Annotated in this window: 97 protein-coding genes and 5 pseudogenes (1 of these 102 running past the window's edge); 28 read left to right on the top strand and 74 right to left on the bottom strand. The window is 46.9% G+C overall.

Annotation, left to right across the window (positions count from 1 at the left end; translation table 11 throughout):
• On the bottom strand, positions 1–90 hold the beginning of the coding sequence (locus CRG97_RS12265) for a carboxypeptidase M32 (RefSeq protein WP_098743205.1). Its footprint begins 1,428 nt before the window's first position; 90 of the gene's 1,518 nt are visible here — the first part of the coding sequence; the start codon lies at positions 88–90; its stop codon lies beyond the left edge, outside the window.
• Between the two features lie 129 nt (positions 91–219).
• Here CRG97_RS12265 and CRG97_RS12260 point away from each other — a divergent pair, with 129 nt between their 5' ends.
• The 5 genes from CRG97_RS12260 to CRG97_RS12240 all read left to right on the top strand — a co-directional run bounded on the left by CRG97_RS12260 (position 220) and on the right by CRG97_RS12240 (position 2,727).
• Positions 220–549: an iron-sulfur cluster biosynthesis family protein gene (locus CRG97_RS12260; RefSeq protein ID WP_098743204.1), complete on the top strand. Its 330-nt coding sequence runs from the start codon at positions 220–222 to the stop codon at positions 547–549.
• Between the two features lie 40 nt (positions 550–589).
• A complete protein-coding gene (locus CRG97_RS12255; protein WP_076321116.1) occupies positions 590–1,159 on the top strand; it encodes a beta-class carbonic anhydrase in 570 nt (189 codons plus the stop codon).
• Positions 1,160–1,363: 204 nt separating this feature from the next.
• Positions 1,364–1,942 (top strand): PadR family transcriptional regulator, encoded by a 579-nt coding sequence (locus CRG97_RS12250; RefSeq protein WP_098743203.1) that lies wholly within the window; start codon positions 1,364–1,366, stop codon positions 1,940–1,942.
• Between the two features lie 56 nt (positions 1,943–1,998).
• Entirely contained in the window at positions 1,999–2,445 is a 447-nt protein-coding gene (locus CRG97_RS12245; protein ID WP_098743202.1) for a hypothetical protein, read from the top strand.
• A 3-nt stretch (positions 2,446–2,448) separates the two neighbouring features.
• On the top strand, positions 2,449–2,727 hold the full coding sequence (locus CRG97_RS12240) for a YxcD family protein (RefSeq protein ID WP_098743201.1): 279 nt from the start codon (positions 2,449–2,451) through the stop codon (positions 2,725–2,727).
• 169 nt (positions 2,728–2,896) lie between these two features.
• Here CRG97_RS12240 and CRG97_RS12235 read toward each other — a convergent pair whose 3' ends face one another.
• Genes CRG97_RS12235 through CRG97_RS12225 form a run of 3 tightly spaced genes read right to left on the bottom strand, consistent with a single transcriptional unit; the run spans position 2,897 to position 4,963 of the window.
• Positions 2,897–3,370: an immunity 63 family protein gene (locus CRG97_RS12235; RefSeq protein ID WP_343225192.1), complete on the bottom strand. Its 474-nt coding sequence runs from the start codon at positions 3,368–3,370 to the stop codon at positions 2,897–2,899.
• 58 nt (positions 3,371–3,428) lie between these two features.
• Positions 3,429–4,730 (bottom strand): TolB-like translocation protein, encoded by a 1,302-nt coding sequence (locus CRG97_RS12230; protein WP_098743199.1) that lies wholly within the window; start codon positions 4,728–4,730, stop codon positions 3,429–3,431.
• Positions 4,727–4,963: a bacteriocin immunity protein gene (locus tag CRG97_RS12225; protein WP_098743198.1), complete on the bottom strand. Its 237-nt coding sequence runs from the start codon at positions 4,961–4,963 to the stop codon at positions 4,727–4,729. Before CRG97_RS12225 ends, CRG97_RS12230 begins: the two co-directional genes overlap by 4 nt.
• 132 nt (positions 4,964–5,095) lie before the next feature.
• On the opposite strand from CRG97_RS12225, the gene CRG97_RS12220 reads away from it, so the two are divergent.
• Positions 5,096–5,323, top strand: a complete 228-nt coding sequence (locus tag CRG97_RS12220; RefSeq protein WP_098743197.1) for a helix-turn-helix domain-containing protein — start codon at positions 5,096–5,098, stop codon at positions 5,321–5,323.
• A 207-nt stretch (positions 5,324–5,530) separates the two neighbouring features.
• Here CRG97_RS12220 and CRG97_RS12215 read toward each other — a convergent pair whose 3' ends face one another.
• Both CRG97_RS12215 and CRG97_RS12210 read right to left on the bottom strand, forming a co-directional pair.
• A complete protein-coding gene (locus tag CRG97_RS12215) occupies positions 5,531–6,673 on the bottom strand; it encodes a DUF4179 domain-containing protein (RefSeq protein WP_098743196.1) in 1,143 nt (380 codons plus the stop codon).
• Positions 6,660–7,199: an RNA polymerase sigma factor gene (locus CRG97_RS12210; protein ID WP_306434165.1), complete on the bottom strand. Its 540-nt coding sequence runs from the start codon at positions 7,197–7,199 to the stop codon at positions 6,660–6,662. The genes CRG97_RS12215 and CRG97_RS12210 overlap by 14 nt, the downstream gene beginning before the upstream one ends.
• Positions 7,200–7,689: 490 nt before the next feature.
• On the opposite strand from CRG97_RS12210, the gene CRG97_RS12205 reads away from it, so the two are divergent.
• Positions 7,690–9,528, top strand: a complete 1,839-nt coding sequence (locus tag CRG97_RS12205; RefSeq protein WP_098743195.1) for a UbiD family decarboxylase — start codon at positions 7,690–7,692, stop codon at positions 9,526–9,528.
• 160 nt (positions 9,529–9,688) lie between these two features.
• On the opposite strand, the gene CRG97_RS12200 is transcribed toward CRG97_RS12205, so the two are convergent.
• Both CRG97_RS12200 and CRG97_RS12195 read right to left on the bottom strand, forming a co-directional pair.
• Positions 9,689–11,317: a helix-turn-helix domain-containing protein gene (locus tag CRG97_RS12200; protein WP_237566367.1), complete on the bottom strand. Its 1,629-nt coding sequence runs from the start codon at positions 11,315–11,317 to the stop codon at positions 9,689–9,691.
• A gap of 109 nt (positions 11,318–11,426) precedes the next feature.
• Positions 11,427–12,401, bottom strand: coding sequence for an ABC transporter substrate-binding protein (locus tag CRG97_RS12195; RefSeq protein WP_237566366.1), 975 nt, complete (start codon positions 12,399–12,401; stop codon positions 11,427–11,429).
• 276 nt (positions 12,402–12,677) lie between these two features.
• On the opposite strand from CRG97_RS12195, the gene CRG97_RS12190 reads away from it, so the two are divergent.
• Complete coding sequence (locus CRG97_RS12190) at positions 12,678–13,205, top strand: GNAT family N-acetyltransferase (protein WP_098743193.1); 528 nt, start codon at positions 12,678–12,680, stop codon at positions 13,203–13,205.
• 40 nt (positions 13,206–13,245) lie between these two features.
• Here CRG97_RS12190 and CRG97_RS12185 read toward each other — a convergent pair whose 3' ends face one another.
• Positions 13,246–14,043, bottom strand: a complete 798-nt coding sequence (locus tag CRG97_RS12185; protein WP_098743192.1) for a formate/nitrite transporter family protein — start codon at positions 14,041–14,043, stop codon at positions 13,246–13,248.
• Positions 14,044–14,315: 272 nt separating this feature from the next.
• Between CRG97_RS12185 and CRG97_RS12180 the strand changes: the two genes are divergently transcribed.
• On the top strand, positions 14,316–14,912 hold the full coding sequence (locus CRG97_RS12180) for a YjgB family protein (protein WP_098743191.1): 597 nt from the start codon (positions 14,316–14,318) through the stop codon (positions 14,910–14,912).
• Positions 14,913–15,023: 111 nt separating this feature from the next.
• Here the strand turns inward: CRG97_RS12180 and CRG97_RS12175 are convergent, their stop codons facing one another.
• From CRG97_RS12175 to CRG97_RS12160, 4 genes are all read right to left on the bottom strand, one after another.
• Positions 15,024–16,025: a phosphotransferase enzyme family protein gene (locus CRG97_RS12175; protein WP_098743190.1), complete on the bottom strand. Its 1,002-nt coding sequence runs from the start codon at positions 16,023–16,025 to the stop codon at positions 15,024–15,026.
• Positions 16,026–16,076: 51 nt separating this feature from the next.
• A complete protein-coding gene (locus CRG97_RS12170) occupies positions 16,077–16,859 on the bottom strand; it encodes a DeoR/GlpR family DNA-binding transcription regulator (RefSeq protein WP_202618913.1) in 783 nt (260 codons plus the stop codon).
• Between the two features lie 186 nt (positions 16,860–17,045).
• Positions 17,046–18,029, bottom strand: a complete 984-nt coding sequence (locus CRG97_RS12165) for a formylglycine-generating enzyme family protein (protein ID WP_098743188.1) — start codon at positions 18,027–18,029, stop codon at positions 17,046–17,048.
• An 80-nt stretch (positions 18,030–18,109) separates the two neighbouring features.
• Positions 18,110–19,570: a sulfatase family protein gene (locus CRG97_RS12160; RefSeq protein WP_098743187.1), complete on the bottom strand. Its 1,461-nt coding sequence runs from the start codon at positions 19,568–19,570 to the stop codon at positions 18,110–18,112.
• Between the two features lie 255 nt (positions 19,571–19,825).
• Here CRG97_RS12160 and CRG97_RS12155 point away from each other — a divergent pair, with 255 nt between their 5' ends.
• Positions 19,826–20,629: a helix-turn-helix domain-containing protein gene (locus CRG97_RS12155; protein ID WP_098743186.1), complete on the top strand. Its 804-nt coding sequence runs from the start codon at positions 19,826–19,828 to the stop codon at positions 20,627–20,629.
• Between the two features lie 13 nt (positions 20,630–20,642).
• Here CRG97_RS12155 and CRG97_RS12150 read toward each other — a convergent pair whose 3' ends face one another.
• From CRG97_RS12150 to CRG97_RS12105, 10 genes and pseudogenes are all read right to left on the bottom strand, one after another.
• Positions 20,643–21,251: a class I SAM-dependent methyltransferase gene (locus CRG97_RS12150; RefSeq protein WP_098743185.1), complete on the bottom strand. Its 609-nt coding sequence runs from the start codon at positions 21,249–21,251 to the stop codon at positions 20,643–20,645.
• 106 nt (positions 21,252–21,357) lie between these two features.
• Positions 21,358–23,248 (bottom strand): annotated as a pseudogene (shc, locus tag CRG97_RS12145) (squalene--hopene cyclase).
• Positions 23,249–23,446: 198 nt separating this feature from the next.
• Entirely contained in the window at positions 23,447–24,223 is a 777-nt protein-coding gene (locus CRG97_RS12140; RefSeq protein WP_098743231.1) for a sulfite exporter TauE/SafE family protein, read from the bottom strand.
• Between the two features lie 169 nt (positions 24,224–24,392).
• Positions 24,393–25,520 (bottom strand): MBL fold metallo-hydrolase, encoded by a 1,128-nt coding sequence (locus tag CRG97_RS12135; RefSeq protein ID WP_098743184.1) that lies wholly within the window; start codon positions 25,518–25,520, stop codon positions 24,393–24,395.
• A gap of 111 nt (positions 25,521–25,631) precedes the next feature.
• Positions 25,632–26,207: a sulfurtransferase TusA family protein gene (locus tag CRG97_RS12130; protein WP_098743183.1), complete on the bottom strand. Its 576-nt coding sequence runs from the start codon at positions 26,205–26,207 to the stop codon at positions 25,632–25,634.
• Between the two features lie 108 nt (positions 26,208–26,315).
• Positions 26,316–26,612, bottom strand: a complete 297-nt coding sequence (locus CRG97_RS12125; RefSeq protein ID WP_098743182.1) for a rhodanese-like domain-containing protein — start codon at positions 26,610–26,612, stop codon at positions 26,316–26,318.
• A 27-nt stretch (positions 26,613–26,639) separates the two neighbouring features.
• Positions 26,640–26,999: a rhodanese-like domain-containing protein gene (locus CRG97_RS12120; protein WP_098743181.1), complete on the bottom strand. Its 360-nt coding sequence runs from the start codon at positions 26,997–26,999 to the stop codon at positions 26,640–26,642.
• A gap of 42 nt (positions 27,000–27,041) precedes the next feature.
• Complete coding sequence (locus CRG97_RS12115; RefSeq protein WP_098743180.1) at positions 27,042–27,527, bottom strand: DsrE/DsrF/DrsH-like family protein; 486 nt, start codon at positions 27,525–27,527, stop codon at positions 27,042–27,044.
• Between the two features lie 88 nt (positions 27,528–27,615).
• Positions 27,616–27,843 carry a sulfurtransferase TusA family protein gene (locus CRG97_RS12110; protein ID WP_098743179.1) on the bottom strand — a complete coding sequence of 76 codons (228 nt, stop codon included), beginning with the start codon at positions 27,841–27,843 and terminating at the stop codon, positions 27,616–27,618.
• Between the two features lie 138 nt (positions 27,844–27,981).
• Positions 27,982–28,242, bottom strand: a complete 261-nt coding sequence (locus CRG97_RS12105; protein ID WP_098743178.1) for a metal-sensitive transcriptional regulator — start codon at positions 28,240–28,242, stop codon at positions 27,982–27,984.
• A 256-nt stretch (positions 28,243–28,498) separates the two neighbouring features.
• Between CRG97_RS12105 and CRG97_RS12100 the strand changes: the two genes are divergently transcribed.
• A complete protein-coding gene (locus tag CRG97_RS12100; RefSeq protein ID WP_098743177.1) occupies positions 28,499–30,151 on the top strand; it encodes a CoA-disulfide reductase in 1,653 nt (550 codons plus the stop codon).
• A gap of 116 nt (positions 30,152–30,267) precedes the next feature.
• Here CRG97_RS12100 and CRG97_RS12095 read toward each other — a convergent pair whose 3' ends face one another.
• The 23 genes and pseudogenes from CRG97_RS12095 to CRG97_RS11985 all read right to left on the bottom strand — a co-directional run bounded on the left by CRG97_RS12095 (position 30,268) and on the right by CRG97_RS11985 (position 59,994).
• Complete coding sequence (locus CRG97_RS12095; RefSeq protein WP_098743176.1) at positions 30,268–31,653, bottom strand: MATE family efflux transporter; 1,386 nt, start codon at positions 31,651–31,653, stop codon at positions 30,268–30,270.
• A gap of 412 nt (positions 31,654–32,065) precedes the next feature.
• Positions 32,066–33,664: an extracellular solute-binding protein gene (locus CRG97_RS12090; protein ID WP_098743175.1), complete on the bottom strand. Its 1,599-nt coding sequence runs from the start codon at positions 33,662–33,664 to the stop codon at positions 32,066–32,068.
• 63 nt (positions 33,665–33,727) lie between these two features.
• A complete protein-coding gene (locus tag CRG97_RS12085; protein ID WP_098743174.1) occupies positions 33,728–34,630 on the bottom strand; it encodes a carbohydrate ABC transporter permease in 903 nt (300 codons plus the stop codon).
• Between the two features lie 10 nt (positions 34,631–34,640).
• Positions 34,641–35,594, bottom strand: coding sequence for an ABC transporter permease (locus CRG97_RS12080; RefSeq protein WP_098743173.1), 954 nt, complete (start codon positions 35,592–35,594; stop codon positions 34,641–34,643).
• A 335-nt stretch (positions 35,595–35,929) separates the two neighbouring features.
• Positions 35,930–38,188 carry a helix-turn-helix domain-containing protein gene (locus CRG97_RS12075; RefSeq protein WP_098743172.1) on the bottom strand — a complete coding sequence of 753 codons (2,259 nt, stop codon included), beginning with the start codon at positions 38,186–38,188 and terminating at the stop codon, positions 35,930–35,932.
• 233 nt (positions 38,189–38,421) lie between these two features.
• Positions 38,422–39,777, bottom strand: coding sequence for an MFS transporter (locus CRG97_RS12070; protein ID WP_098743230.1), 1,356 nt, complete (start codon positions 39,775–39,777; stop codon positions 38,422–38,424).
• 415 nt (positions 39,778–40,192) lie between these two features.
• Positions 40,193–40,435 carry a hypothetical protein gene (locus CRG97_RS12065; RefSeq protein WP_237566365.1) on the bottom strand — a complete coding sequence of 81 codons (243 nt, stop codon included), beginning with the start codon at positions 40,433–40,435 and terminating at the stop codon, positions 40,193–40,195.
• 132 nt (positions 40,436–40,567) lie between these two features.
• On the bottom strand, positions 40,568–40,906 hold the full coding sequence (locus CRG97_RS12060; RefSeq protein WP_098743171.1) for a hypothetical protein: 339 nt from the start codon (positions 40,904–40,906) through the stop codon (positions 40,568–40,570).
• A gap of 328 nt (positions 40,907–41,234) precedes the next feature.
• Positions 41,235–41,516 (bottom strand): annotated as a pseudogene (locus CRG97_RS12055) (VOC family protein); the annotation flags it as partial.
• Positions 41,517–42,941, bottom strand: coding sequence for a polysaccharide deacetylase family protein (locus tag CRG97_RS12050; protein WP_098743169.1), 1,425 nt, complete (start codon positions 42,939–42,941; stop codon positions 41,517–41,519).
• A 62-nt stretch (positions 42,942–43,003) separates the two neighbouring features.
• A complete protein-coding gene (locus tag CRG97_RS34205) occupies positions 43,004–43,201 on the bottom strand; it encodes a transposase (protein WP_098743168.1) in 198 nt (65 codons plus the stop codon).
• A gap of 87 nt (positions 43,202–43,288) precedes the next feature.
• Positions 43,289–43,531 (bottom strand): annotated as a pseudogene (locus CRG97_RS12040) (transposase); the annotation flags it as partial.
• 117 nt (positions 43,532–43,648) lie between these two features.
• Entirely contained in the window at positions 43,649–45,439 is a 1,791-nt protein-coding gene (locus tag CRG97_RS12035; RefSeq protein WP_098743166.1) for an acyltransferase family protein, read from the bottom strand.
• A gap of 300 nt (positions 45,440–45,739) precedes the next feature.
• Positions 45,740–46,609, bottom strand: coding sequence for an anti-sigma-V factor RsiV (gene rsiV / locus CRG97_RS12030; protein WP_098743165.1), 870 nt, complete (start codon positions 46,607–46,609; stop codon positions 45,740–45,742).
• A 1-nt stretch (position 46,610) separates the two neighbouring features.
• A complete protein-coding gene (locus CRG97_RS12025; RefSeq protein ID WP_098743164.1) occupies positions 46,611–47,114 on the bottom strand; it encodes an RNA polymerase sigma factor in 504 nt (167 codons plus the stop codon).
• 256 nt (positions 47,115–47,370) lie between these two features.
• Positions 47,371–47,952 carry a hypothetical protein gene (locus CRG97_RS12020; RefSeq protein WP_098743163.1) on the bottom strand — a complete coding sequence of 194 codons (582 nt, stop codon included), beginning with the start codon at positions 47,950–47,952 and terminating at the stop codon, positions 47,371–47,373.
• Between the two features lie 195 nt (positions 47,953–48,147).
• The gene (locus CRG97_RS12015) at positions 48,148–50,463 is read right to left on the bottom strand and encodes a family 43 glycosylhydrolase (RefSeq protein ID WP_098743162.1); all 2,316 of its coding nucleotides are present in this window, start codon (positions 50,461–50,463) and stop codon (positions 48,148–48,150) included.
• Positions 50,464–50,563: 100 nt separating this feature from the next.
• Positions 50,564–52,258, bottom strand: coding sequence for a sensor histidine kinase (locus CRG97_RS12010; RefSeq protein WP_161952924.1), 1,695 nt, complete (start codon positions 52,256–52,258; stop codon positions 50,564–50,566).
• Positions 52,259–52,284: 26 nt separating this feature from the next.
• On the bottom strand, positions 52,285–53,871 hold the full coding sequence (locus CRG97_RS12005) for a response regulator (protein ID WP_098743160.1): 1,587 nt from the start codon (positions 53,869–53,871) through the stop codon (positions 52,285–52,287).
• Positions 53,872–53,964: 93 nt separating this feature from the next.
• Positions 53,965–55,590, bottom strand: coding sequence for an extracellular solute-binding protein (locus CRG97_RS12000; RefSeq protein ID WP_098743159.1), 1,626 nt, complete (start codon positions 55,588–55,590; stop codon positions 53,965–53,967).
• Between the two features lie 65 nt (positions 55,591–55,655).
• On the bottom strand, positions 55,656–56,549 hold the full coding sequence (locus CRG97_RS11995) for a carbohydrate ABC transporter permease (RefSeq protein WP_076321069.1): 894 nt from the start codon (positions 56,547–56,549) through the stop codon (positions 55,656–55,658).
• 25 nt (positions 56,550–56,574) lie between these two features.
• Positions 56,575–57,450, bottom strand: a complete 876-nt coding sequence (locus tag CRG97_RS11990; RefSeq protein ID WP_237566369.1) for an ABC transporter permease — start codon at positions 57,448–57,450, stop codon at positions 56,575–56,577.
• 93 nt (positions 57,451–57,543) lie between these two features.
• Positions 57,544–59,994, bottom strand: coding sequence for a glycoside hydrolase family 2 protein (locus CRG97_RS11985; RefSeq protein WP_098743158.1), 2,451 nt, complete (start codon positions 59,992–59,994; stop codon positions 57,544–57,546).
• 446 nt (positions 59,995–60,440) lie between these two features.
• Between CRG97_RS11985 and CRG97_RS11975 the strand changes: the two genes are divergently transcribed.
• Together CRG97_RS11975 and CRG97_RS11970 are read left to right on the top strand one after the other, a co-directional pair.
• Positions 60,441–61,715 (top strand): Gfo/Idh/MocA family protein, encoded by a 1,275-nt coding sequence (locus CRG97_RS11975; protein WP_098743156.1) that lies wholly within the window; start codon positions 60,441–60,443, stop codon positions 61,713–61,715.
• Between the two features lie 21 nt (positions 61,716–61,736).
• On the top strand, positions 61,737–63,500 hold the full coding sequence (locus CRG97_RS11970) for a glycoside hydrolase family 35 protein (protein ID WP_098743155.1): 1,764 nt from the start codon (positions 61,737–61,739) through the stop codon (positions 63,498–63,500).
• Between the two features lie 573 nt (positions 63,501–64,073).
• Here the strand turns inward: CRG97_RS11970 and CRG97_RS11960 are convergent.
• On the bottom strand, positions 64,074–66,869 hold the full coding sequence (locus tag CRG97_RS11960) for a glycoside hydrolase family 38 N-terminal domain-containing protein (RefSeq protein WP_098743154.1): 2,796 nt from the start codon (positions 66,867–66,869) through the stop codon (positions 64,074–64,076).
• Positions 66,870–67,036: 167 nt separating this feature from the next.
• Between CRG97_RS11960 and CRG97_RS11955 the strand changes: the two genes are divergently transcribed.
• Together CRG97_RS11955 and CRG97_RS33565 are read left to right on the top strand one after the other, a co-directional pair.
• The gene (locus tag CRG97_RS11955) at positions 67,037–67,921 is read left to right on the top strand and encodes an AraC family transcriptional regulator (protein ID WP_098743153.1); all 885 of its coding nucleotides are present in this window, start codon (positions 67,037–67,039) and stop codon (positions 67,919–67,921) included.
• Positions 67,922–68,093: 172 nt separating this feature from the next.
• A pseudogene (locus CRG97_RS33565) lies at positions 68,094–68,186 on the top strand (DUF817 domain-containing protein); the annotation flags it as partial.
• Positions 68,187–68,322: 136 nt separating this feature from the next.
• Here CRG97_RS33565 and CRG97_RS11945 read toward each other — a convergent pair.
• Positions 68,323–69,153 carry an AraC family transcriptional regulator gene (locus CRG97_RS11945; RefSeq protein ID WP_098743152.1) on the bottom strand — a complete coding sequence of 277 codons (831 nt, stop codon included), beginning with the start codon at positions 69,151–69,153 and terminating at the stop codon, positions 68,323–68,325.
• Positions 69,154–69,306: 153 nt separating this feature from the next.
• Here CRG97_RS11945 and CRG97_RS11940 point away from each other — a divergent pair, with 153 nt between their 5' ends.
• Positions 69,307–70,050 carry a phytanoyl-CoA dioxygenase family protein gene (locus tag CRG97_RS11940; RefSeq protein ID WP_098743151.1) on the top strand — a complete coding sequence of 248 codons (744 nt, stop codon included), beginning with the start codon at positions 69,307–69,309 and terminating at the stop codon, positions 70,048–70,050.
• 67 nt (positions 70,051–70,117) lie between these two features.
• Here the strand turns inward: CRG97_RS11940 and CRG97_RS11935 are convergent, their stop codons facing one another.
• The 4 genes from CRG97_RS11935 to CRG97_RS11920 form a co-directional block, all read right to left on the bottom strand.
• On the bottom strand, positions 70,118–70,303 hold the full coding sequence (locus CRG97_RS11935) for a hypothetical protein (protein ID WP_098743150.1): 186 nt from the start codon (positions 70,301–70,303) through the stop codon (positions 70,118–70,120).
• Between the two features lie 356 nt (positions 70,304–70,659).
• Positions 70,660–71,766 (bottom strand): alpha/beta hydrolase, encoded by a 1,107-nt coding sequence (locus tag CRG97_RS11930; protein ID WP_098743149.1) that lies wholly within the window; start codon positions 71,764–71,766, stop codon positions 70,660–70,662.
• Positions 71,767–71,882: 116 nt separating this feature from the next.
• Complete coding sequence (locus CRG97_RS11925) at positions 71,883–72,641, bottom strand: SDR family NAD(P)-dependent oxidoreductase (RefSeq protein WP_098743148.1); 759 nt, start codon at positions 72,639–72,641, stop codon at positions 71,883–71,885.
• Between the two features lie 247 nt (positions 72,642–72,888).
• Positions 72,889–75,183: a beta-glucosidase gene (locus CRG97_RS11920; protein ID WP_098743147.1), complete on the bottom strand. Its 2,295-nt coding sequence runs from the start codon at positions 75,181–75,183 to the stop codon at positions 72,889–72,891.
• A gap of 212 nt (positions 75,184–75,395) precedes the next feature.
• Between CRG97_RS11920 and CRG97_RS11915 the strand changes: the two genes are divergently transcribed.
• The gene (locus CRG97_RS11915; RefSeq protein WP_153047487.1) at positions 75,396–76,535 is read left to right on the top strand and encodes a helix-turn-helix domain-containing protein; all 1,140 of its coding nucleotides are present in this window, start codon (positions 75,396–75,398) and stop codon (positions 76,533–76,535) included.
• A 357-nt stretch (positions 76,536–76,892) separates the two neighbouring features.
• Here CRG97_RS11915 and CRG97_RS11910 read toward each other — a convergent pair whose 3' ends face one another.
• The 4 genes from CRG97_RS11910 to CRG97_RS11895 all read right to left on the bottom strand — a co-directional run bounded on the left by CRG97_RS11910 (position 76,893) and on the right by CRG97_RS11895 (position 79,574).
• Positions 76,893–77,552 carry an anti-sigma factor gene (locus CRG97_RS11910; RefSeq protein ID WP_237566364.1) on the bottom strand — a complete coding sequence of 220 codons (660 nt, stop codon included), beginning with the start codon at positions 77,550–77,552 and terminating at the stop codon, positions 76,893–76,895.
• Positions 77,553–77,611: 59 nt separating this feature from the next.
• Positions 77,612–78,157 (bottom strand): RNA polymerase sigma factor, encoded by a 546-nt coding sequence (locus CRG97_RS11905; protein ID WP_098743144.1) that lies wholly within the window; start codon positions 78,155–78,157, stop codon positions 77,612–77,614.
• Between the two features lie 86 nt (positions 78,158–78,243).
• The gene (locus tag CRG97_RS11900) at positions 78,244–78,732 is read right to left on the bottom strand and encodes a hypothetical protein (protein ID WP_098743143.1); all 489 of its coding nucleotides are present in this window, start codon (positions 78,730–78,732) and stop codon (positions 78,244–78,246) included.
• Positions 78,733–78,770: 38 nt separating this feature from the next.
• Complete coding sequence (locus tag CRG97_RS11895) at positions 78,771–79,574, bottom strand: extracellular solute-binding protein (protein WP_098743142.1); 804 nt, start codon at positions 79,572–79,574, stop codon at positions 78,771–78,773.
• A gap of 387 nt (positions 79,575–79,961) precedes the next feature.
• On the opposite strand from CRG97_RS11895, the gene CRG97_RS11885 reads away from it, so the two are divergent.
• Both CRG97_RS11885 and CRG97_RS11880 read left to right on the top strand, forming a co-directional pair.
• A complete protein-coding gene (locus CRG97_RS11885) occupies positions 79,962–80,582 on the top strand; it encodes a DUF1796 family putative cysteine peptidase (RefSeq protein WP_098743140.1) in 621 nt (206 codons plus the stop codon).
• Between the two features lie 186 nt (positions 80,583–80,768).
• Positions 80,769–81,581 (top strand): hypothetical protein, encoded by an 813-nt coding sequence (locus tag CRG97_RS11880; protein ID WP_098743139.1) that lies wholly within the window; start codon positions 80,769–80,771, stop codon positions 81,579–81,581.
• Positions 81,582–81,669: 88 nt separating this feature from the next.
• On the opposite strand, the gene CRG97_RS11875 is transcribed toward CRG97_RS11880, so the two are convergent.
• Together CRG97_RS11875 and CRG97_RS11870 are read right to left on the bottom strand one after the other, a co-directional pair.
• A complete protein-coding gene (locus tag CRG97_RS11875) occupies positions 81,670–82,260 on the bottom strand; it encodes a hypothetical protein (RefSeq protein ID WP_098743138.1) in 591 nt (196 codons plus the stop codon).
• 173 nt (positions 82,261–82,433) lie between these two features.
• Positions 82,434–83,270: a helix-turn-helix transcriptional regulator gene (locus CRG97_RS11870; protein WP_098743137.1), complete on the bottom strand. Its 837-nt coding sequence runs from the start codon at positions 83,268–83,270 to the stop codon at positions 82,434–82,436.
• Between the two features lie 122 nt (positions 83,271–83,392).
• Between CRG97_RS11870 and CRG97_RS11865 the strand changes: the two genes are divergently transcribed.
• Together CRG97_RS11865 and CRG97_RS11860 are read left to right on the top strand one after the other, a co-directional pair.
• A complete protein-coding gene (locus CRG97_RS11865) occupies positions 83,393–84,388 on the top strand; it encodes a Gfo/Idh/MocA family protein (protein WP_098743136.1) in 996 nt (331 codons plus the stop codon).
• A 23-nt stretch (positions 84,389–84,411) separates the two neighbouring features.
• The gene (locus CRG97_RS11860; RefSeq protein WP_098743135.1) at positions 84,412–85,359 is read left to right on the top strand and encodes an aldo/keto reductase; all 948 of its coding nucleotides are present in this window, start codon (positions 84,412–84,414) and stop codon (positions 85,357–85,359) included.
• A gap of 149 nt (positions 85,360–85,508) precedes the next feature.
• Here CRG97_RS11860 and CRG97_RS11855 read toward each other — a convergent pair whose 3' ends face one another.
• The 4 genes from CRG97_RS11855 to CRG97_RS11840 form a co-directional block, all read right to left on the bottom strand.
• The gene (locus CRG97_RS11855; protein WP_098743134.1) at positions 85,509–86,051 is read right to left on the bottom strand and encodes a DUF6022 family protein; all 543 of its coding nucleotides are present in this window, start codon (positions 86,049–86,051) and stop codon (positions 85,509–85,511) included.
• Between the two features lie 121 nt (positions 86,052–86,172).
• Positions 86,173–86,763, bottom strand: coding sequence for a TetR/AcrR family transcriptional regulator (locus tag CRG97_RS11850; RefSeq protein WP_098743133.1), 591 nt, complete (start codon positions 86,761–86,763; stop codon positions 86,173–86,175).
• Positions 86,764–86,788: 25 nt separating this feature from the next.
• On the bottom strand, positions 86,789–87,244 hold the full coding sequence (locus CRG97_RS11845; protein ID WP_098743132.1) for a VOC family protein: 456 nt from the start codon (positions 87,242–87,244) through the stop codon (positions 86,789–86,791).
• Between the two features lie 128 nt (positions 87,245–87,372).
• Positions 87,373–87,693, bottom strand: coding sequence for a hypothetical protein (locus CRG97_RS11840; RefSeq protein WP_098743131.1), 321 nt, complete (start codon positions 87,691–87,693; stop codon positions 87,373–87,375).
• A 133-nt stretch (positions 87,694–87,826) separates the two neighbouring features.
• On the opposite strand from CRG97_RS11840, the gene CRG97_RS11835 reads away from it, so the two are divergent.
• Both CRG97_RS11835 and CRG97_RS11830 read left to right on the top strand, forming a co-directional pair.
• Positions 87,827–88,108 (top strand): GNAT family N-acetyltransferase, encoded by a 282-nt coding sequence (locus CRG97_RS11835; RefSeq protein WP_098743130.1) that lies wholly within the window; start codon positions 87,827–87,829, stop codon positions 88,106–88,108.
• 208 nt (positions 88,109–88,316) lie between these two features.
• Positions 88,317–91,331, top strand: coding sequence for a PAS domain-containing hybrid sensor histidine kinase/response regulator (locus tag CRG97_RS11830; RefSeq protein ID WP_098743129.1), 3,015 nt, complete (start codon positions 88,317–88,319; stop codon positions 91,329–91,331).
• Positions 91,332–91,424: 93 nt separating this feature from the next.
• Here CRG97_RS11830 and pepF read toward each other — a convergent pair whose 3' ends face one another.
• A complete protein-coding gene (gene pepF, locus CRG97_RS11825; RefSeq protein WP_098743128.1) occupies positions 91,425–93,227 on the bottom strand; it encodes an oligoendopeptidase F in 1,803 nt (600 codons plus the stop codon).
• A gap of 558 nt (positions 93,228–93,785) precedes the next feature.
• Between pepF and CRG97_RS11820 the strand changes: the two genes are divergently transcribed.
• From CRG97_RS11820 to CRG97_RS11800, 5 genes and pseudogenes are all read left to right on the top strand, one after another.
• The gene (locus CRG97_RS11820; protein ID WP_098743127.1) at positions 93,786–95,753 is read left to right on the top strand and encodes an endonuclease MutS2; all 1,968 of its coding nucleotides are present in this window, start codon (positions 93,786–93,788) and stop codon (positions 95,751–95,753) included.
• Positions 95,754–95,820: 67 nt separating this feature from the next.
• The gene (locus CRG97_RS11815; protein ID WP_098743126.1) at positions 95,821–96,339 is read left to right on the top strand and encodes a GNAT family N-acetyltransferase; all 519 of its coding nucleotides are present in this window, start codon (positions 95,821–95,823) and stop codon (positions 96,337–96,339) included.
• 124 nt (positions 96,340–96,463) lie between these two features.
• A complete protein-coding gene (locus tag CRG97_RS11810) occupies positions 96,464–97,327 on the top strand; it encodes a class I SAM-dependent methyltransferase (protein ID WP_098743125.1) in 864 nt (287 codons plus the stop codon).
• Between the two features lie 4 nt (positions 97,328–97,331).
• Positions 97,332–98,051, top strand: a complete 720-nt coding sequence (locus tag CRG97_RS11805) for an RluA family pseudouridine synthase (RefSeq protein ID WP_098743124.1) — start codon at positions 97,332–97,334, stop codon at positions 98,049–98,051.
• A 117-nt stretch (positions 98,052–98,168) separates the two neighbouring features.
• Positions 98,169–99,005 (top strand): annotated as a pseudogene (locus CRG97_RS11800) (fibronectin type III domain-containing protein); the annotation flags it as partial.
• A 155-nt stretch (positions 99,006–99,160) separates the two neighbouring features.
• Here the strand turns inward: CRG97_RS11800 and CRG97_RS11795 are convergent.
• From CRG97_RS11795 to CRG97_RS11745, 11 genes are all read right to left on the bottom strand, one after another.
• Positions 99,161–99,592, bottom strand: a complete 432-nt coding sequence (locus tag CRG97_RS11795) for a MarR family transcriptional regulator (protein WP_098743123.1) — start codon at positions 99,590–99,592, stop codon at positions 99,161–99,163.
• A 415-nt stretch (positions 99,593–100,007) separates the two neighbouring features.
• Positions 100,008–102,467: a DNA gyrase subunit A gene (gene gyrA, locus CRG97_RS11790; RefSeq protein WP_098743122.1), complete on the bottom strand. Its 2,460-nt coding sequence runs from the start codon at positions 102,465–102,467 to the stop codon at positions 100,008–100,010.
• A gap of 11 nt (positions 102,468–102,478) precedes the next feature.
• Positions 102,479–104,458, bottom strand: a complete 1,980-nt coding sequence (gene parE / locus CRG97_RS11785) for a DNA topoisomerase IV subunit B (RefSeq protein ID WP_098743121.1) — start codon at positions 104,456–104,458, stop codon at positions 102,479–102,481.
• Positions 104,459–104,573: 115 nt separating this feature from the next.
• Positions 104,574–105,563, bottom strand: coding sequence for an ABC transporter permease (locus tag CRG97_RS11780; RefSeq protein WP_098743120.1), 990 nt, complete (start codon positions 105,561–105,563; stop codon positions 104,574–104,576).
• Positions 105,556–106,524, bottom strand: coding sequence for an ABC transporter ATP-binding protein (locus tag CRG97_RS11775; RefSeq protein WP_098743119.1), 969 nt, complete (start codon positions 106,522–106,524; stop codon positions 105,556–105,558). Before CRG97_RS11775 ends, CRG97_RS11780 begins: the two co-directional genes overlap by 8 nt.
• A gap of 36 nt (positions 106,525–106,560) precedes the next feature.
• Positions 106,561–107,412, bottom strand: a complete 852-nt coding sequence (locus CRG97_RS11770; RefSeq protein ID WP_098743118.1) for a GDSL-type esterase/lipase family protein — start codon at positions 107,410–107,412, stop codon at positions 106,561–106,563.
• A gap of 147 nt (positions 107,413–107,559) precedes the next feature.
• A complete protein-coding gene (locus CRG97_RS11765) occupies positions 107,560–108,303 on the bottom strand; it encodes a CAP domain-containing protein (protein ID WP_098743117.1) in 744 nt (247 codons plus the stop codon).
• Positions 108,304–108,662: 359 nt separating this feature from the next.
• Positions 108,663–109,124 (bottom strand): GNAT family N-acetyltransferase, encoded by a 462-nt coding sequence (locus CRG97_RS11760; RefSeq protein WP_053493894.1) that lies wholly within the window; start codon positions 109,122–109,124, stop codon positions 108,663–108,665.
• Between the two features lie 141 nt (positions 109,125–109,265).
• Positions 109,266–111,131, bottom strand: a complete 1,866-nt coding sequence (locus CRG97_RS11755; protein ID WP_098743116.1) for an ABC transporter ATP-binding protein — start codon at positions 111,129–111,131, stop codon at positions 109,266–109,268.
• The gene (locus tag CRG97_RS11750) at positions 111,128–112,906 is read right to left on the bottom strand and encodes an ABC transporter ATP-binding protein (RefSeq protein ID WP_098743115.1); all 1,779 of its coding nucleotides are present in this window, start codon (positions 112,904–112,906) and stop codon (positions 111,128–111,130) included. The genes CRG97_RS11755 and CRG97_RS11750 overlap by 4 nt, the downstream gene beginning before the upstream one ends.
• A gap of 527 nt (positions 112,907–113,433) precedes the next feature.
• On the bottom strand, positions 113,434–115,343 hold a 1,910-nt coding region (locus tag CRG97_RS11745; protein WP_202618911.1), incomplete at its 5' end, for a dynamin family protein.

Genomic DNA, 115,343 nt, shown 5'->3' with positions numbered 1-115,343 from the left:
GTGAAGTAGGCCAATAGCTTCGTAATAACTCATGATTTTGCGAACCAATCGATCAAATTGTTCCCATTGTGGTAAATGTTGTACTGCCATTCCGGCACACCTTCTTTTTTTAATAATAGGATTTTTCTATACTCTATTGATGATACTTTTTACAAGGTATATAATCAACTTCCAGAAAGAATAAATAACAATATACATATAAAGGAGTGTCAGGATGCCGTGAATATTCAACTCACCCCGCAAGCAGAGCTGAAGCTGAAGGACAAACTTGGGGACAAGCCGGGCGCAATCAGGCTGATCTATGACACGGAGGGATGCGGATGTGCCGTTAACGGCGTCCCAGGCCTGCGTATTGTAGATGAGCCGACGATGGAAGATATCGCTGTCGAAACAGGCAGCCCGGTGCCGTTTATCGTGAACCGCAAGCAGGCCGTTTTTTTCGAAGAGAAGATGAGGCTGGGTGCCGATCCAGCCACCTACTCCTTTCGCCTGGACAGCAGCGGACAGAACTACGGTACCAACATTCAAGTATTAGATGCCAGAGCATAAGAACAACAAATAAACAATAGATACAAAGGAGAGAAAATCGATGGAAAAACACCTTAACAGCATTCTGGAACACAATCGCAGCTTTGTAGAGAATAAAGAGTACGAATCCTACCTGACAGGGCGTTTTCCTGAGAAGAAACTCGTCATTATCACTTGTATGGATACACGATTGGTTGAACTGCTCCCTAAAGCGATGAATTTCAAGAATGGCGATGTCAAAATCATTAAAAACGCCGGCGCGATCATTTCACAGCCCTTCGGAAGTGTTATGCGAAGTGTCATGGTTGCACTGTACGAGCTGCACGCCGAAGAAGTCATCGTAGTGGGTCACTACGAATGCGGCATGGCTTCCTTGAACGCCGATGAGATGATCCAGCATATGAGAGACCGCGGCATATCCGATGAAGTGTTATCCACGCTCGAAAACTCCGGCATCCGGTTATCCAGATGGCTTCGCGGTTTCGATAACATTACGGACGGCGTAAAAAATACGGTGAGCCTGATCAAAAACCACCCTCTTCTTCCTCCAAACGTACCCGTTCATGGTATGGTTATCGACCCTAACACCGGCGCGCTGGATCTGGTCGTAGAAGGTTACGAGAACGAATAAATCAATCAAAGTCAAATGGAAGCACAAACGCTTATGCGTTTGTGCTTTTTTAGTCACAATTTTGCCAAAAGCAGAGAGAAAGCCCCCTCCCCCGGTTGTCAAACCATACAGTTTCAGTGTACACTTTTTAACAACCGGACCGATAGGCGAATGACCATCCACGCTTTAGTGTCCACGATATGCGTTTCAAAGGGAGTTATGTCCATGAATACGTTGTCATACGGCTTGTTAGGATTACTAGCAAGAAAAGAATCATCAGGATATGATTTGATGCTTCGAATACAGCCCTTTTGGCAAGCCAAACACAGTCAAATCTATCCCTTGCTGTCCAGCATGGAGGAGAAGCAGCTATTGTCCTCGCACTGGGTCCAGCAAAGTGATAAACCGGACAAGAAAATCTATGCGATTACAGAAAAAGGCATGCAGAAGCTGCGTGAATGGATGTACCAACCTATCGCGCCTGCAGTCACCAAGGATGAGCTTTCTCTTCGGACCTTTTGCCTGTGGCTGACGGAGATCGGCATCGCCGTCGATATTTTCGAGGACCGCAGAATTGGGTATTTGGAGAAAAAACGTTATTATGAGCAGATTTTAGAGGGAATTCCGGAGGATACCCGCGAGATTGGAAGCAAGGCTTTCAGCAATTATGTACTCGCTACCAAAGGGTTGATGATGGCTGAAACCGAGCTGAAATGGTGTGATTGGGTACTGGAATTACTGAGACAGCAGCAGCACACAACAGCCTCAAAACATGGTCGTACAAATTTTGAAACCTTATCGTGACTCGTCCGTATTACTCTTTATTACTCTAAATTTACTGGGAGGTTCGACAGAACACGATGAAAAAAGTATTGACTATTCTTGTAGCGATTACACTGTTCTTTGTAGCACTGACACCTGATTCCGCAGATGCCCGAAGAGGTGGCGGAGGTTTCAAATCCGGGAACAAGACATACAACAGCACTCCGAAAAAGAATAATAACAATAATGTTCAACAATCGAACAACCGTTCCAATACGACAGGGGCGGCTGGCAGCACAGGAAAACGCGGATTCTTCAGCGGCGGCAGCTTGATGAAAGGACTTATGATCGGTGGTCTGGCTGGTTTGCTCTTCGGCAGCATGTTTGCCGGCATGGGCTTCATGGGCGAAATCATGGGACTCCTCATTAACCTGATCGCTATCTGGGCTTTGATTATGATCGTTATGGCTGTTGTACGTTCCGTGAAGAATCGTCGTAAACAAAACGAACCTCGCGACAACAACAATAACAACAATCGGTACTAATCCATGATTTTGAGCATGGACGAAATCGTCAATGCGGTCTGCCTTCATCAGGCGGAACGCAGAGGCGTCAAACCAACAGATGTATCGCTTGAGCTCAGCTGGGACGAAGATACCGGATATACAGCTGAAGTATGGGTCAGCGGAAGAACACAATATTTGATTGAGGCTAACCTCATCGAAGCCATTCTCCGCTACCTGTACTCCGAGTACAATATCCGCGCTTACAGCGAACAAGTACGACTTGAGCTGGAAGACGAAATTATCGCCATCGTTCAGCAATAACCTGATGAATCGATAAAGCAGCCGCTTCGCAAATATGCGAAGCGGCTGCTTTTTTGATGACTACATTAAGATCAGTTCATAAACCGCATAAAGGTTCCGTCCATGAAAAGTGCTTCAACCATATCGGCGCCTCTCTCCTATTCATCATACGAGCAATACGCACGCATCATTAGCTTCGCTCAGTGCCTTTGCCTGCGTTTCTGCCCGAATGAGGAGACTCCAGCTCTTTCCGCTTGCCCGCCTTATGCCATTCCTCATACTGTCCGCCGATCTGAAGGAAGGATTCACGGATCATGCCCGTCATTTCTTGAATTTCGTCCTTGGTATACTTCAAATGGGTGGTTACATTATCCACCTTGTATTTTTGCAGAAGCTTGATATGGGCTATGGTATGAATGGTATCCTCCAGAATCCAGAAGATCACTTCATCGGCATCCTTCGTCCTCTTGCTGAGCATCTGCACGCCTCTTTCATACATTGCGAGCTCATAGTCCTGCTCTCCAACCCGAACAACCGGACTCAAATCACCGATATACCCCTCTTCAAAAGGTAGGGTTGCCACTCTCTCGTATTCAGGAGCATATATGGACGTCTTATGAAGCAGATGAAGGATTCGATCAATCATTTCTTGTTTTGTAAGCATAATGGACATCTCTTCCCCCTTTAGGAGCAACGTAAATGACGCAGGATTGTTTACGATCTTACCAAGACAAGGGCTCTCGGTTCTTCCAGAATACCCAGCGGTTGGTTTCACAAATCGGGGCTGTGCCAATACTGTACTCATCCCGGACGCCGCTTGCCAGGTTAATCCGGTGCAGCATACCGCCATAGGTGCCGACCAGCAGGAAATTCTCATCCGGCGTCGCGACCAGCCCGGAAATTGTACTTCCCACAAAGTAACGCCATATTTCTTTACCCTCATAATTGATATAACGGAGGTATCCATAGGCATCGCCAAGAATGCCTCCCTCCTTCAGCGCGACACCGGCGTACACGCGCATTTCTTCATTTATCGGCAGTCCTTCTGCAAAAGCTCCCGTTTCTACAGCATGCATCGGTACGGATATCGTATCCCCGTTGTAAAAATGGCAAGCATTAAACCATACGGAACGACCATCCTGCGTGAACAGGCTATAATGCGGATAACTGGAATGCGGCTCTATTCTGTACAACTGCTTCCCTTCCAGGTCCATCAGCAGATGCTCGCTGGACTGGCTGCCATATGCCATCCACCTGCCATCCCGCGAGACAGCGCCGTGCGCCATATCGATTCTCGTATCTTCAAGCTCATCTTCTCGAAGCTCCCTGGCGTCCGGATGCATTAATTGCGCGCTCGAGTCACTCAGCAGGTAAATACCATACTCGCTAACGAGTAGAACCTGCCGCCCATCGTCGAACGGAATGATACAATCGAGAATGTCATAAGGTCTCTCTTCATCAGCCAGTGATTCAAGATTTTTGAGATCGGCCTTCAGGCGGCTGCAAATATCCTGCCATGTAAACTTTGCAACCTCTTGCCCGTTCAAGGAAGTATCCGGTGAAAATATCGTCCGTACCCCATTCTCATCGGCTACTGCCAAATACTGTCCATCTGCGGAACTTCCTGCACAGCCGATTCCCGTTAACTCGGTTATGCTATCACTACCAACGACATAGGCAAGCCGTCGCTCCCATGAAGCTCCCGTTTGCAGCAGCACATAGCCGTCTTCCCATGCATATAGGGGCTTCACCGCCTGTGTTTCCTCCTTGAACTCTCCTGTCAAAGGCCAGGACGCGGGTGGCAGCTCTTCTCGAAGCATAGCCGTTTCACCGGCTTCATTAGCGAGAGCAATCATCTTAACCACTTCTTGGGCCATGGCTGGGCGCCGATCCTCTTCGATCGCAGGCGGTTCCTCCTCCCAATGGGTCTCCATCCCTATGCGCACATATTCATTAACATCGGCGGCATAACGTTTGCCTTCCGCGCGCCACTCTTCCGCTGTTTTCCGGTCCAACCAACTCACTCGCAGTCCCCCCTGTATGTATTTATGTATATCGGTTTGTAATGGAAAGCTTCTTCAACGATTTCCTCTGGGGTCAGATCTTTTGCCGGCCAAAAAATCAAATTGCTGATGTCGGGGTGGGGAACATTCCGCTGCAGCAATTCGATCCATTCCCCCACTTCTTCCTCGCTGCCTTCTCCATTATACAGTCTTGTCACCAGATCAACGATTTGCGCTTTCGTTAATTCGTTCATGTACGGCTCCTTTCTTCTCCATCTAAGATTTCTTTACTCCTCATATCATTTATTCATAAATTTTATGCGAAAAACGCATAAATATCAATATGCGATTTTCGCATAAACTAAACTTTTCATGGGTGATATATAATGTATAAACGAATTCGAGGACTACGTGAAGACAGAGATCTGACACAACAGCAGATGGCAGATTATTTGCACATTTCTCAAACCACATACTCTAGATACGAAAGTGGAAATTTGGATGTACCTAGCTCAGTATTGATCAAACTAGCGGATTTCCATGACGTAAGCATTGATTACATACTTGGCCAGACTGACATTGCAAAGCGTAATCACAGCAAGAAAGAAAAGTAACACCAAGATCATGGATGGGGGCTATTTCTCATTATAAACATATCGACGCTGTTCGTGGTACGACTTTGCTTATTCCAACAAAGATGAGCATCATATCGAATGCTCGGATTATCCCCCCCGTTGCAGGGGAATTTCAAGTGTAGTTAGAAACAGAAAAAGCCGAGTCTAGTAGACCGGCCTTTCTTTCGTTTTGCATTCATTCAAATGCTAATAATTGTTCAATTTTTTGCCTACAGCTTTGGTTTCAATAGGCACGGTTATTTCTAATTCCTTAATATATTCCTTCTTAAACCCGTTTTTTGTGTTGCTGATATAAGGCTTTATGGTTATTGCCTTCGGGATGTGTGTAAACGGCTCATACATTGTTTTTGAATAGATGCCGTATTTCTCCGGGTCCTTGGAGCTGCCTCTGGCACCGATTGGTTTCATGGAAACACCTTGATCATCCACCAGTTCATATTCCATATTCAGAAAACCTGTAGTCAAATATTTTTCAGGAACAAGATTTAGGTCAGCCTTAACATTGATAACTACTTCAGTCGTAATGGGAGTAAGTCCAATTTTTTCGATCGTTAACTTCAGGTTGTCATGGGTTTTGGATAAACTCGGGTCCTCGACATAAAAGGTATTCGATGTGTTCTTAACGACAGGCACGTTGAAATTGAAAGGTTCTTTGATTCCTTTAATTATCAATGTTACAGACAAATGGAACGTATCGGGGAATGGGGCGTTTTCCTCGGCGTAACTCGAATCATCCGTAAAGATCAGTACAGAATCTTTTTCTCCCGTAGCGCTCATTCCAGCGGGTAGATTCTCTCCTTGATATTCCATGTAATAATGTTCAATCCCCCGAGATGAATAAAAATGACCCTCAGGCCTTATGGGTTCATACAAAGGCTCTTCGAAGTTCTTGCTCGATTCACGGGTGGCCACCATTGCTACCCGAATTCCGTCATATATGACATTCGTAATTTTTATGGAAACGCCATCATGCGTATCCTGGATGTCGACCGGCGTAACGAAACCCTGACTTTCAGCAGTCTGCAAGCCGGCATCCTGATTTTGAAATATACTGCCGATCAAGGGGATTTGCCGGAGAGATTGGGCAAGGGCTGGTGAAATGAGCCCGGTTGCGATGACGGACGAACCCAGAACGGCAACGGTCAGAACGGATAACAAAGCGATTTTAACTCCCCGGCCTCTTTCTCTCCTTATATAGCGGCGTCTTGCAGGCATCTCCATATTGACGATGGTATGGTACGTCTCGTCGATCCGGTTTCGAACCATTTCGGGCATTTGACTTTGTTCCTTCCGTTTCAAGGTTTCCATTTCGACTTCAAAACGCTCCATAATTCAACTTCCTTTCCCGAGATTGATCTAACGATGCAAGAAGGATATTACGAGCCCGATACAGGCGATTTTTTACGGCGTTTACCGATATGTCGAGGATGTGGGCGACATCCTTAATGGGAATATCCTGTAGATAGTGCAGTACGACGACAATTCGAAGGGATTCATCCAGCTGATCAACTGCTTCGCGCAAATCGATTTTTTCATACTCTTTGACATCGGAAGATAGGACATGAATGTCTGCCATCGTTTGGGTACGAGCTCTCTGTCGTAGTATCTCGTTGCATTGGTTGATCAGTATGCGACATATCCACGTTTTGAAATAAGCAGGTTTTTTCAAGCCATATATGGCTTTGTAGGCTTTCAGCATCGTTTCCTGAATCGCATCCGCACAGTCCTCGTCTTGCCTGAGCATTGAGCGGGCAATGGAATAGAGGGTTGATTCTACTCCTTGCAAGAGTCGAATAAACGCTTCACGGTCACCCGCTTGGGCCGATACGACCTCTTGCTCCATTTCTGATAACAATTGAACCTCGCCTCTTTCTTCTATGATTTTTTCAGTTTGCTTATATTTATTAGATCGCGAATCTAGACCAAAGGTTAGATTCTAATTACACAGGTTTTCATGTTGCGAAGGGATTGCAGGAATACATGACATTACAGTAGTAAATTAAGTAAATCATACCTTGGCATGTGGCCCGTTTTGATATAATTTAAATTTTGTTAGCTTGGGGCCGCCTATGGATGTGACCTTATCCCGGGAGGAACTGAGCTGCTATACAACAGAGAGCGCGACAAGAACAATGATTGTTAGCTGGTCAAACAAAATAAATTAAGAACTCGATTGAAATGATGAGATCGCCTTGTCCTTTGCTTCACACTCTGGGACAGGTTGATTTTTATGATATGTCCATTCGTCCCGTCTATATTAGGTATCATTGACCTGTGCTGTGAGATTGTCGATAATAGTAGATAGTAGAATAAGTTCACTAACTTCAAGGGATTGGAGCTATGTAATGAAATATCATAATCTGGAAGAATGCATCATAGATCTGGAGAAACATGGCCATTTGGTTCGTATACATGAAGAGGTTGATCCTCATTTGGAAATGGCAGCCATACATATGAAGGTTTATGCCGCAGGCGGCCCGGCGCTGTTATTTGAAAATGTTAAAGGTTCAAGGTTCCGCGCAGTATCCAACCTGTTCGGTACGATTGAGCGCAGCAAATTCATTTTTCGGGAGACCTTCGAATCCACGCAAGACGTGATCGCGCTGCGCAACGACCCGATGAAGGCGCTCAAAAATCCATTCAAATATATTGGAACGGGATTGGCAGCTAAAACCGCGTTACCTATCAAAAAAACGGGGGCTCTGCCACCCGGATTCCAGGAAATCCAAATTTCCGATATGCCGTTAATTAAGCACTGGAAGGATGATGGCGGTGCTTTTGTCACGCTACCTCAAGTCTATTCGGAAGATCCGGAGAAGCCGGGCGTCATGAATTCCAATCTGGGCATGTACCGGGTGCAGCTCACAGGCAACGAATATGAAATAAACAAGGAAGTTGGCATCCATTACCAGATCCACCGGGGCATCGGCATCCATCAAGCGAAGGCCAATAAATTGGGGCAGCCGCTCAAAGTAAGCTGTTTCATCGGGGGTCCCCCTGCATATACGATTTCAGCGGTTATGCCGCTGCCGGAAGGCATGAGCGAGCTAACCTTTGCCGGCTTACTGTCCGGACGCCATTTCCGGTACAGCTATGTTGATGGCTACTGCATTAGCCACGATGCGGATTTCGTCATTACAGGGGAAATCTATCCAGGTGAAACCAAGCCGGAAGGTCCTTTTGGTGATCATCTGGGCTATTACAGCCTGGTCCATCCGTTTCCCGTCATGCGAGTGCACAAGGTCTACGCCAAACAACAGGCGATCTATCCGTTTACGGTCGTTGGAAGACCTCCACAGGAAGATACGTCCTTCGGCGAACTGATTCATGAGCTGACTGGCGGGGCCATCCGGCAAGAAATCCCGGGTGTCAAAGAGGTTCATGCGGTGGACGCTGCTGGGGTACACCCCTTGCTCTTTGCCATCGGCAGCGAACGATATACTCCTTATCAACAAGTGAAACAGCCGGCTGAGCTTCTCACCATCTCCAACCGGATACTGGGCACAGGCCAATTAAGCTTGGCCAAGTATTTGTTCATTGCGGCTGAAGAGAAACAACCTTTAAGCACACATCGCATCGAGGACTTCTTGACCTATATATTGGAACGCATCGATCTGCACCGGGATATCCATTTTCAGACCAATACCACGATCGATACACTCGATTATTCCGGGACCGGGCTTAACACCGGGAGCAAGGTCGTATTCGCGGCGGTCGGGGATAAAAAAAGGGATTTGTGCCAAGAGGTGCCTGAAGCCTTGACGGATCTGCCCGGATACTCGCCAGCCAAATGGATCATGCCCGGCATTGTCGCGATCCAGGGAGCCCCTTTTACGAGTTATGCCGAAGTGCGGCAGGAAATGGAGCGTCTAAACGAGGCGATCCGTGCGAGAGGTTCCATCTCCTCCTGTCCGATGATCATTCTGTGCGATGACAGTGAATTCATGAGTGCGACAGTGAGTAATTTCCTGTGGGCAACCTTTACGCGCAGCAATCCTTCCCATGACATTCACGGCGTGAACAGCCGCTATGAGCATAAGCATTGGGGCTGTGATACGGTCATTATCGATGCCCGTACAAAACCGCATCAGGCTCCGCCATTAATACCGGATGAAGAGGTTGAACGCAGCATCAAGCGTTTATTTGCGGACGGAGGCAGTTTAAGTCGGATTCAGTTACGTTAAACCCAAACGGGCTTTTAGAGTTCTAGCAACCGCCTATAGGATGAAATAAAAAAGGGCTGGTCCTTAGTCATATTGACTTTGGGATCAGCCTTTGTTTTTCTTATACGGGACGTTATATGGATAATAGTTGGTTCATCATGTGCAATCTATTAAAAGCGTCCTATGTCAGCACCCTCAGCACATCCTCAATCTTTTTCCCATGAGAGATCACCCCATAATTCATCCAGGTTAGAAAATCAACCTCATACACGCAGCCGCTCCTAACTGCCGGAAGTGATCGCCATTCTGGGGCATCGAGCAAACAACGTTCCTCGCCTTCCCAGGAAGAATGACGCTTGTCGAACGTAATAAACAGATGATCGACATCCAGCAGCTTCAGACATTTCCTGGACAGGATCGCATTCCGGGCATCCCTGGACAACTGCTGAACAAGTGGATGCGGGGTCAGACCCAGATCCCCGTACAGGATTGGCCCCGTATACCCGTGATACGGACCCGAATATAAACTGATTCCAAGAGCCGATATACGAAGACAGGCCACGGTTTGGGCATGGACAGAGCGCTTAAGGAGTCTCCTGGCTTCACTAGCTTTATATTCGTATTGTGAGATGACATCCTGCACTCGGTCCTTCCTACCCAGCAGGTCCGCCGATTTACGCAGTGTCATGCGCCAATCCTCACTCGCATGCGGGAACTCATACGTTGGAGCTAGCCGTCCCAAGCCGTCGTCAGACATCCAGCGCCTGAACCCCCTATCCATCATAATTAAGTCCGGCTTGTGACGAGCAAGTTCATCGATATCCTCCTGCTCAATATCAATTACAGGGACATCATGCAGACCAAGGTAATCCTGTCTCCCCCATCTGTAGTGAGCGCATTGCACGACCGGTGTTATGCCGAGGGCTACCAGAAAATCTTCAAGGAATGGCGCAAATACCCGCATCTTCTCCTGATGACGTTGACGGCGATATTGTCCGGGAGAAATCCCCACGGTTTGTTTGAATCGACGATTAAAATAATATTCGTTGTTAAAACCAACAAATTGTGCAATATCCAGCAGCCGATCATCTGTCGCCAGCAGCAACTGTTTTGCCCGGTCAATCCGGACCCCGTTCAGATAATCAAGGGGGTACTTGGTCGTGATCTTTTTAAAAATCCGAGTATATTGCCAGCGTGCAACGTTCGCCAGCTCTGCCAACTGCTCCACAGTCCAATTATTTCGATAGTGCTCTTGTAGATGTTGAATCGATTTCTCAACAGCCTGGCGCATATTCGTATGGTGAGCAGCGTTCTGATTCTGCCGATATAAAAACAGCATGAACGCCTGAAAACGCACATGAATGTCGAAGGATTCCAACTCGCTATAGGTATCGCGCTGCCGATAAATGCCCTCCAGGTATTCAATACATTGAGAGAACGGGAGACATGACCATTCGGCGTGATGCTGGTACGGAGCAAATTGAGGGGTTCGTACAGGCAGTGCCTGTCCAGAGGGAGTTCCCTCCATCCTCCAAAGTTCATAGGTTAACAGATAGAAACCCATGCCGTCCGTTTCAGAATGAATACGTGCTGTTGAGCCGGGGGTTATGTGATAACTTCGACCTTGCCGCATGTGAAACTCCGTTTCCTCCAAGTGCAGTCGCCCCGTGCCGGCCGTCAAAATCAGCAGTGTGTGCTCGTTGTCAACCAGAATTTCTTGCTGCCAACCCATAGATTGCGTATGAAGCTGAATATCCTTCAATACATAAAATAAAGAAGTTCGGTTAATCGAGCTGGTTTCCGCCTTCATTTCATCTACCCCTACCCGAGAATCTATTCATACATAGTGCAAAGAAACAGAAAGCTCGTCAACGCCGTTGACAGCTTCCTGTTTCTATTCCAATACGGAGATCATCTCCTTATTGGACAAACCACTTCAAGAGATCGTCGGCTTTCATCATATTGGCTGTGACGGCACCCGATTGCCAATGAGTTCTGTCCGCCCTGTATACATGTCCATTTTTAACAGCGGGAACCGACTTCCAAAGCGGGCTGCCGAATACTTGCATCGCTTCTTGATTCTCCTCCGAGTCCCAATTGCCGTTGGATGGAAAAATAATGATATGATCAGCATCCAGCTCAGGGATTTTCTCTTCGGATAGTATGGCATGAAATTCCGTCATATCTCTCGCAAACGGATGCGGAGTCAAGCCCATTTCTTTGTAGATATTGCCGGTATACCGGTTATCAATGCCAAAAAGGGCAAGCGTTTTATCCCCAACATTTAACCGGAGCACGGCTACTGTCTCATCACCCACAGCCTGTTCCAGTTTTTCCTTGGTATCAGCCATCTTCTTGGTGTATTCGTTATGTACATGCTTGGCCTCTTCAGGAATGCCAAGAACATCACCAATCGTCTCAAGAATTTCTGCTGGGCTCTGCAGGATGGACTCTGGCAGCCGATACGTAGGAGCTATTTTGGAATAAAGCTCATATTTTGCCGAATCTGCTGCTCCGTCGACAATGATCAAATCCGGACTTGCCTCCAGCAGCGATTCTATACTTCCCGTTATATCAAAGGTCGGGACTTCCAGCCCCAAGTAATCCTGTTTCCCCCAGCTTGGATGATACCACTGTACAACAGGTGTAACTCCTAGAGCCAGCAGATAGTCCTCCAGATAGATCCCTACTACCCTCTTCGGATTTACTGGTATTTCGACCTCACCGAACTCATCCTTCATCATTTTGGTATCAGCTGCCCCTTGTTTTGTATCGTCCTGAGCGACCTGCTCCCCCACCTTTTCCGTGAATTGCTCGGAAGGTGCTGCACCCTCCTTGTCCTGCGGTGTTCCGCATCCAGCCAGAGCAATCACCAGTACAAGTAATGCTATCATCCATCGGGTACTCTTAGGATATGACCTTGCCATAAATCGTTTCTCCCCTTGCCTGTTGTTAAAAGGTACGAAAGAGATTTTTTATCTATACTGATTATGATAATCATTCTCATTTCGTTCAGGAACATTGTATCTCACTCCATGTGATCAAACAATACATTTTCTCAAATCATTTCTTATACAAACGCGAAATAAGAGCTCCCTGTCAGGAGCCCATCTTCTCTTCCTAAATAAATCTCAATATAATGATTACTATATCTACCTGGGAGGAAGAACATGTTTCCAATACTAAAGACTAAACGTTTAACGCTGCGGGAAATCCAACATCAGGACGCTGAGGCTATCTATAGCTGCTTCTCGAATGATGAGGTCACTCGATATTACGGACAAGACACGTTGACTACCCTCGAGCAGGCTCTTCAAATCGTTGAGCTCTTCGCAAACAACTACAAGGAGAAACGCGGGATTCGATGGGGTATCGAAAGGAAAGACGCGCAAGGTCTCATTGGCACGATTGGGTATAACGTATGGTCTCCGCGGCATAAGAGGGCCGAAATCGGATATGAATTACATCCTGAATTCTGGGGGCAAGGTTATGCAAGCGAAGCTGCTTCCGCCGTCATCGCATATGGTTTTCAGGAGCTTGGCCTGACGCGCATCGGTGCCGTTGTTTTTATCGAGAACCAGGCGTCCCACGCGCTGCTGACCAAACTCGGTTTTGAAGCGGAAGGTATCCTACGCCAATATATATATCAAAATGGCGTCGCACACGATACGCGGGTGTACTCATTATTAAAAAACTAACCCCATTCGCGTTTGGGGTTCTGCATAAACCTCTCTAGTTTCATTCATCCGCGGATTCCTTGGCATCTAGAAACGGTTTGTTCACAAAATAATACATAAAGCCCATCAAGAGCACGCCGCCAACCAAATTTCCAATCGTTACCGGGATCAGGTTATGCAGTACGCCCTCCAGTGAAATCGTACCAGGATGATTCAGCACAAGCGCAATGGCAAAGGTGCACATATTCGCAACACTGTGCTCATAACCGGAAATGAAGAAGCAGAACACAAACAGCATCATGGCAAACATTTTGGCCCCGTCGCCCTTCAATGACATCGGGATAAAAAAAGCAAGGCATACGAGCCAGTTGCACAGAATTGCCCTGAAAAACAGCTGCACCGTCGGGGTGGTCATTTTGTGCTCAACCACATCGAGCAGGAATCCGTTCACGGATGAATCCATGAATAGTCCCGTTAAGAAAATCAGCAGCGCAAACGTGCACGCCCCCAAGATATTCCCTGCGTAGCTGAAGACCCACAGCTTGACGACCTCCAGCCACCTTAATTTCTTGCGCAGAGCGGCATACGTGTAGTAGAACGTGTTTCCCGTAAACAAGTCCCCTCCCCCATACGCAATTAGAATGATTGCCGCGCCAAACGTAATGGCGGCCATCGGGTAAGTCAGAGGGGAATGCTCCAAATAAAAGAAGTTGCCTGTCTTAAAAGCAACAATGACGCCAAAGCCGATAAACATGCTGGCGAGCATGGAGCGGGCGATGTAACGAAGATGGCTTTGTTTGAAGATTTTGTGTTTTTTGAGAGCAAGCTGCTCTACCTTGAGTAATGATTCGGTTTCCATAATTCCTCCTGAAAAAGTCGGTTCTATATAGATTACACGATTTTTCCAATAATTCATATCACCTCATGCATCATTACCCCATTTTCCCCGACGAAACATTCATGGAGGGCTGAAATCGATTTCGCGTCCCGGTATCAAATCTGATATTTCATCTTCACAGAATCGTAACCCAATGCCGCTTAGCTTCCACTATCATGGGAAGATAAGTCTGGCACACTTGTTTGATGCACAGCGCATGTGGTAATTAGTTGTTACAAAGGAGAGGATACAACATGAACTTGAAACAACCAGCAAAAAAAGCAATCATCACCTTGACTATGGCAGGAGTCCTCGGCGTAAGTGCTATCGGCGTAAATCATGCTGTTTTTCCGCTGCAGCAAGCAGAAGCTGCCACGGCAGCAAATGCCGGCGATTATGCTGCAGAGCACGCGCTCAAGACACTCAACAGCTTCTATAAACCTGCATTAAAGGGACAATTCCCTGGTGCCGTCAGCGGTTTAACGATCGGTAAAAGCACAAAGCAGGACGTTTATAAAGCAATTGGCGAGCCTTCCGTGGCAGGCAAGGATGCCGATGCCTTCGATGAATACGGGGCCAACATGGGGAATCCAGGCTACGCCTTTTCCTATAAACTGAACAAAATCCGCGAGATGCGATACTTTGGCACGAACGTGGAACGACAGACGAACATCGGCGGCATCACTATGAAAATGCTGAAACAGAACTGGTTTGCACCGAATGCCACAACCACTTTCAAAACCGGAAAAATCAAGCAAACCAAGCTCACTTACAACCGGGGAGATTACAAATTGGAGTTCATCTTTAACAGCAGCACAGAGCTGGACCATATTAATCTGCTGAAAAAATAACCGTGATTAGAAACTCTTACTTCCCCAAATTACGGTTAATATGTTCAGAAAACATCAGAAAAAGCCCGGTCTCTTAGAGAGCCGGGCTTTTCTGATTCATGTGCCAATACCTTACAACAAATACTGAAACAACACATCACCCAGCCACTCCTGGCTGTATTCCATCCGCTTAAATCCGCCAGCCAGCATATCCAGCTGTTCCTTTAACACATGAGACTCATCGGTCCCTTCCCGATAGCGGCTCAAAAAATGCAAAAATACATCCACCATACGCAAGCGCATGAGAACCGGAATCGCGCCAACCTCCTCGGCGCTCAGCCGTACGCGACTGGCAAATCCTTCGCAAAACTGCCTGATGGCCTGCCTCTCATCCACCCTTCCCAAAAATCCCGAGATGACAACCGCAGGCTCCATCGCTCGTATATCCCTCGTGCAAAATTCAAAATCAAGCAAAGCGGTGACCGTGTGGGGGTACTCTGCGTCTACCAGCAGGTTCGAAAGGTTCAGATCGCCATGAACCAGCTGCTTCGGCAGATTTTTTAGAGATTCTAGCCTGCTGCAAATATCAGCGTATGCTTCTTTTAGTATATAAAGCGCATCTCCTTGATCCTTGAACTCCAATGGCGGCTGCTTGCAAAAATCTAGAATGAACGCTTCGCTGCATGTAGGATAAGACTGAAGCAGCTCATAATACGGCGGATACACTGGCCTCATTCCGATTGAACAAGCCGCAAGAGCATTTATCAGTTCCCCCGTCTTCTCCCCGAAGGAATACGCTGCTTGAGTACTGCCTTCTTCCGGACGTTCTCCTTCGATATATTCAAATAGGCAAGCATAACGATCGCTCCCATCCTGAACCCGAACCATTCTATCGCCAGACACGGAAGGAAGAGGAGCGGGAATCTTAAAGCTCAGCGGCACCCGCCGCAGCGATTCCAGAACGGCAAACTCGAATTCGATTCTTGCCTTGTCTCGATGCGTATTGTAAATGCGCATGACTGAGCGGCGCTGCTCGTTATGAATAAAATGGGTCGTATTGTTCCAGCCCGTAGGACCATCAACCAGGTCACCGTTCCACTCTGGCCAGTGCGCTTGCAGAAGAAGCTGAATCATGTTTCTACCTCTCTTACCTTTTCAATCTATAAAGTTATATCGAATGGTTCATCATTTTGGTGCAGCTTCTTCTGCTTTCGCCACAATGACCTTTACGCCAAGCTCCTGGATCCGATCCATAACCTGCTGATCTGCCTTCTGATCGGTAATTAACACATCCAGATCTTCGACGGCGCCAGCTCTGGCAAAGCCATCCTGTCCGAGAATCCGATGCGTTGCCATGCCAATTCTGCGGCGGGATACGGCAGAGACCGCGCGTCCAAAAGCGGCAACTTCAGGAGTAGCCATGTATATTCCCTCATCGGAAATACCGCCTCCACTAACGAAACTGATATCAAATTTAAATTGACGAATAAATTCGTTAGCAAGCACGTCTGTGATATTTCCGGAAGGTTTCACCCGTCCACCAATCAAATAGGTGTCAATCCACTCGCGTGCGCGCAGAGCTTCTGCTACACGCATGCAGTTGGTCACAATTGTCAAGGGCATTTGCTCCGGAAGATGCTTCAGCAGTAAATAGGTAAGCGAGCTGCTGCCAATGAATAACGTATCTTTTTCTCGGACGTATGAAACGGCTAATTGAGCAATGGCATTCCCTTCCGGTGAGCCTTCACCATACCGCTGTTCCGGAGCCACGGGCGGCTGCCTGACTTTCATGAAGGGAATTGCGCCTCCGTGCGTTTTTTGGAGTAAACCTTGCTCCTCCATCATCGTCAAATCCCGACGAATCGAATCAATCGATATTTCAAATCGCTCGGCCAAGTCCTTGGCAATCACCCGTTTATCTTGATGCAGCAAAGCAAGAATTTTCTGACGACGTTCCTCGGCAAACATTCCTGATTGATCTTGCACCATACATTTCCCTCCTGAACATTCATTATTTTTCCACTTAACACCTCGATTATATTCGTTTTCATTCCGTTTTACAATCTTTTTTGCAACTTTATTCATTTATATGCGTTTTATAGCGCGTACTTTCCGTGTAATACTCCATAATTACAGTACAATCGATGGCATATTCTACGTCCTGTCCCTCACAACACGGAAACCGCAATTCCCCGTCGAGCTGTCCGGAGTATTCCCGCTGCGTGCCGCGACTCGGTACCGGTTGCAATAGGATCTGTGGCACAGGTACGACCCGCCGCGCATCGACCTTCTGTCGGTAGACTCACCAAAGAACGGATGGATGGCCGAGGTCACTTGATGATAGGACGGGCTGAACCAATCGCCGCACCATTCCCATACGTTGCCGGACATGTTATATAGTCCGTAACCATTCGGTTTAAAGGCATCCACCGGCGCGGTACCGATGTATCCGTCGCTTGCGTTATTTTTAACTGGAAATTTACCCTGCCATATGTTGCATTGATGTTCTCCGTCCTGTTTCAGCAGATCTCCCCATGGATAGGTCCTACCTTCCAAACCGCCGCGCGCCGCATACTCCCATTCCGCTTCTGTGGGAAGCCGCACGCCGGCCCAATGGCAGTAAACAACCGCATCGTTCCAGGATATATGTACAACCGGATGGTCCATTCGGTCTTCGATGCTCGAATCCGCTCCCTCGGGTGCAGCCCAGTATGCACCCTCGACCACCAGCCACCAAGGCACTTCTTGCGGGACTTGTGCAACTCTTGCCTTGGTTTCCTCCGAAGCCAGCAGTTCAAATACAAACGACCAGCCGAACCGTTCCGCTTCCGTTACATAACCGGTGGCTTCCACAAAACGTTGAAATTCCCCATTCGTTACGGCATGGGGCGAGATCTCAAATCCGGAGACGGTTACGCTGCGAGCCGGGCCCTCGCCGTCACGCGGGAACCCTTCATGTGAATTCGTGCCCATCGTAAACGTTCCTCCAGGGATCATAACCATGTTGGAATGAAGCTCAGGATGAGACTCGTCATGATTTTGGCCTTCTCTTAGACTGCCTTGATGATCCTTCGGACCGGCTTCTCCCAACTGCACTTTCGCTCTCACGCCAGCGCAACAAGAATGTTGTTCTCCCATGCTCGGTTCCTCCTATGCTTGATACAGAGAACAGGACAACCACTACCGGAGCGGTTATCCTGCTTCACTTTACTATCATATTATACGAATTCCTGCGGGTGGCGGCGCATCAATTCCGGAACGGCTTCCCCGCGGCCTGTGTTCTTCAAACGTTCGATATACCGGGGCAGATGACCTTTGGCATGGTAAGGTCCTCCCTCCTTCATGACCGTCCACAACGGGTCCACGTCATACGGCATCGTGGACATCATCAGATCATGCCATTCATTCAGAAGGTATACGGCCTCCCTGCAAAGATCCGGTCTTTGAGCTGCCCGATTGTCCTGCTCGTGGACATCCTCGGTGATATGGAACAGCATTTCTTTGTCAAACAGATGATAGCCGTCATGATATGTTCGAATGTAGAGCCATTCTCCAAACCGCACGCTTCGCTGACAGACATGGGCGCATTGAGAGACCACCAAATACTCCCTGCCGCTGCCTTTTCCGCTTCGCAGGCTCTCCGCATAACTGATGCCATCCCAGCTTCGTACCGGTGCAACGTTCAAATATTCCGCCATCGTAGGCAGAAGATCCAGATGATAGTGGAGCTCGCGATCCGCTACCCCCTTCATGATCTCAGGCCCTCGAATAATCATCGGAATGCGGCAAGTGCCCTGATCCGCTGTTCCGTGTTCTCCATAAATCCCAAGCTCCCCCATGTTCTCGCCATGATCAGCGGTAATGATGACGATAAGATCATCCATTACTCCCTTGTTCTCCAGCAACTCAAAAATGGTGCCGATGTGCTCGTCCATATGCCGAATGCCGCAATCATAGCCATCCACCATCGTCCGCAAATCCTCCATCGTCCTGATCTCTCCGGGATGACGCGGAAAATCAGGGGAAACTTCACTATTATACATGTTAATTTCGTTCACCCCATGCGGGCCAACCTTCTTCTGATGCTCCTGAAGCACCTCTTCGGTAATCCAATCGGGAAGCGGCTCATGCTCGAAAGGATTTCCCAGCGACTGGGGTGCGCGATACGGTGTGTGCGGATCCCAGAAGTTCACATAGAGCATCCAGTTATCTTCATCGGCATTACGATCCAGCCAATCCAGCACGACTGGAGATACTTCTTCCGCCGACTCCAAGCCGCCCTTACCTGTATTATACATTTCATTGAAGCCCGCATAGAAGGTCCAGGCGGAATGACGTTCTCCAAACGGACTGATCAAGGCGGTTTTCATGCCGGCCCGGCGGAATATAGCGGGAAAACTCTCCGACCCCAGCTTGTCACGGAAATCCCTGGTCATGCCTTCATGCCGGACATCGGCAGCCGTTCCTCCATGACCCACAACACCGTTATGAATGCCGAACTTACCCGTCATTAATGCGGTTCTTGAAGGAAAACATGGAGCATCCGAGGTATAGTAATTGTCAAAGCGCACGCCTTCCGCCGCGATTCGGTCAATATTCGGCGACGTATTCCGATGATAGCCATAACAGCCTAAATGATCCGGCCTGGTCGAATCCAAATCCAGTAATAATACTCTCATATCGTCATCGTTTCCTTCCTCTTGTCAAATTCACTTACCCTTCCTTAGGACTCATGTCAGCGTTTACAATAATCCTGCAATTGTCTGAAATTATAGGCTACTCATCTATGCGTGGTCGATGTACATTTCATAAATAAGTTGTACGATTCTACTCCATTTTCAATTAGGAAGATTATTAAAAGCTATGAACAGCTACTCATCAGAAGTATTATTGTGCTAGGCTATAGGTATAAAATCACTACGGGGTGTTGTCCTATGATCCAATTGATGAGCGTAAATTTTGATGATTACATTCCGAATTGGCGGACACAGCTGGAGACGATTGAGTACAATGTCCTGGTTGTGGTTAGAGAAGGCAAAGTGAAATATGAGATCAACGGGGAAGAAATCATTGCCGAAAAAGAAGACGTGCTGTTTATTCCCCGATCGACGCGCCGCAGCGGCAGCAACTGGAATGGCAGTCCCCATCAGAAACATACCATTCTCTTTACATTGGATCATCAAGGTTCCACAGGCATTCCATTTTTGGATGCGGGCCGATGCATGAAATTCAATCTACCCCATATCCAGTATGCCTACCATCGTTGTGAGCGTTTGTACGAGGAAATGCGGGGAGGCAAAAACTACCGCACCATGATCTGTCAGGGCATCATGCAGGAGCTCATCGGCACGTTGGCCCGCGAACTCGAGAAGACCGAGCTGGCGCCCAGCAAACGAAACTACGCGGATACCATCAAATCGTTTCTGTTGGAGCATTACCGCGAACCTATCGAAATCGATCGCTTAGCGAAGCTAATCCATCGCTCTCCGAGTTATGCTGCAGCCCTCTTCAAAGAGGTGTACGGTCTTTCACCGATTCGGTATATGCACCAGCTGCGCGTACTGGAAGCGTGCAGCCTGCTGCTTCATTCGGACATGACCATCGCTCATATCGCCCACTATTTGGGTTATTATGACACGTCCTATTTTTATCGGATGTTTAAAAAATACACCGGCCTGTCGCCCTCCGACTATGTGCATCAAGGCGATCAGTCCGACGGTTCCATGCTGTTCACCTAAACCTCGCTGACTATTAGTCCGTTGTTGGCGGCTTCTGGCCTGCAAACTGAATGACATGGGACAAGCCTTGATGCCCCTGGCCCTCATGCCGAACGACCTCTCCCATAAAAAAGTGGACAATCCGCCAATCCGCAAAGGACTCGAGGAAATCCTCAGGTGCGTATAAAAATTGCTGATCTTGCGGCCCCCCGCTGCGATAAGGAATCTGGTACGGTGAATACACTTCGGTGAGGAAATATCCTCCCGGCTTCACCGCTCTCTTCACGCCTTCTAAAGTCCTCGTTCTCAATGCCTTGGGAAAATGTCCAAACACGCAAATAATCTCATCCCATTGATCCTGCTTCCACTGCGCTTCGTGCAGATCCACAAGCTCTGTGCGAATCTGCACATTGCAGGCTTCCGCCAGTTGATTGGCTTTGTTCAGGCCGGATTCCGCGTAATCCCATACGGTTACGTTCATGCCTTCCCGGGCCAGGAACACCGCATTCCGTCCTTCTCCCTCTGCGATAGCCAGTGCGTCGCCCGTTAAACCTAATTTCTTATGCATGTCCGCTATAAATACATTCGGGTCTGTTCCAAATACGTAATCGATCCCCTGAAACCGTTCATTCCATGGATTCATCGTTTGAGCACCTCATTTTTTGACATCATTATGGTTCTGTACGGGCTAAAGCCCAACTCCACAACACCATATTACCATTCCTATCAGATAAATGCAGTGTAACTCCTCAAGCCCCGTATTTCTTCTTGTAATGACTCAGGGTCAGGAGCGGCCAAATGTACCGGTAGCTGTGATAAAGCGTATAGAAGTTGCCCGGAAGCCCTGCGCCTGTTGGGTATGTAGTCGCCCAACCATCTTGTTGCAGCAATTCAATCATCTTGTTTATTCCTTTATCCACGGCAGGAGACGGTTCCGGCAGAACCGCGATGAGTGCATCGAGTGCCCAGGCGGTTTGGGAGGGCGTGCTTTCCGCTAAGGGCGTGTAGTGCATCACTCGGTCGCTGGTACAGGATTCTCCCCATCCCCCGTCCGGATTCTGAATCCGTGTGAGCCATTCCGCTCCTTTTTGGAGCGCCTCATGGGCTGCCGGAAGGCGCACAGCCTTTAGACCCGTCAGCGCTGCCCAGGTACCGTAAATGTAACAAATCCCCCATCTCCCATACCATGACCCGTCTTTTTCCTGATGAGAAATAAGCCAGTCAGCGCCCCGTTTGAAAAAAATCGTGTTTCATGTCGAATCCACAGAACTTCCCGAGATATTCGAGTGTGCGGCCGGTCAGGTCGGCTCCCGAGGGATCAATGGCGGCGGATTGGGCACCGTCTATGGCAAGCCATGTGAGCATTTCCTTGTCGGTGTTCTTCTCGAACGCGGGCCAGCCGCCATCCTTGTTTTGCATGGAAAGGATCCAGTTTAGTCCTCGGTCCGATGAATCCTGATAAACAGGATCGGTCCGGGATAGGCTGTGAATCGCTCTTAAAGCCGCCGTTGTGTCATCTACATCGGGATTCAGGGTGTTGGTCTCGGAGAATCCCCAACCGCCGGGAAACGTATCCCGGTTATGAACACTCCAATCGGCCGCTTTGTCCTGCTGCCTGGATACAAGATATGCGGCCGCCCGCTGTACTGACTTATGATCACCGGGAACACCGGCCTCCTGCAGTGCATGGGAAATCAAGGCCGTATCCCAGATCGTGGAAGGTGAATTCTGAATCGTTGCTTTACCTTCATAGCGGTACTGCATCGCCGTCAACCCTTGAACGGCGTTCATGATGAGCGGATTGCGTTTATCATAACCCAGAGCAAGAAAGGCAAATAACATGAGGATCGTGCTGCTTGCGTAAGTGTATAGCGTGCCATCCGATTCAATCCGATTGAGCATGAACTGCTCTGCCTTGTGTAGAGCAGCTTCATGGATATAACGGGGAGTCCCGAGCAGTCTGCTGAGACCCATTCGTATACTTTCCACGATCTCCCGGTTTTCCTGGGGGGACGGCTCATCGTGATCATGGCGGGAATCGATCAAATCGGATATATCCGGCGCTTTATCGGTTGATATGGAGAAATTACGGTCAGCCATGATCAGCATAGGAATAAGGTGGACGCGGGAATAACCCGAGAACTCAAAGAGATTAATTGGCAGATACGTTGGGAAGAGGATGATTTCCATCGGTATGACCGAGATCGATGCCGGCCATTTGCGCTGTCCCGTCGAAGCAAGAATCGCCTTCGTCAAAATGCTGTTGGATTTTCCTAGTCCACCTTGCGATTGAATGTAACGCCTGGCCCGCATCAGCGGCTCGTCCGTTGGTACACTGTACCCTGAATAGAGCAATGCATAATAAGCATCGATGGAAGCGGATAAGTTACCTTTTTCTTCGTCCCGATACCATCGCCAGCAGCCCTCAGGCTGCTGCTCGGAAAGGATGCGACCATGCAAACGTCTAATAAGCCCTTCATCCTGAATATCCAATATTCGAAAGAGGATGATCGTATAAGCATCCATCGTGATCCCGTTCTCAAAGCAAAAATGCCATGATCCGTCTTGATGCTGCCGCTGCATGAAGAAGTCAGTCAGCTGCATTATTTCCACATCTACCGTGCTCCGTACATTGCCCATTCCTATCGTACCTCCATCAAACGCCATGATGAACATTATATGAACAGCGGGAGGAGGAAATGATGTGCTACGAGTCATCACGTGCGTCTTTTCCTTAAATACACCAAAAAGGCCCCCGAATGGTTCGGGAATAGCCTCTTTGTATGTGATATATAGTGGATCTATCAGGGGCAGTCAGGATGCACCTGGAGTCGGCGATCATAGGATGTCCAGCCAAATTTTGATAGCCGTTGCCAGGATCAGCACAGCCAAAATGATCTGCAGGATCTTCGTGTTCATCTTCTTACCTGCGGTTGCTCCAAGAGGAGAAGCGATCAGACTGGCAACAACCATTATGAGCGCCGGGATATAATCCACCTGTCCCGTGGTCAGCTTGCCCACCGTTGAGCCAATGGATGAGATGAAGGTGATCGCAAGCGAGGTTGCAATGGTCATCCGGGTCGGTATTTTCAATACAACCAGCAGAATCGGGACGAGCAGAAAAGCACCGGCCGCTCCGACAATACCGGCTCCGATTCCGACCGCAAGAGCCAGCGCAGCGGCGAGCCACTTGTTGAACTTGACCTGGTCCAGCGGAATATCGTCCACGCTTTTGTTAGGAATGAACATCATAACGGCTGCAATAAGTGCGAGTATTCCGTAAATGAGATTGATACCGCCTTCACTCATCATCTTGGAGCCGAAGCCGCCGATAAAGCTGCCCAGCAATATGGCTGACCCCATATAGATAATGAGCGTCTTGTTCAGATATCCGCCCTTACGGTACGCCCACACGCCGCCGATCGTGGCAAAGAATACCTGTACGGCGCTTATGCCCGACACTTCATGTGCCGTAAATGCCGCAAGACCGAACAGCGGCGGGATGTACAGCAGCATCGGGTATTTGATAATCGAGCCGCCAATGCCAACCATTCCGGAAATATATGAGCCAATGAATCCGATTAAAAATATCGTGATGATGAAGGTTAGATTCAGTTCCACCCTGTTGCCCCCTTACTTCTTTAGAAAAGGGAACCCATACTGGTTCCCCTTCTCTTTTTAATCTGTATTGTTCCAGGCTCCATCTTCTTCTGACCTATGAACAGAGCATCCTTCATGCATACATTGTTCATCCATGTGGAAAGAACGGATGATCTGGTCAGAACTAACGCACCGCACACCGGTTCGGTCCAATCTCCATCTCGCGCTGCTGGTCCGTGTCAGGATTCAATTTCCCCATGTTCGTTTGCCGAATTTCCTGATAGCTATTAGGCTGTGGCGGCAGATTCTCCGTTACTATCGTTCGGAATTCTGCTTCATCGGTTATATTGAGACCATGGTTCTCCCGGTAAAGTTCCCCCAGTTTCTTCGCAACCGTTCCGTCCTCATTCAGTTCTTCCATGATCATAAAATGGGCTGGCAGCACAATCAGATCATCCGATAATTCGGTATAACGGGCATAAAGCGTCTCCCGCAAATCGCTAACCCAATCCTCTGCAAGACCTGCCAGGTCCGGGCGACCAATGGAATCGATAAACAGAATATCGCCTGTCAGCAGGTACTGATCATCGATAACAAACGAAGTGGAGCCGATGGTATGACCCGGGGAATGGAGCGCTTCAATACGGATTCTGGTGCTGCCAATCATCACCTCGTCACCATCCTCCAGCGGTTCGTACTCATACACGACCTCGCCGGCATCCTTCGGCGGAAGCCAGTAAACTGCCCCCGTCTGCTCGGCAATCATTCGACCACCGGAAATATGGTCCGCATGCAGATGGGTATCAAACACATGCTTGATTTCTGCATCAATGCTCTTAGCAAATTCAAGATAAACCTCCGTCATGCGGGTTGCGTCAAACAATGCCGCTTCCCCGTTCGATACCGCCATATAAGACAAGCAGCCTTTTCCTATTCGAACGAACTGATAGAGCGCGCCACCGTCTGCCAAGTTGCCGACTTTCAATGGTACAAGATGTTCACTCCAGGCTTTCATTCCGCCTTTCAAGTACGCGACATTCCGGCCGTGCTCGGCCAACATCTCAGCCACCATCACCGACGAGCCTTCCTTGGCGCATACTACGAGTACTTCTTGATCGGACGGAACCCGATCCAAAATATCTTCCACTCCGTCAATCAAATCGAAGTAAGGGATATTCAAATGCTGGATTCCTTCGCCTTCAATCTTCCAATCCTCGAAATCCGCAGGGTTACGTACGTCCAGTATGAACAGGCTCTCTTTGCGAATCGCCTTCATGGCGACCTCTTGCGCTTGCATTTCTCTTACTGTCATGTTGTAATTCCTCCTCGTAAGTTCAGTAATCATCTATAAATGCTTCAACCTGCGTTTTAAAGCTCGGAATCACGCAGCATGCTTTAACAGGCGGGCTTCTTAACCATTTGATCAATCGTTCAAGCTCTTCGTTTGTCCACCCCAACCGCTCATGCCCGGCACTACGTTCACAATGCCTGTAAAGCCGTTAGCTGCAAGCTTTTGAGCTGCCATGTCACTGCGGGTTCCGGTACGACAGATGACGTAGATCTCATCCTGTTCGTTCAGCTCATCCATACGTTTATCCAGTTCACCAAGCGGCATGGATACCGCATTCGGAATATGCTCAAAGGCAAATTCCGCCGCTTCCCTCACATCCAGAACAACGATTGGTGCGCCGGACTGCAGTTTCTCCTCCAGCTGTGCATGATCCGCTACATGCGGATAGGTTCGTTCTGCCGTTTCTTCTCCGGAAGCTTTGCGCAAAAAGTGCTTCAGAACTTCCCCCTCTTCAATCGTTCCGAGATATTGATGTCCTGTGCTTTCAGCCCATGCCTTCATGTCGGCCTTGGACCCTTTGTCGGTTGCCTCAACCTCCAGCACTTGACCCGCTTCCAGATCCTTCATCACCTTTTTCGTGCGGACGATAGGCATCGGGCATGCCAGCCCTTTTGCGTCAAGCTTTACATTGGATTCAATTACTGTCATATAACATCGAACCTCCATCGTAATATTGTTTATATACCACCAGGGGTATATTTTATTTCAAAAAAAAGGTGCATCAAACACACCTATCCTTTCTCAACGTGAACACAGCTACTCTGTTTTGCCTTCCCATGCAAGCATGCCGCCTGTCATATTGACGACTTGATAGCCTTGACCCTCCAAGTATTCCGTTGCCCGGCCGCTGCGGCCACCGGATCGGCAAACCATGACATATTCTTTTGATGGATCAAGATCCTGCTTGCGGAATTCAATCAAACCCAGCGGAATGTTGATGGCGCCCGGAATTTTCCCTTCTGCGACTTCTTCCGTTTCTCGCACATCGATAATATTCATAGTAACCCCATCATTCAGCTTCTGCTCAACTGCTTTTGGAGAAATCTCTTTCATGCTGATAAACAACTCCCTATTACAAATTTAGGACCAGGCACTCATGCCGCCTTTGACATTGGTCACCTTCTCAAAACCTGACTTCCTCAATGATTTGCTGGCTTTATTGCTTCGCATACCACTCTGGCAGATCAATACAACTTCCTGATCCTTGGAAAGCGAATCGCTGCTCTTCAGAAGCTGATCCAGCGGAATATTTCGAAAACCCCGAATGTGATTTCCCTTGAATTCACTCAGTGTACGGACATCAATGAACTGTTTGTTTGTGTCCTTCAGCTCATGCTTCAGCTGTGACGCGGTAATCTGTCTGACTCCCTTGGTCGGGAGAATTCTCCATACGAAAAACAGGACAATTAGTGCAATGAACATGATATTGAGTATATCCATCTTGAATTCCTCTCTTTATGAGGCAAAATCGCCTCTATTCCATTAGATAAACAAGTTCACATTACCATCCTGGGCATCACCCAAATATGCCGCAACACCCGCGTACTCAATGCCGTCAAGCAATTCTTCCTTTTGCAAACCTAACAGATCCATCGTCATGGTGCATGCGACCAGCTTTACGTCTTGCTCTTGTGCCATCTCAATCAATTGCGGCAGCGGAACGGCATTGTGCTTCTTAATCACACCCTTAATCATTTTGGGACCCATTCCGGCAAAATTCATTTTGGAGAGTCCCATTTTATCGGACCCGCGCGGCATCATTTTCCCGAACATTTTCTCCATAAAACTCTTTTTCTTAGGCAGCAGCACATCCTCTTCCTTACGCAGTGCGTTCAACCCCCAGAAGGTGTGGAATATCGTTACCTCATGGTCATACGCGGCAGCGCCGTTTGCGATGATATAGGCAGCCATGGCTTTATCATAATCGCCGCTAAATAATACGATCGTTGTCTTTTTTGGTTCTGTCACGTTATGATCTCCCCCTGTGAAATGATTAATGAAATTCGGACATCCACTTTACCCTTACCCCCATGGGTATGATGGAACTTAAAAAAATTTAGCCCTTTTTAATCCAAAATTTTAACACACCGCCGTCCTCTTGATGATCCAGCAATTCATTGCCTGTCGACTTGGCCCATGCGGCCAGATCGCTCTTCGCGCCTTGATCGGTCGTATGAATCTCAAGCACTTGACCTGGTTCCATATCCTTCATCTCTTTCTTCGTTTTCACGATTGGCATAGGACATGCCAAGCCTTTTGCATCCAATACTTTATCCGCGTTCATTATAATTCCTCCTTAGAAGTGATGAAAAAATATATTATTAAATTAAATACCCATAGGGGTATACTAAATGATATTGAATGTCGTGTCAATCATGTTTTAGTTTCCATCTTGATATGGATCAAAGCGCAAGTCCTTCGCTTATCTGCTTCTTACGAGCAGATTTACCGCTTCTACCACAAGCTTCTCTGTGTCCTGCCCGCTCTCTTCGGCTTTCTGTACGCACTCGACAAGGTTTGAGCTGACTACGACGCCTATCGTGCGATCTATTGCCGTGCGTGTTGCCGAGAGCTGGGTGATCACGTCCTTGCAATCCTTGTTCTCCTCCATCATCTTCAGGATGCCGCGCAGCTGACCTTCGATGCGTTTCACCCGATTCTTCATCTGATCATTGTAATTCATCTCGAATCCCTCCTGTCCATATACTGTTATTATATTTAACGTAGAATTCATATTGTTTTACATGATATTAATGTATACCCCTGAGGGTATATTGTCAAGTGCAAGATGCCATATATCCATAACGACTTGTCTGTTCACCGCTTGTTTTATCCTGTTTGATATTTGTCACACACAGCATGGCTGCTATATGTTATGATACCCCATAGGGTATATAGATTCAATTCATAATATACGCCAATTTAGGGAGGAATATACCATGAGCAAAAAAATCGTCATTGTCGGCGGCGTGGCTGGAGGGGCCTCGGCAGCAGCCAGACTACGGAGATTGGATGAGAGCTCTACCATTATTATAGTGGAACGCGGTGAATATATTTCGTTTGCCAACTGCGGTCTCCCCTACTATATAGGTGAAACGATACAAGATCGCAATAAGCTGCTAGTGCAGACCGTGCCCGGTCTCAGCAGCCGCTATCAGCTGGATATACGGAATCGAAGTGAAGTTACATCCATTCAACGTGATGAGAAGATGGTTACGATTAAAAACCTTAAAACCGGAGAATCCTACACGGAGAGCTATGATCACCTAATCCTGTCACCCGGCGCAAAGCCCGTGGTGCCGGATATTCCCGGCTTGTCCGAAGCCCGTAACGTATTCACGTTGCGGAATATCCCGGACACGGACCGAATCAAACATTTTATAGACCATAATAAGCCGAAAGAAGCCGTTGTTGTTGGCGGCGGGTTTATCGGACTTGAGATGGCGGAGAATCTGGCCGATCGCGGCATTCAGGTGACTGTCATTGAAATGGCTAACCAGGTTATGGCTCCTCTCGACTACGAGATGGCAGCTATCGTCCATTCGCATCTTAAGGAAAAAGGAGTCCGTTTAATTCTTGAGGATGGTGTTCGGGCATTCCATGAAGGCGGACATCGAATTGAACTTTCCAGCGGCAAACAAGTCACAACCGATATGATTTTGCTTTCTATTGGTGTTCGTCCCGAGAATGTACTGGCGGTAGATGCCGCTCTTCCTGTCAATGATCGCGGGGGTATCCAAGTGAACGAGTATTTGCAGACCGCTGATCCGAACATCTATGCCATCGGTGATGCGATCGAGGTCAGGGATTTCATTCTTCAGAGCCCCGCGATCATTCCGCTCGCGGGACCTGCCAACCGGCAGGGACGCCTTGTTGCAGATCATATTTATGGAAAAAACAACCGTTACAAAGGCACACTCGGTTCCTCAATCGCCAAAATCTTTGATCTAACGGTTGCTGCGACGGGTGCCAATGAAAAACGCCTCAAGCAGATGAATGCTCCTTACCAGGCTATCCACATTCATCCCTCGTCACATGCCGGATACTACCCCGGGGCGTATTCGATATCATTAAAGCTGTTATTCCATCCGGAAACAGGACGAATCTATGGCGCACAGGCCGTAGGAGCAGATGGCGTGGATAAACGAATCGATGTGATTGCTGCAGCGATCAAGGGGAATCTCACCGTATGGGACTTGACGGAACTGGAGCTCTCCTACGCGCCCCCTTATTCCTCAGCCAAAGACCCGGTAAACTATGCCGGATATGTTGCCACCAACATCTTGGATGGCTTGGTTGACACGGTACAATGGCAGGAAATCAACGACCTGGTTGAAAACGGTGCAACCTTGATCGACGTCCGTGAGCCTAGGGAAAGGGAAGCGGGTTATATCCCAGGTTCCATCAACATTCCGTTGAACGACCTCCGGAGCCGGCTGAAGGAATTGCCGGAGAATGAAACCCTGTACGTTACCTGCCAGGTTGGACTGCGTGGATATTTGGCCGCCCGCATTTTGACCGAGCATGGATTCCGGGTGAAGAACCTGGACGGCGGCTGGAAAACATACGCGGCGGTTTATAAGCCATCATAATCGCTCCTAATTAAATCTGTCTGGAATCGATGGACATACTGCTTGCAATAAAAAACAACATGCAAAAAGCCCCGGAAACCCGGGGCTTTTCTGCTTTATATGAAATAGATAATAGCTTATATCAGCTTGTGCGCATACCATTTCTTACCGCGGAAGCGCCATAGGAAGACCGCTCCCCGCACGCCCCATTCACAGTTCATGGCCAGCCATACGCCAAGAATGCTCCAGCCCAGAACAATCCCCATAATATAACCGAGAATCACCCGGAACAGCCACATGGTCAGCATCGAAGTGATCGAGGTAAAACGCGAGTCGCCTGCCGCACGCAGCGCCGAAGGCAGAATAAAGCTTATCGACCATAGCGGAACCTGTACAAGGGTGTTAATCAACAGCACCACGAACAGATCGTTCACGATTTCCGGAGGCGGGTTGAACAACCCGACCAGCGGCCGGTAGAGCGGCATCAAAATCAAACCCATCAAGGCCAGCGAGATTGCGCCCAGCCATAGAAAAGATTTAATAAACTTCCGTGCATCCGCTATATTACCGCGGCCGATGCATTGACCTACGACGGTTACAATCGTTAAGGACAACGCACTGGCTGGAATTTGGAAGACGGCCGCAAGCGAAGACCCGATCGCGTTCGTTGCAATGGCGTACGTACCCAAGCTGACGATAAACACTTGAGTCAAAAGCTTTCCCCCGTTAAAAAACATCTGCTCGGCTGCAAACGGAAGCCCGATAAACATAATTTTGCGCAGCATGGATATCGGAAAATGAAACAGATCCCGCAGACGGATATGCAGCGTGGCATCCACTCTGAACAGATAGTAGAGTGCGCAGGCCGCTCCGGCAAAACGGGCGATGTTAACCGCCAGCGTCATGCCCATAACACCCATATTCAGCAGGGTGATGAATACGATGTTCAGCAGCACGTAGAGCAGGTTCATGATTAACGACAACGCCAGTGAAGCCCGGGTCTTGCCGATCCCCCGCAGCGCGCCGCAAACGGCCTGCACGATTGCAATTCCGATAAAGGAAGTACTGCTTCCGATCAGATACACTCGCGCACTCTCCAGCACCTCGGGTGACGCTGAGCCGAACAGCAGATTCAGCACCGGCTGGTGAAGCCCAATGATCAGCAGCGCGATCGCTAAAGCGATCATCGCCACCGATGTTACGGTGGCCGCAGAAGCCCGGGATACCATCAAGGCATTGCCGCTTCCCTTATACTGCGCGACAACGACGGTGCCCCCGGTTGCCACCGCCACGAACACATTGATCAGGAAAATATTCAGGGAGTCCACCATGTTCACGGCGCTGACTGCCGATACGCCCGACGAACTGATCATGGCCGTATTGACCAGGTTCAAACCGATGATGAATGCCTGGTCGATCAATATCGGGAAAAATAAAGCGAAAATCTGCCGGTAGTCCATCGACTCCCCGGATAAATGCTGTTGAAGCAAGCCGTTCATTTGGGTTCGTAATCGAACCAACATCTGTCATCACATTCTTTTCGTTGTAATATAAAAGAAAAAAACTCTTCAAACGAAGAGCTTAAAGGCTTACGGTATTTAGAAATGGCTGCCGTAACCGTTCCGCTTGGGAGAGCTCACTCCCTCGCCAAGGGGACAAATACGGATTGATTCATTTGATCCGGATAAACCCCGTCTTTGATTGGAGGATACCACCAGACCCGTGTTCTGTCAACGAATGTACGCCACAGGAAAAGACCGTAAACCGCTGATAAATGGAGCAACATGCAAGTCTGGACTTACCGAAGACGTTTCGACAGCCACCAAGAAGCTAAGAGGCAAAAAGCACACAAAGTTCGTGCTTTTTGCCTCCTCCTCCAATCATTTGGATGTAGTGCTGAATAGCTTCTGTCATTGCACTCACACTTTTTCTTGATTATTCCGACTTGTTCCACCGGTCATAGGCATCCTGATAAATCTTCAGCATTTCATCCAGACCCATCTTGTTAATCATCTTCACATAATCGTCCCACTTCGTGAGCGGCTCCTGACCAACGACAAACTTCGCTTCCATTTGATCGACATAGGTTTTAATGTCCGTCTTAATGATATTCAGCCTTTTTTGCTCATCACTGCTGAAATACACATCGGGGTATGGCTGCACCGCATGAGGGTTCAACTTCTCGTCCACCATTTTGTTATAATCCGGCCCTTTGCCGTTATCACGCATAGCGTCAAATTTTCTTTCCTTGATCAATGGCAGCTGTCCGCCACAGTCCGGGGTTAACTTCGCCCGATATTCCTCACTGTTCATTCCTTCAGGAAAATCGAACTCCCACTTCGTTTTGGCGTCATCCAGCCATTTGATGCTGTTTCCGTAAATCCCGAGCTTGCTGCCTTCGGAGGAGTACAAATAATCGACCCACCGCATCGTCGCCTCAGGATACTTATTCTGACTCGTAATCGCGAATGTACCGCGGCGGATTTTCGATGATTTCATCGCCAGCTTCTCGCTGTTGACCGGACTGGTCAGCGTCCCAAGCATGGGGTGCTTTAAATTGTCTTCCGGTTTATCAACCTTCAGGACGAGATCTGGAGATGAATGTGGGAAAGCACCGATTTGGTTCGAATTGCCTTTGGCCGTCATTTGCTGGGACGTCTGTACAAAGGTTTCCTCATCCATCAGCTTCTCTGTGAACAGTTTATTCAAGTAAGCGAGATATTCCTTGTACTGATCCTGCACCGGATTGAAGCGGACCTTCCCGTCCTTTACCTCCACTTCACGTCCAAGCAAGCCGAATGCTGGGAGCAGCACGCTCTGGAAGCCTCCCAGTTTCTCACTGGATATCGGAATTTCGTCATTTTTGCCGTTCTTGTTGGGGTCTTCGTTCTTGAACCGCTTCAGCAGCTCATACAGTTCATCCGTAGTCGTTGGCTCCGTCGTAATCCCCAAACTCTCCATCCAGTCCCCGTTCAGCCACAGTCTGCTCGGAACGAACGCACGAGGCTCATCGATAATGAGCGGAAGGGAGTAGATATGCCCGTCCACGGTGGTGATCGACTTTTTGATATCCGGATTATCCTTCATGAGTTTATTGAAATTCGGAGCGTACTCCTCGATCAATCCTTCCAGCGGAACCAGATAACCTTGGCCGCCGTATGTAACTTCATCGTCAGGTGTAAGACCAGCATTGAAAAACACATCCGGCAATTGCTGGCTTGCGAACGCCAAATTCTTAGCCTCTTGATAGTTAGCTGCTGGAGGCGTATTGAAATTAAAATGGATATTTGTCATTTCTTCCATTTCCTTGAATAGTACCATGTCCTCCCAAGGCCCGTGAATGGCCGCTTTCGCTCCCATCATCGTCAAAGTGATTTTTTCACCTACAATCGGGTAGCCGCTGGTATTGAAATTTTTCGGTTCTCCCCCACTTTCATTCCCAGCATGATTCGTTTTATTGCCCGTGCTGCAGCCGGCTAACAGAATTGCGCTGCTTATAATGATACAGAAACTGCCTTTTAACCATTTTTTCATTTCTTTATTTCCCCTCTCCATGAGCTTATATTGTTCATCATTGTGAAATTCCAGATGTCCCAGTTAACCCTTGACGGAGCCAATCAGCACACCTTTCATGAAAAAGCGCTGCATAAACGGATAGATGACGATAATCGGCAAGCTGGACACGATCATGACGGCATACTTGATGATGTCGGCAATCCGTGCCTGTTTGGCCATCGCTTCCATGTCGTCTCCGGTCATCAGCATCGTATCGTTCATCTGATTCTGTACAAGTATTTCACGCAATATTAATTGAAGCGGATACAAGTTGCGGTCCTTCAAGTAAATGATGGCACTAAAGTAACTGTTCCAGTGAGTCACCCCATAATAAAGGGCCATTACCGCGATGATCGGAGCAGAGAGCGGAAGCACGATTTTCAGAAACAGAACGGTATTGGAGCAGCCATCGATTTCGGCGGATTCCTGGAGCTCTTTCGGAATATTGGTTTGAAAAAATGTGCGGCAAATAATCAAGTTATAGACTGCAACTGCATTAGGAATCAGCAGCGCCCACACGGTGTTCAGCATTCCAAGCCAGCTGACGAGCAGGAAGGATGGAATCAGCCCGCCTCCGAAAAACATCGTGAACACGATCAAGCCCATCATGATCCCGCGGCCTTTCAAATCTTTGCGGGAGAGCGCATAGGCCCCTGGAACCGTAAACAGCAGGTTGATGGCTGTTCCTGCAACCGTATACAAAATCGTGTTTCTGTAACCGGACCAAATCTCCGGATTTTGAAACACCCGCTGATACCCTTCAAACGTAATGCCTCTGGGATAAAGCCACATCGTCCCCTGATTCACATAGACAGGATCACTGATAGAAGCACTGATAACGTATACGAGCGGGTATAAGACGATGATCAGGATGAAGAATAGAAATATGAAATTGATGATTTCGAACACTCTGTCCGATCTAAGTTTCCTTTTCATGGTTGTTATCCACCTTCCTCTACCATAGACTTGTCTCGTTTACTCTCTTGGCGATCCGGTTAACGGTAAGCAGCAGTATGAAATTAATGACCGAGTTAAACAAGCCAATCGCAGCCGAGAAGCTGAACTGGCCTTGCACAAGCCCGCTTCGGTATACGTATGTGGAGATAACGTCTGAGGACTCCAAATTCAGTGGATTTTGCAGCAGGAATACTTTTTCAAACCCGACGGACATAAAGCTCCCTACGTTCAGAATGAGCAAGATCACCATCGTAGGCAGGATGCTCGGAAGATTGATATGCCATATGCGCTTCATCCGGGTGGCACCGTCGATCATCGCCGCTTCATGCTGCTGGGGATCGACACCAGCCAGCGCCGCCAGGTAAATAATCGTCCCCCAGCCCATACTTTGCCATACACCGGAGAGTACAAACACAGACTTGAACCAGCCCGGTTCGCCCAGAAATTGCACAGGTTCTCCACCCAAAGCCTTGATGGCCAAATTGACTATACCGGTTCCCGGAGACAGAAAGGCGATAATCATGCCGCTCATAACGACGACGGATATAAAGTGAGGCGCATACGTTACGGTCTGCACCCACTTCTTGAACGCCCCGTTCTTCAGCTCATTAAGCGCTAACGCGATAATAATCGGGATCGGAAACCCAACGATCATTTCATACAAGCTGATGCCAACCGTATTCCCGATCAGATCCCAAAAATAATAAGAATCGAAAAAACGCCTTAAATGCTCAAGACCGACCCAAGGGCTGTTCCATATCCCCGAACTGGGGGCATAATCCCTGAAGGCAATCTGCAGGCCATACAGCGGGAAATAATGAAACACAATAAAATAGGCCATCGTGGGCAGAACGAATATATACAACTCCCAATTTTTGAGAACCGACTTCCATCTGCTTTTCCTGAGCCCGCGTCCCGCACTTTTGGCAGCAAGCAGTGTCTTGGCTGTCATGAACCAACCAACCCCTTTCTAAAATTGAAATTGTGAACCACAGTTAATAAATCTCATGCTATCTGTTCGAAGATGTAATCGTAAATCTGTAGATATTGTTCTGGGGTTGTTACTTTTTACATTACCTGCCACGACAAGGCGGATTCGTGTAAATTTGTTATTCTTGCTGCGGCTTGTCGATTCTTTACAATTCTGTATCAGCCCTCCTTATTAAGGATTACCTCTTCCCCGACCTCAAGCTAATGGACAAAAAAAGCGCGTTCTCTCGAATCAAAGATTTCGAGTAGAAACACGCGTTTTATCGAAAGATTATACGAAGATTTACAGCTTTGTACTTACGAATACAGTTTCCGGTATTGCCCAAGCGTTATACCTTCTGTATTTTTAAATTTGCGCATAAAATTGGAGACGTCCGAATAGCCAACGCTGGCAACAATATCTTTAATCGCCAGATCGCTGTGCTTTAACAGCCGTTTGACCTCCTCCATGCGAAGATGGGTAACATATTCGGTGAACGTATAACCCGTCTGGTCCTTCATGTAACGGCTGAAATAGGAAATGGACATCTGGAAGTGATCGGCGATTTTCTCCAAATTCAGGTCATATTCTTGGTAGTGCTGCTCAATATATTGGAAAATCTCGGCCCCCATGGCGGTGTTCTTGCTTTCTTTATTGGCCTGCACATAATCGCATATGAGGTCAATGAGTCCGGTCATCCCCGCATCCAGTTGTTTCAAGGTCGTAAATTCCGCCAAATGGCTCCGATACTCTTGAGGAATACTCAGTTTCAGTTCATTCATCGTTCTAAGGAACGTGTTGATCAGATCAAAACTCATACAGCGGAAGTAAAACAAAGATACTTCTTTTCCTTCTAAATCGTGCATGATGTTAACCAGCGCGGTTTTGGCTGCTGCATTGTTTCCCTGCTTCATGCTTTGCACAAGGCGGATTTGCTCTTCGATCGGGTACCATTCACTGCCTTCCTGCCATTCGGACATATCAGCGAAATATACGATCTCCCCTTTGCGAATCCGACCACTTTGCTCCATAGCAGCTGAAGCTTCAATGTAAGACCGATTCGCATGAATCAGCCCGGATACCGGGCTGCCCACGCCGACCGTTGGCCGAAACCCGCAGCAATGCTCGAACAGCCGAGCAATTTCGCCTGCAATTTCCTCTTGGACATGGCGCAGACATGATTCGTTGCAGCCCGTGCTAATCAGGATGGCGAGGGACTGATCTGGTATGAGTTCCACTCCATACCCAACTGCATCCGTCATGGATATCTCGGACAGCAGCCGCAGCAGCTCTTCCCGGTTCTGCGTGGATATGTACTCACTCCCGTCCATCGGGATAACGGTCACAAAGCAGTTCTCTTCGGGAAGCGACAAATTTTCCCGAGATAAAAAAGCTATCGTCTCCTCCTCATCCTTGATCAAACCTAATATCAGTCGGACGAAAAACTGCTCACGCACAATCGGACGCTGTTCATCGATTCTCTTCATCAGGTCGCGCGTCGCCTGAACGGAATCGCGGATCAAGTCGAGCTCATTATGGCGACGGTCATCGTTTCCATGCGTCCATACCTGTAAAGTCCGTACATAGTCTGCGATGTTCCGGATTGGACGGTATTGTCTAGTCGAGAGCAGTACGGCGATCAGAATCCCGAAGGCGACAACTGCACCACAAATGAGCAATACAAAGGTCCGCATTTCCAGTACCCTTCCCAAAAACTGGTCGGTTGGCATAACGATGACATAAGACCAACCCGTCCATTTTGATTTAGCCTGCATTAGAGAATAATGTTCGCCGCCTAGCTTGGCATCATGAATGCCATCCTGGGTCTTGGAAACAAGTAACTGTTTAGCATCCTGTTCTGTCAGGTCGTTCTCGTGGCTTCTTGAAGCCAGAATGCTGTCCTTGGAATCCAAAATGTAAACGCTGCCATTAAAATCCCCTAAAATAGGACCAACCAGGTCGGTCAGCATCGATTCACGAATGAAGAAGCTAACCGTGCCGTAAGGCGATTGGCTATTGCGTGGAATCGGGAACATATACATCAGCACGTTTTGCTGTTGGCTTGCGCCCGTGACCGTAGTCTGGATACGACGGATTTCAGGGATCTTAAGTCGGCTCATGTCCTCGTCCAGGCGAATCCCGTCCAGGTCACTAAATCCGTATACACGCTTTGCAAATGTATCGAATGAGTTGATTCCGGACGAAGTATACAGCCGCTCATCCCCATGAAAATAAAGCGCGACTTCATCGACTATCGTATTATTTGCCTTATATTTGCCCAGCTCATCTACCGCTTCAATTTCCTTGTATTTCCCGCTCTTCACTACGAATGGGGTCAATTCGGAGTCAATCGAAATCCTTGAGGCCGTGTTGTCCAGACCGCGTGCCAATAAGTCGAACGTATTCTTAACCTGGTTCAGCTTGTATACATTGGATGCCTCAATTTCACTTTTGAACCGTACGACCGCATTATAATACACGACACTGCTAAGGATGATGAACGGTATGGCAAAAATCAGTACATGCGACAGTAGAAATTGATAGAACAAGCGAGAATTGGTTCGTTTACGCCTCATTGCTCTCCCCCAATATTTAGTTCTGGCAGCAAATTAGACTGGAATGCAGTTTTTCTTTAAATAATACAACTCCTTCCATTTATTATTCGTACAATATAGGCGTTATCCGTGAGTTAGTCAATACAGAAGTGGCAGCTAACCATGACGTATAAAAGGCTTGTTACCCAAAAATCCCGCTCTCTCCGTTGTTACAAGAGAGAGCGGGATTTGGATCACATATGTGCTTCTAGGCGTTAGATTCGGCTGCTTCTTTTTCCGATAAAAGCCAATGTATAGATCATACTTCCAACTACGATAACCAACGAAAACAGAAGTAGCAAGTTGCTGTACAAGTCTGCCTCAGCATTCCATAACATCGGAAGAAGCGGGAAATCCAGCCATCGTCTGGAAAGCAAACCTCCTACAATTGCGACTCCGATCCCTTCCGATAAGAAGCAGGCAAAATTAAGCATTCCCATCCCTGCTCCCGCTTCTTTCTCTTCAAGAGAATCGGAAACGACGGTTGAAATCACCGTCTTCACAAATGAAAGGCCTCCAAATACAAAAATCAGCATAGCTGTTACAATCCAAGGTGATTGATCCGCCAGCATAGCCATGGTTAAAAAACCACCGATAATCATCATGGCTCCTATATAGAACACAAAATGATGACCTTTCTTATCGACGAGTAACCCCCCTAACATGCCAAACAGCATGACGCTCATGGCACCAGGAAATATAATACCCGCGCCAATCATGTCCGTTGACAAATGATGGACGCTTCTCATCAGATAAGGTACCATGGACAGAAATCCGGCTACTATGCCCAAAATGACGCAGCCCGTGATCGTTCCGGCGATGAACTTCTTCCTTACGAATAAATAAGGTTCGATAAATGGATTTGTGGCCCGCTTGATACGTGCGGTGAATAATACGAGCGCTGCTAAACAGCCAGCCAAATACATCCAATGTTCATTGGTTGTAAACAAGGTAAATAGCACTACGCCAACGGAGAGCAGAGCTGCTCCCGTAACATCAATGTTCCCTTTCTGTTCGGTTTCATCCGGCAGCACTTTTAAAAAGAACGGAATCGTTGCTAGCGTCATAAGAGGAAATACAAACAACACGGACCAGTGCACATAATGGGCAACAACGCCTCCGATGACAGGCCCGATTCCTTCGCCCGTTGCAACCAGTGATCCTATAAGACCAAAAGCTCTTCCGCGAGATTTTACATCGAAATAACGCACAATCATGACCATGACCAGCGCAGGAATGGCAGAGGCTCCCGCCCCCTGAATAAATCTTGCCGCAATCACAGCAGGTAAATAGGCATGTGCCGCTAATCCCAGCATAGACCCACTGCCGTACGTTACGATGCCTATAATGAGCATTTTTTTGATCCCGTACAGATCCGATATTTTTCCATACACAAACGAACCTATGGCAAACGACAGCATAAAGCCTGTATTGACCCAATTGGCTGTCGATGGCTCCACATGAAATTGCCTAGCGATATCCGGAAGTGCCACATTAAACACCGTTTCATTCAAAACGCTAAAAAACACCAAAAAACCCAGCCAGGCAAACGCGCCTTTCAAATTTGTGATCCGTAATTTCTGACTTGGTTGAGTAATCTCTTCCACTTGGTAGTTGCCCCCATAAATTTAGGGGAATACGCAGTTTATAGGGTCAATGATGCGATTTCCCTCAAATTTTGTACCCAAATCCATCTTTTTTGCCGCATGCAATAATCCTCCTTTGAATATTCTGATTTTAATATAACATACGGATGAGGAAATTTTGTATATTATTGTTGATTAGAAATAGTCCCGATATCTATTAACGAAACAGCCATACCTTCCCCGATACGACGGCTTGCTAGTACTCACATAGGAGCTTAGGATGTAGATTAGCGGAGGCGCCACAATCAGCAGGTAAAGTGACGAGAATAGGTAGACGAAAAATACAAATATATAGAAGCAGAAGAGGCTTCACATCTTATCAGTGCCTTTAGAAGGTGGCCTAAATAATCCCCTTCACCCCATCCCGCCATACCTCAATGCTTGCCTCTTTCTCCAGCCATCCCTTTATACTCGACAACTCAAACCATTGTTCAATATGAAACACCCCGCCCGGCAAATCTCCACTATACACAGCAACCGTCGCCGCTACCTTGGCCGTTAATCTGGACTGATCCCGCCCGACCAGCAAGCATTCATGTTCAGTGACATTATAGTTATGAAGTGAAGAACCTTGATTTATCAAGGTTTTTTCTTTTTCTAGAAAAAAGAAAGAAACATTAAAGTTGTGAAGTTTCTTTAGCCTCGCCATTTTCTCACCTTTCTTGCGCATCGCAATCGAGTAGCTAAGATCACCGACCATAAAGCTTCAAAAACGTTAGACCTTAAATCGATACCCGAACCTATTTACGAGTTCAGGATACTCATTATAATATCTAATGATTTTTCCTCTAAAGTGTTTCAACTCACTCTTACTTAGACTTACCCTTGATAATACCGTCAAAGCCAGCCTTGCCCTTTCTTGCCCCAAATCCAGTGCAGTTCCCATAGCAACCTTTAAGGAGCTGTAGTTAACTTTTCCCTTCTCCGCAGCATACTCAACGGAAAAAACCTTCCATTTGTGAAACCCATCTCGATTCATTAGATTTGCTGTTTCGGACACCCATGTTGCACACACCTCAAATGATTTCTTGTCTATTAATCTTGTGATATACAACTTACGATCATCCTCTTGGATTTCCCAATCAACAAACTCATTTAAAAAGTCGATTTTGGGGTTTACACCTGCCGGTTGGTTGAAGAAAAGGCTGCCAATTATGCCGGCATCCTTTTCCTCGTATTTATTAAGCCATAGTTACCCGTTAGTGTAAGTGTACTTATTCACAATGTTACATTTCCATTGTAGAATGACAACAATCTCATTTATTATCAGACCTTAAAAATGTATATAACCCCATCCTAATAATAGGACAGGGTTATTTGATAAAAAAACTCTTCACTGAGCGTAAAACTACCAATAAAGTCGTTTAGAACTGGCCATGAAGTTACTTCTGCGCAATCTGAATAAGGTTGCCGCATGTATCGTCGAAGACAGCTATGGTGAGTTCGCCCATTTTTGTCGGCTCCATAGTAAACTTCACGCCGTTTTCCAATAATCGTTTATACTCTTTATTAATATCTGCAACGCCAAACATTGTTGCTGGGATGCCATCGGCAAATATCTTCTCTTGATACTCTTTGGCGGTAGGATGGTCATTCGGTTCGAGTAAAAGCTCGGTACCGTCCTGCTCATCGGGAGAAACAAGCGTTATCCACGTATTTGAACCTTATAATTCAGAGACTTTCACAAATTCATAGCCTTCTTTTTTCAAATATTTCAAAATAGGTTCTACGGCTTCTGCGGTCGTTGCATGAATATCGTGCATTAGAATAATTGAACCATCTCTCACATTTTCTAGAACGATATTTAATATAGCAGCCGGATTACGCGATTTCCAGTCCAAGGTATCAATGGTCCAAAATACAGTGGGACTGCTGATCGCACTCTGAACCTGCTTATTAACGGCACCATAAGGTGGGCGGAACGCCGTTGATTCTCTTCCTGCGGCGCTCTTGATGGCCTGGTTTGTTCGTTCCACTTCCTTGATCCCTTCTACTTTGCTTAGGGTCGTTAGATCCTTGTGGTTCCAGGTGTGGTTACCTAGTTCATGTCCTTCATCAGCAACTTCCTTCACAATCTCCGGATAGAAATCCACCCGGTTACCCAGCATAAAGAATGTCGCTTTCGCATCATACTTTTCCAGCAAGTCAAGAATCTTCAACGTGTTTTTAGGATGCGGCCCATCGTCAAAAGTAAGAGCTACTCGTTTACCGCCCTTTGTAGAATCATCATCTTTAACCGGTTTATCTTGGGGTTTGTCCTTATCCTTTGTATTGTTTTTTGAATCGTCTTTTTCGTCTTTTTTATCATTCTCAATCTGCAACTTCTCTTTCCACTCATCGGTTAGTAGATTTTGCATCTCATCCAGTGGAATCGAAATTTTAGGCATACCGGCCGCTCCGGCAGTCACCTCATATTTATCAAATTGATAAATAGCTGACTTATCCGTAAAATACATGCCTTTAAATTTATTGTTCGGATCTTCTGCCCATCTCTTTAACTCACCTTCAAATAGTAAAGGGCTGTATTCTTTCGACTCCTTGAATGCTGTATTTAAAAGAGAGTATAACTGTTCCCGATTTTGTTTCGTATCCTTGAAAATTTCTGTTGTCTGAATAAAATCTCCCTTTTTAGTATCTACTAAATAAACCTTTGCTTTTTGCTGTGCGTTTGCACCTACGACATAACTTTCCTCAGAGAATACAATGGAATACATATTCTCCACCACGGGATGGATTTCCATCGCTAAAGATAACACGGCCGCGCGGTCTTTTATATATTCCTTATTCTCCTCGACATTTGCCAGAAAATCCTCTTTGACCGATGATGCATATCCTTCTATTTCTGTATTGAGCTTATCGCTTTTAAATTTCGGATAGTGGATGGCAATGTTGTATTTCTTTTTCTCTGTTATTTCTGTAACTAAATCTACTCCTGGATATTTGGAAACTTCTATTTTTTTTTCATCTTTGTCAGCTTCACTGGCATAATCGTCATTAGTCTGCAACATAAAATTAACAAAATATCCCACCACAAAAAATCCTAGGATCAACAAGATACTAAATGTTATTTTTGCTTTTGCTGATTTCAAGATTCCACACTCCTGTTGTCTTATTCCTTAGTAAGTGAAATTTCTATCAAACCAAACGAGTTTCATTTTAACACAAAATAAATATAAAATAATTTAAAGAAACGTCGTATGGCGCGATCAGCAATCACGTGTTTACCTGTCAAGATCATGTCTTGAAGCATTTCATATCCCGTTACACTATCATGCCTATTTCCTGGGGAAAGCTCGATGCGCAGAGGGCATCCTAAGGCATCCACTATCGCATGAACTTTGGTGGTTATGCCTCCTCAGGATCGTCCTATGGCTTGATTGGCTGGCCCCCTTTTGCGCCAGCTCATGCTGGTGTACTTGGACGATAGAGGCATCGATCATGACACTTTCCATGTCCGGTTCTGATGCCAGATGCTCAAGAACTTGATCAAATACACCGGCTTGCTGCAACCGATGAAATCGGGTAAATACTGATTTCCAGGATCCATAATGATCCGCCATGGCGCCCCGCTTCGGGCAATCCAAAGCATCGTATTGATCACGGTTCGGTTATCTTTGGCTGGCCGTCCACCCTGAGCTTTTCGCTCGGCTGGCAGTAGATCTTTAATCCGTTCCCACTGGTCGTCACGTAATTCGTATCGTCATCTCTTTCCCTTGTTTTACCAAAATCATTCTATTCCTGCAGTTTGAAGACACGCCCTAGTAGTATTTCACACAAGTTGACCTCGAGTTCTTTGTTAAGGCTTGATTGCATCTGCCACCAGTGAAGCATAAGCCTTCGCGCCTTCTTCGCCAAGATGTACGCCGTCCCTTGAGAAATATGAATCTTTGTCGGAACTAGCCATGTGCCAGTCAACAAGCGTCACGTTGGAGAACTGTTTCGCTGTCTCCGCCAAGGTCAAGTTAACGTCGCGTTCCCACGGACGCGGTACGCGAATGTTTACAAGCAGAATTTGCTGAACGTTTTCTAACGAATCCAGCAGCGTAAAGAGTGTCTTCTCCGAGAACGTACCATTCGTGCCGAGTACGATGATGACAACGTCACCTAACTCACCATTCGACTTATGCTGATCAATAGCGCCCTTTGCCTGGGACATCTGGCGGCCCACTTTGCCGTCGATCGTAATGCCGGGGAGATGCTCTTGTAGATAAGGGGCAATATCGAGCAAGACCGAGTCGCCAATCGCGGTCACTTTCCGTCCCGCATCCGGCTTTAGAATTCCAGATGGCTGTTTCGAGCCGTTTGGTTTCGGTATGCTCCCTGGAGGTATTGTCCCTGTTTGAAGATCGTTGCGTTCGTACGAAACCGAGTCTGGTTTCGTATCGGATGTAAAGCCAGTCATACCGATAACGCATATCGTCAGTACGAGCATCATGCATACGGAAGCCATTCTACCAAGGATCGGCATTGATCCCCACCTACGGACCTGCCTCCATGCATACTTGAACCCGCTTTTTCGAATGGGCTCCTCAATAAACCGCCACGATAACGCGGCGAGTACAATACTTATTCCTACCTGTAATATGCTTCGTACAATACTGGTCCCCCCAGTGTTGACTTCAGGACGAGTTAGTACAATAACCGGATAATGCCATAGATAAATGCCGTAAGAACGAACGCCAAGCCACCGCAGCGGTTTACAACCCATTACTTTGCCCAACCGGCTTACGGGATGCGCGAGAACCGCTACGACTATAGCCGTGGCGACGGATAAAAGCACGAATCCGCCCCGGTAAAGAAAGCTATCGTACTGATCGGTAAGCCCGATCATGACCACAATCGTCATCAGAGCCACTCCCCCGATGCAATCAAGGATCAGGCGTGCTCGTTGCGCAGCCTTTACAGTGAACTGGCGGCTCGGCCAAACCATGGCGAGCGCCGCGCCAATGAGCAAGGCAAACGCTCTCGTATCCGTACCGTAATAAACTCGGCTCGGATCGCTGCCCGGCTCGTAAATTAGCGCCATCGCGAGCGCCGACAAAAGCGCGAGCGCGAGAGTCAACCCGAGAAGCCATCTCCGCCGCGTTACGAAACGAAGTCCGATAACGAGAAGCAGCGGCCAGAGCAAGTAGAACTGCTCCTCCACCGCGAGCGACCAGAAGTGGCCGAACGGGGAGGGCGGACCGAAGCTCGAAAAATACGATACCTCATGATAAATACGCCACCAGTTATTGACATACAAAAGCGCCGACAGCACATCTCCACGCAGCGACGCCAGTTGGGAATGATCGAATAACGTGATCCACGCCGCGACGACTGCAATCATGACGAACAACGCTGGCATCAACCGCCTTATCCGTCTTAACCAGAAGTCTTTCCAGTCCAGCCGTCCATATCTTTTCCATTGGGCAATGAGAATGTCGGTGATAAGGTACCCGGACAAAACGAAAAACACGCCGACACCAAGCAACCCGCCGGGTGCCCATCTGGAATCAAGATGATAGACGATGACGGCTAACACGGCGAGCGCCCGCAGTCCGTCGAGCCCGGGCATATAGCGCCCGTTGCCTTTAAGCGGCTTAGGCATATCGGCCGCCTTCCCTATCTATATCAGCTTTCATTGTAAATGGCGGGATTCGTTCGTTTGTCATGCGGTTCGCCGTCGTGATCTGTCTGCAACTGTTCTCCTTTATTCGTTTTATGCTATACATCTGTATTCTGCCCTTTCAATCTCGATAAGTTAGATTTTCAACATAGCCCGGCGATTGACTCATTGAAAAACTTGTACGACGAATACCGAAACATGTACGTCGGACCGAAAGTAAATATAGTAATCATACGATACCGTCGGCCCGTTTTTCGTACGCCTACTACTCGATTTCGAATTTTATTTTATATATTCATTACTAACTAGTGCATCTGCAATCACATCGGTCGGTATAACAAATTCCACCACACCCATATACCCCGGAGCGACTTCGTATTTATCAAAGGAGATGACAAGTTTTCCTTCATTGTTTATATAGAAGGACTGATCTTTGGCAATGCTCTTAAAACTTTCAAAATCTACTTTACCGTCTACCCAATACGTTTTGTCCCGATCCGACCTCATTTGCTGTCTCATTTGTTCTTGAATATTTTCACTGATCAGGCTGATATAGCTATCATTTTTAAATAAACTTGGCAATGTAATCAAAAGTTGATTTTTCTTGTCAACCGTGTCGTATTTAAAGGTTGTCGAGGATGAACCTACCGTATTAACAACATATCTGCCCACAACAAGGATCTGTTCATTATCGGTTTTGATTACATAATCGCTTTTAACGCCTACGTGCCCTCCGCCATTTTTCTTTAATTCCTCCATTTCTTCTTTAAAACCGTTATACAGCTTTTTATTTTCCTCAAGGTATTTGTCATTTAGGGTGGCTTCCAGCGTTTTATTTTCCATGTTCGTAATGGCAGGAACTTTGATATCGGCCTTGGCAGTTCCGTCATCTACTTTAAATTCAGTAAAAGTGAGTACCTTGACAAGCGAGCCAACCACGGGAACTTCTGTTAAAGCTTTTGCAAAGGCAGGACTAGTATTAATCCCTGTTATAAACAGAATAGCGGCTACCCCGACTGCAGCGAGGCTTTTCATTATGTTCGCATGTTTTTTCTTTTTCTGCTTGAGAGCTTTCTTCACGACAAAATCCAATTCATTAGGGATGGGCACATTTTTATATTTTTGTTTCAATTGTTCCAACTGTTCATGCATTTTACTTGACCTCCTCCAACGTTTCGTTGTTCATTCGAATTCGAAGTTTACGAAGGGCCTTATACAATCTTGATTTTACGGTACTGATGTTTTCGTTAAGCACTTCCGCAATTTCCTCAATCTTCATGTCTTCAAAATATCTAAGTATCACTACGGTCCGAAAGGCACAGGGTAATTCGTCCAAAGCCTTCTCCAGGTCAATGTCATGGTAGACATCTTCATTTGATGGGATGTGCGACTCAAGCGTCTGATCGTCTACAAGTTGAATTCTCTTATGTTTTCTTAGGAAATCGAGAGATGTATTCATCACAATCCTATAAAACCAGCTTTTCATCGAACCTTCGGATTTTAAGGTTTCTGAAGATAACAAAGCCTTATGAATGGAATCCTGGACAATATCCAACGCGTCTTCAGCATTCTTTACATAACTGAATGCAAAAAGATACATATCCTCCTTGTTTTCCGTAATAAAACGAGTAAGTTTTTTGTCTAACTTGTTATTCATAGAAACTCTCCTTTGATACGCGCGCATCATTCTCATGCCTCTCATATATAAGACGTGCGAGGTACCCAAAAAGTCTATTTACGTTAAAGGAAAAGCTTGGCAGCTACGGAATTGCTGAGTTTTTTGCTTAGACTCTTTCAATCCTATGGGCCATCTGCTCAAAACAAAAAAACTCGATGCCCCTATTTAGGTAAATCGAGTTTTTTGGCGTTAAAATTATAATTTACGAAATTTGAGACGGACAAATACTTTTTTATTATTTTACAGTGTCCTGATTGTCCGCAAAAACAACCTTAAGTTTATTTTCTTGCCAAGATAAAACAAGATGATCTACGAATCCCCCATTCCCTCCTTGAGGAGCCGTAACAATGATATCATCCACTTTGTCACCCGTATAGTCGCCAATAATTAAGTTTGGCTCCCTCCCAAGTTCCCCGTACAAAGTACCATCTGTTCCTTTGTTTAACCAATCATATTTTAAATATTTTTGTTTTTTTCCATCTTGCACGATGATCGATAAATCGCTGGCATACGCATCCAATTTTCCATCAATCTTTTCTTTTGTGCCTACCAGTATTACTTGGTCAGCAACAGAATCGCCATTAACATCTGAAATTTTGTAATCTAGTACATACGTATTTTCCTTTAATTTAAGTTCGGGTACGTTAAATTTTTGCCCAATTTCCAACTTGGGTGACGTTTTCTCAGTGTGCTTCGTTACCGCTTGCGGAACTGAGGTTGCTTGTTTTGCCAGCGAAACTTGAGGTGTGAGGATTGCCGCTGCACAAATGACACCTGCTGCCAAAAGAGTAATTTTCTTCACATTTTGTTTCTTCATTTTATAAACCTCCAATTGTATTATGCTTGCCTTATATATGTAAGACGTACGAGGTACCCTAAAAAGTCTATTTTTATTTCATTAAGATATAATCTCAAGTTTCGCAAGTACATGAAGTTACTCTGGTTATCATTAAATTGTCCATGGAACGTCCGCCGGTGGATCGGGTCTAGCAGCCCAAAAGATAAGGCCTGATCAATGGTTTACGGTTGTAACTTCATCACTCCATTCACTATAACCAGCAAAGTTTTTAGCCCTTACCTTTACAGTATGGCTGGAGCGCGGTGCGAGACCAGTTTGTGAGAAATCACTAGCAGCATTACTTATAACGCTGCCATCGAACATCAGGTCGTATTGCAGTGCTCCTGGAGAATCATCCCATTTCATATTTAGAATGGATTCATTCTCACCCACAACCGTCAAATTTTCCGGAACGGGAGGGATTTGAGGAAATTCTCCGGAACCAAACATAAACCAATTAAGTTTGCACATATTTTGACTCGCGCCATGAAACACAAGGTATACCTTTTGTTTCCCAGAAACTTTTTTTGTAAGGTCACTCTTAGCATTTACATATTTATTTATATCGCCTGTATTTGAAATATGAAGTGTGCTTATTAAATCGCCATCAATGCGATCAAGCCTTACCTCAATCGTACCTCCGGTTAATGAACTTGCTACTCGTGCATTAAACCATGCTGCATCACCAGCACCAAAATCCACTTGATCATATTGCAACCAATCTCCGTCTTTTAGATTAGATATACTTAGATCATATCCACTGTTTACATCATCGTTTGTCCATTCTGTTATTGAGTTGATTTGCAGCTCCTTATCTGAAACAAACTTTTGATCGTCGTAACGCTCAGCATCAATTTTTCTATTTATGCCAAAGAGGTTACCTTGATTTTCAGTCGTTGTTAATTCAAAGGAATCTACATCTACATATCCGCCAAGATTCGTTGTTGCATAGTTGAAAATACCGAACCTCATTCCTACATAGGTTCCATAGTGCATATCGTATCTTCCGCCAAGTCGTGTAAAATGGATACCGTCTAAACTATATGAAAACTCCATTCTATACTCATGTCTTGGAATCTCAGCCCTTAACCATACGTCCTTCATGCCTGCAGATATATTCACGCATACATGTTCAGTCGCATTATCATTGATAAGTATAGATTTATGACCCTCTTCATTTTTGATCCCAATGAAAGTAAAGTTTTTTTGCATTAAACATAGACCTGCGAAATCACCATCGGCCATATGACCCACATCTAACTTAACCATCCCTATACAATCTGGTCCAACGACCCGCTGTGTAAGCGTATTCCTTGCATAGGTTAAGTTATCCGTTACGCTTGAAGTATGAAGTCTCATAAACCCTGGTCTTTCTTCAAGACTCCATTTCCTGTTATCCGGATTGTGATTCCATTGCCACTGCAACCCTAACGTATTCGTGCTAAAGTCATCCGAAGTTGGAGGCCCCTTGGGTTCAACATACTCCAAATTGGAGATATTAGGCTTTCTATGTGTAGCAACAGCTTTTTCGCCATCGACCTGCCCCATGTACGGCCAGCCATTCTTCCATGTCACGGGCTGAAGGGTAGGTACTCTACCAAGCTTCGATCGATCTTGGAATATAATCGCCCACCATTCTGAAGAACCATCTTCCTGAGGAACATCGACAATCCCCCCTTGATGGATGCCGTTACCCCAGAAATTCATAAAGCTTGCCATAATATCCTCAACTTCATAAGGTCCGTTTGCTAAATCCTTTGTTCTAATGGCAACTTCTTTTTTTGAACCATGCTTCCAAATCGGCGTAGTTAGAATATAGTAGCGGCCATCTATTTTATATACATGAGCGCCTTCATTATACCCATGGTAAGGATGACCGGAACACGGATAAGCATATATCTTCTTACCGTTTCTTTTGGCACCTGGTTCTCTCTTTGATATGATAGATAGTCGGCCAGTTGCTTCATCCATGATCGCAAGCTCACTAAGATAGAGTTCTCCTTGTCCATGTACGACATAGATTTTCCCATCATCGTCAAACAATAATCCTGGATCATAAAGTTCGTCTTCCAGTTTATACAATGTCCAAGGTCCCTTTGCCCGATCTGCAATACTTACATATGCAGCATCTCCATTGATATTAAACATAAGGTGAAATTTACTGTTATGATATCTTAAACTCGTTGCCCATGGACCTTCATCATAAACATCGCCATGGATAAGATCGTATGGGTCACCTTCCATTCGATCAACAGCATAACTTTCATATTCCCAATTGACTAAATCTTTTGAACTCATAATTGGACACCCTGGAAATAAATGCATACTTGTTGAAGACATATAGTATGTGTCACCAACTCTTATAATATCATTATCCGGATAGTCACCCCACATAATCGGATTGGTATAGGTACCATTTCCATTGTCAGCAATCCATCCATTTGTAGGAATAATTATGGGAGTTGTAGGATCTGTAACTTCTCTTCTCATCGTTAATAGTACCTCCAATTTTTTGATAGCTAAGTTAATCTAGTGCCGATAGGTACGATTACCTTAGAACCCCGCAGCTAAAATGCAGGTGGTGGGTAGTTCACCTTGTAACTGATAACTCCCGATATAACGGAATGACGATACGAACCGTCGTTCCTAAACCCAATTCGCTCTCCATCGTGACGCCGAACGATTCTCCGAATTGCAGCTTGATCCGCTCATTTACATTTCGGATCCCGTAACCAACGCTTTGATCCTTGTACCCCAATATTTTACTTATCGTTTCCTCACTCATACCGACTCCGTTATCGATAACTTTCATCACGATGGTCCCTTCTTCCTGATAAGCGACGATCCGGATGTGAAGGGGCTCTTCAGACATGGCATGTTCCAGGGCGTTTTCAACAAACGGCTGCAAAATCAGCTTCACCGTATCGTATTCCAAGACAGAGTATTGAATGTCAAAGCTTACATCAAGCCTGTCGACATGCTTAATCTTTTGAATGCCGATGTACGATCGGACCTGCTGGATTTCCTCGCGAATCGGAATGATCGTTCTTCCCTGGTTCAAGGTCAGACGGTAGAACGTTGCCAGCTCGCTAACCATTTGGTGCAGCTTCTCCGTTTCGCCTAAACGCGCAAGCCTACTGATCGATGATAACGTATTGTACAAAAAATGCGGTTTAATTTGAGCCTGAAGCGCATCCAGCTCGGCTTCTTTTTTCTGCAAGTTGCTGATGTAGACCTCCTGAATCAGGTCTTCTATATTCTCCGCCATCTCATTGAATGCAGTGGCAATTTGCGCAAACTCATCGGAGCCGGAGTATTGGATCCGCTTCGCAAAATTCCCTTCCTGAAATGCTCGGAGGGAACGGGAAATCCTGTGGATTTGCTTCGAAAATGTATCGGAAACCATCGCGCCGATCGCCACGAGTACCAAAAAACTCGCAACGCAGATGAGCAGCGTCACATTTTTTACTTTCTGTGCAGCTTGTTCCAGCTCCTGAAGCGGAACAAGCGCCATAATCCGCCAGTTTATGCCTTCGATAGGCTCATGAATTTGCATATAAGCTTCCGCCTCAGCTTGCCAATCCTCAGGGAGCGGATTGCTCCTGTTCTCGTATACCGTTTCGTTCTGCTCGTTGATCACGGCGAAATATCCAGGGATGCCGTCCCCGCTATTACTGTAATTCAGGTTTCCGAATAAATCGTCCATTTTGACGGTAATCCGCATAATACCAATCGCCTTGATGGTTTGAAAATCCATCATCTTTCTAAGCCAAGAAACATTACCGAACTTCGAATCCGAATCAACCTGCATCCACAAGGATTCCACAGCCATTTCATCAAACCTTTTCACCCAATCCAGATGCTCGGCTCGTTGATAATGAGTAAGATTATACCGTTTGCCTTGCAAGAGCGGGTCCTCGCCGGTTTCTGTATCATAGATTTCCGGCAAGGCTTCGTTATGCAAAAACAAATCAATCACGACGTTGTTCGATGACAAATTCAATGCTGATTCCAGCTTTGGAATGATGTTTTGAGTGACGGTCCGATAGCTTTCCAAGGGCTCGAGCCGTTTACTTAATGCCCGCTGCAGCGACTGATCGAGATAAAGCTGATTATCGACCTGCTCCACCGTTTTCATTCTTCCCTCGATGTTATCGCTAGCCTGCTTTAACGTGCCTTTCACATTTTGGATCGTCTGTTCTTTCACATATTGTACGGAAGTATAATAAGCATAATAACCAATTGAAATGACGGGCACGATAACCAGCAGCATATAAGAGGCCATTAGTTTGAACCTGAAGGAGAACCGTTTCATTTATGACCACTGCCTTGCTTACGATAATCGACTGGCGGAAGACCGAAACTCTGCTTGAAATGCCTGCTGAACATGGTCAGATTCTGATAACCTACCCGGTGTGCCGCCTCAAATATTTTCAACTTCGGGTCCTGGAGCAACTCCCGCGCTTTCTCCATCCGTTTCTTCGTTACGAAATCACTGAAATGTTCATCGGTCACCTCTTTAAACAAATAACCCAAATAGTTGGGCGAAAAGCCGAACAGCTTGGCTACATTCCGCAGCTGCAGCGATGTCTCCAGATTCGCTTCAACGTATCGTTCAATTTCGTCAATCAGCTTCCGGTTCGGATTTTTCTTTTTGTTATGCAGATGCTCGGAAACCTCAAACAATTGCTTGCGCAGCCACGACTTAATGTCGGCAATCGTCTCAAAATCGTAAAGCAAGTTCAAATTTTTTAGCTCTATGCTTAATAGGTCATACAGACTGACGTTCAGCGACTGCAGGAAAAAATCCGTTTTCGAAACCACATATAACGCAAAATTGTAAACAGACAACTTGTCCTTCAGGCTCTGCACCAATTCGAAGAGCTGTTCCAAGCTGTCGTGAATGCGCACAAGGTCGTAATTCGCGGTGGCCGCAAACATTCGTTCCATGATTTGCTCCAGATCCAACGATGTTTGAACGATCTCGCCCGCCGTTTGCTCCAGCGTAATTACCCGGCATTTGCCGATAAACATTTTCGTTGCAAGCGCCTCGCGGGCTTGCAGGTAGGATTCAGGGGCGTCTTGAAGGGAGTCAACCTCCGAGCCCAGTCCAACCGTAATCGTCAAGTTGGAATGGCTGCGGACATGTTCAACCAAGGACTGCATCGACTCCGCAGCATTGAGCCCTGCAGCGTTGATGACGATGACAACCTTGTCATCTCCCGTTTTGCAATATATTCCCAGCTTCCGGTCTTGAAGATAATCGCTGATCAACCGAAATCCATGATCGATGGCGAATTTCCGCTGATCATCTGAAAACGCCTTCAATTTCCAGGCCATGTCATCCATTTCGATAATGGCAACGCAGCATTGTCCGCCATGCCAGAAAATTCCGGCACTCTCATATAGTCTATAGAGGGTGTTATATTCAATCGTTCCCCGGAGCCATTGATACATCATTTCATTCTGGAGGAGCGGAATCGATGAGTCCATTTGCTCTTCCTTCTTCATTTGTTCCCGTTCGTACTTCAATTGCTCTCTGACAAGCTGCAGCGTGTTCAGAAGCTCTTGATCATCCACAGGCTTAAGAATATAAGAGCTGGCGTTCATCGAAATCGCTCTTTTGGCATATTGGAAATCCTCATGACCGCTTATAAAAATTATTTTTAAATGGGGCAACAAGCTTCTGGCCTGCTCGGCAAGCTCCAACCCGGACATAATCGGCATTTGGATGTCGGTGATCAGGATATCCACGTGCTGTTCCCGCAACAGGTTCAAGGCGGCCCCTCCCCCGTGCACAGCTCCAACAATCGTCATATCAAGCTGTTCCCAAGGCATAAATCGCTGCAATACTTCCAAATCCAACTGTTCATCATCCACTAGCAATACGTTATACATGGCAATCAGTCCTTGTAAAAAGATATAGAGTATACTCTAAAAAGTATACTCTTACATCCGGCAATCATACTCTTACATCCGGCAAACCTGAAGTTATTTGTCGTTCATTTTATTTTGATTATCCTGCCACTTCTTCTGGACATATTCGAGTACTTTAGGGAAACCAAGATTTTGCATGTCTTCATTCGTCTTCGTCAGTATAGACTCAACTTCCTCGTCACTCTTGGCATAAATCATGGTGGAGAACGCTTGATCAAACATATCCGTCACCGACTGCAGAATAATGCCTTCTTCAGAATCCCCTTGCGGGTCTGTATTCGCAAAGGCTGTAATATCCATAGACGTCTTCCAAGCGACGTTTACCTGCTGCGTCGTTTGGAAATCCCGCTGCTCCTCAGGAAGAAGGCTTTCTCTGGCTACTTTGGCCAGATCGACCCAGGTTGCATTTCCAGCCATCATATTGTCGGATATGTGCAGCTTATCCAGTTCAGCTTTGTCCATCGTTTTGTATTTCTCGTTAGGGATTGGAATCCCGTTCTCGTCTTTTTCATCCCACAGGAATCCCGGAGGTCCAAACCAGAGAATCGCCTGTCCCTCGTTGCTAGTAGCCCAATCCAGATATTCGAAAATACGTTCAGGATCTTTCGCATTATTCGTAATGACGATTTTGCCGCCGCCTTCTCTGCCGGTGTAGTTAGGATAAATTTTGTTCTTGTCTAAATCCTCTTTGTGAATTGGCCAAATAAATTCGTATCCTGCCTCAGGATCTTGGGCGCGGAGAGTAGAGTTCGGAACGCGCGCTCTGCCCGATAAGTTCGAATTGATGGAAACAGCCACTTTCCCTTGGCTCAGCTTCTCTATCATTTGATCGGCCTTTTGAGTGAATACATCCTGAGTCATCAGCTTGTCGCGATACATTCGACTGGCAAACAGCATAAACTCTTTGAAAGCAGGGTCTTCCGTAATTGGTTTTAACGTGTTGCCTTCTGGATAGAACATTCTGTCCACAAAATACGGCGTGCCGTTTTCTTTAAACGCGGAATACATCATCTTGATATCGTATGGACCGCCGACTTCAAGCGGGATTACATTCGGATATTTTTCTTTCACCGCACGCAGATAGCTCTCTAATTCAGTTAACGTCTCCAGCTTCGGGGAGCCCATTTCTTTATAGATTTTCCGGTTAATCGCCCAACCGCCGTTCCCGTTCATATGATCGCCACCAACATACCATTCCGGAAAGACATACAGCTTGCCGTCTTCCGAACGGTTAATATTGATAATCTGGTCGCCAGCAGACTTCTTCAGGTTCGGATATTTGTCGAGATACGGATCAAGCTCCACCAATTGGCCTTCACTGATCAATCGATCCAGCTCGGGCCCTGGTCCAAGCGCAATCACGTCTGGCAGCTCACCGCTGGCATACATAGCGTTGAACCTTTGTTTGGCGTTACCATTCGTTGGAAGATAATTGATGGATACCTTCTTGTTTTCCTGAATCCACTTCGTGGTAACCGTCTCTCCCCAAGGAGCAGGCTGCCATCCGTCATCAAAGTTGTACATCGTAAACTCTAGCGGTTGGTCTTTTGCAGATTCCCCGGCATTTCCATTGCCTACTGTGGTTTTGTTTTCGTCTTCCCCACTTCCGCAGCCAGCGATCAATGTACTGACAGATAGAACCGCGACCATCAAACCGGTCAGCCATTTTTTCTTGTTCATTGCATCGATTACCCCTCTCGTACAATCTTTTTTTATGTTATCACCTATCAGCGTATAACATCTCCCTATTCTTTCAATGACCCGACAAGTACTCCTTTAACAAAATACTTCTGCACAAAAGGATATACCATCACAATCGGAATGGTTGCTACCATCGTGGTCGCCATCACGACAGATTTATGCGTGACACTCTGCGCGTTCTGCAGAAATTCCTGTTTGGTCGCACTGATCTGCGTTGAGGCTTCAAATGACAAAATCGATTGTATGGTCTGGTTGAGAACAACTTGCAATGGCAGTAGGTCTTGATTCGAAATATAGATTGATGCGTCAAACCACGAATTCCAATGGCCTACCGCGGTGAACAGCGATAGTGTAGCGATGACCGGTCCTGACACCGGCAACACAATCCTGAAAAAAGTATTAATGTGATTGCACCCGTCGATTCTGGCCGATTCCTCCAGTCCGTCCGGGAGTCCCATAAAAAAGGTTCGGAAGATGATCATATTCCAGACGCTGATGATACCGGGTATAATCATAACCCAGAAGGTATTCATCAAATGCAGGTCCTTAATTAACAGATAACTCGGAATGAGACCGCCGCTAAAGTACATCGTAATAACGCACAGGATCATATAGAACTTTTTGCCGATCAATCCGCGTCGGGACATTGCATAGGCAAACATGGAGGTAAAAAGAATCGACAGGAAGGTTCCCGTAACCGTTCTTGCAACCGTGATCCAGAAAGCGTTGATTAATCGGTCGTCCTTGAACACATATTTGTAGTTTTCCAATGTAAAATCTCTCGGCCAAATGGTAATGCCCCCAGCCGCCGTATCGTTTCCGGTATTCAAGGAAATAACCAAAGTATTCCAGAATGGATACAAAGTGACTACGGCAAGCAACAACAAGCATGTGTATACCACAATATCGATAGTATGATCTTCGAGTGAGCGTTTCACAAGCTGCCTCCTTTCTTGAAGCCGTTTACCATAAGCTGGAGTCCCCCAGTTTTCTGGCAATCCAGTTAGCGATCACAAGCAGTCCGACACTGATCAAGCCCTTGAACAAACCAGCCGCCGTCGCATAGGAGAAACGGTAGTTCTCGATCCCAACTCGATAGACATACGTATCGATCGTTTCCGACACCGGCCTTAATACGACGTTCTGCCCCTGATTGGTAAGCAGCAATATCTCTTCAAACCCCGCATTCAATATTTGTCCAACCTGCAAAATGAGGAAAATAATAATCACTGGCGCTATGGACGGAATAGTGATGGATACCAGCTTCCGCATCCGGCCGGCGCCATCAATCGAAGCCGCTTCGTACATGCTGGGATCGACTCCCGCAATGGCCGCCAAATAGACGATCGCGCCGAAACCAATATCTTTCCAGATCCCTGACGTGATCAGAATGCCCCAGAAATACTCGGGAATCGATAACCAATGAACAGGCTCATCGATGAGGTTAAGCTTCTGCAGCAGGATGTTCATACTGCCGTTATCAACCGACAATAAGGAGATGACAAATCCCGATACGATAACCCACGAAATGAAATGGGGCAAATAACTGACCGTCTGCACGAACCTCTTGAATGCTGCGTTTTTCACCTCATTTAGCATCAATGCCAGAATGATTGGCGCAGGAAACGCAATGAACAGCTTCAAAAAACTGATTACAATCGTGTTCCGCATGATCTGCCAAAATTCCGGAGCGTTAAAAAACATCCTGAAATGCTTAAACCCTACCCATTCGCTTCCCAAAAAACCTTTCGCCGGACTATAGTCCTGAAACGCAGTAAGGACTCCCCACATGGGGATATATGAAAATATAATAATCATGATGATCGCTGGGATTACCATAATTTGCAGGTCCCACTGCCGAAAGAAACGTTTAGCCAAGCGCCTCACCTCCTGCTTTCCTGTAAGGTTACTCTCTTATTAAAATTGAATTTCCTAAACGATTGTGAATCGGGTGACAGCAGAGTTTAACCCTTTGGCATGGGAAGTCACAATCACTTCTCCAGGTACCGGACGCGATTGCAGCAATACCGTCGCAATGCCCGCTTCTGCCTGAACCGGATTCTCACCAACGATGACAGCGGAACCTTCCACTTCAAAAGTCACTTCGTGGTTCGCTGAGGTTACGATAGTCCCGTTGGCATCCTGGATCTCGGCATAGGCAAAGACAAAATCGGAACCGTCTGCAGCAAGTGCTTTGCCGCCCATATCTATCCGAATGGAAAGCCTTTCTGGTTCAAGCGGGGTACGCACGACAAACGAAGCCTTATCCATTCCACCGATTCGTCCGATGGCCTTTAGCTCCCCGGGCTCATAGGCCACGCCTTCAAACGTAAACGGCGCCCTCTCCAGATTGCGGCAATTTCCTCCGTCATGCTGATTGACCCGCAGGTTACCAGTATCATCGTCTGACTCTGTTGTCCCATCTTTTCCCTTATGCTGCTCCTCGTCGGTCAGCCAATAATCTACTTCATAGCCTGTCACGCGTTCACCGTATTCCGTGTCGGGTCCTTGGTCAGGCTTTTGTGTCCTCACCGATTTCCCGTTAACAAACAGTTCTACTTCATCACAATTGGAATAAACGACTATCTTGGTCGGCGAGACGCGTTCTGTCCATTCATTCGCAATGAATACCATCGGTCCGCTATCCATATGTTCGTGTATAACATCCGGACTTCTCTGACTCTGATAGAAGTAATACACGTATTTGGGCAAGCGGAATGTATCCAGGGCTCCGCATTCCGACAGCCGCGGGTAGCACCCTCGGTTATGATCAATGCCAACCCACGAAGCGTCACCAAGCGACCATCTGTTGCCGCGGTTCCGGTTCAGTGACCATTGATAATTCCACGCTTGCATCAGCAGCTTTTGTTCTCCTGCGCCGCGCGGTATACGGCTTGTACTTTCATGACCGCCAAATTCATAATCCCCGTACTCCCTGTCAAAGCCTCCTTTGTCAGGCAGAGCCTCCTCGAGCGGTCGGGACAAATTACTATCTTCCCACATCGTATACGGTACATCATAATTTACGTAGGCAGGGTTTTCCCTTCCGATCGTATCTCCCGATGTATTCATTTGATCTCCGGGATATTCTTCATGTGCAATCAGATGGCATTCGCGGAAAAATTCGTCCGTCGCGCCTTGCCGCTTGTTGTACGTTTCATTCAAACTGACCTCCCACATAATCATGCACGGATGATTCCGGTCGCGGCGGATCATATCCCGGATATTTTGCTTGGCGATTTCCAAGAATTCTCCTGTCTCGCAATACTGCCAGCCGGGAACCGGCTCAACCGTCATTAGTCCGAGCTCATCACAAGCATCCAGGAAAGCCGGAGCCTGCGGGTAATGGCCAAGTCGTACGAAGTTGAATCCGCCTTCTTTTAACTTCAACGCATCGCGGTATTGGGCATTGTTCGAAGCCGCATTTCCGATATAAGGATATTGCTGGTGGCGGTTCGTCCCGCGGATGACCAGTCGTTCCCCGTTGATCATAAACCCGTTCGACTTGCTGAACGAAATCGTGCGGATTCCGATTCGTGTGAGAAGTTCATCTGCCATTCGACCGTCACCATCGATAATTTCCGTCAACAACGTGTACAAATATGGAGTATCCGGGTGCCAAAGCCGAGGATTTGTAAGCGTAATCATTTGTGCAAATGTGTGATCCCCGCCAGCTGTAACAGTCTCGATCAAGCTTTCTGCCGATCCAACGCATCTGCCTTGTTTGTCCAGGATCGATGTCACGACTGTGACATCCTTGGCATGATCGTGCTCATTTCGCACGTGGGTCTGAACTTCGACCGTGGCAGCTGCTTTCGAGACGTTGAAATATTTGACAAAGACCCCGCCTCCCGCCTGTTTCCCCGCAAATACCGCATCCGTAACGTGAAGTTTCTCTGTAATATGGAGCTTCACGTTACGATACAATCCGCCGAAATATGAAAAATCCAGACTCTCCAGCGGCTTGCCGGGCGGTATTGCTCCGTTGTTACGGTTATCAAGCCGGACGGCAATCACATTCTCCACACCAAATTCAACGTCCTCAGTGATGTCGATCATTAACGGCAAATAACCGCCTTTATGAATCCGCTTGAATGTTCCGTTGATCCAAACATGAGCTTCCTGCATGGCCGCTTCGAATTCAATGAACAGCTTCATTCCTTTCCATGCTTCGTCTGCGGTAAAGCGCTTACGATACCAACAAAAACCTTGATAGTGCAGATCAACATGAAGGGATTCAATTTTGGGCGTGTGCGGCAAATAAACGCATTCCCATTCATCATCCGTCATGTTCCTCAGCTCGGCTCCCGATGTATCCCCAAGAACGAACTTCCAGTCCTTGTTAAAATTCAATGTGTTTCTACCGAGATTTGTACATTCCATCGATACTAACCTCCTGACTAACCTTATTTTATGGTTATTCAGTATGCAAAACTACGTCGCTCAGCAACGATTTCTGCATTCTATCAACGAACTCGATATGTCTTAGGACCGATTCTATGGTATGATCAAGCATCGAAACATGTTTGGAGCCAAATTGGTTAAGAGGAATGGTGGATGCAACGATCGAATTAGGATACCGGATTAATGAACCGGCGTCCTCTTTAGTCCAATAATCATGCATTTTAGATACCTCCAAATGAATCCAAAACACAACGTTTGACAATCCAAATACAACTATACTATATTAAAAAAACGCAATGAATTTGGATCCAAAAAAATCGTAATGCTATCTCTCTTCTGAAACCAAAACTGATTTTCAGTAAAATGATAGCGTTTTCATTGCAAAGGATTCAATCAAGAATCATTTGGAAAGGACGGAAGCTTATATGAAAAAAATGTCTGCTGTTTTAATAGGTGCGGGAGACCGAGGAGCGCGTGCCTATGCCCCTTTCGCGATTGAAAATCCGCACGAACTTGAAATTGTTGCTGTTGCGGATCCAAATACGGAAAGACGACAAAAGGTCATGATGCAGCATCATATTTTGGAGGACAGCGGTTTCGAGTCTTGGGAAGAGCTGCTGGATGGTACACAAAGAGCCGATATCGCCATCATTTGTACATTGGATCGAATGCATTTGGAGCCGACGATTGCCGCATTAAAGGCAGGTTACCATGTTCTGCTTGAAAAGCCGATGTCGCCGGACCCACTGGAATGCATTGAAATGGAAAAGACGGCTCGGGAACAGAATAGGCTGCTGACCATTTGCCACGTATTGCGGTACACCGAATTTTGGTCCAACGTTAAAAAGATGATTCAAGATGGACAAATCGGAGAAGTCGTTTCGGTTCAATTGAATGAAAATGTTGAAGTCATGCACATGTCGCACAGTTTTGTCCGCGGAAATTGGAAAAACAAAGAAGAATCGAGCCCGATGATCCTGCAAAAATCCTGCCATGATATGGATATTCTATCCTGGATTATTGGTAAACCCTGTATGCGAGTAAGCTCTTACGGTTCGTTAATGCATTTTAAAGAGAGCAACGCTCCACAAGGCGCGCCTGAGAGCTGTCTTGATGGATGTCCAGCGGAGAACGACTGCCCGTTCCATGCCGGAAAATACTATCTTGGCGCAGGCAAAGGCTGGGCGAAGAAGTTTACCGAAGACTATACCCATGAGGGGATTATTTCCGCGCTACAAACTACCGATTACGGGAAATGCGTCTACAGATCGGATAATAACGTGGTCGATCATCAAGTCGTAAATATGGAGTTTGAAGGCGGGGTTACGGCCACATTCAGCATGTGCGGTTTTACAAGGGAACAGACAAGAATCGTTCAGATTATGGGGACGAAGGGAGAGATTCGCGGAAATATGGAAGACAACAACATCTCCCTGTATAACTTCCTTACGAAGCATGAAACCATTGTTCGTCTTCCTGAGCCTGTTGGCGGACATGGCGGAGGGGATACGAAGATTGTCAGAAACTTTCTGGATGAAGTCAGACGTTACGACGAGGGCGGTTCAAGTCTGTCTTCCGCAAGCGTATCTTTACGCAGCCACTTAATGGCCTTTGCTGCGGAAGAGTCTCGCCTGCAAAAAGGCAAGTCGATCGAACTGGACGAATTTTACCGAGAGATCGCTTTTTCAAGCGTGAAATAAATAAAAGAGGAGACGTTGAACATGAGCAGCTTTGACTTTTCGATTCGTGGCAATCAATTCATTCTGAATGGGGAGCCCATTCAATTGATATCCGGAGCCATACATTATTTTAGGGTGGTACCTGAATATTGGGAGGACCGGCTCCGCAAATTGAAAGAATGCGGATTTAATACCGTCGAAACGTACATGCCTTGGAATCTCCACGAGCCTGCTGAAGGTGAGTTTTGTTTTGAAGGAATCGCCGATATTGAACAATTCATCGCTCTTGCCCAAAAGGTCGGCTTATTCGTCATCATTCGCCCAAGCCCGTATATTTGCGCGGAATGGGAGTTTGGCGGCCTTCCTTCCTGGTTGTTGAAAGACAGGAATATTAGATTGCGCTGCTATGACCCTGATTTCCTTCAAAAAGTGGATGCCTATTATGATAAACTGATCCCTAAACTCGTTCCTCACTTATGTACCAACCGTGGTCCGATCATCGCCATGCAAATTGAAAATGAATATGGAAGCTATGGGAACGATCAAAAATATTTGCAGTACTTAAGAGATGGCCTCACAAGCAGAGGTGTCGATTGTTTACTGTTTACTTCCGACGGACCCACAGATTACATGCTTCAAGGGGGAATGACGGAAGGCGTATTTGCAACGGTTAACTTTGGTTCGGGTGTAGAGAAGTATTTCGACAAACTAGAAGAATACCAGCCGAATCAGCCCCTCATGTGTATGGAGTTCTGGAACGGGTGGTTCGATCATTGGGGAGAAGAACATCACACCAGAGACGCTGAGGATGTTGCCGATACGCTGGATCAAATGCTGCAGCGCAATGCATCCGTCAATTTTTATATGTTCCATGGCGGCACGAATTTCGGTTTTTACAACGGGGCCAATCATGGCGATAAATATGATCCTACCATAACGAGTTATGATTACGACGTTTTGTTATCAGAGCATGGCGTACCGACGGACAAGTATTTTGCCGTAAGAAAGGTCCTTGAAAAGCATTTACCGCTGCAGCCGTTAGCCTTGCCGGCCCCCCTTCCCGTAAAAGTGTTTGGGGAAATCCGATTCACGGAATGCGCCGCTCTCTTGGATTCGTTAAAAGCGCTTGTCTCCCCGCTAGAACGGACTTGTCCGGAACCGATGGAGGCTGTGGGGCAGGATTACGGATTTATTTATTACGAGACAACGGTCAGCGGGCCAAGAATGGACTGCAAACTCGTTCTGCAAGATGTACATGACCGTGCATTGATTTTCTTGGATGACCAATATATTGGAACCGTTGAAAGATGGAATCCGCAAGACCTGTCCATCGATATTCCGAAGCAGGGTGCCAGACTGGGAATTCTGGTCGAAAATATGGGAAGAGTCAATTATGGCCCGTTGTTAAAAGATTATAAAGGGATTACAGAGGGCGTACGGTTAAATGGACAGTTTTTATTCCACTGGACGATCTATCCGCTTCCATTAAAGGATTTATCCCCATTGAATTTTAAAGGGTTGGAAAAAGCAAGTGAAACGCCTGCATTTTACAAAGCCGTATTCCATATTGATCAGCCTGCAGATACTTTTTTACAATTTGACGGATGGAAGAAAGGCGTCGCCTACGTGAACGGAAACAACATCGGAAGGTACTGGGAGGTAGGGCCTCAAGAAACGTTATATATCCCTGCTCCTTTCCTGCATGCCGGCGAGAATGAAATCATCATGTTTGAGCTTCATGGTACCAGCCAAACGAGCGTGTATTTATCTGATACGCCTATATTGGACAAGAAGAGCAGCCGCTAGCGAAAAACAGGCTTCGAAAACACGGGCAATCATCAAATCAAAGCTTGAAATGCTCCTGAGACCAGTGAACGCTAAAATAGAAGATCGCCCTATCCGGCTGAAACTTGGCCAGGTGGTTGGCGGTCTTTTTGACGTTCTGGAAGATAACAGTTGTCAACTAGTCATAATTGAATTGATGGTCAACTAACCGATGATCCAACTCCTATGACATAGAGAAGGACCTGCGGTGAGAAACCGAGGTCCTATATGGGATGCATTTAAAAAAACGATCTGAATTCCAGCTGAAAACGATACTTCATATTCTCCTCAAACCACATTCGTATATAGTTCTATTTGTTTGCATAACTTCAATGGCTTTATTTATTAGGATATAGCCATGGATGAGGCTTTGGTGCCAACTCGCCCATGGTCCAGCTTGTCCCTTTACTAAGGCTTGCCCTACTGTGATGATCGCATCATAAAAATCCAGCGGATCTCCCATTCCCAGCGTTTTAAAGGCGGATATGATCTCAGGTATAGCCTTATTGTATAATCTCAAATTGCTGATTCTTCTTTGTTTAGAATCGTATTATTCTACTCAAGCACTATTTTTACCGTGCCTATCTGATAAGGCTGGATGACCATCTTTAGTATTGTATCTTCTACTCTTAGCTCTTCCTCACATGCTGTCTTTTGTTCATTGCTATCTGTCCAATAGGCATACTTGATTTGTTCGGGGCAGATCAATGTGATTGTGTCTATTTTCCCTTCTATCTCGTAAATACGCACGATGAAACTTCTGTCTCCTTCTTCTGCTCCTTTTATACAAGAAACTACAGATGTCTGAGACTCAAATGCTACAAAGGTATGTCTTGGATTAAGCTTTCCCTGTTGTCTTAACCCTGTTACTACTGTCATAGGGTGGTTATATTTTTGGATATAGTCATTTAGCACTTTAGGATTGTTCGATTGCATAACACCTAATCCAAATTCTAGATGATTGATTCCATACTCTGGATATGGATCTGGATCGTAAGAGCCTCTTAGTAAGGTAAGGGTAAGACTATTATCTGCTCCTCTAAATCCATAGCCTACTTTGGACATGAGCATGACACCTGCTGATCCGTCCTTACCTTCTCCATAGATATAGTTATTCCCTGGAAGATCTATGTCTAGCGCTTGTCGCGTAACCCTACCAAATGGAACATCATAATGATACATTGCACATGAATCATGAAGCGGTATATAAAATTGCAGTTGAGGTACTCCTTTCCCCAGACGTCCCACCTCTTGCCAATCACATTCTACTTTAAAGTCTAGATGACTGCTGCCTTTATCTAACAAAATCATCACTTTAAGCTTTGAATTTCTAAAACCTAACTCATAAGCGATATGGCTTCTTAATCCACCTGTGGCACTTGTGATTTCGAGATTTTGATGAATCCATTGGATATTTTTGTAGCGTCCAACAAACCAGGAAGACATGCCTGTCCCCTCATCTGTAATCTCTTTATGATCGGCCTCATCTACTAATCTAAATATCCCTGATTTTCTCGCAGCGTCTATCATTTCTTTCCCGGTTGCTTTATCAATCATGGAGTCAATCGATCCGTCTAAGCTATTAAACATAACTTTAATCTTCTCATTTTGAAGCGTATAGCATGGTTCATTTTGAATACGTTTTTCATGCCAATAACTTACTTTAACCTGTTCAATTGCTTGTTCAGTTAAAATGTATGTTGCATAGCCGCATGCAGGAACATCCACTTCTAATGCCACTTTTAAATAATGATGTCCCCAATAGTGATTAAAGTCTTTTTCCAATACCTGATGTGTAACGACTTCACCTTTTTCATTGGTAAACAACATACGCTCGTGATCATACTGCCATTCCCAAATCATCAATTCAATCACTTCTTGGCGGGCCTGCATCGTTGGATTAAACACATGATAAATTCGGGTTTTTCCTGTACCATTCTCGTACTGTGCAGACCCTGCACCGGCACCGTAAGCCAAGCATTGCTCATCATCTCCCTCACTGACTACAAGATCAGATGTATGAATCTGCTGAGCCAGCTTTTGAAGGGCTATTTTCTTATTGGCGTTTACTGTTGCTGCAACCTCTTGATAAAGGCCTAGGGCATAATCTCTTGTGGCATCTACCCCTGAACCTGTTAAGATATCATGGAACTGATTAAATAATACGGCTCGCCAAGCTTTTTCAAATCTTTGCTTTGGATAATGGGCCCCTTGTGTTAAAGCCGCCCATGTACTAAAGAGCTCTGCTTCGTACAACCCATTTTCAGAAGCTTTATTGCCCTTTTTAATTCGGCTTTGAGAGCTGTAGCATCCATCACATATGAAATTCTGTTCTTGATATTCAATAGGCAGTTGCTCTTTATACTTTTCAACCATTTCAAAATACTCTCTATAGGTAGAAAATTTCACTTTGGGATAGATTGGCCACTTGGAAACATCTTTGATCCTTTCAATATCTCTTCTTGTTGGTCCACCCCCATGATCTCCTACCCCATAAACTTTTAATACATAAGGAATATTTGTTCGTTCCACCATTTCTGGTACATACAGACACATGTCTGATTGAATAAACGCATTATAAAATTGGGGTTCCCAGTTGACGATGATTTCAGCTCCTGAAGGACTTCTCCATCTATAAAGTGTTGGTCCCTCTTTTCGCCCTCTACAATGATAGTAATACTTTACGCCAGCTTTGGTGAGAATTTCCGGTGTATGGATACTATGCCCAAATGTATCTGGTTCAAAATCAATATTGTATGAATCTAATGGCTGATTAAACAGTTGAGATAAGTATTTTTTGGTATATAACAATTGTCTCGTTTGACTCTCTCCACTCGGCATGTTCTTATCTGCTTCAACCCATGTAGATGCTGTAATCTCCCATTTGCCTTCGACCACTCTTTGTTTAATCTCTTCCAACATTTCCGGATCATAGGATTCTACAATCTTATACAACGAACCTTGAGATTGTGAAAAGGTAAAGTCATCATACTCTCTCATGATTTGCAACATCGTTCGAAATGTATCTAAAGTAACATTTACTGTTTCATCAAAGCCCCACTGCCAATTCATATCAATATGTGCATGAGCCACACATAACATTTCAAACTGCTTGGCTTCTTCTTGAAGTGGCATGAGTTTTTGCTCCATCTCTCGTACTAGCTCATTGGTGATAGCCCCTTGTGCGTCATACCCCTCTACCAAATCCTTCTCCACTTCTTCTATAAGATCATCAAATGCCCCCTCTTTTCTTGCTGACAAAAGGGTTGCATACTTCATTTGTGTCATTGCACGGTCTTCTTGATAGGTTAGATGTTTATTTTTTAATCTATTGGTTAATTTCTCTAGCATAGCTCGTTCCTCCTATATTTTATCTGGATTTCGACGCACCGCCTTGATCTTATGAGCTTTCAAATTTTAGAGTTATCATAGAATTTAGTGTACAATAATCTTGATATAGGAGTCTTTAAGTCTCTGGGACATTAGATTGAGAAATAACGACATGGGGAGGGTCTATTATGGCTAAAATCATTAGTTATCTAACTTCTAAAAATTTCACCATTAGCCTTAGTGGACTACAGATAAAAGTTCTAGATGCTGCCGTATTAGATGCTGGACCAGATTGGAAAAAAGAAGATCACTTTCATACATACTTTGAATTTCATATGATTAAATCCGGGAAAGGCATTGTGTCGATCGAGGGCTCAACACTTTCTTTTAAAGAAGGAGACTTTTATATCACGGCACCTTACGTAACACACCAGCAAGTGTCAAATCCTATAGATCCAATGGTTGAATACTGTTTGCAATGTGAAATTAGTTTATCGGATACACCGGATTCCACCTACTTTAATTCATCTGAAGATACGGAATTTTTCATAAATGTCCTATCTACTACCTACCCTCGCACCTTCCAAGACAACTATGGCGCCATTGGGTTATTTGATTCCATTATCAAAGAAACATCCCTTAAACACCCGGGATTTTCCTTGCAAATTCAACCGCTTTTATTCCTTTTAGTGATAAGCTTGTTTCGTTCAGTAATCAACACACTCGATCAAACGCATTTGCCTTATCCGCAGAGCGATGTCCGTGTGTCCCGTATTATGAATTTTATCGAAAACAACTATCACCTTTCCCCTACGATCGATGATTTGTCCAAGCTGATTTTTCTTAGCCCTAAGCAGATCAATCGAATCATGAAAAAATATATTGGCTGTACCTTTAATGAAAAACTTTTACTTTACAAGGTCTCACAAGCTAAACAATTGCTGAATCATTCTACTCTGAGCACTGAAGCTATTGCCGATGCTTGCGGTTTTTCTAGCCACTACTATATGTATCAAGTCTTTAAACGCTTTAATCTCCCTCCCCCAGCTCGTTTTAGAATAAAATCCAAGTAACTAGACAAAACAGCCATGGATCACTTTTGATCCATGGCTGTTTATAATGAGAAGATAAGATCGTGAACCATACTCGCTTCCGATGGACATTTCTTTGCCGAGTCCCTTGGACTGATAGCTTGGTAGTACACATACTTCACATCCAATTCCAGTAATCACACCATCCGAATTTGGCAAAATCAGCTCGTGGTTCCTGCTCGTCATCATCAGCGTCATTATCGTGGCGCAGTTGAAGTACGTAAAATCTGCTAAAAGCAAGACATAGAAATAAAGTAACATCGCTGCATAATTCAGCGTCCTCGATGCGTTCTTGTTCAAAATACATGTGCCGGCCAGATGTCCAACTAACTCAATATACAAAGGAGTACCTTGTTTGAAGTGGCGGTGAAGTAACCTGCGATTCAAACACGGGGAGGTACTCCTTCTTTTGTGTCCAAATTCGATGATGATTGCCGGAATTCAGATGCGGTCCGTCCTTTTAATTGCTTGATCAATCTGGCGAAATGATTCGATGTCTTAAAGCCGCAACGATGAGCGATTTCTGAGACGGTCAATCCGGTATTCGTAAGTAGTTCCACTGCACGGTTGACTCGATAATTCCATAAATAGTGCATTGGAGTTGTTTGCTCATGCTGTTTGAATAACCGCACCAAGTGCTCGGACGAAAGACCTGCACGGTTAGCCAAATCCCGAAGTGTGATTTCTTCCGCAAAATGCTCATGAATCCATGTCAGCACCGCATATAGTGCGGGGTGTTTCTCCCGCCGAAGGAGAATCCTCTTCGTTTCGGTTGGAAAAAGATGCAACGCTGCAAGTCCGAGACTGCGAATCGTTGCGTCATCGCGAGGGACATTGCGCAGCATGTTCAGCATCAAATCGGTCAGCAAGTTCATCTCTCCCGAGAGAGGCAGGAATTCTGGAAGTTCGTATAGCGTATGGATCGCTGCTTCCGGTAACGGAGAGACTTTCACGGAGATCCAGCGGTGCCAGGTCTCTTCGGTCTTGGAGAATATGAACGTTTCCTCGTGACCCGGCTTTAACAGCACAGCATGGCCAGGCTGCACATGCAGCAGACGGCCGTCAATCGTTACATTCATCTCGCCCGTGTACAATAAGACGAGTTGAATGTCCTGTTGAATTCGGGGGCCATAGCGGCCGCCAGGCGGATATACGATGGATCCTGCATGGGCATATCGAACATTATCAAACGGAAAAGACAAAACTCCTTGCATGCTGCCTAAGCACCTCCATCCCCAGTTTATGATAATAAATAGGGCGTATCAATACCAGATACAAACTTGCAACTTACAGTCATTGTTGAACTACCGAGTATAAGTTATGTTGAATCATAAGCAGAATCCTATTTTAATAAAGGGGAGTTTGAAATGGAATTAGTAAAATCGCCGCTGCTGAAACCACTCAGTGAGGAACAAATCGATTTCTTCAGAGAAAACGGGTACATCTTGCTCAAGAAATGCTGCTCCGGAGATTTAATTGACGCCTTTAACGGACACATTTATGATATTCGCAACCAATCACCCATGCTGGATTGGGCGAGGTGCGAGGAGAGCAAAAAATTTTCCGTACGGCTATTCAATCCGCATAAGCACGACAGTTTCTCCCGCCAATTGATGAAACTGCCGGTCATTCGCGGTGCGCTGGCCCAATTAATGGGCAGAGAGGCCGTATGTGTCCAAAGCATGTATTTCTATAAAGAACCGGGGTCTCCCGGTCAAGCATCGCATCAGGATTATTACTATATCAAGAACGATCCCATGACGATGATCGCAGCATGGACCGCCATGGAGGACTCGGTCGACGAGGAGAATGGATGCTTATGGGTGATGCCAGGGACCCACAAGCTGGGCTTGCTGCCACACGGTGCGGTCAAAAACTTGGAAGAGCATGAATCCTGGACAGAGGAAACGGAGGGCGTGGATACAACTCGTCAAATTCCGGTGATCATGGAAAAAGGGGACATTCTCTTCTTCAGCGAACTGCTGATCCATTCCTCGAACAAAAACCGAAGCAAGGACCGCTGGCGACGATCCTATGTTTGCCATTATATCCGAGAGGATTCCAATGTACTTCACCGAGAGGATCTTCGTCAGAAATATTCGCTTTACTAATAGGATAATGAAACGTTAGGGTGATGATCACTCCGCATCGCTTGAAGATCAAGTCCAATTCGCTGCTTCATTTCAGCCGCTCCTCATCAACGCGCTCAGCGCGAATTCTGGGCGTATGCGGCAAATTAACGCATTCCCCATCCATCGTCGGACAATTTCCTAGCTCGGCTCCCGATTCATCATCAAGAATGAATCTCCAGTCCTTGTTATAATTCAATGTGATTCTACCAAGATTGGAAAATTGCATTGTCATTTGCTTCCCCTCTTGAACCATATTTTATAGTTTTGCAACATGTAAAACTACTTCCTTCATCAACGATTTCTGTATTCAAAAAAAGATGACAATTCGATTTCCTTGTATTGAACCAGGAGAAATCGAATTGTCGTCTTTTACTAAATAGCATAGGATTGCTAGCAAGCAATTGTTATTAATCCAATGGTGCTGGATGCAGCAGGCAGGGATGCGTCGCCGATCGTGATATTTGCTACCATGATGGTCGTCCCCAGGAATAATAAAATAACTTTAAATGAATTTCCCCATATAAAAACCTCTAAAACCAAAGGTCTTAGAGGCTAAAGTCACTATACTAAAACAAACAAAATTTTAAATTATGCAAACAATCGCTTGATCTCTTTTGCAATTTCATTCATTAAATCTTCCGCTTGCGGGTACAGTCCAATTTTATCTATAAAAGCATGATCTGTACCATTGTACTGAATAAGTTTCGTAGGAACGCCACAGCGTGCAAGCTTCGCTGCATAAGCTTCACATTCTACTGCTAAATAATCATACTGAGCAATTGCAATCAGCGTCTCCGGCATGCCGTTTAACTTATCCGATAAAAGAGGAGAAACATGAGGATCTGTGATTTCCACCTTATTTTGCAGATAAAGCTGGAATATTGAGCTACCATTTTCACTGAGCGCTGTAAGCATTGGAGTGATTAGCTCAGCGTGGTTACGAATTTCATAGTGGTCAAGGCTCCAATTGAAATCCTCGGTTTGGACACCGGACATGTTCACTGTTGGATAAATAAGCGCCTGAAACTTAATCATCCCTGTTCCCTTCTCGCGATCCATTAGCGCACACACCGTAGACAAATTACCACCTGCACTGTCTCCAGATACGGCAATTTGCTCTCTATTCACACGAATTTGATCAGCATGCTCATAAACCCATGTTATGGCATCGAAACAATCTGTCAGCCCTGTTGGGAACGGATGCTCTGGAGCTAAGCGGTAATCAACGGAAACAACAACGGCACCAGCCTTTTCCGCCAATGCTTTACACGGATTTTCTACGACATCAACACTTCCGGCTATGAACCCCCCGCCGTGAATGAAGACAACCGCTGGCAGAACCCCTTCACTAGAAGGAGTATAGATTCGCAGAGGAATCGGTCCATTCGTTCCCTCAATTGTTATATGTGTGGTTTCAACTTTGCTTTTCGTCACATCCTCATTGTTCCAGCCAAACATCGCCCGCATTGCCTGTACCAAAGCCGTCGTATCCGAAGTATCGAATGGCTGGTCTGCCACTGCAGCCATTTTTTCTGCCGTTTGTAACGTCACTTGGAGAACTCGAGGATCCAACTCACCAATCGCATCCGAATCAGGGATCGGTTTAGCGATAAAATCGAAGCCTTTCTTTTTTACAGCAGGGATCTCCTCGCTCAGTTTTGATACCAGATTTTCGTAGGAAGATGTAATGTTCATCATTTTCGTCTCCTTTTGGATTATTTAAGCAAAATCCTATGGTTGAATATCGAATTGATTCTACACAAGACGAATGCCGCAGAATCGACCACATAAAATAGAAAGCAACTACAATATTACAGCGTCAAACCACCGTCTACGACAATGATTGAACCTGTCATATAGCTGGATTTGTTGGAAGCCAAGAAAACCACCATCTCTGCTATTTCTGAGGGATCAGCAAACCGATTCATTCGCATGTTCGGGATCTCCTCCGGTACATAGCCAGTCTCCTGCATCATCAAAGGAACGGCTTGCGTCAATGTCGTATCGACGCCACCTGGACAAATCGCATTGATGCGTATACCTTTTTTCACGTATTCCAAAGCCGCCGCCTTCGTCAATCCTATCACAGCATGTTTGCTCGCGGAGTATGCTGCTAGGCTATGTTCGGGGCGAATGCCCGCCGTAGAGGCGGTATTGATGATCGAACCGTATCCTTGTTTCTCCATAACTTTGAGAACATGCTTCAAGCCGAGAAAGACACCCTTCACGTTGACGTCCATGATACGGTCGTATTCGGCTTCGTTGATGTCCGACAGCATCGAAAACTTTTGCAGAATGCCGGCGTTGTTGGAAAATGCGTCAATGCGTCCGTATGTTTCGACGGCGAGATGAACATACCGTTCGACGTCTTCGTTCTTCGATACGTCGGCTTGCACGAAGATGCCTTCGCCACCATGTTCTTGTATTAGTGCAAGCGTCTCTTCCCCGGTTGTTTGATTGAAATCGACCGCAACGACTTTCGCTCCGTTCTGCGCCAGCTTTATACAACTTGCGCGTCCGATTCCGCTGCCGGCTCCAGTAACTACTACGATTGGGTTTTCATTTTGCATTTTTTCATACCTCCGCTTCACATCATTAATAAATTGCTACCAACATGTCCAGCATGTTTTCTCATCGATCCACTTGTAAAGGAAGCAGGACGTTAAGATGCAGGGAGCATATCCTTGCCATCATCGTATCCTGCAAACGAAGCTTGAATCCCCCTTGTGAACTTGAAAGAATGATAGTTCATATTATTCCATTCAATCGTTTTCTTCTATAGTATAATTCTTAGAAAAATTGTATATAGCAAAGTTGTTATTGATGATTCAATCGGTGAATAATCTCGTTCAGCATTTCTTCCGTGAACATCCCCTGACTCATCATCGACAGCGTGCGTAGCGGCATATAATTCATCATCTCAGCGAACATTTCACCCGTGCCTTCCCCCAGGCTTTCCGAGGCTTCAAGGCCCTCCAACATAGTTCCCATGCCCTCTTGCATCTTCTGAAGCAATCCTTGCACGATTGGCGCTCTTTGCGGATCGTTTAACAGGTCGATAATCAATGTGTTTCGGTCGACTTTGAATTTCAAAGTGACTGTCGACTCGACATGTAACTTATCACTCAAAACGATATCTTCACACGAGCGTCCAATTAAAATTTCAAAATCACCGGACTCCACATGCCAATCCTTAAGATCTACGTTGTAGTAAGCGAAGGAGCGCTTATCCAGCGTCATCGTAACGGTCTTCTTCTCTCCCGGCTGAAGCTCTACTTTAGCAAAGCCCTTCAATTCTTTGACGGGGCGGATAAGCGTACTCTGCACATCGCGGACATAGAGTTGAGCAATTTCTTTGCCGGCACGTGATCCCGTATTTTGTATCGTTACCTGTACGTTTACGGATTCCGTATCATTGATTGCTTTGTGATCGATGACAAGATTCGAATATTCAAATGTGGTGTAGCTCAGACCGTGTCCGAACGGGAACAGCGGCTTCACTTCTTTGGCATCATAATAGCGGTAACCGACAAAAATGCCTTCGCGGTATTCGGCTCGATTGCCTTCGCCCGGGAAGAACAGGAACGATGGGTTGTCGCTTTTCTTCATCGGGAATGTCTCGGCAAGCTTACCGCTCGGATTCACTTCGCCGAACAATAAATCAGCGATCGCGCCTCCTGATGCCTGACCGCCCAAATAAGCTTCAAGAATCGATTTCACTTGGCCGACCCAAGGCATTTCAATCGGAGAACCGTTCATGAGTACGATGACCACGTTGCTCTGCACAGCGGCGATCGCTTCGATCAGCTGATTCTGGTTCGAAGGCATATTTAGATGCTTGCGGTCATAGCCTTCGGATTCATAACGATCGGGAAGACCTGCAAAAATGACTGCCGCATCCGCTTCTCCGGCTGCTTGTTTCGCTTCCTCTATCAAAGTGGCGTCCAGTTCGTCTCTGTCCAAATGGAAGCCTTGCGCGTACACAACCGAGGCAGAACCGCCCGCAAGCTTTTTGATTTCATCCATCGGTACGTCGATCTGGGTCGGATTGATATGCGAGCTGCCTCCGCCTTGGTATCTCGGTTTTTGCGCGAATGGACCGATGACCGCCAACTTCTTGCCTTTTGCTAGCGGGAGCAGGTTCTCTTCGTTCTTCAGCAGCACCATCGTTTCGCCGGCAACGGTGCGCGCCAGACGATGATGCTCGTCCCGATCGTACGTGGCGTTTGGTTTTTTGTTGTCCACGCTCATGAAAATGATGCGCAAAATCCGTTCAACAGCACGATTAAGCGTCCCTTCGGACAACTTGCCGCTCTGGACCGCCTCCACGATTTTACGGTCGCCCACGCCGCCGCTTGAAGGCATCTCCAGCTCTTGCCCGGCAGCCAGCCCGTCTACCCGGTCATTGTTGGCGCCCCAATCGGTCACGACAAATCCTTCATGCCCCCATTCTTCCTTCAACATATCGGTAAGCAAGAACTTGTTCTCGGAAGCAAACGTTCCGTTAACTTTGTTGTAAGCACTCATGACCGTCCATGGCTGGGCATTTCTCACCGGACCTTCGAAGCTCGCCAAATAGATTTCCCTCAGCGTGCGTTCATCAACAACGGCATTAACGCCCATGCGTCGATGCTCCTGGTTGTTAACCGCGAAATGCTTCAGAGATGTGCCAACTCCTTGGCTTTGCACACCTTGAATATGGCTGGTCGCCATTTCGGAAGAAAGGTAAGGGTCCTCCGAGAAATATTCGAAGTTGCGCCCGCATAGCGGAGAGCGCTTGATATTGGCGCCTGGTCCAAGCAGGACAGCAACGTTTTCCGCTTGGCACTCTTCACCCAGTGCTACACCCACCTTGCCGATCAGCTCCCGGTCCCACGAACTGGCCATGCTGGCTGCCGACGGGAAACAAACTGCGGATACGCTTTTGAATACGCCCAAATGGTCGGTGTCTCCCTGCTGCTTGCGCAGTCCGTGCGGGCCGTCGGTGACCATAATGCTAGGAACGCCAAGGCGCTCCACGCCTTTTAACAGCCAAAAATCTAAACCGGAGCACATGCCAGCTTTTTCTTCCAATGTCATCTCAGCAATTAGAGCTTGAATATCACGTTTCATAAGATATAACCTCCTTGAATGCAAAAAATCTGTACAGCTCCATTATTTCATGCAATCGCTTTCATTTATGGTATAATACTTAGAAAAATTGTACGCAAGAGGGGGATTCCATAGTGGTCAATGTTCCCAATCAACCTGATGTAGCCTATTCATGTAAGTTGCTATATGAAAGCATCCAGCTTCCGATCTTTTATACCGAGGATGGACATGCCGTGGAAACGATTTGGGGGAGCGGAGATCAGCATAGGCCTTTTTATATGGAATTCGAAAAGCTATTCCGTCCATTTATAGAGAAAGAGATGGAACACCCGGTGATTCTAACAGCGAATTCCTGGGAAGAGTTTATCATAGTGCCTGTTAAACGTAGTGGAGAGCGACATGGATTCGTTGTAATCGGTCCTTCAATCCAGCAAGTACCTACGGATGAGCATATCCATGGCCTTATGAATGATAATCAAATGTCCTATCGCGATCTGCCGCACTGGAAAGCATATTGGGACAGCCTTCCCGTCATGAGCCGTCTTCGTCTGCTTCATATCAGCGTACTTGCGCATTGGATGATCAATCAAGAGGCTTTGGAGATTACGGATGTGCTGCAATATAGTTATCAATATGTGCTGCCCACCATGTTTCAGAATAATATAGAAATTGAAATTCTAACCAAACGGGAATTATCGGTGTCTAATCACAGCTCGAAAATTGAGAAACGGTTGCTAGAATTGATTCGAACCGGCAATACAGGTGAATTAATGAAACAGTGGATCGCCTTTCCTAACGAGGGCGTGGGGATCTTATCTAAGCGGAGCCAACTCCGCAATATGAAAAATTTAGCCATTTGCTGTGTTGCGATTGCGATGAGGGCTGCTGTAGATGGAGGAATATATGAAGAACTGGCCTTTACTCTCAGTGATCTGCATATTCAGCAAATCGAGGAACTGAATGATATCAAGGCAGTTGAGGCCGCGTTAGTACGTGCATTATTGGACTTTACGGAACGGGTTGAACAGAGCCGGAAAGAAAGTATGTCCAAACCGATCAGAATTTGCTGCGAGTACATTTTCAACCGTTTATATCAAGAAATTACATTCGACAAGCTTGCGGAGTTGACTGGACTGAACAGCAACTACTTGATGAATTTATTCAAAGAACAGACAGGCATGACGCTGATGAATTATATACAGAAACAGCGGATTGAAGAGGCCAAGAAACTGCTTAATATGACCAATGACAAGATTTCTTCTATCGGATTGCGGTTGAACTTTTATGATCAATCTCATTTTATTAAAGTTTTCAAGAAGTATACGGGCATGACGCCGAAGAAGTACCGATCCACATTGAAAACGGAAGGTTAATAAAACGGAATAGAGACATCCTTCGGGAAAACCTTTAAACACTCAGAATCCCATGTGTGTAAAGGCTTTTTCTTTATGATCCTAGGGACGAATAAAATCAGATGGGCTGTCCCAAAAGGTCCAAAGACCCTAAGGATACCCTCTTTTTGAAACAGAATAGTCGGATGGCTAATAAAATTAATGAAAAACTTGATCAGGCAGAGGAATTGGCAAAGAACGGCTTGCAGATACGCAACAAAAAATACCAAAATTATGAATTGATCAGGGTTCTTAGTTGAAGTTATGGAATAATGAGATCAATCTACCGTACAAAAAGGACAGATAGAACAAAATATATCTGTCCTTTTCTGTTACCATCTATGACCCGGCTATTTTTCCTCCCCTTGGCTGGCTGCTGTTGGCGTTCGGTTCTAAGGTGATGCCGATTTGATCAAAAGTCTGCCCTTCGGCGAGCTGGTAAGTCAGTATTCCGGATCCGTTTTCGTCTGGCTTGAATATGCCACCATTTTCCCTCGTGCCATTTTTCAGCAGCCAAACCTGGTAAACCTGTGAACCTTCGACGCCGGGCAATTCGTGAACCTGCACCACCAAATTTTTCTCTGATCCCTGCTGGACAATATAGGCGATGCCGTTTGTTTCTGATTGACTTTGATTGGCTGCTTTTAAGGGGATGGCCGTTAAAATTTCAATGGGTATATTTTCGGCATGGCGATTTTTTTCCTGTACTTCCACTATTCCAAGGCCAATAATCGCGAGCAACAAGACGGCGACGATACTGGCTGAAACAGGAGTGAACTGGCTTTTGAGCATCATGGCAATCTTGCTCATCTTAGCCATGAATGTTTCCGTACCGCTTTTTCTTTTGTGATCAAAAACAAACCCCAGCACCTCGCCTTTTAGCGATTCAGGCACCTCGATTTCGGTATAATCAAACGGCAAAGCATGCCAGGCCTGTGACAATTCCTGATATTCTTTCTTACAATCCGTACAATTCTTTAAATGTTCAACAAAGGCCATGTGTTCGCTCTCCTTGAGCTCATTTGCTATATATGGAATTAAATGATCACAATCTCTTCTCACTTTATATCCTCCAGTTCCAGATGCTTCCTCAATCCTTTAAGAGCCTGGTGAAGCCTGCTTTTAATCGTGCCGAGCGGCTCTTGTTCCAGCTTGGCGATCTCTGAAAGAGAATACCCTTTCCAATAAAGCAAATCGATTAATTTTCTTTGCGCCGTCGGCAATTTGTTTTTCGCCATCGCAATATTATTCGTATTTACTCGTTGCTCGATTTCATTGGCAGGGTCGGCGATCTCTTCATGATCCTCTTGATGGTGTTGTGTATGCCTTTTCTCTTTGCGGAGGTAGTCAATGCAAATATTTCGTGTAATCGTGAGGAGCCAATTGACAAAGCTGCCTTGAGCGGGATCATAATGGCTGTTTGTTGTCCATAGCCTCAAAAAGACCAACTGAATAATCTCTTTCGTCTTATCCTCATTCCCATTGCAAAACTTCATAACGAAGCTGTAAACAAGCTTTATATATCGATCATAAAGCTCCTCTAATGCGTGACGGTGTTTTTCGTTTACCAATCTCATTAATTCCGCATCGTGTTTTTCTTTCATATGGCACTCCCTGCTATTGGATAAAAATATATCTATTTTAAAAATAAGGATGGGAACGACCGCGACTGATCGTTCCCTGGGCAGGCTTATTCAAATTCTGTTTCGCTGTTTACGACAAACCATACATCTTTTACTCCTTGTCCGTTTACATCCCCTTCTTGCTGGTCTTTTGCAAAATAATAGAGAGGAAAACCTTTGTACGTGACCTGCTTCTCCCCGTTGTCTTCTCTTGTGATCGTATCGAAATCCTTTTTGTCAAAACCTTCCGGGACGGCGAAATCCTCCTGGGTAAATGCCGGCCAGTTTGCTAGGCAGTCTCCGCTGCAATTGCTTTTTCCTGCTTCGTCCTTTTTAAAGTAATACAGGGCCCTTCCTTGTGGATCCGCCAGGTACTCTCCAGCTGTCTCATTCTCCAAAAGCTGGAGGCTGTCAGCCGGGGCTTGTTCCGATTTCGTTTGTTCCGTTTGGGCTTGATTGGGTTGATCCGTCTCTGCTTTTTCCTCAGTGCTTTTTCCGCAGGCAGCCAAAGCAAAAATAATCGATAGTATCGCGAGGGTGAAAATTCCTTTTTTCATGTATATTCCTCCCAGTTTTTTAGATTCAAGGCGCGTCCTTACTTCCAGCCCCATTTTTGAAAGATTTGGTGAGTTTCTTTCGTTCTTAAATAATCAATAAATTGCTGTGCCTCTTTTTTCTGATCGGTGATTTTTGTCAGGGCGATCGGCGTTCCACGATAGAGCTTTTCTTCTTCGGGCAGTTCGACCAGGTCGGTCACATCCTGGAGCCGGTAATGCCACGATTCATAGGTAATCCAGGCGTCCAGGCCGGAATTCGATTTCCATTGTTCAATGGCTTCGGCACTCGACTTTACAGAAAGGTTAATATTTTGGGAAATGCCTTCGATCAGCCCTTTTCTGCCTGCCAGGTCTTCCCACAGGCCAAGCTGGCCAGCCCCATTCACATCGATTATTTTCACTCCTTTTTTCGTTAAATCCTCCAGGCTTTCAATCTTCTTAGGATTTCCTTTCCTCACCAATATTCCTGCAGCACGCGGGTAAAGCTCCGTTCGTGATTTAGTGTCGATCATTTCGGGGTGGTTGAAGATGAAGTCCTGCAGCATATACTCGGAGCCACCGAAAATAATATCTGCATCTTGCTTTGCCTGGCCGATCCAATTGCCCTCTGGTCCGGCTGTTACTTCCACCTCGATTCCCGTTTCAGCTGAAAAATGCTTAGCAGCTTCCTTGATCGGTCCAAGTGGTCCGCCTGGTCCATACACTCGGATGACATGATCAGTTTGGCTTGAATTTGGTGTCGACTGGGACGCCGGCTTACGGTCCATTTCTGCATAGGCTGACATTCCGGCAGCCGTAATGACAAAGAGCAGTAGAGCTGATAGGAACACGGTCTTCTTCATGATTCTTCCTCCATTTCATAAATGATTTTTACCGGTACTATTAAAAGGAAACGAAGGGAGGCTCTAAACGGTTTGATTATAATTGAAATATAGTTAGAAAGTTTCATAAATCTATTGGGGGTCGCGTCAGGAAAATGCGGATTTACAACGTTAAGGAAATCTCTTAATTCCCGAAAATATGAATATATGAAAAACGAAGCGCTATCCATATTCGTGCTTTGTTTTTCATGTGCGGCACCCTCCTCACAAAGTATCACTCCCTTCTACCGTTAGCCTTAAACGGTGGCTATCATCTGCTCTCCCACATCTTTCCTTGGTCACTACTCCATACCAACTCTATCAATTTGCATATGATATCTAATGATAGATTCAAGGAGGTTTGGTAGCATGACAACCCCTATGGAGTTTGGTGCCATTTTCAGTCTGAGTCACAACTGTCAGGTTGCCGCCCAGCTAAGAAGAAACAAGCTGCGTCATGCAGCAGGTCCGTGGGACTGGTTCAACTTCGCTTCGACCCGTGAATTTTGCAAAGTCATTAAACATCAAATCAGCGATTTCATGCTCCGGGATAACCTGGACATATATGGTAAATCCGTGAACTGTTATTATGTACGCGACAAACGGTCCTCCTGTTTATCCTTCCATGATTTCAAGAACAACCCGGAAGAGCAGCCGCTATATGACTACCCCGCTTTTCGCGAACGGCTGGATCGAAGAATCGAGCGCTTTAACCGCTGTTTGAATTCTGAAAAAAAGACGCTGCTCGTGCGGATCATCCCGCATAAAAAAGATGCTGAGACGATTGATCAGGTTATTCGCGAAACTTACTCCAATCCGAACGTAACCCTGTTATTTGTTATGCTTAGCAGCAGTCCGGGTATTGTTACGCTTCCTTCTTTCTCGGATCAGGTGCTCATCAAGCAAATACCGAAAGGGCCCACATGGGAGGGAGATTTGGAGGCTTGGAAGACCATTCTTGGAGGATTTTCGCTCATTTCAGGGGAATAAGCGTTTGACAAAACCAAAATTTACCTGTAAAATTTACAAAAAGTGAATCGGAGCTCTTACGAAGGAAGCACCCGTAAGTCTGGCGTTGAATGCGCCTTTCTAACGGGTGCTTTTTGTCGTGGATCCGGCCATCCTGTCATGATGCGACTGCCGCTCATGATGATTATTCGTTAAGGAGCGATGTTTATGTTTAGAAGATTACTGACCTCATCCCTTGTTATGGCACTATTTCTCACTTTAATCCCCATGCCTTTCGCGAATGCAGCTGCGATCGAGTTCACCGATGCGGTCCAAGCCCAATTGAATGCTACGGCGGACCGGGCCGGTGGAACCGTACGTACCAAACTCATCAATCAGTACGATAATTTTAAATCGGAACGAAAGCAAGCGATGGATTGGGATGATCGAATCTCTTCCCTTCGTTATGCCAATGAAGCCAAAGCTTCGGAAACCCGCAAAAGAATCAGTGACATCGATAAGGACAAAATCCGCAAGCTGGAGGATCAGCTCCAAGCAGCCAAAACCAAGTACCAGCCGCTGTTTAATACCTATACCGCTCTCAATAAGCAAATCGCCGTTGCTAAGAAACTCAAAGACAAAACGCTCTCCAAGATGCTGCAGTCACAGGCCGGTGGCATGAAGATCCTGGTTACCCTTGGACGTGAGGATATCCGAAGTAAGCAGGCGGCACTTACGGCAGCCAAGAAAGAGAAAACTTCCAAAGCGGCTAAGGTCCGCTCTATCCTGTCCGAGATTGAATCCTACAAAAGCAAGATCAAGGGCGATAAAAGTGCAATCTCTACGCCGAATAAACTGATGACAACCGAGTGGAAAAATTTCAAAGCCGCAGTAAAGGCGAATGAATCGGCCAGAACCAGCGATACCCTTTCCAGGCTGCTGACGCTCTCCGGTCAGATCCTGACGAAAAAGAAAAGCATTTACAGTCACGAACAAAAAATCGAGTCTATCATTGCACGCGCAAATGCGCAATTAAAATAACGATTTCAAGAATCCCACCGTACAAAAATAACTTCTGCCGAGGGCAGAAGTTATGGTTCGATATGCAATAAATCAACTCAATAGTAACTCAACTTGAAGCCGTTTGTAACGGGTATTGGAATCCAGCCAACCTGGATTGGTCAAGCAATGGATAGTCATATAACATGCCTTCATAAATAACTTCGAATGCCGGATGCTGAAAGAAATCATTCGGAGTTACTGCGGAGGAAGGGCGATTCCATAGATGGATTCTGCTTTGCTTCATCGCTTCCGCTACGAATTGTGAACAGAAGTAGGATCTTTCTCTCATAATATCAAGTCCCATCAGCACGCCAAACATACCGATGAGATTGTACCCGTACGCATCCTCTTCATCCTTATAATTTTGAATCACGCTTCTTGCCGCCTCAAATTGCTCTCTAGTGACCTCGAGTCGGAGCAGAGCGCAGCGCGTACCTGGAAAGTGACGGAAGGTTCCTTCGTATACATCTTCCTCAACAAATCCCCCAACCCAGGGATTGTTGGCGCATTTGCGGCCAAAGCTGAACACTTCATTCAAGTTCTCGTCCAGCGCCAGCGAAGCATGATTATAGGGCGCGGCAGTAATTCGTTTAATCAGCCTGGTAAACATCGTACCCGTATCGGTCAGTAGAACATATATATTTTGGTTATCGGACATTTGGCTTTCCCCCACATACATTGATTACATATTTCATTGAATCCGGATTTCGTCAAATCCTTCGTTAATTCCATTGTAGTAGAGGCAAGCCGTTTCCAAAACCGACTATAGGTGTGAATAGGACCTGGACCTAAGTCGAGTTCTCACCTGACCTGGCGACGTGATATCCATAACTATACCCCAAATAAGCGACGATAGGAAGATGGCGTCATACCTTCATGCTCCATAAATCGCTTGTTAAAGTAACTGACGCTCGGATAGCCCGCTTCCACTGCAATTTGTCCGATGGTTTTTTCTTTATGGTCGAGCAGCCACTGCTTTGCCATCTGAAGACGGCAGCGCGTCACAAAATCCATCGGGGTCATCTCCATGACATTGCGGAATAATTTGCAGAAATAGTAGGTGGTGACGCCAAGTCTGTCCGCCCACTCTTCCAAAATAAACGGTTGTGCCGCTTCCTGCTGCATGATCGGCAGCAGTTCAAGAATCCGGTTGGCCGAGTTGTTCGATTTATTGTCCGATAATGCGGACGCCTGCTCCACGAATACGGCTAACAAGGAATACGTTAGCGTGGACAGCTGCGCTGGCTTGAGCATCCGGTGGGTCTCCGCCTCACATAACAGCGCTTCGTGCGCTTCCTCAAAGGCTGACGGCTGCCGAATGCTCCACAGCTGGCTTTTATGAAATCCACGTTCGATGAAATAGTTCTGCAGACCGCTGCCATAAAAGTGGAACCACCGCACATCCCACGGATCGTCCTCGCTGGTGTAATAACGCTGAGCCTGCATAGGAAAATATAGCACGGCTTCACCTGGGCCAAGCGTATGAACTACATTTTCGATTTCAACATACCCTTTACCGGAAGCCACATAATGAATATTGAAATTGTTCAGAGACCCGGCTGCCCGCGTAACGGTATGGTCCAGTTCATCCCGGTATATTCCTACTGATTCGGGCAGGCAGAAGAATGGCATTTGCGGAAGGGTTAACAGATGACTTTGTCGTTTCATCATAATACTCCTCAAATGACAATATTGTTGTATTGAACTACAAAATAATATTATATCAATTTTAATTCTTGTCTTTTATAATCGCAATATAATCTTAATAAGTTGTATAGGAGCTGATGAACATGACTCAAAAACTTCGTTGGGGAATCCTTGGCTGCGCCAGCATTGCCAAACGCTCGGTCATACCTGGTTTACAGCAATCCCGTCTCAATGATGTCGTTGCCATTGCGAGCCGCGATCAGGCAAAGGCAGCGGAAACGGCAAAGGAACTGAATATTCCAACTGCATACGGCAGTTACGAGTCCTTGCTCGAGGATTCTTCGATAGATGCTATCTATATTCCGCTCCCTAACCATCTACATAAAGAATGGAGCATCCGTGCGGCGGAAGCCGGTAAACACATTCTATGCGAAAAACCGCTTGCGTTGACGGAAGCAGAAGCAGCTGAAATGGTTGAAGCAGCAGCTAAAGCTGGGGTAGTGCTGGCCGAAGCCTTTATGTATCGCTATCACCCGCGGTATGACTTGATGAAGGAAATGATCGACGCCGGTGCCATCGGGGACATTCGGGGCATACGCAGCGCGTTTACCTTCAACAGCTCCGCCAATCACGGGAATGTCCGTTTCCGCAAGGATTGGGGCGGCGGCTCGATTTATGATGTCGGCTGTTATCCAATCAATGCCGCGCGCATCCTGCTGGATAAAGAGCCGGAAGCTGTTACCGTTCAAGCCTTCTTCTCCCCTGAGCATGACCATGTCGACATGATGGCATCCGGATTAGTCGAATTTGGAGGCAATGTAGCCCTGACATTTGATTGCGGAATGTGGGCGGCTTATCGCAACCCTCTTGAAATTGTGGGTACGGATGGCCTGATTGAAGTCCCTTACGCCTATAGCCTGCCTGAGGACGGAGCGAACTTCTTCTTAACGACCGGCGAAGGACGTAAAGAAATCGAGGTTCCTCGTGCAAACGCATACAGCGAACAAGGCGACCACATGGCTGAAGCTATTTTGAACAACAAGCCTCTCCGCTACTCCGCAGAGGACGCCATTCACAACATGAAAGTCATTGACGCCTGCCTGCAATCTGCCCATGAACGGAAGCGAATTGTATTGTAAATACACCCAAGGAGGATATGAATATGAAATATATATCAATCAAGGGATTAAACAAACCCGTCTCTGCGCTAATGAAAGGAACAGACTATTTCTATCATGATTCGTATGAGAAAGCAGCCGCGAATATGGATGCATACCTGGCTATTGGCGGCAATTCCGTTGATACCGCCCACATCTACTGTGGAGGTCAAAGCGAAGAAGTCATCGGCAGATACATGCTGGAAAGAGGAAACCGGGATCAGATCGTCATACTGACCAAGGGTGCCCATCATGACCAGAACGGCCCGCGCGTCAATAAAAAAGACATCAAGAGTGACATCACAATGAGCTTTGAAAGACTGCAAACGAATTTCATCGATCTGTACGCGCTTCACCGTGACGACCCTGAGGTTCCGGCAGGTGAAGTTATCGAGGCTCTGAACGAATACATTGCCGATGGCAGCGTTGGCGCCATTGGGGTATCCAACTGGACATGGGAGCGCATCCGGGATGCCAATGCCTATGCCGAGGCGAATGGATTGGTCGGTTTCTCCTTTAGCAGCCCGAATCTCAGTCTGGCCAAACCAAACGAGCCGTTCTGGAAAGGCTGCGTGTCTGCCGATGCAGAGACAATTGCGTGGCATGAATCCGAGCAGTTCCCGCTGCTCTCCTGGTCTTCCCAAGCGAGAGGATTCTTCACCGGCCGATTCACGCCTGAAATTCGGGATAATGCGGATCTTGTGCGGGTGTTCTACAGCGATGAGAACTGGGAGCGATTAGAGCGTGCAAAGCAGCTGGCGGCATCTAAACATGTGACAGCCATTCAGATTGCGCTAGCTTACGTGCTGAACCAGCCCTTCCCGACCTGTGCGTTGATCGGTGCGCAATCAGCCGAAGAATTAAAATCCTGTGATGAGGGTTCAACCATCCAGCTGACAAGGGAAGAATTAGACTGGTTAGACCTAACGGTTGATCAGCTGTCTTCAATCTAAATGTTAAAAGCGCCTTGTCCCAGGATATTTCCATCCTGCTCAAGGCGCTTTTTTATAGGCTAATGAACCATCAGAAATCTTATACTAGGATGAAGACATCTCCTTGATGGGCAGAAAAATCCGCGCTGCATCCGCTGCATCGTTATTTCCTACTCCTGCAAACTCCGAAGATATGCTTCATATTCAACCGTAAATTCGAGTGCTTCCTTAAAATTCGGCGACTTGAGCGAAAGAGCTGCGACGACTTCCTCTTTTTCTGTCTCCTGCAAAGCTATGATGCGAGGCTGCCTGGGGACGCGAAACTGTGTATGATCGTGATATACGACGGTGACGATGGTGCCTAGTCGCTCCTGCTCTGGCGAATAAACCGTGCTCCACATCCAGCGCTGTTGGTCCGTCCCTTCCTGGCTTCCCCATTCTCTTGAGATGTCAAACTCACCGGGGAATTTCGGTTCAGGTCGTATTCCTAATTCCTTTAATTGTCTATGAATGGGCAAGAATAAAAGGTTCAAAAACGTCCCATACGCTGCATCTCCACCCTCGTTGTATGCCCTCATCAGTTTTTCCTGATTTACGGTAAGTACGGTTTGCCAGTTATGTTCAATGTACTCGGAAATATAGCTTCCGATGGCTTCGATTGGATGATCTTGATGCTCTTCCAAAAATTCCTTCAACGGTTTCATTGGTTTCATGGTTAACCCCTTTCCCATTTCATGGATTTATTGCTGTACCTCTCCAGCTTACAACATTCGTGCAAATTGTAAGGTTTGTTGGAAATCCGGTCCATAGTAGGGGTAAACCTTATCATATACTTTAGTCTCTTACTCGAAACCCTTGTAACATGCCGGCAATCACATCCATCGTTTCCTCGATGCCTTTATTGGTTGCAGGCATTTGAGCGACCCAAAGCGAGCATTCATTTAATGCTCCAGACAAGGCATGGGTCATCGCATCAACAGGGATTTTCTTCATCATTCCCTGCTCCTGCATCAAAGTTAACTGCTCCCGCAAATGACTCATCGAATGCAACTCGTCCATCTCGCGCCAAGCCTCCCAACCTACAACACTAGGACCGTCAATGAGCATAATCCGCTTATTCTGCGGCTCTACCACGGCAGCAATGAAAGCCCGGCAGCCAAACAGGAGCTGCTCCCAGGGATCCTCGGAGCTACCCGCTTCCGTTTCGACGCGCTGTGCAATTTCCGATTGTGCTAATTCAAGCACGGCCAGGAACAAACCTAGTTTATTCTTAAAGTGATGATACAGAGCGCCGCGGGTAACGTTAGCTTCGTCGGCAATTTCCTCTAGTGCCGCATTGGCATAGCCTTTTTCCGTAAAATGTGTTCTGGCTACCTTCAGCAGCAGCTGTATTGTCTCGTGGGTTTCGCTTTTGCTTCTTCTCATAATTAGCGTTGTTCTCCCCTATGCATCATTCTCTGGAGTCAACTTCGTTAGGTGACCACACTTCTTCATTATACTGCTCCAGAAAGGTCTGGGAAGGCTGAATGACCTTGATCATGTCAATCAGTACCCCATTCGGGTCACTGGTAATAAAATGCCGCTGACCAAATTCCTCGTCCCGCATCTCCTGATGAAGCTGCAGCTTTTCGTGGATGATCAGCCTTTGGTACTCGGCATCCACATCCTCCACCTCAAAATTAAGAATCAATCCCTGTGCAGGTTTCTGAAAAGCGGACGGTACCGTGGGATGGTCTTTGGACAAAATGGCCATTTCATAAGCGCCTTGTTCCTGGTCTCCCTTCTTCAGGCTTACATACCAATCCGCTTCAAAAACAATCTCAAATCCAAACAACCGTGTGTAAAACTCTGCGCTTTCGGCGATCTTCTCTGTCATGATCACAGGATAAAATCCTTGCAGCTTCATATGGAAAACCTCTCCTCTATTTGGGATGAATCCAATTTAACATACATACAGTATGTACGTAAATGTAATTTTAAAAAATTTTCACAAAAAAAAAGAACCTGCAGACCAGACTGCAGGTTCTTCGTTTGCTACCACAACAAGCTGACAGCCAAAAGATTAAACAATGCTAGCGGCAATATTACATTAGGATTAGGCCCGTATGGCGCAAAGGGCGGATATCCGGGAAAGAATCCTCTGTTGCCTTGTTCTACAAGAATGTACACATTTTTTGCGTCTACGTTTATGACGACGCCTTCGATGGCTTCATCATCCATCGTATGCACTCTTACCTTGCGATTCACCACATTTTTCATAGCAGCATGGGCGCTTTCTCTATGCTTCTTCATGGAATGTACCAGATGGTGATCGCATTGAAACAGCATTTGCGGTTGCGATGAATAATTGTTCATGATGCTCCTCCTTCGTTCTCTTCTATCCGCATTGTATGCAAATGTCCCGTCAAGGGTGTTCGCCTATGTGAAATCCGTTTAATGCATCGTAGATACGGGTATAGTACAACCAGATGAAGGAGGGTTAAACACCATGGACAAACAAAATATACAGTCAAAACCGGGCAGCTTTTTCATGAAAGATGACGGAAAAACGGTAGCCGAAATCACCTACTCGCCTCAGGGTAACGGAGTGATCAGTATCGATCACACCTATATCTCACCCAGCCTGCGCGGGCAAGGAATCGCCGACGAACTCGTTCGAAAAGTAATAGGGTACGCTCGGGAAGAAGATTTGAAAATCATCCCCGCTTGCTCGTATGCCGGGCATTATTTTGACAAAAACGTCGATGATCGTGTCCTGCTGCACAAATAAAAAAACGAGGATAAAACAACATCGGTAATCGGATGCACTCGTACGGTTACACTCGCTCGCCAGCCATAAGAATGCTCCTCTTATCGGTTGGCTTTTACGCGCCTTAATTCCAAGTTCAAATTATACTTAGGTATTTACGATTGCGATAGAGTGATCTTATCCTCTATGTTCGAATGGTATAGCTTAAGTTAGGGAGGCAACTATAATCATGAGGCAAACAGCGGAACATTGGGTCTGGGAACAAATGTTTGATAAATTGCCTATTGGGGCAATCCTGATTTCTGCGATTGACGAGCCTGTGGCGATGGTTAATGATCGTTTTTGCGAACTTACCGAGACGAAACGTTCAGACCTGCTTCAGCTCAAACCTTCCGAAATCCAAGTTCTATCCAACCTACCGATTCAACAAACATTGCAATCATTAACATATAACCAAACGACCACGCTCAAAAGAGACTCTTATTTTATCCGCCGTGACGGAAATCAAGTCCATGTCTCAGTGACTATTTCCCTGTTGAAACATCCTGCCCCTGGAGAGACTCCATGGATATTATGCTGTATTGAACCCCGAACCATACAGGAGGAATTATCTTTGCCGCGGACCATTAAGAATGATGAGCTGCTTGCACTCATCTCCAAAAGCGGACAAGATCTTATATCCATCAGCAACGCTGACGGCATCATCGAGTACATCTCACCTCCTGTGACCGAAATACTCGGATACACCCAAGAGGAAATGACGGGCCAATGCCGGATCGATTACTATCATCAAGTCGATTCCGAGCAAATGAAAGAACCGGGCAAACTATTTTCAGAGGAAAATAGCTTCGTTCGACGCATTCGCCATAAGGACGGGCATTATTTATGGTTCGAAACGTATTTCCAGCTGATTCGGGGGGCTCAGGGTGAGATTAACAAGGTTCTGGCCATTGGACGAAATATTACCAAACGCAAAACGGATGAGGATACGCTGGCCCATGCGCAGCGGATTGCCAAGATCGGTTCCTGGCGTTGGGACCTGATCACGCATACGCTAACCTACAGTGATGAGATGAGGCGAATTTACGGATATCAGATCAGTGCCACCGAGCCAAACCATAACACGCTGCTGTCATTGGTCGTTCCGGAGGACCGCGAGCGGTTGGAGGCGGCGGTGAACAGAGCCATTCAAGGGAAGGCGAATGAAATCATCTACCGGATCCAGCTTCAGGACAAGAAAATCCGAACCATTCGAGCTCAATGGGAAGTCTCCGTTACGAATGGAGGCAGACCCATGGAGATGGTTGGCATGGCCCAGGATATCACCGAGCAGGTGCTGATTGAACAGCAGTCGCTGGAGAATGAGAACAAGTACAAGCTCATTACCGAAAATTCACTTGATTTTATATCGAGTAGCACCATAGACTGTTCAACGTTTCTATATTGTTCACCTTCCTGTTATTCACTGCTTGGATATCGTCCGGATGAGATGGTTGGCACCAGTATATTCGATTATGTGTACGCTGAGGATGTCATACCGCTTCAGGCGTATTTTAAGAATTGCCTGGACCGCCAAATGCTCACACCGATCACCTTCCGTTATATACATAAGGATGGCAGGCACATCTGGTTTGAAGTCAATTGCAAGTACATTAGCACGCAGGACGGCCAAAAGAACGAAATCATTTCGATTGCCCGCGACATTTCCGAACGAAAGCTGATGGAATTTAAGTTAAAGGAAAGCGAACAGCGATATCGTTCTCTATTTGAATATAATCCGTCGGCTGTATACTCCATGAATTTGGAAGGCGACTACTTAACGGCCAACCAGAATTTGCAGGACCTGACGGGATATACGCTGGACGAGCTGATCGGGATGTATTTCGGACCGATTGTAGCGGAAAAAGACATGGCTCGCACGTTGTTTCATTTTAACCAGGCAACAGAAGGCATACCTCAAAGCTATGATCTGACGATTATTCATAAGGATGGACATCCCATCGATATCAATACGATCAACATTCCGATTTTCGTGGATGACGAAGTGGTCGGCGTCTACGGCATTACCCGGGATATCACCGAGCGCATGCGAACCATGGAGGAGATCAAGAAGCTTAGCCGGGAGCTCACTCTTTTGCTGAATACGGTATCCGAAGGCATTATCGGACTGGACATTCACGGACATGTCGCATTTATCAATCCGGCAGGCGCAGCGATGCTGGATTATGCACCAGCCACCACCATCGGAAGACCTTGCGACCAGATTATCAAAGAAATTCGCCATGACGGCACTTTTTATCGGGGGGATGATTCCCCACTTGTTCGGGCCGTCAAACAAGGCGTACCGCTGTCCAGAGCTGAGATCGTGCTTTGGCGAGGCGACGGAACCAGCTTTCTGGCAGATTATCAGGTCAATCCAATCTGGGATCAAGGAGAGCGCAAAGGCGCTGTCATGGTATTCCGCGATATCACCGATGAGAAAGAAATCATTCGGGCGAAGGAGAATGCCGAACGGGCAGATCAAGCGAAAACGGAGTTTCTGACCATGATGAGCCATGAACTCCGCACGCCGATGAACGGCATCATCGGGATGATTGAGCTGTTAAGAACGACCGAGCTTGACGAGGACCAACAGAATTATACCAATATTCTGATGGAGAGCAGCAGCTCGCTGCTGCACATCCTAAACGAGATCCTTGATTTCAGCAAAATCGAAACCGGCAATATGACACTCGTTCATGAACCGATCGATTTACGTTCCTTGCTTGAAGTCGTTGTTGATTTATTCTCGGCTAAAGCCAAAGAAAAAGGGTTATCGTTATCCTGCAGCATCAACAGCTCCACGGTACCCGATGTGATCATCGGTGATGCCCTGCGGCTGCGGCAAGTGCTTGTTAATCTCATCAGCAATGCCATCAAATTCACACATGAGGGCAGCATCATGATGAGTGTCGAGGGCCTGCGCAGGACGGGCACCCAGGAATTCACGCTTGCTTTTCAAGTAAGGGATACGGGAATTGGCATCCCTGCTGAACAGCAGCATCAGCTATTCACCTCTTTCTCGCAGCTTCACCCCTCCTTGAATCGCAAATATGGCGGTACGGGACTGGGGCTGGCAATCAGTAAAAAACTCGTCGAGCTGATGGGAGGGGTCATCGGTGTCGAGAGTCGTGAACATGTCGGTTCCTCCTTCTACTTTACGATCCCGACCCATACGCTGCAGGACGATATCACGGACAAATAAACTTCAGAGTGTCTCCAATATCCTCCACAAACAAAAGGGTGATCTTCAGCAAATGAGCTGTTGACCACCCTTTTCTCATATATTCAAATGATACTATTCCTCGTACAGGGACTCCAATTCGTCAATTAATGAGCCAACATAAGCTACCGCTTTGGAGATTGGTTCGGAAGTGGACATATCGACTCCCGCCATAGCCATTAATTCCAGCGGACTCTTGCTGCCTCCGGCTTTAAGGACTTGGAGCCAGCGGTCTACAGCCGGTTGTCCTTCCTCGCGAATCAATTGTGCTGCAGCTGTTGATGCGGTCAGTCCTGCGGCATAAGTATATGGATAAAGACCCATATAATAATGCGGTTGCCGCATCCAGGTAAGCTTCGCTCCTTCATCGAGCTCGACCGCGTCACCCCAGAAATCGGATAGCACGGCACCTTTTAGCTCAGATAGCTTATCTGCGGTAATCGGCTCGTCAGCCATGGCATGGCGGTATACCCGTCGCTGCATTTCCGCTTCCAGAAGGTGAGTCACGTAGTTATGGTAATACGTGCTCAGAAGCTGAAGAATAACAGAGCGCCGCATCCGCTTATCCTCGGATTGACTAAGCAAGTGATCCGCCAGCAGCAGCTCGTTCATCGTTGAAGGCGCTTCGATAAAATACAAGGAAGGACGCGCATTGGTGATACGCTGATGGTTAGCAGCCAGCATCAAATGACCGGCATGCCCGACTTCATGCGCTAACGTGAAGGCATTGCGCATATTGTCCGCCCATGCCATCAGGATATAAGAATGTACTCCGTATACGGAGGAACAGAACGCTCCTGTAGATTTGCCAATATTATCGGCATAATCCACCCAGCGCTTGGAGAACGTGGATTTAACGATCTCGCCGTATTCAGGACCCAGAATCGACAAAGCACTGGAAATTGTGGAGCAAGCTTCTTCATAAGTGACGCTTGGATTGAAATCCGTATCCATCGGCGCTTTCAAATCGCAGAACAGCATTTGATCCAGCCCAAGCACACGCTTCTTCAGCTTCATAAGTCTCCGCATATGCGGAGCTAACTCCGTCAGAATTGTATCATGGATATTGTTGTACATCTCCATCGTCACTTGCTGCGGCTTCAGCAGCATGTCCGTTACGGAATCATACCCGCGTAGCCGAGACATCACCACTTGCTTCTTCACTTCGGTAGCGTAAGCCTCTGCAAAGGTATGGCGCGATCCCTGCAGTGACTTCGTGAAGGAAGCATAGGCTTCGCGTCGAAGCTGCGTATCCTCGGACATTTCGTAAGAATTCTCGTACAGACGGAACGAGACCGGTTTGGTTACGTCATTTACTTGAATATCGTCAAAGGTCATATCCGACAGCTTGCTGCGCAAGTAGATGCGGTAAGGGGACCCGAGCACCTCTCCTAGCGATGCTAGCACGCTCTCCGTCTCAGGGCTCAAGCGGTGAGGCTTGGTTTCCAGCAACAATTTCAAGCTTCGGGCATAAGGAACAAGCCCTTCTTCCTTCGTTATGTAATGTTCGATGGCTCCATCTTCGAGATCCAGCAGCTCCGATACAATAAACGTCAGAGAGGATTGGATGCGTGAGAGAACATCGCCCGTTTTGGCCGAATTCGCCAAGTTAGCCGGGTTGGTTCCGTCCTCCGATTGCCGTAATCTGGCATACGCTCCAACTTTGCTGATGCTTTCCATCAAAGCTTCCTGTTCATTCAAGCATTCCAGAAGAACAGATGCACCCTCTCCCAGCCTACCTTTGAATCGTGTCAATTGAGCAGCTTGCGATTCAAGCGCTTTTAACCCCGCTTCGAATTCTTCTTGCGAGACAAACAAATCATCCAGATTCCAGGTTGCCTCGATTGGAACCTCACTTCGTGTCAGCAACTTCCCCATGGATACAACTCCTCTCGTGTCTTTTACTCTCGTGATTGACGACAGCATTTACTAATGAATAGCAACTGCATAACAATTCCATCATATCACAGTTTTTCAAGGGACCGTATCCGCTTTTCGGCCTTGACTTGGGACCATATTTATGGATATAGTTGTTCTATACTCTTATCAAAAGGAGAGATTTTGATGTCGGTGGTCGTTCTTAACTAACCAAATTTCATATGGATCGAAATGTAAAATTTTGGGCATTCCCTGTGTTGGGATATGTTTATTTTTTGATGGATTTTCATTTCATCCGTTGAATTAGTTAAGAACTGCGGATATCAATTGAAGCCCCTTTAGGGTTTATTCAGATATGATATGGTCATCCGTGCTGAGTTCAGCACGGATTTTTTGGGTCTCCCCTCTTTTATGCAAAAGGGTTATTTGGAGCTGTCCCATAACGCCATGCCATCGGAATAACGGTCTATGGGCGGAAAGCGAACCTTAGTAGTTCGCTTTCCGCCCTTTTTTGCATTGTATGCCATCCATTTTATAGTCAAAAGGAGAATGAAGCCCATGAAACCATTCGCATTAAACAAATTGGAGTACGAGAGAATACGTACCGAGCTTGAACGCTTTGCCGTATCGTATCTGGGAGTCGAGCATATTCGGAAGATGGCCCCCCTCACCCAGATGAAAGCCATCCGCAATAAACTGAATGAAACGGAAGAAGCCAAAACCCTGCTCCATACCGGAGCTAGCGTCCCTATTCCTTCACTGGAGGGAATTGAAATGATCCTGGATTTGCTCGGCACCGGCTATGTGCTATCTGAGCGTGATTTCGGGAATATGGTCCAATATCTGAGAAGCTGCCGCCAGCTCATTCAATACATGAATGCCAAGAACGACATTGCTCCATTGATCAGTTCCTACGCCTCTTCCATGCATGAACTGCGTCCGCTTCTGTCCGAAATCGAACGGAGCATTCACGGCGGTCGTGTTGTGGACAGCGCCAGCAAAGATCTGGCCAAAATCCGCAAAAAAATCATCGTAACCGAGGAACGGATCAAGCGTAAGCTTGACAGTCTGATGAGCCGTTACAAAGGAATCATGCAAGAGCATGTCATCAGCAAGCGCGGAGGACGTTACGTGCTGCCCATCAAGAAGGAGCACCGTAAATCCGTGAATGGCTCGATTCTGGATGAATCGGCCAGCGGACAGACGGTATTCATCGAGCCTTCCGACATGCAGGGACTTCAGATGGAATTAACTCTCCTGCACGCCGATGAAGTTCGTGAAGAAACAAAGGTGTTGAGTGATTTGACCGAACTTGCCGAGCAATATCAATTCGAGCTGAGAACCAATGCCGACATTGTTGGAATCTACGATTACATCATAGCCAGAGGCAAATACGCCATATCCATCGGCGGGCGCAATGTGAGCCTGAACCAGGAAGGGTTCATCCATCTAAAATCCGCGGTGCATCCTTTAATCGGCTCCACAATGGTACCGCTGGACTTCACCATCGGGAAGCGGTACAAAACTTTGATCATTACAGGACCTAACACCGGCGGCAAAACTTCAGCGCTCAAGACGGTTGGACTCATTACGGTTATGGTTCAATCCGGTCTGCTGGTTCCTGTAGCGGATGGCAGCCATTGCGCCATCTTTGACGAGGTTTCCGTCGATATCGGAGACGGACAGAGCTTGGAGCATGCCCTCAGCACGTTCTCTGCACATATACGCAACATCCGCGACATTTTGCAGACGGCTAGCCGGTCCACGCTGGTACTGCTCGATGAGATGGCGTCCGGAACGGACCCTGGTGAAGGCGTAGGATTGTCGATCGCCATTTTGGAGGAATTGAGTCAACGTCAAGCAACGGTTGTGGTCACCACCCATTTTACCGAAATCAAAAATTTTGCCGAGCGCACAGCCGGCTTTGAGAATGCCCGCATGGAATTTGACGCCGACACACTTGAGCCGCTCTATCGTCTGCGGATCGGTGAAGCCGGCCACAGTTATGCCTTTGTCATTGCCGCGAAGCTGGGTATTCCGGAGTCGATTATAACCAGATCGCGTGAAATCACGGAAGCGGGGGCTGCAAGAGGCGACATGGTCCTTAGACATGATGTTCGCACAGAGCCCGAAGCATGGACAGAAGAAGCGAGTCCGGTAGAACACGTTACCTTACCGACAAGCGAACAGGATGAGCTAATGAATGTTCAAGATCATGTAGATGAAGATCAAGATTCTCCCTCTTCCCTCTATCAACTTGGCGATCGTGTCTATGTGCCTTATTTGAAACGAAGCGGAACCGTGTATGAAACCATGGACGGTAGAGGAAATATCGGTGTTATGATTCAGAAGGACCGACTGAGGATTAACCATAAACGGCTGAAGCCTTATATTGCCGCCATGGATCTTTACCCGGAGGATTATAATCTTGATATCGTTTTTGAGAGCAAAGAGAACCTGAAGAAGCGTAAACTGATGAACCGCAAGCACGTTGAAGGACTGCAGATTGAAACGAAGCCGGAGTAACGAAGCTCTTGGGATGAGTCGCAGGATATCTATAAAGAATACACAGGATTTGCGAGGAGAGATCACGATGAACATACGTACAGAAACCATAAACTATCATGAGAAGGTCCAGGACCTTCTCACTCAGGCTTTTCCCGGAAAGGAAGAAGCGCTTCTAGTACAACGGCTGCGGGAAGACAAAGCCTTTCAACGGGAATTGTCAATCGTTGCAGAAGAAGATGGGATCATCAAGGGACATATTATGTTCAGCCAGGCCAGCCTTGTTGACGGCATTCATAGCCATTACGTGGCTGCGCTTGGGCCACTGGCCGTGCTTCCGGATTATCAACGTCAAGGGATCGGCGGAATTTTGATTGAAGAAGGCAAACGGCGGTGCCTCTCGCATGGCTATCCCCTTGTTTTTCTATTCGGCCATCCGGCGTATTATCCCCGTTACGGCTTTGTGCAGGCCAGAACCTATGGCATCGACATAACTCAATTCACGGTTTCCGATGAAGTGTTCATGGTTGCCGAGCTTCAGCCAGGCGCACTCGACCACCTGCATGGCGAATTCCGTTTCCACACCGCATTCGAAGATTTGGGGTAAGCCGAGCTTCAAAGTCCATATCATCCGAATAGGTTTAGTCAAGCCGGGCAATCCTTGGTGGCATTCAGCTTCTGATATGTTGTACAATAAAGTCTAAATGACTATTTGAAGGATGGTTTTCAACATGTATGTAGCTCAGGATTGGCAAGATTACGAGGTCATCGATACCGGAGGCGGGGAGAAGCTAGAACGCTGGGGCGACGTGATTCTCAGACGTCCGGATCCGCAGATCATATGGCCGATTGAACGTGAAGATGGACAATGGCGCAGTGTTCACGGACACTATCACCGCAGTTCGTCCGGCGGCGGGCAATGGGACATGAAAAAGCAGCTTCCGGACCGGTGGACCATCTCATACGACCAATTAAAATTTCATATTCGACCAACCAATTTTAAACATACCGGTTTGTTTCCGGAGCAGGCAGCCAACTGGCGCTGGATGATGGATAAGATCGCCTCAGCCGGACGTCCGGTCAGCGTGCTTAACCTGTTCGCCTATACTGGAGGAGCAACCGTCGCGGCCGCCTCGGCCGGAGCTCAGGTTGTCCATGTGGACGCTGCCAAGGGGATGGTTCAATGGGCCAAGGAAAATGCGGCATTGTCCGGCCTCGCCGACCGTCCTATCCGTTATATCACGGATGATGTATTTAAATTCGTACAACGAGAGCAGCGTCGGGGGAACAAATACGACGCGATCATTATGGACCCTCCATCTTATGGCCGCGGACCAAGTGGAGAAACGTGGAAGCTTGAACAAAGCTTGTACCCATTTCTCGAAAGCTGCATGAGCATCGTATCGGATAATCCGCTGTTTATGCTGATTAACTCCTATACAACCGGCATCTCCCCTACCGTTCTGAATAACATGCTGACCATGACCATGAAGCCGAAATACGGCGGTATCATCAGTGCGGGTGAAATCGGATTGCCGATTACCCGCTCCGGTATGAACCTGCCATGCGGCATCCTGGGTCGCTGGGAGTCCTGATTCGATGAGCAAGCGGGAACCAGCAGCATATCCGGTAGTGCCGATACTTTTCGAGGATAATCATGTGTTAGGTGTAACCAAGCCAGTAAACATCCCCTCCCAGGAGGATGCTACCGGCGATCCCGACATGCTGACCATTCTGAAACAGGATATCAAGGAGCGCTATAATAAACCGGGCAATGTATTTTTGGGGTTGGTGCACCGTCTGGACCGTCCGGTTGGCGGAGCTATGGTCTTTGCCAAGACCTCCAAAGCCGCATCCCGATTATCGGAAGCCGTCCGCAATCGCAGCTTCCGCAAGCAGTATGTAGCGGTCGTTCACGGGATTCCTTCGAAAACCTCAGGTCGGCTCGTAAATATGCTGTATAAAGATGTGAAAACCAACACCGTCCATGTCACCTCTAAAGGTACCGACGGGGCCAAGGAGGCCATTCTGGATTACACCGTGCTCCAAACGGCGGAAGGCTTCAGCCTCGTCCTGATCGAGCTGCACACGGGCAGGCCGCACCAAATCCGTGTACAGCTGAGCCATGCGGGACATCCGCTGTTCGGAGATCAGAAGTATGGAAGCAAGGTGAACAAAGCCGGGCAGCAGATTGCCTTATGGTCCGTATTGGTCGGATTTCCGCACCCCGTTACCAAAGAGGAAATCGCCATCCGTTCCATGCCGGCATCCGTCTATCCCTGGAGTCTCTTCTCCATGGACAAGCTGGAGGCCACATAACGGTTCTATACAATAGTACTCAAAAAAAACGAAATCCATCCTTGGATTTCGTTTTTTTATGCCTCTGTTTCACTGTGGCAAATATTGTAATATATTATCCCTTTACTTTTATCAAAGAAAAAAGGCTGGGATTCCAGCAAACCCCTCGCCGTATGGGAAATCGCCGATACAGGCAACGCCTTCTATAACGTTATCGATGTCAACCTGAATAATGGCAGCGGAAATCAGGATACGCAAGCTCCAACCATACCAGGTAATTTGAGAACTACTGGCGTAACGAGCAGCAGTATTTCGCTCTCTTGGAACGCTTCCACGGATAATGTGGGGGTAACCGGTTATGAAATCTATCAGGGCTCCAATCTAGTAACTACCGTATCGGGCTCGACCTTGAGCTACACCGTAAACGGTCTGCAAGCAGGAATATCCTATAACTTTACGGTAAAAGCACGCGATGCAGCTGGCAATGTTTCACCGGCGAGCAGTCCGATCACAGCGAGCACATCAAATCCTGTTCCGGACACGGAAGCTCCGACGGCCCCTGCCAACTTGCGATCTGTCAGTTTTACTTCAACCAGTGTATCACTAGCCTGGAACAATGCCACGGATAACGTCGGGGTAAGCGACTATGAAGTTTATCGTGGGACAACGCTGGTGACCACGGTATCCGGCAGCACGCTTTCCTACACGGTCAGCGGGTTAACGCCAAACACAGCCTATAACTTCACCGTTAAAGCTCGTGATGCGGCTGGCAACGTCTCCCCTGCAAGCAATGAGCTGCAGGTCACCACGGCGGACGGCTCCACACCGGAAACTCCGGCCTGGGCACCTAACACTTCATACCAGCAGGGAGCTTTAGTCACATTTGGAGGCAATACCGATGAGTGCCGCCAAGCCCACACATCCCTACCTGGTTGGGAACCCTCCAACGTCGCGGCTTTGTGGTTGCTTAAGTAATCCCATTACGTCTTGTGAACATTCGAAATCGTGGTGTGACCATGATCTTGATGTTCAATAGAATGAAGATATGTAATAGCCCCCAAGGTAGCTGCCGTATGCAGTCCCCCAGGGGGCTTCTCTACGTTTGCAACGTCAACGTTAGCTTCAAGAACTTACGCCTCAACCAGAACTTCCTTTGGAGCTGTATTAATCTTTCCTAATAGATAGATAAGCAGCTGTTGATTATGCGAGGATATACGATTCAGAATTTGGGAAAGGTACTCATCCCTAACCTGTAATCCGCGCGTATATTCCTCTCGCCCTTTATAGGATATCGTCACCCAGACGATCCGTCTGTCATTTTCGTCCCGTTCCCGTTTGATCAATCCATTCTTCTCCATCCGGTCCAATAGCATCGTCACGGCTGCCGGACTTGTAGCCAGGTAAGGAATGAAATCGGAAGGTTTCATTCGCTTCTGCTCAGCAAGCACCTCCAGCACCATCAATTGCGATTCCGTCAATGTTGGTGCTAATCCAGCTTCCATATGGAGCTTATAATCCTTTGCCAGCTTGGACCACACCTTGGCGAATTCGGCAGTATGCATGTTTATCCCGTCCCTTCAATTATGTCTGTCATGATCAAACATCGGATACCATCCGTGGATGTTGCACTGTACTACGATGAATGGATTTCGTTTGAACCCAAGTCATGATTCCATAATAGTTTATAGGATTAACTTTTCGCGGGGGACCTCCTAATATCCTTCTTTTTTCGTTAAAAAATATAATTTCCAACCAAGCGACAAAACCCGCCAGCCCTTATATGACGGCGTTTTTCAAGGTTCACCTTACTTCGACATGGACGGGCATATGTCAAATAGTATAAATAACTGTTCAAATATTACGCAAACGCAAAATATAGCAAAAGCACCTCGACAAATATCATCGAAGGTGCTTTTCATCCATCTATCTTACCCAAACTTGAAACTACCTAAACGAAGGATGTTCATTCATTCTCGTTTAACTTTCTTTGCCTAACTCCGCATGCGGAAGACTTACCACATCGACAATCTGTCCTTGCTTGCCAACATCGGCAAGCAGCTTGCCTATCGATTTACGTTCCGCGATCGGAACTTTCTCCGTCTGAATCAGATAAGCTTGCCCGTCTTCGCTATACGCCATAATCTGCAGCGGTTCACGGCAATAGAAAGCACCAACTATGGCGCTGCCGTTAGGCTTCACCCGCTTGCCTTCCTTAAACTCGAACGTAGCCATTCCTTTTCCGCCGCGGCTTTGCGTCTGGTAATCCAACACCAAGCTGCGCTTACCATAGCCACGATCCGTGATGGTTAAAATTTCACCCTCATCGTTCTCCACCCATAACGCTGCAACGACTTCATCCCCGTCACGGAGTGTGATTCCCCGGACCCCGCCGGATACGCGTCCCATGGCGTTGACTTCCTGCTCATTAAACCGGATGCTCATCCCTTCTTTCGAGATCAGCACAATATCTTTACTGCTATCACTTACGACGACCTGGATAATGCTGTCTTCCGCAGCAACCTTGGCTGCCGCAACAGCGCCAGCCCGCTTGGTGACATACTCCTTGAGTTCTGTGCGCTTCACCTGACCTTTGCGGCTGACGAACACAAGGGATTTGCCCTCTTCTTCAAAGTTCGAAACCGGAATGACCGATACGATGTGATCCTCTTTCGGCACCTGAATCACGTTCACGATGGCCGTACCGGCATCTTTCCATTTGTATTCCGGAATCTGGTGAACCGGTAATAAGAAATACTGTCCACGGCTCGTGAATATGAGCAGATTCTCCAGAGTATTGACTTCAAACAGTCGGGTGATGTAATCCCCTTCCTTAACGCCTGAGCTTTCCAGCTCACCGCCGCTTCGGGTGAAGGATAACATGCTGGTACGCTTAATATAGCCTTCATTAGACAGAGTTACGAGCACGTCCTCGGCGTTAACCAGCACTTCCAGATTAACCTTGATCTCTTCCACTTCTTCCTGAATGACCGAACGCCGGTCGATGCCGTACTTCTCGCGAATTTCAAGCAGCTCTTTGCGAATGACGGCAATCAGTTTCTTATCGCTGTCCAGTATCGCACGCAAGCCCTCGATTTTCTTCGTCAACTCATCCAGCTCTTTTTGCAGCGAATGAATTTCAAGGTTCGTAAGGCGGTATAATTGCAAAGTCAATATGGAATCGGCTTGTCGCTCCGTGAAACCAAACATCCATTGCAGATTGTTCTGGGCATCCTGGCGATTCTTGGACGCTTTGATCGCCGCAATGACCTCATCCAGGATATTTAAAGCCTTCACCAGGCCTTCCAATACATGCGCCCGATCCTCTGCTTTCTCCAGTTCGTACTGCGTCCGGTGCGTGACGACTTCACGCTGATGCTCTATATAGGCGGATAACATGTCTTTAAGCCCCAGCTGTTGAGGGGTTTTATTCACGATCGCAACCATATTGAAGTTGTACGTAACTTGCAGATCGGTCTTCTTGAACAAATAAGCAAGAATCCCGTTTGCGTCGGCATCCTTCTTCAGCTCAACGACGATGCGAAGTCCTTCCCGTCCACTCTCATCGCGAACCTCGGCGATGCCCTCGACCTTTTTCTCCAGTCGTATGTTCTCCATAGCGGTAACAAGCCGGGACTTAACAACCTGGTAAGGAATTTCCGTGATGACAATCTGCTGCTTGCCGCCGCGAAGCGATTCAATATCCGTCTTCGACCGCAGATAAACGCGGCCTTTGCCTGTCCGATAGGCATCCAAAATGCCTTCGCCGCCCATAATGATTCCACTGGTCGGGAAGTCCGGACCTTTGATAAAGGTCATAATCTCGGCCAGCTCAATCTCCGGCTTCTGCATGACAGCAATACAAGCATCGATCACTTCCCGCAGATTGTGAGGCGGGATTTCAGTAGCGAAGCCTGCGGAAATCCCGCTAGCTCCGTTCACTAGCAGGTTTGGGTACCGTGAAGGCAGCACAACCGGTTCCTTAGCCGTGTTATCAAAATTATCCTTAAACAGCACGGTCCGCTTCTCGATATCCCGAAGCAGCTCCATGGCAATCCGCGACAATCTGGCCTCGGTATAACGCATCGCTGCTGCAGGATCATCGTCCTGGGAACCCCAGTTTCCGTGACCGTCTACAAGCACATGCCCCATCTTCCAAGGCTGAGCCATCCGAACCATACCTTCATAAATCGAAGAATCCCCGTGCGGATGGTAATTACCCATGACATCCCCGACCGTTTTCGCCGATTTACGATATGGTTTATCCGGTGTGTTACCCGAATCGTACATGGCATAAAGAATACGACGCTGAACGGGCTTCAGGCCGTCACGGACGTCCGGGATTGCCCGGTCCTGAATAATATACTTGGAATACCGGCCAAATCGGTCACCTACGACCTCTTCCAGATAAGCCGGTAAAAATTGCTCCGATAAACTCATTCCTTCACCTTCTATTCCTCAAACTCCGCGAAGTTGACATTTTCTACAATCCACCGCTTGCGAGGGTCTACTTTATCCCCCATCAGCGTAGACACACGACGCTCCGCTTTGGCAGCATCATCGATTTGTACCTGCAGCAATGTCCGTGTTTCCGGGTTCATCGTCGTTTCCCATAATTGCTCCGGGTTCATCTCGCCCAATCCTTTGTAACGCTGAAGCTCATAGTTCTTGAATTCCTTCAAGTAATTAGCCAGCTGCCCTTCTGTCCAAGCATACCGTACCGTCTCCAGCTTTCCGGACTTGCTTGCGATTTTATATAGTGGAGGCTGCGCAAGATAGACGCGGCCTTCATCAATCAGCGGTTTCATGTACCTGTAGAAGAACGTAAGCAGCAGCACCTGAATGTGAGCGCCATCCGTATCCGCATCGGTCATGATGATAATTTTCGAATAATTGCTGTCCCCGGCGGTGAACTCCGTACCGATTCCTGCGCCGATCGCCGCTACAATTGCACGGTATTCATCATTCTTCAGGATGTCAGCCAGCTTCGATTTTTCCGGATTCATCGGTTTCCCTTTAAGAGGCAGTATAGCCTGGATTTTCGAATCCCGTCCCTGCTTCGCAGAGCCGCCAGCGGAATCCCCTTCAACAATAAACAATTCGGTTCTCGTAAAATCCTTGGACTGCGCCGGCGTCAGCTTGCCGCCCAGATTGGAGCTTTCGCTGCGCTTCTTGCCGGTGCGCATCTCATCTCTTGCTTTACGGGCCGCTTCACGCGCTTTGGAAGCCTGAATGGCCTTCTTTAACAGCGTTTGTGCGATCTGCGGATTCTCCTCGAGGAAGATTTGCATCTTCTCCGTGACAATGCTGTCAACCGCGCTGCGCGCAGAGGCGCTTCCCAGCTGGTCCTTGGTCTGGCCGACAAATTCGACCTCAGCCATCTTAACGCTGATGACGGTCATCATGCCTTCCCGAAGATCATTCCCCTCCAGGTTCTTGTCTTTTTCTTTCAAAAGATTGTTCTTGCGGGCATAATCATTCATGACACGGGTATAAGCTGTCTTAAAACCCGTCTCATGCGTGCCGCCCCCGCGCGTCGGGATGGAGTTAACGAATGAGGCCAGCGTTTCGGTATAGCCTGCATTATACTGAAGGGCAATTTCAACTTCGATATCATCCTTCTCCGCGTAAAAATGGATCACATCATGCAGCACATCCTTGCCTTCATTCAAGAACTGGACGAACTGGCTTGCGCCACCTTCATAGAAAAACTCTTCCCCATTACCGCTGCGCTCGTCTTTCAATACAATCCGAAGCCCGGAGTTCAGGAAGGCAATTTCCTGTAAGCGCTCTGCAAGCGTGTCGTAGTTCAGGTGCGTTCCCGTGGTAAACACGCGTGCATCCGGTTTAAACGTAATCTTCGTCCCGGTTTTATTCGTATTACCAAGCACTTCAAGGCCCGTTACCGGTTCCCCGACATGCTCTTTTCCTTTTTTGTCCTGCCAGTATTCAAACCGTTGGCGGTGAATTTTACCGTCACGATAAATTTCCACCTCCAGCCACTCCGACAGCGCATTGGTCACAGATGCGCCAACGCCGTGAAGACCTCCGGACTTCTTATATCCGGAACCACCGAATTTACCGCCGGCATGCAAAATCGTAAAAACAACCTGCGGGGTGGGGATGCCTGTCTTGTGCATTCCGGTTGGAATACCGCGTCCGTTATCGTATACCGTCGCGGACCCGTCTTTATGCAATGTAATTTCAATTCTCGAGCAGTACTTGGCCAAATGCTCGTCTACGGCGTTGTCCACAATTTCCCATACCAGATGATGCAAGCCTGACGAGCTTGTGCTCCCTATGTACATGCCTGGCCGTTTGCGCACCGCAACGAGGCCTTCGAGCACTTGAATGTCGTCAGCATCGTATCCTGAACGGTTGTTACCGCCGTTCTTCGATGACTCTGCAAACATATCGATCTGTTCGACCATTCATGCTCCTCCTTCAATTTCACGTATCTAGTGTATTTCTATTTCTACATTTCAATATTTTAGAAGAACGCTGTTCTCTAAAAAATGCAAACAAATGTTTCATGCTTTGTCCATTTTAATTCAAGATATCCCTTCTCGTAAAGACACTGAATGAAACAATAACCGCACAAATTGCCCAGAGGGCCAATACGGCAAGGGAAAAATTCAAAGTCATCCCCTCAATTGGCGGCAAATTGCCGGCTAAATAATTGGTCAAATTCAGGTTTACCATGAACAAATATTTCGCGCTGCTCCATGCCGATGCCATATTCGTCAGAATATTTCCGGCAATTAATGCGGCCATCATAATCACAATGCTCGCCGCTGTACTTCGAACCAGCACGGACACCATAAAGGCCAGCATACCGACACATACGCCGACAAACCACACCAATCCGCCCTGCATCAGCAAATACTTCCACTGAGGAACAGCATGAACGCCGGACATATCCACATCAGACCCAACAATTTGGAATCCCGTGAATACCGGTATATCAAACCCCTTGTATCCGAAGGCAAGACCGGAGATCAGATAGGCTATGACAAAGGTGGAAACGACAATAAGAGACGTAAACATGATCAAGGCGATCAGTTTACTCAGCAGCACCTTCCATCGCTTGACTGGCCTTGTCAGCAGCATCTTGATGGTACCGGTCGTCCGTTCGCCGGAGACAATATCCGAAGCGATGGCCATAATGAGCAGCGGGATAAACAAGGATATCGCATTATTCAAAAATTCCCGAGTGAACGTAACCCCGTTTGGTTGATTAGGATTCACATCATGCTGCAAATAATACTGCATTTGCTGAATAAAGATTTGCCTGTATCGTTTCCATTCATCCGGTACCCTGTCACTGCTAAGTGAATTCTCATTATCCGTGATTCGCTGCTGAAGCTCAAGCCGCCAGTCACTGTTGAACTTCTCCCGGCTCCGTTCAGCCGACTTCATCTGGGCATAGGTAAACATGGGAACCAGAACAAGAAGAACGAGCAGGACAACATAGAACCGCTTTCGTTTGATAATTTTGATACACTCGTTCTTGATCAGGGGCAACAGGTTACTCAATGCTCTCACCCTCCGTCATCTGCAGGAACAGCTGCTCCAGCGTAGGATTGATCCGATGAACCTCCCGGACCTGTACTCCAGCGGCAACCAGCCGTTCCACAGCTCTAGACGTGTATGTAGTGCTCATACGAGTCACAATAGCGTCCGAAGACATGCCTGCAAGCAAATTATCGTCGAGCACCTCCTCGGGGCGGTCGACAATTTGGCAATAATCCAGCTTTTGCAATATTCGTTTCCCTTGCACGGCAGGATTCAGATCCCAGATGACATGATCACTGCTGCTAGCAATCAATTCATCGACCTCGCCAACCGCAAGCACTCTTCCGCTGCTGATAATCGCCACGCGATTGCATAGCAGCTGGATTTCGCTCAGCAGATGGCTGGAGACAAAAACAGCCAGTCCTTCTTCGGCTAATTGGTGTATGAACTGCCGCATCTCTTTGATCCCTTTCGGATCAAGACCATTCGTCGGCTCGTCCAAAATGAGCAGCCTCGGTCTGCCGAGCAGGGCCTGGGCTATCCCGAGCCGCTGCCGCATTCCCAGTGAATACGTGCTCACCTTGTCATGAATTCTTCGATCCAATCTCACCGTATCCACAACTTCCTGTATTCGCTGCTGGTCAATGCCGGGCTGCATTCGTGCAAAATGCTCAAGATTTTCCCATCCCGTCATATACGAATACATTTCCGGATTCTCCACGATGGACCCAATATAACGCAGCGCCTGCTCCTGCTGGCGGTTCACATCATAACCGCAGACCTCGATCCTGCCGGAGGACGGTTTAATCAGGTCCACAAGCATGCGGATTGTGGTCGTCTTTCCTGCCCCATTCGGCCCCAGGAACCCGAATATTTCGCCTGCGCGCACGTCGAACGACACATCATGTATAATCCATTTTCGACCGATTTTCTTTTTTACATGCTGGACAGATAGTACGATTTCTTGAGCTTGTTCATTCATCGAGTTCCAACTCCCCATATGACATCCTCATCATGCCTACAGCATACCCTCTACAATTCGATCCGCTATCGCCTGATATCCTGCCCCGTTCGGATGAAAATGGTCCGAGGACAGATACTCACCCAGCTTATGCTGAAACAGATCGAACGTTGGGACCAATGTCATATTGGGATCCCGGTTCACGATCTCCATGACCGCATGATTCCATGCAGAGACCACAATATTGCCGGGTATCAACAAGTCTTCCAAATCAGAAAAAGGATGATACAGACCGATATAAACGATTCGCGCATCCGGATTAATGAGGCGAATTTTCTCCAGAATCGCCTGCAGGCGTTCAGATGCCTGCGGCAATGCAGCCATCAGCTTAGCAGGTTCGAGCTCCAACTCATCGGAATCCGCCGCCCCTTCCATCAGCCCGCTGCCTTGAAAGATATCATTGCCTCCAATCGAAAGCATAATGACATTGGCTTGCTTCAAGGCATACTGTATTCCCTTGTCGTCCAGCTTGGGAAGGAGTCCTTCGGTAGTCATTCCGTTTATGGCCAGATTCGCCAGCAGGCTCGCTGTTCGTCCATCGCCATTTAATTGATCCACGCTTCGGCGGACAAAACCGCTCCCGGTATTGTCCCCCGTTCCCTTGGCCAGTGAATCTCCAATCGCAGCTACCTTTAAATCATTCGGCAAAACCGCTTGTAACGGAGCGCTCTCCGGCTTCTCCGGCGCTGTCTTTTCTTCGGAAGCCTCGGATCCCCCACCAGTCAGCAAGGGCTGTCCTTGCGGATCATTAATATCCTTAAACGCATACACAAAACCGAGAATAAGCACAATCGTTACAATAACCGACACGGAGGCAGTGATTCGCCATATCCATGCAGATGATTTCATGACATTCCCCCTACAAAATTCCTCATGTACATTACCTTAAGACTTCTATTAAAAATTTGCAAATCAAAACACGCAAAGAAGACTGCCCCGGACGCAGTCTTTCGATGCGTGACCGGGGCAGCCCTTTAGATGAAACAAGATAATTGCTTATTCACTGATGAATTCTTGAACCCAATATCCGTTGTAATATCCAACACCGATCTTGGTGAAGTTCGGAGACAGGATATTTTCACGGTGACCTTGGCTATTCATCCAGGAGTTCATGACTTCCTGTGGTGTACGTTGCCCTTTAGCAATATTCTCACCAGCATAGCCGTAAGAAATACCATAAGCTTTCATCATATCAAATGGAGAACCATGCGTCGGGGAAGTGTGGCTGAAATAATTGTTATTACTCATATCCTTCGCTTTATCCAGCGCCACGGTTGTCAGCTTAGCATGGACCGTTAGCGGCTTCAGACCTGCATTCGCACGTTCTTTGTTCACCAATGTGACAACTTCGGAAGCAAAATTCGATTTCTCCGTTGTACCCGCAGATTCGGAAGGTTGGGACGGTGTTGTAGATGGAGTACTGGTCTCAGGCTTACTGGTTTCCGGTTGAGTCGTTTCTGGTTTTGTGATTTCTGGTTTAGTCGTTTCTGGCTTACTGGTTTGCGGAGTCTCAACAGGTTTGTTTGCCTGAGGTTTTTCGGTTTGCGGCTGCTGAACCACCCATTTAAACTGTGATTCTAAGCCTTGGCTCTCCAGGAATTTCTGGATCTTTTGCTGCCAGTTTACATATTCATTGCTCTCAGCAGGTGCAGCAGACGCCGTCGTTGGCAGCATGATACCGACAGCTAGTACAGCAGCGATGCTGCCGCCTGCGATTTTCTTTATCCAATGGTTGTTCATGAATGCTCATCTCCTATGCTCATAGTTGTGAGTTTGCTTGACCGTCCGTTCTAAGATGAATTTCTAGGGTGCTGGACGATCAAACAATAGTTACATTTTTGTAATCTCGTACGAACACATTGTAACATACTTGATACCTCCGGCAATCCTACAATTGTTGGAAAAGCGTCCTTGAATTCCTACCTACCTAATATAAAAGAGCGCCAGTCGGCTCTAGTCCCAGACCATATGTGATGATAGATACCTTATTAAAAGCGATGAATCGTTTCCTATTAACGGTGGTCCTCTAATCGAGTTTCAGGCCAAACAAGAAAAAACCCATCCCAAAAAAATGGGATGGGTTAATGAAAAGACCAAGACTACAGCTTTTTACTAAACTGGTATCCAGCCTTTTCAAATCCAATATGCTCATAAAATGCATGTGCGGGAGCAAGTTCTTCCCGGTTGCCGCTTGTGAGAAACAAGAGGTGGCTACCATGCTGTCTTCCCCATGTCTCTGCACCGCGAATCAATCTTTTGCCAATCCCTTGGCCGCGGCAGCTTGAGGTTACAATAACCGAAGTAATTTGAGTGACCGGTTCGGTCATAGTGAAGGATTTGACTTGACGAAGCATAATCATACCAACAACAACACCATCAACCTCAGCAATCAAATTGCCGTATAATGGATTGTCGTTCATGGCTTCCATCCGTTCCCGCATGACATTCAGCGTGGTCGGATAATTCAGTTCGCGCATCAAGGATGTGACAGCTTCCAAATCATTCTTCTCAAAGTTTCGAATCAGCAGTGCAGGCGCAGATAATACGCTTTCGATGCTCATTATACCCTCATGCTTCCCTTCTTCTATGAATTCTGAGTAAACTCTACTTCTATTTTGTAAGTTTATGAAGAAGATTGCAAGTATCAAGCGACATTTTTTTTACATTTGTGTCGGTTTTGTTAAACCTTTGTTAAGCCGTTTTTACAAAAATCGGTATTGCGCTTCAATTAGCCCATGGTACGTACCCTGCTTCTGCATAAGCTGGCTGTGATTTCCTTCTTCGATGATCTTGCCATGATCCAACACAACGATATGATCGGCATGGCGGATCGTTGACAAACGATGGGCCACGATGAAGGAGGTTCGGCCCTGAAGCAGCACTTTAAGAGCTTCCTGAATTTTCAACTCCGTCTCGGTATCGATACTCGCCGTTGCTTCATCCAGAATCAGAATCCGCGGATCGGCAAGGAGCGCTCTGGCAAAGGACAACAGCTGCCGCTGGCCCATGGACAGCATATTCCCGCGTTCTTCAACCTCCGTATCGTAACCGCCCGGCATCTGGACAATAAATTCATGTGCGCCGACCGCCTTGGCTACATCCTCAATCTCCTCATTGGTCGCATCCAGACGGCCAAACCGGATATTATCCCGAATCGTGCCCGAGAATATGAAGGTATCCTGCAGCACGATCCCAATCTGATTTCGAAGACTTTCAACCGTTACCGATTGGATATCGTATCCGTCGATGGTTAATTTACCTTCGGTAATATCATAGAATCGGCTGAGCAGATTAATGATGGTACTCTTGCCTGATCCGGTATGACCGACCAGCGCAATCGACTGACCTGCCTTCACGTCCAGATTGATGCCTTTGAGAGCCTGGCGTCCTTTTTCATATTCAAACACCACATTCTCCAGCTTGATGTCCCCTTTAATCGTCGGCAATTTCTTCGCCCCAGGCTGATCATCAATGCTCGGCTTCTCGTCAATAAACTCAAAAATACGTTCTGAGGAAGCCATGGCGACAAGCAATTGGTTATACATTTGGCCAAGCCGATTGATCGGCTCCCAGAAGTTCCCTACATATTGGGTGAAGGCAATTAACAGACCGATAGTAAGCTCGCCTTGTTGAATCAGCACGGCACCAAGCCAGAACAAGATCAGTGAACCAAAACCACCGGTAATTTCGATAAGAGGCCCAAACCCTTGGTTCATGGCAGACGCCTTATCCCAGGACTTTTTGCTGTCCAAATTCATGTTGTCAAAGAACTTCATATTCTCTTCTTCTTGGGTGTAAGCTTGGGTCACGCGGATCCCCTGAATCGATTCATTCAAGTGGGAGTTAATCCGCGAGTTCCGAATCCGTACATCCTGCCATGCACGCCGGATGCGTACACGGAGTTTGGTCGAGATGAAGAACATAATCGGTACCGTGACAATAACAGCAAGACCGAGCTTCCAGTTTATTAATAGAAGAATGACCACAATACCTACTAACTGCACGCAGTCGATGATCAGGTTGACAACCCCGTTAGTAAACAAATCCTGCAGGGAGTTAACATCATTCGTAACCCGGACCAGCACAGATCCAGCCGGACGCTTGTCGAAGAAATTAAAGGACAGGCGCTGAATGTGCTGGAACAGATCCGCTCGCAGGTCATAAATGACTCGCTGACCGATGATATTCGTAAACTTGATACGGAATATCCCGGCAACCCATTGAATGATATACATCGCCAGAACCGCTATTGTAATCTGATACAACAAGGTCAGACTTGGATTCCCACTCTTCGGTTCGATGGCCTGGTCAATGGCCAAACTGGTCAAGAACGGAATGGCCAGCTTCGTAATGGTACCGATGACCATCATAAGCCCGATCAAAGGGAGAATCTGTTTCGCGTATGGTTTCATATACGAGATCAGACGTGTCAGCTGCATCCAGTTAAACGGTTTCTCAATTGCATCGTCGTCCTTGTATACAAAACGTTCGTTGGTTTCTTCCGAGGGCTTCCGCGGCCTCGGAATCTTTTGCTTCTTATGCGGTTCAGTATTTACATTGGCGTTCATGCTTGCACCTGCCCTTGCGTACCTCCTGCTTGAGCTTGCTTCGCAATAAGGTCCGCATATTGTATTTTGTATACATCCTGGTAAGGCCCCGGCACAGCAATCAAATCGTTATGCTTGCCGCGCTGCACGACTTTTCCTTCATCCAGAACGAGAATTTCATCCGCATGACGCAAGGAAGAGATACGGTGAGCGATAATAAAAGTCGTTCTGCCGTTCATGACTTCCTGGAAGCCGGACTGAATTTCATGCTCGGTTTCCATATCCACTGCACTGGTGGCATCATCCAGGATCAGGATTTTCGGATCTTTCAGAAGGGCACGTGCAATCGCAATCCTCTGCTTCTGTCCGCCAGAGAGTCCCATCCCCCGTTCACCGACAATGGTATCGTAACCATCCTTCATTTCCATAATAAAGTCATGGGCTTTGGCCAGCTTGGCAACACGGATAATTTCTTCCATGCTAACGTCCTTCATGCCGTAAGAAATATTGTTGCGGATACTGGACGAGAACAAGAAGGTCTCCTGGAAGACCGTGGCAATCTGACTGCGCAAACTCCGGATCTTAATATCATTAATGTTCATGCCGTCTAGTTTGATGCTGCCCTGATTCACATTATAGGCATGCATCAAGAGTTGAATAATGGTCGACTTACCGGACCCCGTTCCCCCAAGCAAACCAATCACGGAGCCAGGACGAGCATCGAGATTAATATCTTTCACTGCTGCCATCTTGTTACCGTAAGCAAAGGTGACATTATCAAATACGACATGGCCCTTCACCTCGTTTGGCACCAAATCTACCGCACGCTCACGGTCTTCGACATCAATCGGCTGATTCAGCAGCTCCAGCACCCGTTCACCCGATGCCTTGGACTGCGTGTAGTTATTAATGTGAAACCCAATCCCCCAAAGCGGGCCGATTATGTACCAGATCAAAGTAAAGAAAGCTGCCAGTTCCCCTACCGTCATGGAGCCTTGGATAACCATCCCTCCGCCGATGGCAAGCAAAATGACGACACTGATATTCGCAAAGAGCTCCATCATCGGGAAGTACCGTGCCCATAGTGAAGAGGCAAAAATCTGGTTAGTTTTGTAACGCTCATTCCGTTCAGAGAATTTCTCCACTTCGTGCGGCTCGCGAGCAAAAGACTTAACGGTACGAACACCCGTAATATTCTCCTGAACCGCGGTCGTCAGCGAACTTAGTGCCAGACGCATTTCCTGGAATGCCGGGTGGATCTTGGATTCGAACTTTAGAGCTGCCACAACCAAAAATGGCATCGCTACCAAAGTTACCAGCGTCAATTGCCAGCTGATGGTAAACATCATGATGGAACCGAAAGTCACCATCAATACCAGATTGAGCAGCTGAGCAAAACCGAAGCCGATAAACATTCGGATCGCTTCCAAATCGCCTGTCAGCCTTGACATCAAATCCCCGGTCCGAGCGGTGTCATAGTAACGGAACGATAGAAATTGCAATTTTTCATAGCAGGCGTTTCGCAATGCGTAAGCCAGGTAGTTACCCAGCCTCCCCCCAAAAAATCCGTGCAAAAACTGCATGAAAGCTTTAAGGATGACCACACCCAGCACAGTGAGCGCCAGCTGCGGTACGATGCCGTAATTCTCCAGCTTGATTGCATCGTCAATCAGCACCTTCAACAGCTGCGGATAGACAAGTCCTAAAGCGGTTGCAATCGCCAGACACAGCATGGAAAGAAAAAGATAACTTCGTTTCTCCCAAAAGAAGCCCTGCAGTTGCCTGAGAACATTCATGTTTATCCTCCTTTGGATTATTTTCGTTCAGGTTATGTAGCATTTATGAAGTTTATCATCGAGCTGAACCCGCGGCAAAGAGGGAAAACCGTCATAAATGAGCCAAAAGGACCTAAAGGGGGCAAATAGTAGAACTTATCTTTGTTTCATAATGAAATCATCGGGAATTCTCATTAATACTAGGGGATATAATCACATTGTCAGTCCCTTCAACCATCAGGCTTCATCCACTCTTTTCGACTTTTTTGAACATGCTTACAAAAGGGTAATATCCTAAGCTGATTTCATCCTAGTCACGAACGTTGTAGCGGATTAAAATACGTCATACCATCCTCTTGACCTTCATCAGCCCGGATAAGCATAGGAAAAAAGGCGCCCCGCCATGATGGCATAGGGAACGCCTTTGGATTGAGGAGTATATGATTGGAGTTCACCTGCATAAAATCGTTATGCGTCTAGGAGCTCCAAACTTCAACATCTATACTATTCGTTATGCATACATGCTCTTGACGGCATAAAATCCGCCATTACTGAGCTGCCTGAATCATAACATCCAGCTCATCTGCCAGCTTACTCCACATCAACGGAGATTGACCGTCCTGCAGCGAACCGAGGATGGCAGCCATGGATTCCTTCAGCTGTTCCTCCAACACCGATCCATGATGCTGCAATGAACGCTCACTCATCCGAACATAGTGGTCCGTCAGCTGCTCTTCCCGAATGCTCACCACACTCGCCACAGCTTCCTTCACCTTCGGCTCTGCCGCTTCACGAAGCTTGGAGCTTCCGCTACCCTCAAAGAAATGTTTCGGGTTCTTAAAGGTCGACCAGAAGGACAACCAATCCCCCTGTATTTGCAATTCCGTTTCTTCCAGCTCCGGCGGTGACCAGTCCTTATCCCGCCGGATAGCAAGAGACAAGCCTTCGCCCATACCGTTGATATCCGCTGCTGCTTTAAGCGCTGCTTCTTCGGTTAATCTGCGACCGGCCATCTCTAATCGAAGCGTTGTTGCCCATAGCTCCTGATCCAGCTCCAAGGATATCGTCCGCATCAAATCACGTCCGCAAGCCGCAAAGGCCGATTTCAGGTGACCTGCATCCTCCCGGAGCACGGAAGGATTAAACGACTCCTGAAAGAAACGGTTCATGGCATAATCCAGCCGCTGCCGTACATGAAACAACAGTTCGCTGCTTTCCTGCGCGATATCGCGGGACATGTTAATCTCCCTCAAAGCCGCAAGGCGGGATAAGGCTTGTTGATGAACCTCTTCCATCTCCACGATTTTACGCTCACGCGTGGTCTCATCCTGGGCTGCCATATCGGCCCATGCCCTGATTCGATCCCTCACCGAAGCCAGTTCATCATAACCCGCGCGCTGGGAAAGCCTTGGCAGCTCTTCAACCGCAAATCGACTAAGCGCTCCTTCGAATACAGGGAACCCCGATTCCTTCAATTTTGCTTCATCCCCATAGAGCTTACTATCCAGCGCTGCCAGACTGGAAACAGGGAAGATATGCGGGCTGCCTACCCCACTGGATGTCAGGTTGGTACGAACATGCTTCACCACCTCATCCAGCTCCTCTTCGGATTGTGCAAGGTCTGCGGCATTGACGATAAAAAACATTTTATCCAGCGCAAAACTGTCTTTAACCCTGCCTAGCTGGGACAGGAATTGCCGATCCGCTTTGGAGAAGGCATGGTTGTAATACGTTACGTATACGATGGCATCCGCATTCTTAATATAATTAAACGTTACGCCCGTATGCCGGGCATGCAGGGAATCGGCTCCAGGCGTATCCACCAGCACGATCCCTTGCTCTGTCATCGGACAGCTGTAATACAGATCAATCCCGTCAACAAAACAGGATTTGGTTTCGTCCGCCACATAACCTCGATATTCCACCAATTCTACTGTTTCTGTCGTACCCAGTTTGGACTCCATCACATTAAAGCCGGCGGCGGCGGCCTTCAGAAACCCGTAATGCGGCAAGCCTGCCGGGTGAATACCGGCCGGATTCAATTCTTCAGCCACGCTTCGCCAATTCCCCAGATTCGGTTCTTGGAGACCCAGCACGCTGAAGGAGTACTTCAGATCGTCCCACCACATATCGAGGCTCTTCATGCGCACGGCTGCGGTACCATGGGATTTCCCTTCAGCCGGTGCCAGAATCCGGTTCACCGCCGCCGTTGTCGGGTGCGGTGACACCGGCAGGACCGACTCGCCAAGCAGTGCATTGGCGAAGGAGGACTTCCCGGCGCTAAACGCGCCGAACAGCGCCAACGTGAACGAGCCGCCCGCAAGCGCATCCGCGCGGGCGGTCAGATCCCGCGCGGCCGAGACAAGCGCGGGATGCGGCGCCAGCAGCGCCGCCGCTGCGCGCAGCTCGGCTGCCGCGGCATCCAGCCGCTGGCGCCGCTGCGGTGCCGCCGCCTGCG

Source organism: Paenibacillus sp. EZ-K15 (assembly GCF_002573715.1).
GTDB lineage: Bacteria > Bacillota > Bacilli > Paenibacillales > Paenibacillaceae > Paenibacillus_AQ.
Note: the sequence above shows the minus strand (reverse complement) of the source record. Positions and strands in the feature narration are given on the sequence as shown.

What these genes read in the sequence shown, in the direction of transcription:
- CRG97_RS11815 (WP_098743126.1), top strand. Translation starts at nt 95,821, where the DNA reads ATGAACATACGTACAGAAACCATAAACTATCATGAGAAGGTCCAGGAC.
- CRG97_RS12035 (WP_098743166.1), bottom strand. Translation starts at nt 45,439, where the DNA reads ATGCCTAAGCCGCTTAAAGGCAACGGGCGCTATATGCCCGGGCTCGAC.
- CRG97_RS11910 (WP_237566364.1), bottom strand. Translation starts at nt 77,552, where the DNA reads ATGGCCTTTGTTGAACATTTAAAGAATTGTACGGATTGTAAGAAAGAA.
- CRG97_RS12130 (WP_098743183.1), bottom strand. Translation starts at nt 26,207, where the DNA reads ATGACAGTAATTGAATCCAATGTAAAGCTTGACGCAAAAGGGCTGGCA.
- CRG97_RS11970 (WP_098743155.1), top strand. Translation starts at nt 61,737, where the DNA reads ATGAGCAGCTTTGACTTTTCGATTCGTGGCAATCAATTCATTCTGAAT.
- CRG97_RS11855 (WP_098743134.1), bottom strand. Translation starts at nt 86,051, where the DNA reads ATGAAACCAATGAAACCGTTGAAGGAATTTTTGGAAGAGCATCAAGAT.
- CRG97_RS12235 (WP_343225192.1), bottom strand. Translation starts at nt 3,370, where the DNA reads ATGCTTACAAAACAAGAAATGATTGATCGAATCCTTCATCTGCTTCAT.
- CRG97_RS12125 (WP_098743182.1), bottom strand. Translation starts at nt 26,612, where the DNA reads ATGAAAGAGATTTCTCCAAAAGCAGTTGAGCAGAAGCTGAATGATGGG.
- CRG97_RS11760 (WP_053493894.1), bottom strand. Translation starts at nt 109,124, where the DNA reads ATGAGCATCGAAAGCGTATTATCTGCGCCTGCACTGCTGATTCGAAAC.
- CRG97_RS11830 (WP_098743129.1), top strand. Translation starts at nt 88,317, where the DNA reads ATGAGGCAAACAGCGGAACATTGGGTCTGGGAACAAATGTTTGATAAA.
- CRG97_RS12250 (WP_098743203.1), top strand. Translation starts at nt 1,364, where the DNA reads ATGAATACGTTGTCATACGGCTTGTTAGGATTACTAGCAAGAAAAGAA.
- CRG97_RS12090 (WP_098743175.1), bottom strand. Translation starts at nt 33,664, where the DNA reads ATGAAAAAATGGTTAAAAGGCAGTTTCTGTATCATTATAAGCAGCGCA.
- CRG97_RS12025 (WP_098743164.1), bottom strand. Translation starts at nt 47,114, where the DNA reads ATGAATAACAAGTTAGACAAAAAACTTACTCGTTTTATTACGGAAAAC.
- CRG97_RS11870 (WP_098743137.1), bottom strand. Translation starts at nt 83,270, where the DNA reads ATGAAACGACAAAGTCATCTGTTAACCCTTCCGCAAATGCCATTCTTC.
- CRG97_RS11860 (WP_098743135.1), top strand. Translation starts at nt 84,412, where the DNA reads ATGAAATATATATCAATCAAGGGATTAAACAAACCCGTCTCTGCGCTA.
- CRG97_RS12110 (WP_098743179.1), bottom strand. Translation starts at nt 27,843, where the DNA reads ATGAACGCGGATAAAGTATTGGATGCAAAAGGCTTGGCATGTCCTATG.
- CRG97_RS11930 (WP_098743149.1), bottom strand. Translation starts at nt 71,766, where the DNA reads ATGAACATTACATCTTCCTACGAAAATCTGGTATCAAAACTGAGCGAG.
- CRG97_RS11755 (WP_098743116.1), bottom strand. Translation starts at nt 111,131, where the DNA reads ATGAACGCCAATGTAAATACTGAACCGCATAAGAAGCAAAAGATTCCG.
- CRG97_RS11960 (WP_098743154.1), bottom strand. Translation starts at nt 66,869, where the DNA reads ATGCTAGAGAAATTAACCAATAGATTAAAAAATAAACATCTAACCTAT.
- rsiV (WP_098743165.1), bottom strand. Translation starts at nt 46,609, where the DNA reads ATGCATGAACAGTTGGAACAATTGAAACAAAAATATAAAAATGTGCCC.
- CRG97_RS12015 (WP_098743162.1), bottom strand. Translation starts at nt 50,463, where the DNA reads ATGAGAAGAGAAGTTACAGATCCTACAACTCCCATAATTATTCCTACA.
- CRG97_RS12080 (WP_098743173.1), bottom strand. Translation starts at nt 35,594, where the DNA reads ATGACAGCCAAGACACTGCTTGCTGCCAAAAGTGCGGGACGCGGGCTC.
- CRG97_RS12150 (WP_098743185.1), bottom strand. Translation starts at nt 21,251, where the DNA reads ATGAATCCATGGAATGAACGGTTTCAGGGGATCGATTACGTATTTGGA.
- CRG97_RS12120 (WP_098743181.1), bottom strand. Translation starts at nt 26,999, where the DNA reads ATGGATATACTCAATATCATGTTCATTGCACTAATTGTCCTGTTTTTC.
- CRG97_RS12195 (WP_237566366.1), bottom strand. Translation starts at nt 12,401, where the DNA reads ATGATAGCATTACTTGTACTGGTGATTGCTCTGGCTGGATGCGGAACA.
- CRG97_RS12165 (WP_098743188.1), bottom strand. Translation starts at nt 18,029, where the DNA reads ATGGGAGAACAACATTCTTGTTGCGCTGGCGTGAGAGCGAAAGTGCAG.
- CRG97_RS11795 (WP_098743123.1), bottom strand. Translation starts at nt 99,592, where the DNA reads ATGCATACTGCCGAATTCGCCAAGGTGTGGTCCAAGCTGGCAAAGGAT.
- CRG97_RS12220 (WP_098743197.1), top strand. Translation starts at nt 5,096, where the DNA reads ATGTATAAACGAATTCGAGGACTACGTGAAGACAGAGATCTGACACAA.
- CRG97_RS11850 (WP_098743133.1), bottom strand. Translation starts at nt 86,763, where the DNA reads ATGAGAAGAAGCAAAAGCGAAACCCACGAGACAATACAGCTGCTGCTG.
- CRG97_RS11975 (WP_098743156.1), top strand. Translation starts at nt 60,441, where the DNA reads ATGAAAAAAATGTCTGCTGTTTTAATAGGTGCGGGAGACCGAGGAGCG.
- CRG97_RS11835 (WP_098743130.1), top strand. Translation starts at nt 87,827, where the DNA reads ATGGACAAACAAAATATACAGTCAAAACCGGGCAGCTTTTTCATGAAA.
- CRG97_RS12095 (WP_098743176.1), bottom strand. Translation starts at nt 31,653, where the DNA reads ATGTTGGTTCGATTACGAACCCAAATGAACGGCTTGCTTCAACAGCAT.
- CRG97_RS11885 (WP_098743140.1), top strand. Translation starts at nt 79,962, where the DNA reads ATGACAACCCCTATGGAGTTTGGTGCCATTTTCAGTCTGAGTCACAAC.
- CRG97_RS12005 (WP_098743160.1), bottom strand. Translation starts at nt 53,871, where the DNA reads ATGTATAACGTATTGCTAGTGGATGATGAACAGTTGGATTTGGAAGTA.
- CRG97_RS12105 (WP_098743178.1), bottom strand. Translation starts at nt 28,242, where the DNA reads ATGAATTACAATGATCAGATGAAGAATCGGGTGAAACGCATCGAAGGT.
- CRG97_RS12215 (WP_098743196.1), bottom strand. Translation starts at nt 6,673, where the DNA reads ATGGAGCGTTTTGAAGTCGAAATGGAAACCTTGAAACGGAAGGAACAA.
- CRG97_RS11840 (WP_098743131.1), bottom strand. Translation starts at nt 87,693, where the DNA reads ATGAACAATTATTCATCGCAACCGCAAATGCTGTTTCAATGCGATCAC.
- CRG97_RS12020 (WP_098743163.1), bottom strand. Translation starts at nt 47,952, where the DNA reads ATGAAGAAACAAAATGTGAAGAAAATTACTCTTTTGGCAGCAGGTGTC.
- CRG97_RS11985 (WP_098743158.1), bottom strand. Translation starts at nt 59,994, where the DNA reads ATGGAATGTACAAATCTCGGTAGAAACACATTGAATTTTAACAAGGAC.
- gyrA (WP_098743122.1), bottom strand. Translation starts at nt 102,467, where the DNA reads ATGAGTTTATCGGAGCAATTTTTACCGGCTTATCTGGAAGAGGTCGTA.
- CRG97_RS11880 (WP_098743139.1), top strand. Translation starts at nt 80,769, where the DNA reads ATGTTTAGAAGATTACTGACCTCATCCCTTGTTATGGCACTATTTCTC.
- CRG97_RS11920 (WP_098743147.1), bottom strand. Translation starts at nt 75,183, where the DNA reads ATGAAACGTGATATTCAAGCTCTAATTGCTGAGATGACATTGGAAGAA.
- CRG97_RS11775 (WP_098743119.1), bottom strand. Translation starts at nt 106,524, where the DNA reads ATGAATGAACAAGCTCAAGAAATCGTACTATCTGTCCAGCATGTAAAA.
- CRG97_RS12175 (WP_098743190.1), bottom strand. Translation starts at nt 16,025, where the DNA reads ATGATTCAGCTTCTTCTGCAAGCGCACTGGCCAGAGTGGAACGGTGAC.
- CRG97_RS12185 (WP_098743192.1), bottom strand. Translation starts at nt 14,043, where the DNA reads ATGGAAACCGAATCATTACTCAAGGTAGAGCAGCTTGCTCTCAAAAAA.
- CRG97_RS11900 (WP_098743143.1), bottom strand. Translation starts at nt 78,732, where the DNA reads ATGAAAAAAGGAATTTTCACCCTCGCGATACTATCGATTATTTTTGCT.
- CRG97_RS12245 (WP_098743202.1), top strand. Translation starts at nt 1,999, where the DNA reads ATGAAAAAAGTATTGACTATTCTTGTAGCGATTACACTGTTCTTTGTA.
- CRG97_RS12170 (WP_202618913.1), bottom strand. Translation starts at nt 16,859, where the DNA reads ATGTTTGCCGAGGAACGTCGTCAGAAAATTCTTGCTTTGCTGCATCAA.
- CRG97_RS12010 (WP_161952924.1), bottom strand. Translation starts at nt 52,258, where the DNA reads ATGGCCTCTTATATGCTGCTGGTTATCGTGCCCGTCATTTCAATTGGT.
- CRG97_RS11935 (WP_098743150.1), bottom strand. Translation starts at nt 70,303, where the DNA reads ATGACAATGCAATTTTCCAATCTTGGTAGAATCACATTGAATTATAAC.
- parE (WP_098743121.1), bottom strand. Translation starts at nt 104,458, where the DNA reads ATGGTCGAACAGATCGATATGTTTGCAGAGTCATCGAAGAACGGCGGT.
- CRG97_RS12135 (WP_098743184.1), bottom strand. Translation starts at nt 25,520, where the DNA reads ATGACAGTAAGAGAAATGCAAGCGCAAGAGGTCGCCATGAAGGCGATT.
- CRG97_RS12155 (WP_098743186.1), top strand. Translation starts at nt 19,826, where the DNA reads ATGATCCAATTGATGAGCGTAAATTTTGATGATTACATTCCGAATTGG.
- CRG97_RS12255 (WP_076321116.1), top strand. Translation starts at nt 590, where the DNA reads ATGGAAAAACACCTTAACAGCATTCTGGAACACAATCGCAGCTTTGTA.
- CRG97_RS11865 (WP_098743136.1), top strand. Translation starts at nt 83,393, where the DNA reads ATGACTCAAAAACTTCGTTGGGGAATCCTTGGCTGCGCCAGCATTGCC.
- CRG97_RS11765 (WP_098743117.1), bottom strand. Translation starts at nt 108,303, where the DNA reads ATGAACAACCATTGGATAAAGAAAATCGCAGGCGGCAGCATCGCTGCT.
- CRG97_RS11805 (WP_098743124.1), top strand. Translation starts at nt 97,332, where the DNA reads ATGAGCAAGCGGGAACCAGCAGCATATCCGGTAGTGCCGATACTTTTC.
- CRG97_RS12000 (WP_098743159.1), bottom strand. Translation starts at nt 55,590, where the DNA reads ATGAACAAGAAAAAATGGCTGACCGGTTTGATGGTCGCGGTTCTATCT.
- CRG97_RS12200 (WP_237566367.1), bottom strand. Translation starts at nt 11,317, where the DNA reads ATGAAGGCGGAAACCAGCTCGATTAACCGAACTTCTTTATTTTATGTA.
- CRG97_RS11820 (WP_098743127.1), top strand. Translation starts at nt 93,786, where the DNA reads ATGAAACCATTCGCATTAAACAAATTGGAGTACGAGAGAATACGTACC.
- CRG97_RS12075 (WP_098743172.1), bottom strand. Translation starts at nt 38,188, where the DNA reads ATGAGGCGTAAACGAACCAATTCTCGCTTGTTCTATCAATTTCTACTG.
- CRG97_RS12225 (WP_098743198.1), bottom strand. Translation starts at nt 4,963, where the DNA reads ATGAACGAATTAACGAAAGCGCAAATCGTTGATCTGGTGACAAGACTG.
- CRG97_RS11945 (WP_098743152.1), bottom strand. Translation starts at nt 69,153, where the DNA reads ATGCAAGGAGTTTTGTCTTTTCCGTTTGATAATGTTCGATATGCCCAT.
- CRG97_RS11955 (WP_098743153.1), top strand. Translation starts at nt 67,037, where the DNA reads ATGGCTAAAATCATTAGTTATCTAACTTCTAAAAATTTCACCATTAGC.
- CRG97_RS12100 (WP_098743177.1), top strand. Translation starts at nt 28,499, where the DNA reads ATGAGCAAAAAAATCGTCATTGTCGGCGGCGTGGCTGGAGGGGCCTCG.
- CRG97_RS12160 (WP_098743187.1), bottom strand. Translation starts at nt 19,570, where the DNA reads ATGAGAGTATTATTACTGGATTTGGATTCGACCAGGCCGGATCATTTA.
- CRG97_RS11990 (WP_237566369.1), bottom strand. Translation starts at nt 57,450, where the DNA reads ATGGTAATCCCAGCGATCATCATGATTATTATATTTTCATATATCCCC.
- CRG97_RS11810 (WP_098743125.1), top strand. Translation starts at nt 96,464, where the DNA reads ATGTATGTAGCTCAGGATTGGCAAGATTACGAGGTCATCGATACCGGA.
- pepF (WP_098743128.1), bottom strand. Translation starts at nt 93,227, where the DNA reads ATGGGGAAGTTGCTGACACGAAGTGAGGTTCCAATCGAGGCAACCTGG.
- CRG97_RS11875 (WP_098743138.1), bottom strand. Translation starts at nt 82,260, where the DNA reads ATGTCCGATAACCAAAATATATATGTTCTACTGACCGATACGGGTACG.
- CRG97_RS12205 (WP_098743195.1), top strand. Translation starts at nt 7,690, where the DNA reads ATGAAATATCATAATCTGGAAGAATGCATCATAGATCTGGAGAAACAT.
- CRG97_RS11905 (WP_098743144.1), bottom strand. Translation starts at nt 78,157, where the DNA reads ATGAAAGAAAAACACGATGCGGAATTAATGAGATTGGTAAACGAAAAA.
- CRG97_RS11925 (WP_098743148.1), bottom strand. Translation starts at nt 72,641, where the DNA reads ATGCAAAATGAAAACCCAATCGTAGTAGTTACTGGAGCCGGCAGCGGA.
- CRG97_RS12180 (WP_098743191.1), top strand. Translation starts at nt 14,316, where the DNA reads ATGAACTTGAAACAACCAGCAAAAAAAGCAATCATCACCTTGACTATG.
- CRG97_RS11845 (WP_098743132.1), bottom strand. Translation starts at nt 87,244, where the DNA reads ATGAAGCTGCAAGGATTTTATCCTGTGATCATGACAGAGAAGATCGCC.
- CRG97_RS11895 (WP_098743142.1), bottom strand. Translation starts at nt 79,574, where the DNA reads ATGAAGAAGACCGTGTTCCTATCAGCTCTACTGCTCTTTGTCATTACG.
- CRG97_RS12190 (WP_098743193.1), top strand. Translation starts at nt 12,678, where the DNA reads ATGTTTCCAATACTAAAGACTAAACGTTTAACGCTGCGGGAAATCCAA.
- CRG97_RS11770 (WP_098743118.1), bottom strand. Translation starts at nt 107,412, where the DNA reads ATGAAATCATCTGCATGGATATGGCGAATCACTGCCTCCGTGTCGGTT.
- CRG97_RS11940 (WP_098743151.1), top strand. Translation starts at nt 69,307, where the DNA reads ATGGAATTAGTAAAATCGCCGCTGCTGAAACCACTCAGTGAGGAACAA.
- CRG97_RS11750 (WP_098743115.1), bottom strand. Translation starts at nt 112,906, where the DNA reads ATGAATGTTCTCAGGCAACTGCAGGGCTTCTTTTGGGAGAAACGAAGT.
- CRG97_RS12240 (WP_098743201.1), top strand. Translation starts at nt 2,449, where the DNA reads ATGATTTTGAGCATGGACGAAATCGTCAATGCGGTCTGCCTTCATCAG.